114 protein-coding genes, 2 tRNA genes, 3 rRNA genes and 3 pseudogenes (2 of these 122 only partly in view) are annotated in these 112,973 nt (G+C 66.5%); 38 read left to right on the top strand and 84 right to left on the bottom strand.

The window, feature by feature from the left end; genetic code table 11:
* Positions 1–559: the 3' end of an LCP family protein gene (locus tag OH799_RS30675; protein WP_406271325.1), read on the top strand. It extends 1,064 nt beyond the left edge of the window; only the last 559 of its 1,623 coding nucleotides appear in the window; the start codon falls outside the window, past its left edge; the stop codon is at positions 557–559.
* A 25-nt stretch (positions 560–584) separates the two neighbouring features.
* Here the strand turns inward: OH799_RS30675 and OH799_RS30670 are convergent, their stop codons facing one another.
* From OH799_RS30670 to OH799_RS30640, 7 genes are all read right to left on the bottom strand, one after another.
* Positions 585–1,037, bottom strand: a complete 453-nt coding sequence (locus tag OH799_RS30670; RefSeq protein WP_406271323.1) for an SRPBCC family protein — start codon at positions 1,035–1,037, stop codon at positions 585–587.
* A gap of 105 nt (positions 1,038–1,142) precedes the next feature.
* Positions 1,143–2,153 (bottom strand): cation diffusion facilitator family transporter, encoded by a 1,011-nt coding sequence (locus OH799_RS30665; RefSeq protein ID WP_406271320.1) that lies wholly within the window; start codon positions 2,151–2,153, stop codon positions 1,143–1,145.
* A gap of 212 nt (positions 2,154–2,365) precedes the next feature.
* Complete coding sequence (gene crcB / locus OH799_RS30660) at positions 2,366–2,734, bottom strand: fluoride efflux transporter CrcB (RefSeq protein ID WP_406271317.1); 369 nt, start codon at positions 2,732–2,734, stop codon at positions 2,366–2,368.
* Positions 2,731–3,225 (bottom strand): fluoride efflux transporter CrcB, encoded by a 495-nt coding sequence (gene crcB / locus OH799_RS30655; RefSeq protein WP_406271314.1) that lies wholly within the window; start codon positions 3,223–3,225, stop codon positions 2,731–2,733. The genes crcB (OH799_RS30660) and crcB (OH799_RS30655) overlap by 4 nt, the downstream gene beginning before the upstream one ends.
* A 204-nt stretch (positions 3,226–3,429) precedes the next feature.
* Complete coding sequence (locus OH799_RS30650) at positions 3,430–3,864, bottom strand: universal stress protein (RefSeq protein WP_406271311.1); 435 nt, start codon at positions 3,862–3,864, stop codon at positions 3,430–3,432.
* A 58-nt stretch (positions 3,865–3,922) separates the two neighbouring features.
* On the bottom strand, positions 3,923–4,069 hold the full coding sequence (locus OH799_RS30645) for a hypothetical protein (protein WP_406271308.1): 147 nt from the start codon (positions 4,067–4,069) through the stop codon (positions 3,923–3,925).
* Between the two features lie 109 nt (positions 4,070–4,178).
* Complete coding sequence (locus OH799_RS30640; protein ID WP_406271305.1) at positions 4,179–4,469, bottom strand: hypothetical protein; 291 nt, start codon at positions 4,467–4,469, stop codon at positions 4,179–4,181.
* Between the two features lie 101 nt (positions 4,470–4,570).
* On the opposite strand from OH799_RS30640, the gene OH799_RS30635 reads away from it, so the two are divergent.
* The 4 genes from OH799_RS30635 (at position 4,571) to OH799_RS30620 (ending at position 8,724) form a co-directional block, all read left to right on the top strand.
* Positions 4,571–5,836 carry a phthiocerol/phthiodiolone dimycocerosyl transferase family protein gene (locus tag OH799_RS30635; protein ID WP_406271302.1) on the top strand — a complete coding sequence of 422 codons (1,266 nt, stop codon included), beginning with the start codon at positions 4,571–4,573 and terminating at the stop codon, positions 5,834–5,836.
* A gap of 278 nt (positions 5,837–6,114) precedes the next feature.
* Positions 6,115–6,438 (top strand): hypothetical protein, encoded by a 324-nt coding sequence (locus OH799_RS30630; RefSeq protein WP_406271299.1) that lies wholly within the window; start codon positions 6,115–6,117, stop codon positions 6,436–6,438.
* On the top strand, positions 6,435–7,724 hold the full coding sequence (locus OH799_RS30625; RefSeq protein WP_406271296.1) for a hypothetical protein: 1,290 nt from the start codon (positions 6,435–6,437) through the stop codon (positions 7,722–7,724). Before OH799_RS30630 ends, OH799_RS30625 begins: the two co-directional genes overlap by 4 nt.
* Positions 7,711–8,724: a hypothetical protein gene (locus tag OH799_RS30620; protein ID WP_406271293.1), complete on the top strand. Its 1,014-nt coding sequence runs from the start codon at positions 7,711–7,713 to the stop codon at positions 8,722–8,724. Before OH799_RS30625 ends, OH799_RS30620 begins: the two co-directional genes overlap by 14 nt.
* Before the next feature lie 157 nt (positions 8,725–8,881).
* Here OH799_RS30620 and OH799_RS30615 read toward each other — a convergent pair whose 3' ends face one another.
* Positions 8,882–10,387, bottom strand: coding sequence for a flavin-containing monooxygenase (locus tag OH799_RS30615; protein WP_406271290.1), 1,506 nt, complete (start codon positions 10,385–10,387; stop codon positions 8,882–8,884).
* A gap of 33 nt (positions 10,388–10,420) precedes the next feature.
* Between OH799_RS30615 and OH799_RS30610 the strand changes: the two genes are divergently transcribed.
* The 3 genes from OH799_RS30610 to OH799_RS30600 all read left to right on the top strand — a co-directional run bounded on the left by OH799_RS30610 (position 10,421) and on the right by OH799_RS30600 (position 12,400).
* Positions 10,421–11,545 (top strand): AraC family transcriptional regulator, encoded by a 1,125-nt coding sequence (locus tag OH799_RS30610; protein WP_406271287.1) that lies wholly within the window; start codon positions 10,421–10,423, stop codon positions 11,543–11,545.
* Positions 11,546–11,630: 85 nt separating this feature from the next.
* Entirely contained in the window at positions 11,631–11,960 is a 330-nt protein-coding gene (locus OH799_RS30605; RefSeq protein WP_406282741.1) for a pyridoxamine 5'-phosphate oxidase family protein, read from the top strand.
* A 65-nt stretch (positions 11,961–12,025) separates the two neighbouring features.
* Entirely contained in the window at positions 12,026–12,400 is a 375-nt protein-coding gene (locus OH799_RS30600) for a hypothetical protein (protein ID WP_406271284.1), read from the top strand.
* 233 nt (positions 12,401–12,633) lie between these two features.
* Here OH799_RS30600 and OH799_RS30595 read toward each other — a convergent pair whose 3' ends face one another.
* The 3 genes from OH799_RS30595 to OH799_RS30585 are packed head-to-tail and all read right to left on the bottom strand — an operon-like array spanning position 12,634 to position 13,449.
* Positions 12,634–12,810 (bottom strand): CsbD family protein, encoded by a 177-nt coding sequence (locus OH799_RS30595; RefSeq protein ID WP_406271281.1) that lies wholly within the window; start codon positions 12,808–12,810, stop codon positions 12,634–12,636.
* A gap of 9 nt (positions 12,811–12,819) precedes the next feature.
* Positions 12,820–12,975 carry a DUF6131 family protein gene (locus OH799_RS30590; protein WP_357267702.1) on the bottom strand — a complete coding sequence of 52 codons (156 nt, stop codon included), beginning with the start codon at positions 12,973–12,975 and terminating at the stop codon, positions 12,820–12,822.
* Positions 12,976–12,999: 24 nt separating this feature from the next.
* Positions 13,000–13,449 (bottom strand): hypothetical protein, encoded by a 450-nt coding sequence (locus tag OH799_RS30585; RefSeq protein ID WP_357267700.1) that lies wholly within the window; start codon positions 13,447–13,449, stop codon positions 13,000–13,002.
* Positions 13,450–13,562: 113 nt separating this feature from the next.
* On the opposite strand from OH799_RS30585, the gene OH799_RS30580 reads away from it, so the two are divergent.
* Positions 13,563–13,754, top strand: coding sequence for a hypothetical protein (locus OH799_RS30580; RefSeq protein ID WP_406271276.1), 192 nt, complete (start codon positions 13,563–13,565; stop codon positions 13,752–13,754).
* Here OH799_RS30580 and OH799_RS30575 read toward each other — a convergent pair.
* The 4 genes and pseudogenes from OH799_RS30575 to OH799_RS30560 all read right to left on the bottom strand — a co-directional run bounded on the left by OH799_RS30575 (position 13,699) and on the right by OH799_RS30560 (position 16,353).
* Complete coding sequence (locus tag OH799_RS30575) at positions 13,699–14,787, bottom strand: DUF418 domain-containing protein (RefSeq protein WP_406271273.1); 1,089 nt, start codon at positions 14,785–14,787, stop codon at positions 13,699–13,701. The two genes, OH799_RS30580 and OH799_RS30575, sit on opposite strands and share 56 nt — an antisense overlap.
* 124 nt (positions 14,788–14,911) lie before the next feature.
* Positions 14,912–15,298: a hypothetical protein gene (locus OH799_RS30570; protein ID WP_406271270.1), complete on the bottom strand. Its 387-nt coding sequence runs from the start codon at positions 15,296–15,298 to the stop codon at positions 14,912–14,914.
* Positions 15,299–15,501: 203 nt separating this feature from the next.
* A pseudogene (locus tag OH799_RS30565) lies at positions 15,502–15,837 on the bottom strand (ionic transporter y4hA); the annotation flags it as partial.
* Between the two features lie 120 nt (positions 15,838–15,957).
* Complete coding sequence (locus OH799_RS30560; protein ID WP_406271267.1) at positions 15,958–16,353, bottom strand: nitroreductase/quinone reductase family protein; 396 nt, start codon at positions 16,351–16,353, stop codon at positions 15,958–15,960.
* A gap of 149 nt (positions 16,354–16,502) precedes the next feature.
* Here OH799_RS30560 and OH799_RS30555 point away from each other — a divergent pair, with 149 nt between their 5' ends.
* Positions 16,503–17,159, top strand: coding sequence for a phosphate signaling complex PhoU family protein (locus OH799_RS30555; protein ID WP_406271264.1), 657 nt, complete (start codon positions 16,503–16,505; stop codon positions 17,157–17,159).
* A gap of 76 nt (positions 17,160–17,235) precedes the next feature.
* On the opposite strand, the gene OH799_RS30550 is transcribed toward OH799_RS30555, so the two are convergent.
* The 5 genes and pseudogenes from OH799_RS30550 to OH799_RS30530 form a co-directional block, all read right to left on the bottom strand.
* A complete protein-coding gene (locus OH799_RS30550; protein ID WP_406271261.1) occupies positions 17,236–18,126 on the bottom strand; it encodes a carbohydrate ABC transporter permease in 891 nt (296 codons plus the stop codon).
* A gap of 4 nt (positions 18,127–18,130) precedes the next feature.
* Positions 18,131–18,472: pseudogene (locus OH799_RS30545) on the bottom strand (carbohydrate ABC transporter permease); the annotation flags it as partial.
* Positions 18,473–18,566: 94 nt separating this feature from the next.
* Positions 18,567–19,241: pseudogene (locus tag OH799_RS30540) on the bottom strand (extracellular solute-binding protein); the annotation flags it as partial.
* Entirely contained in the window at positions 19,238–20,917 is a 1,680-nt protein-coding gene (locus OH799_RS30535; protein ID WP_406271257.1) for an alpha-amylase family glycosyl hydrolase, read from the bottom strand. The pseudogene OH799_RS30540 and the gene OH799_RS30535, both read right to left, overlap by 4 nt.
* 189 nt (positions 20,918–21,106) lie before the next feature.
* Positions 21,107–22,420 carry a haloalkane dehalogenase gene (locus tag OH799_RS30530; protein WP_406271254.1) on the bottom strand — a complete coding sequence of 438 codons (1,314 nt, stop codon included), beginning with the start codon at positions 22,418–22,420 and terminating at the stop codon, positions 21,107–21,109.
* Between the two features lie 721 nt (positions 22,421–23,141).
* Here OH799_RS30530 and OH799_RS30525 point away from each other — a divergent pair.
* The gene (locus OH799_RS30525; RefSeq protein ID WP_406271251.1) at positions 23,142–23,861 is read left to right on the top strand and encodes an HNH endonuclease family protein; all 720 of its coding nucleotides are present in this window, start codon (positions 23,142–23,144) and stop codon (positions 23,859–23,861) included.
* Between the two features lie 3 nt (positions 23,862–23,864).
* On the opposite strand, the gene OH799_RS30520 is transcribed toward OH799_RS30525, so the two are convergent.
* Both OH799_RS30520 and OH799_RS30515 read right to left on the bottom strand, forming a co-directional pair.
* Positions 23,865–24,881, bottom strand: coding sequence for an NAD(P)-dependent alcohol dehydrogenase (locus tag OH799_RS30520; RefSeq protein WP_406271247.1), 1,017 nt, complete (start codon positions 24,879–24,881; stop codon positions 23,865–23,867).
* Positions 24,881–25,324: a hypothetical protein gene (locus tag OH799_RS30515; protein ID WP_406271244.1), complete on the bottom strand. Its 444-nt coding sequence runs from the start codon at positions 25,322–25,324 to the stop codon at positions 24,881–24,883. The genes OH799_RS30520 and OH799_RS30515 overlap by 1 nt, the downstream gene beginning before the upstream one ends.
* 86 nt (positions 25,325–25,410) lie before the next feature.
* Between OH799_RS30515 and OH799_RS30510 the strand changes: the two genes are divergently transcribed.
* On the top strand, positions 25,411–26,250 hold the full coding sequence (locus OH799_RS30510) for a helix-turn-helix domain-containing protein (protein WP_406271241.1): 840 nt from the start codon (positions 25,411–25,413) through the stop codon (positions 26,248–26,250).
* On the opposite strand, the gene OH799_RS30505 is transcribed toward OH799_RS30510, so the two are convergent.
* From OH799_RS30505 to OH799_RS30495, 3 genes are all read right to left on the bottom strand, one after another.
* Positions 26,247–27,458: an FAD-dependent oxidoreductase gene (locus tag OH799_RS30505; RefSeq protein ID WP_406271238.1), complete on the bottom strand. Its 1,212-nt coding sequence runs from the start codon at positions 27,456–27,458 to the stop codon at positions 26,247–26,249. The genes OH799_RS30510 and OH799_RS30505 overlap by 4 nt on opposite strands.
* A 180-nt stretch (positions 27,459–27,638) precedes the next feature.
* Entirely contained in the window at positions 27,639–28,289 is a 651-nt protein-coding gene (locus OH799_RS30500; RefSeq protein ID WP_406271235.1) for a PadR family transcriptional regulator, read from the bottom strand.
* 70 nt (positions 28,290–28,359) lie between these two features.
* Positions 28,360–29,019, bottom strand: coding sequence for a TetR/AcrR family transcriptional regulator (locus OH799_RS30495; protein WP_406271232.1), 660 nt, complete (start codon positions 29,017–29,019; stop codon positions 28,360–28,362).
* 169 nt (positions 29,020–29,188) lie between these two features.
* Between OH799_RS30495 and OH799_RS30490 the strand changes: the two genes are divergently transcribed.
* The 4 genes from OH799_RS30490 to OH799_RS30475 all read left to right on the top strand — a co-directional run bounded on the left by OH799_RS30490 (position 29,189) and on the right by OH799_RS30475 (position 31,334).
* A complete protein-coding gene (locus OH799_RS30490) occupies positions 29,189–29,488 on the top strand; it encodes a hypothetical protein (protein WP_406271229.1) in 300 nt (99 codons plus the stop codon).
* 25 nt (positions 29,489–29,513) lie between these two features.
* Positions 29,514–30,389 carry an oxidoreductase gene (locus OH799_RS30485; RefSeq protein ID WP_406271226.1) on the top strand — a complete coding sequence of 292 codons (876 nt, stop codon included), beginning with the start codon at positions 29,514–29,516 and terminating at the stop codon, positions 30,387–30,389.
* Between the two features lie 121 nt (positions 30,390–30,510).
* Positions 30,511–30,972 (top strand): transcriptional regulator, encoded by a 462-nt coding sequence (locus tag OH799_RS30480; protein ID WP_406271224.1) that lies wholly within the window; start codon positions 30,511–30,513, stop codon positions 30,970–30,972.
* Positions 30,969–31,334 (top strand): DUF3817 domain-containing protein, encoded by a 366-nt coding sequence (locus OH799_RS30475; protein WP_406271221.1) that lies wholly within the window; start codon positions 30,969–30,971, stop codon positions 31,332–31,334. The genes OH799_RS30480 and OH799_RS30475 overlap by 4 nt, the downstream gene beginning before the upstream one ends.
* 11 nt (positions 31,335–31,345) lie before the next feature.
* Here the strand turns inward: OH799_RS30475 and rdgB are convergent, their stop codons facing one another.
* The 10 genes from rdgB to clpS form a co-directional block, all read right to left on the bottom strand.
* Positions 31,346–31,954, bottom strand: coding sequence for an RdgB/HAM1 family non-canonical purine NTP pyrophosphatase (gene rdgB / locus OH799_RS30470; RefSeq protein ID WP_406271218.1), 609 nt, complete (start codon positions 31,952–31,954; stop codon positions 31,346–31,348).
* Complete coding sequence (gene rph / locus OH799_RS30465; RefSeq protein ID WP_357267658.1) at positions 31,954–32,724, bottom strand: ribonuclease PH; 771 nt, start codon at positions 32,722–32,724, stop codon at positions 31,954–31,956. The genes rdgB and rph overlap by 1 nt, the downstream gene beginning before the upstream one ends.
* 200 nt (positions 32,725–32,924) lie before the next feature.
* Positions 32,925–33,689 carry a cyclic nucleotide-degrading phosphodiesterase gene (locus OH799_RS30460; RefSeq protein ID WP_406271214.1) on the bottom strand — a complete coding sequence of 255 codons (765 nt, stop codon included), beginning with the start codon at positions 33,687–33,689 and terminating at the stop codon, positions 32,925–32,927.
* A gap of 69 nt (positions 33,690–33,758) precedes the next feature.
* On the bottom strand, positions 33,759–34,442 hold the full coding sequence (locus OH799_RS30455) for a rhomboid family intramembrane serine protease (protein ID WP_406271211.1): 684 nt from the start codon (positions 34,440–34,442) through the stop codon (positions 33,759–33,761).
* Between the two features lie 102 nt (positions 34,443–34,544).
* Positions 34,545–35,507, bottom strand: a complete 963-nt coding sequence (locus OH799_RS30450) for a PLP-dependent cysteine synthase family protein (RefSeq protein WP_406271208.1) — start codon at positions 35,505–35,507, stop codon at positions 34,545–34,547.
* A gap of 8 nt (positions 35,508–35,515) precedes the next feature.
* Positions 35,516–35,788 (bottom strand): MoaD/ThiS family protein, encoded by a 273-nt coding sequence (locus tag OH799_RS30445; RefSeq protein ID WP_406271205.1) that lies wholly within the window; start codon positions 35,786–35,788, stop codon positions 35,516–35,518.
* A 33-nt stretch (positions 35,789–35,821) separates the two neighbouring features.
* Positions 35,822–36,262, bottom strand: coding sequence for a M67 family metallopeptidase (locus tag OH799_RS30440; RefSeq protein ID WP_357267650.1), 441 nt, complete (start codon positions 36,260–36,262; stop codon positions 35,822–35,824).
* Between the two features lie 439 nt (positions 36,263–36,701).
* Positions 36,702–37,763, bottom strand: coding sequence for a P1 family peptidase (locus OH799_RS30435; RefSeq protein WP_406271202.1), 1,062 nt, complete (start codon positions 37,761–37,763; stop codon positions 36,702–36,704).
* A 67-nt stretch (positions 37,764–37,830) separates the two neighbouring features.
* A complete protein-coding gene (locus OH799_RS30430; RefSeq protein WP_357267647.1) occupies positions 37,831–38,400 on the bottom strand; it encodes a DUF2017 domain-containing protein in 570 nt (189 codons plus the stop codon).
* A gap of 22 nt (positions 38,401–38,422) precedes the next feature.
* Complete coding sequence (gene clpS / locus OH799_RS30425) at positions 38,423–38,737, bottom strand: ATP-dependent Clp protease adapter ClpS (RefSeq protein ID WP_406271198.1); 315 nt, start codon at positions 38,735–38,737, stop codon at positions 38,423–38,425.
* 160 nt (positions 38,738–38,897) lie between these two features.
* On the opposite strand from clpS, the gene OH799_RS30420 reads away from it, so the two are divergent.
* From OH799_RS30420 to OH799_RS30410, 3 genes are all read left to right on the top strand, one after another.
* Positions 38,898–40,214: a nicotinate phosphoribosyltransferase gene (locus OH799_RS30420; RefSeq protein ID WP_406271195.1), complete on the top strand. Its 1,317-nt coding sequence runs from the start codon at positions 38,898–38,900 to the stop codon at positions 40,212–40,214.
* Positions 40,215–40,301: 87 nt separating this feature from the next.
* Positions 40,302–40,868 carry an isochorismatase family protein gene (locus OH799_RS30415; protein WP_406271192.1) on the top strand — a complete coding sequence of 189 codons (567 nt, stop codon included), beginning with the start codon at positions 40,302–40,304 and terminating at the stop codon, positions 40,866–40,868.
* Between the two features lie 58 nt (positions 40,869–40,926).
* The gene (locus OH799_RS30410) at positions 40,927–42,993 is read left to right on the top strand and encodes an ATP-dependent DNA helicase (RefSeq protein WP_406271190.1); all 2,067 of its coding nucleotides are present in this window, start codon (positions 40,927–40,929) and stop codon (positions 42,991–42,993) included.
* Between the two features lie 120 nt (positions 42,994–43,113).
* Here the strand turns inward: OH799_RS30410 and OH799_RS30405 are convergent, their stop codons facing one another.
* The 4 genes from OH799_RS30405 to glgP form a co-directional block, all read right to left on the bottom strand.
* Positions 43,114–43,509: a RidA family protein gene (locus OH799_RS30405; protein WP_406271187.1), complete on the bottom strand. Its 396-nt coding sequence runs from the start codon at positions 43,507–43,509 to the stop codon at positions 43,114–43,116.
* A gap of 143 nt (positions 43,510–43,652) precedes the next feature.
* Positions 43,653–44,192 (bottom strand): DoxX family protein, encoded by a 540-nt coding sequence (locus OH799_RS30400; RefSeq protein ID WP_406271184.1) that lies wholly within the window; start codon positions 44,190–44,192, stop codon positions 43,653–43,655.
* Positions 44,193–44,345: 153 nt separating this feature from the next.
* Positions 44,346–45,707 carry an NCS2 family permease gene (locus tag OH799_RS30395; protein ID WP_406271181.1) on the bottom strand — a complete coding sequence of 454 codons (1,362 nt, stop codon included), beginning with the start codon at positions 45,705–45,707 and terminating at the stop codon, positions 44,346–44,348.
* A 187-nt stretch (positions 45,708–45,894) separates the two neighbouring features.
* Positions 45,895–48,468 (bottom strand): alpha-glucan family phosphorylase, encoded by a 2,574-nt coding sequence (gene glgP / locus OH799_RS30390; protein WP_406271178.1) that lies wholly within the window; start codon positions 48,466–48,468, stop codon positions 45,895–45,897.
* 161 nt (positions 48,469–48,629) lie between these two features.
* Here glgP and OH799_RS30385 point away from each other — a divergent pair, with 161 nt between their 5' ends.
* From OH799_RS30385 to glgB, 3 genes are all read left to right on the top strand, one after another.
* A complete protein-coding gene (locus OH799_RS30385; protein WP_406271175.1) occupies positions 48,630–49,271 on the top strand; it encodes a LysE family translocator in 642 nt (213 codons plus the stop codon).
* A gap of 141 nt (positions 49,272–49,412) precedes the next feature.
* Positions 49,413–51,416: a maltotransferase domain-containing protein gene (locus OH799_RS30380; protein WP_406271172.1), complete on the top strand. Its 2,004-nt coding sequence runs from the start codon at positions 49,413–49,415 to the stop codon at positions 51,414–51,416.
* Positions 51,413–53,566, top strand: coding sequence for a 1,4-alpha-glucan branching protein GlgB (gene glgB, locus OH799_RS30375; protein WP_406271169.1), 2,154 nt, complete (start codon positions 51,413–51,415; stop codon positions 53,564–53,566). The genes OH799_RS30380 and glgB overlap by 4 nt, the downstream gene beginning before the upstream one ends.
* Positions 53,567–53,671: 105 nt before the next feature.
* Here glgB and OH799_RS30370 read toward each other — a convergent pair whose 3' ends face one another.
* From OH799_RS30370 to OH799_RS30360, 3 genes are all read right to left on the bottom strand, one after another.
* Positions 53,672–54,514: a tetratricopeptide repeat protein gene (locus OH799_RS30370; RefSeq protein WP_406282738.1), complete on the bottom strand. Its 843-nt coding sequence runs from the start codon at positions 54,512–54,514 to the stop codon at positions 53,672–53,674.
* Between the two features lie 61 nt (positions 54,515–54,575).
* Positions 54,576–54,953, bottom strand: coding sequence for a DUF3817 domain-containing protein (locus OH799_RS30365; RefSeq protein ID WP_406271166.1), 378 nt, complete (start codon positions 54,951–54,953; stop codon positions 54,576–54,578).
* A 487-nt stretch (positions 54,954–55,440) separates the two neighbouring features.
* The gene (locus tag OH799_RS30360; RefSeq protein ID WP_406271163.1) at positions 55,441–56,619 is read right to left on the bottom strand and encodes an acetyl-CoA C-acetyltransferase; all 1,179 of its coding nucleotides are present in this window, start codon (positions 56,617–56,619) and stop codon (positions 55,441–55,443) included.
* Between the two features lie 128 nt (positions 56,620–56,747).
* On the opposite strand from OH799_RS30360, the gene mce reads away from it, so the two are divergent.
* Entirely contained in the window at positions 56,748–57,221 is a 474-nt protein-coding gene (gene mce, locus OH799_RS30355) for a methylmalonyl-CoA epimerase (RefSeq protein ID WP_406271160.1), read from the top strand.
* Between the two features lie 86 nt (positions 57,222–57,307).
* Positions 57,308–58,309, top strand: a complete 1,002-nt coding sequence (locus tag OH799_RS30350) for a hypothetical protein (RefSeq protein WP_406271157.1) — start codon at positions 57,308–57,310, stop codon at positions 58,307–58,309.
* Between the two features lie 213 nt (positions 58,310–58,522).
* On the opposite strand, the gene OH799_RS30345 is transcribed toward OH799_RS30350, so the two are convergent.
* The 30 genes from OH799_RS30345 to argS all read right to left on the bottom strand — a co-directional run bounded on the left by OH799_RS30345 (position 58,523) and on the right by argS (position 91,720).
* Positions 58,523–58,831, bottom strand: coding sequence for an ATP/GTP-binding protein (locus OH799_RS30345; protein ID WP_406271154.1), 309 nt, complete (start codon positions 58,829–58,831; stop codon positions 58,523–58,525).
* An 87-nt stretch (positions 58,832–58,918) separates the two neighbouring features.
* Positions 58,919–59,608, bottom strand: a complete 690-nt coding sequence (nucS, locus tag OH799_RS30340; protein WP_406271151.1) for an endonuclease NucS — start codon at positions 59,606–59,608, stop codon at positions 58,919–58,921.
* A gap of 37 nt (positions 59,609–59,645) precedes the next feature.
* Positions 59,646–60,377, bottom strand: a complete 732-nt coding sequence (locus tag OH799_RS30335; RefSeq protein WP_406271148.1) for a rhomboid-like protein — start codon at positions 60,375–60,377, stop codon at positions 59,646–59,648.
* Positions 60,378–60,546: 169 nt separating this feature from the next.
* Positions 60,547–60,663: ribosomal RNA gene (rrf, locus tag OH799_RS30330) — 5S ribosomal RNA — on the bottom strand.
* 109 nt (positions 60,664–60,772) lie between these two features.
* A 23S ribosomal RNA gene (locus OH799_RS30325) occupies positions 60,773–63,910 on the bottom strand.
* A 336-nt stretch (positions 63,911–64,246) separates the two neighbouring features.
* Positions 64,247–65,765, bottom strand: a 16S ribosomal RNA gene (locus OH799_RS30320).
* Together the 16S, 23S and 5S rRNA genes form the textbook arrangement of a ribosomal RNA operon.
* A gap of 486 nt (positions 65,766–66,251) precedes the next feature.
* The gene (murA, locus tag OH799_RS30315; RefSeq protein WP_357265753.1) at positions 66,252–67,511 is read right to left on the bottom strand and encodes a UDP-N-acetylglucosamine 1-carboxyvinyltransferase; all 1,260 of its coding nucleotides are present in this window, start codon (positions 67,509–67,511) and stop codon (positions 66,252–66,254) included.
* Positions 67,512–67,727: 216 nt separating this feature from the next.
* Positions 67,728–68,309 carry a cob(I)yrinic acid a,c-diamide adenosyltransferase gene (locus OH799_RS30310; protein WP_406271144.1) on the bottom strand — a complete coding sequence of 194 codons (582 nt, stop codon included), beginning with the start codon at positions 68,307–68,309 and terminating at the stop codon, positions 67,728–67,730.
* A gap of 94 nt (positions 68,310–68,403) precedes the next feature.
* Complete coding sequence (locus tag OH799_RS30305; RefSeq protein ID WP_357265757.1) at positions 68,404–68,826, bottom strand: DUF2550 domain-containing protein; 423 nt, start codon at positions 68,824–68,826, stop codon at positions 68,404–68,406.
* A gap of 300 nt (positions 68,827–69,126) precedes the next feature.
* Positions 69,127–69,504, bottom strand: coding sequence for a F0F1 ATP synthase subunit epsilon (locus tag OH799_RS30300; RefSeq protein WP_406271140.1), 378 nt, complete (start codon positions 69,502–69,504; stop codon positions 69,127–69,129).
* Positions 69,505–69,510: 6 nt separating this feature from the next.
* On the bottom strand, positions 69,511–70,959 hold the full coding sequence (gene atpD / locus OH799_RS30295) for a F0F1 ATP synthase subunit beta (protein WP_357265761.1): 1,449 nt from the start codon (positions 70,957–70,959) through the stop codon (positions 69,511–69,513).
* A 94-nt stretch (positions 70,960–71,053) separates the two neighbouring features.
* On the bottom strand, positions 71,054–72,025 hold the full coding sequence (locus OH799_RS30290; protein WP_406271136.1) for a F0F1 ATP synthase subunit gamma: 972 nt from the start codon (positions 72,023–72,025) through the stop codon (positions 71,054–71,056).
* A 131-nt stretch (positions 72,026–72,156) separates the two neighbouring features.
* Positions 72,157–73,791, bottom strand: coding sequence for a F0F1 ATP synthase subunit alpha (gene atpA, locus OH799_RS30285; protein ID WP_406271132.1), 1,635 nt, complete (start codon positions 73,789–73,791; stop codon positions 72,157–72,159).
* Between the two features lie 54 nt (positions 73,792–73,845).
* Positions 73,846–74,655, bottom strand: a complete 810-nt coding sequence (locus tag OH799_RS30280; protein WP_406271129.1) for a F0F1 ATP synthase subunit delta — start codon at positions 74,653–74,655, stop codon at positions 73,846–73,848.
* Positions 74,656–74,752: 97 nt separating this feature from the next.
* On the bottom strand, positions 74,753–75,313 hold the full coding sequence (locus tag OH799_RS30275) for a F0F1 ATP synthase subunit B (protein WP_357265769.1): 561 nt from the start codon (positions 75,311–75,313) through the stop codon (positions 74,753–74,755).
* A 5-nt stretch (positions 75,314–75,318) separates the two neighbouring features.
* Positions 75,319–75,567: an ATP synthase F0 subunit C gene (locus tag OH799_RS30270; protein WP_327113151.1), complete on the bottom strand. Its 249-nt coding sequence runs from the start codon at positions 75,565–75,567 to the stop codon at positions 75,319–75,321.
* 79 nt (positions 75,568–75,646) lie between these two features.
* Positions 75,647–76,495, bottom strand: coding sequence for a F0F1 ATP synthase subunit A (gene atpB / locus OH799_RS30265; protein WP_406271124.1), 849 nt, complete (start codon positions 76,493–76,495; stop codon positions 75,647–75,649).
* Between the two features lie 251 nt (positions 76,496–76,746).
* On the bottom strand, positions 76,747–77,202 hold the full coding sequence (locus OH799_RS30260; RefSeq protein ID WP_406271121.1) for a hypothetical protein: 456 nt from the start codon (positions 77,200–77,202) through the stop codon (positions 76,747–76,749).
* A gap of 88 nt (positions 77,203–77,290) precedes the next feature.
* Positions 77,291–78,448 (bottom strand): glycosyltransferase family 4 protein, encoded by a 1,158-nt coding sequence (locus OH799_RS30255; protein WP_406271118.1) that lies wholly within the window; start codon positions 78,446–78,448, stop codon positions 77,291–77,293.
* Positions 78,449–78,464: 16 nt separating this feature from the next.
* The gene (locus OH799_RS30250) at positions 78,465–79,142 is read right to left on the bottom strand and encodes an L-threonylcarbamoyladenylate synthase (RefSeq protein WP_406282735.1); all 678 of its coding nucleotides are present in this window, start codon (positions 79,140–79,142) and stop codon (positions 78,465–78,467) included.
* 458 nt (positions 79,143–79,600) lie between these two features.
* A complete protein-coding gene (gene prmC, locus OH799_RS30245) occupies positions 79,601–80,524 on the bottom strand; it encodes a peptide chain release factor N(5)-glutamine methyltransferase (RefSeq protein ID WP_406271115.1) in 924 nt (307 codons plus the stop codon).
* 25 nt (positions 80,525–80,549) lie between these two features.
* On the bottom strand, positions 80,550–81,620 hold the full coding sequence (prfA, locus tag OH799_RS30240) for a peptide chain release factor 1 (RefSeq protein ID WP_406271112.1): 1,071 nt from the start codon (positions 81,618–81,620) through the stop codon (positions 80,550–80,552).
* Positions 81,621–81,701: 81 nt separating this feature from the next.
* Positions 81,702–81,932 carry a 50S ribosomal protein L31 gene (gene rpmE, locus OH799_RS30235; RefSeq protein ID WP_062982643.1) on the bottom strand — a complete coding sequence of 77 codons (231 nt, stop codon included), beginning with the start codon at positions 81,930–81,932 and terminating at the stop codon, positions 81,702–81,704.
* 367 nt (positions 81,933–82,299) lie between these two features.
* Positions 82,300–82,527, bottom strand: a complete 228-nt coding sequence (locus OH799_RS30230) for a hypothetical protein (protein WP_406271109.1) — start codon at positions 82,525–82,527, stop codon at positions 82,300–82,302.
* A 34-nt stretch (positions 82,528–82,561) separates the two neighbouring features.
* Entirely contained in the window at positions 82,562–84,658 is a 2,097-nt protein-coding gene (gene rho / locus OH799_RS30225; RefSeq protein ID WP_406271106.1) for a transcription termination factor Rho, read from the bottom strand.
* Between the two features lie 328 nt (positions 84,659–84,986).
* Positions 84,987–85,952: a homoserine kinase gene (gene thrB, locus OH799_RS30220; protein ID WP_406271103.1), complete on the bottom strand. Its 966-nt coding sequence runs from the start codon at positions 85,950–85,952 to the stop codon at positions 84,987–84,989.
* A gap of 25 nt (positions 85,953–85,977) precedes the next feature.
* Entirely contained in the window at positions 85,978–87,099 is a 1,122-nt protein-coding gene (gene thrC, locus OH799_RS30215; protein ID WP_406282732.1) for a threonine synthase, read from the bottom strand.
* A 23-nt stretch (positions 87,100–87,122) separates the two neighbouring features.
* Entirely contained in the window at positions 87,123–88,481 is a 1,359-nt protein-coding gene (locus tag OH799_RS30210) for a homoserine dehydrogenase (protein ID WP_406282729.1), read from the bottom strand.
* Positions 88,475–89,896, bottom strand: a complete 1,422-nt coding sequence (gene lysA, locus OH799_RS30205; RefSeq protein WP_406271100.1) for a diaminopimelate decarboxylase — start codon at positions 89,894–89,896, stop codon at positions 88,475–88,477. The genes OH799_RS30210 and lysA overlap by 7 nt, the downstream gene beginning before the upstream one ends.
* 165 nt (positions 89,897–90,061) lie before the next feature.
* The gene (gene argS, locus OH799_RS30200; protein WP_406271097.1) at positions 90,062–91,720 is read right to left on the bottom strand and encodes an arginine--tRNA ligase; all 1,659 of its coding nucleotides are present in this window, start codon (positions 91,718–91,720) and stop codon (positions 90,062–90,064) included.
* Between the two features lie 91 nt (positions 91,721–91,811).
* Here argS and OH799_RS30195 point away from each other — a divergent pair, with 91 nt between their 5' ends.
* From OH799_RS30195 to OH799_RS30180, 4 genes are all read left to right on the top strand, one after another.
* Positions 91,812–92,705, top strand: a complete 894-nt coding sequence (locus OH799_RS30195) for a DUF3105 domain-containing protein (protein ID WP_406271094.1) — start codon at positions 91,812–91,814, stop codon at positions 92,703–92,705.
* Positions 92,705–93,424 carry a DUF305 domain-containing protein gene (locus OH799_RS30190; RefSeq protein ID WP_406271091.1) on the top strand — a complete coding sequence of 240 codons (720 nt, stop codon included), beginning with the start codon at positions 92,705–92,707 and terminating at the stop codon, positions 93,422–93,424. Before OH799_RS30195 ends, OH799_RS30190 begins: the two co-directional genes overlap by 1 nt.
* Before the next feature lie 108 nt (positions 93,425–93,532).
* A tRNA-Arg gene (locus OH799_RS30185) sits at positions 93,533–93,605 on the top strand.
* A 192-nt stretch (positions 93,606–93,797) separates the two neighbouring features.
* Positions 93,798–94,091 carry a DUF6247 family protein gene (locus OH799_RS30180; protein WP_406271088.1) on the top strand — a complete coding sequence of 98 codons (294 nt, stop codon included), beginning with the start codon at positions 93,798–93,800 and terminating at the stop codon, positions 94,089–94,091.
* Between the two features lie 599 nt (positions 94,092–94,690).
* Here the strand turns inward: OH799_RS30180 and OH799_RS30175 are convergent.
* The 4 genes from OH799_RS30175 to OH799_RS30160 form a co-directional block, all read right to left on the bottom strand.
* Positions 94,691–95,083, bottom strand: coding sequence for a type II toxin-antitoxin system VapC family toxin (locus OH799_RS30175; RefSeq protein WP_406271085.1), 393 nt, complete (start codon positions 95,081–95,083; stop codon positions 94,691–94,693).
* Positions 95,080–95,349: a hypothetical protein gene (locus OH799_RS30170; protein ID WP_406271082.1), complete on the bottom strand. Its 270-nt coding sequence runs from the start codon at positions 95,347–95,349 to the stop codon at positions 95,080–95,082. Before OH799_RS30170 ends, OH799_RS30175 begins: the two co-directional genes overlap by 4 nt.
* Positions 95,350–95,697: 348 nt before the next feature.
* Entirely contained in the window at positions 95,698–96,384 is a 687-nt protein-coding gene (locus tag OH799_RS30165) for a hypothetical protein (RefSeq protein ID WP_406271079.1), read from the bottom strand.
* A gap of 195 nt (positions 96,385–96,579) precedes the next feature.
* On the bottom strand, positions 96,580–96,954 hold the full coding sequence (locus tag OH799_RS30160; protein ID WP_406271076.1) for a hypothetical protein: 375 nt from the start codon (positions 96,952–96,954) through the stop codon (positions 96,580–96,582).
* Between the two features lie 161 nt (positions 96,955–97,115).
* On the opposite strand from OH799_RS30160, the gene OH799_RS30155 reads away from it, so the two are divergent.
* The 6 genes from OH799_RS30155 (at position 97,116) to OH799_RS30130 (ending at position 102,408) form a co-directional block, all read left to right on the top strand.
* Positions 97,116–97,514 carry a nuclear transport factor 2 family protein gene (locus OH799_RS30155; RefSeq protein ID WP_406271073.1) on the top strand — a complete coding sequence of 133 codons (399 nt, stop codon included), beginning with the start codon at positions 97,116–97,118 and terminating at the stop codon, positions 97,512–97,514.
* 193 nt (positions 97,515–97,707) lie between these two features.
* Positions 97,708–98,313: a hypothetical protein gene (locus tag OH799_RS30150; RefSeq protein WP_406271070.1), complete on the top strand. Its 606-nt coding sequence runs from the start codon at positions 97,708–97,710 to the stop codon at positions 98,311–98,313.
* A gap of 35 nt (positions 98,314–98,348) precedes the next feature.
* The gene (locus OH799_RS30145; RefSeq protein WP_406271067.1) at positions 98,349–98,657 is read left to right on the top strand and encodes a hypothetical protein; all 309 of its coding nucleotides are present in this window, start codon (positions 98,349–98,351) and stop codon (positions 98,655–98,657) included.
* Between the two features lie 123 nt (positions 98,658–98,780).
* Positions 98,781–99,803: an iron ABC transporter substrate-binding protein gene (locus OH799_RS30140; protein ID WP_406271064.1), complete on the top strand. Its 1,023-nt coding sequence runs from the start codon at positions 98,781–98,783 to the stop codon at positions 99,801–99,803.
* Positions 99,803–101,359 (top strand): ABC transporter permease, encoded by a 1,557-nt coding sequence (locus OH799_RS30135; RefSeq protein WP_406282725.1) that lies wholly within the window; start codon positions 99,803–99,805, stop codon positions 101,357–101,359. Before OH799_RS30140 ends, OH799_RS30135 begins: the two co-directional genes overlap by 1 nt.
* Complete coding sequence (locus OH799_RS30130; protein ID WP_406271061.1) at positions 101,356–102,408, top strand: ABC transporter ATP-binding protein; 1,053 nt, start codon at positions 101,356–101,358, stop codon at positions 102,406–102,408. Before OH799_RS30135 ends, OH799_RS30130 begins: the two co-directional genes overlap by 4 nt.
* Before the next feature lie 247 nt (positions 102,409–102,655).
* On the opposite strand, the gene OH799_RS30125 is transcribed toward OH799_RS30130, so the two are convergent.
* Positions 102,656–102,781: a hypothetical protein gene (locus OH799_RS30125; protein WP_406271058.1), complete on the bottom strand. Its 126-nt coding sequence runs from the start codon at positions 102,779–102,781 to the stop codon at positions 102,656–102,658.
* Between the two features lie 176 nt (positions 102,782–102,957).
* Here OH799_RS30125 and OH799_RS30120 point away from each other — a divergent pair, with 176 nt between their 5' ends.
* Positions 102,958–103,440, top strand: coding sequence for a tyrosine-type recombinase/integrase (locus tag OH799_RS30120; protein ID WP_406271055.1), 483 nt, complete (start codon positions 102,958–102,960; stop codon positions 103,438–103,440).
* Positions 103,441–103,484: 44 nt separating this feature from the next.
* Here the strand turns inward: OH799_RS30120 and OH799_RS30115 are convergent.
* Positions 103,485–103,556 (bottom strand) — tRNA-Cys (locus OH799_RS30115).
* Positions 103,557–103,671: 115 nt separating this feature from the next.
* Here OH799_RS30115 and OH799_RS30110 point away from each other — a divergent pair.
* Both OH799_RS30110 and OH799_RS30105 read left to right on the top strand, forming a co-directional pair.
* Positions 103,672–104,223, top strand: coding sequence for a MarR family winged helix-turn-helix transcriptional regulator (locus OH799_RS30110; RefSeq protein WP_406271052.1), 552 nt, complete (start codon positions 103,672–103,674; stop codon positions 104,221–104,223).
* Positions 104,224–104,418: 195 nt separating this feature from the next.
* Positions 104,419–105,462, top strand: coding sequence for an Hsp70 family protein (locus OH799_RS30105; protein WP_406271050.1), 1,044 nt, complete (start codon positions 104,419–104,421; stop codon positions 105,460–105,462).
* Positions 105,463–105,493: 31 nt separating this feature from the next.
* Here the strand turns inward: OH799_RS30105 and OH799_RS30100 are convergent, their stop codons facing one another.
* The 6 genes from OH799_RS30100 to OH799_RS30075 form a co-directional block, all read right to left on the bottom strand.
* Complete coding sequence (locus OH799_RS30100) at positions 105,494–106,321, bottom strand: enoyl-CoA hydratase (protein WP_406271047.1); 828 nt, start codon at positions 106,319–106,321, stop codon at positions 105,494–105,496.
* Between the two features lie 2 nt (positions 106,322–106,323).
* Positions 106,324–107,217, bottom strand: a complete 894-nt coding sequence (gene mmsB / locus OH799_RS30095) for a 3-hydroxyisobutyrate dehydrogenase (RefSeq protein ID WP_406271044.1) — start codon at positions 107,215–107,217, stop codon at positions 106,324–106,326.
* Complete coding sequence (locus OH799_RS30090; RefSeq protein WP_406282722.1) at positions 107,214–108,290, bottom strand: enoyl-CoA hydratase/isomerase family protein; 1,077 nt, start codon at positions 108,288–108,290, stop codon at positions 107,214–107,216. Before OH799_RS30090 ends, mmsB begins: the two co-directional genes overlap by 4 nt.
* A gap of 44 nt (positions 108,291–108,334) precedes the next feature.
* Positions 108,335–109,474 carry an isobutyryl-CoA dehydrogenase gene (locus OH799_RS30085; RefSeq protein ID WP_406271041.1) on the bottom strand — a complete coding sequence of 380 codons (1,140 nt, stop codon included), beginning with the start codon at positions 109,472–109,474 and terminating at the stop codon, positions 108,335–108,337.
* A 3-nt stretch (positions 109,475–109,477) separates the two neighbouring features.
* Positions 109,478–111,010 carry a CoA-acylating methylmalonate-semialdehyde dehydrogenase gene (locus tag OH799_RS30080; RefSeq protein ID WP_406271038.1) on the bottom strand — a complete coding sequence of 511 codons (1,533 nt, stop codon included), beginning with the start codon at positions 111,008–111,010 and terminating at the stop codon, positions 109,478–109,480.
* Positions 111,011–111,253: 243 nt separating this feature from the next.
* Positions 111,254–112,348 (bottom strand): response regulator transcription factor, encoded by a 1,095-nt coding sequence (locus tag OH799_RS30075; protein WP_406271035.1) that lies wholly within the window; start codon positions 112,346–112,348, stop codon positions 111,254–111,256.
* A gap of 176 nt (positions 112,349–112,524) precedes the next feature.
* Here OH799_RS30075 and OH799_RS30070 point away from each other — a divergent pair, with 176 nt between their 5' ends.
* On the top strand, positions 112,525–112,973 hold the 5' end (the start) of the coding sequence (locus tag OH799_RS30070) for an FAD/NAD(P)-binding protein (RefSeq protein WP_406271032.1). 997 nt of this gene lie beyond the right edge of the window; the window shows 449 of its 1,446 coding nt (coding positions 1–449); its start codon is at positions 112,525–112,527; its stop codon lies beyond the right edge, outside the window.

The raw sequence follows: 112,973 nt of genomic DNA, 5'->3' as shown, positions 1-112,973 counted from the left end.
CGGCACGGCGGGGGCGATGTCGGTCGAGTTCCGCACGCTGCCGGTGCTGCGCTACGACAACATCGACGGCCAAGACGTCAATATCGTCGACGCGGTGGCCATCAAGAAGGAGGTGCGCGCCGCGTTCGGCGTCGAACAGCCGCAGCCTGCCTCGGTCCGCCTGCCGGCCAGCATCGTCGATGTGTACAACGCCAGCCACGTCGCAGGCCGGGCCGCCAAGCTCTCCTCCGCGTTGGCCGGCCGCGGCTACCAGCAGGGCACCGTGGCCAACGGCACCTACGCCGACGGCTCCACCACCACGATCACCTACGGCCCCGGCGCGGAGGCCGACGCCACCCAGCTGGCCGACCTCCTCGGCGAATTCACTGCCACCGCGTCGCCCGACGTTCCGGCCGGCCACGTCAAGATCGTCCTCGGCAGCGACTTCTCCATGCCCGCCGAATTCGACTCGACCGCGGCGGGGACCGCATCCCCGCCGAGCCGTTCCGCTCCGCCGACACCGGACGCCGGCAAGCCGGTCACCACCACCATCGGCAACACGGTGCCCTGCGTGAACTAGCGGACCGCATGCGGTGATTCGTGCGCTATTCGACGACGGCCTTGATCCGGTTCAGCGTCTCCCGCATCCCCTCGACGTTCGTCTTGCGGCGCGTCCACCCGGCCAGCAGCCAGTACAGCCGCAGAACTGGGTTGCTGTGCAACTGGAACGACTCGGTCACCTCGGTGCCGCCCTCGACCGGCTCGAAGACGTAGCGCCAGGTGTTGATCGCCATGCCACCCGGGCCGAGAACGGTGAACGCGAACTCGCGGCCCGGAGTACAGGCGACGATCCGGCACACCGTCCAGTACGTCACACCCCAGCCGTTGCGGTTGACATGGCCGCGGAACATGACACCCACCGCGGGCCCGGTGGCGCCGCCGAGCCATTGCGCATCGAACGTCTCGGGACTGAACCGCCCGGTGTTCTCGATGTCGCTGACCAGCGCCCAGATTTTATCGGCGGAGGCGCCCATCCGAACCGTCACGCTGTCATGCATGCGCCGGACGCTAGCAGGCGGTCGGTTCGGTGCCGGTGGACCGAGTGTGCCGGATTCCAGGCGGGCGGCCCAGCTGTCGGCGTGGGGCAGCGGCCGAGCAGTAGGTCACGACGCACCGATGCCCGCGGACGCCGGGCGGTCACGGTGCACCGGGCCGTGAGCGTCGTCGCAGTGGTCGTCCAGCACTGGCAGCAGGCGCTGCGGGTCGGCGGCTGCCGCCGCATCGACGACGTGACTGTGGTCGACCTGCAAGGTGGTGTGGGTGATGCCGTAGCCGTGATCGAGCAGCCGCTCGATCCGCTGACGCAGTCCGTGGCAGTCCGCGCCGGCCTGGACCAGCACGTGAGCCGACAACGCGATGTCACCGGAGGTGATCTGCCAGACATGCAGGTCGTGCACCTCGTCGACGCCGTCGATCTCGACCAGCCGGTGCCCGAGCGCGTCCGGATCGACGCCCGCGGGCGCCGCCTCCAGGAAGATCCGGCCGGATTCGCGCACCAGCCCTAGCCCCGCTTTGATCATCAGCGCCACCACGATCAGCGTGGCGATCGCATCCGCCCTGGCGAATCCGGTGACCAGCACGACGAATCCGGCCACGGCGGTGGCGATGAATCCGTACAGATCGTTGAGCACGTGCTGGAATGCGCCCTCCACGTTGAGGCTGGACCGGTTCGCCTTGCTGATCGCCCACGCGGCCGCGATGTTGATCACGATGCCGACCAGCGCGGTCACCACCACGAGCCCGCCGGTCACCTCCGGTGGCTGCAGCAGACGCCGGACGGCCTCGTAGGTCAGCCAGCCGGCGAGTACGAGCAACGTGATGCCGTTCGCCTGCGCCGACAGGATCTCGGCGCGTTTGTAGCCGTAGGTGTACTTGCCGCGGGCGGGACGGGCGGCGAGTCTGATGGCGCCGAGCGCCAGCACGATCGAAGCGGCGTCGGTGAGCATGTGCGCCGCGTCGGACAGCAGCGCCAGCGAGTTGGCCAGCAGGCCGACCACGACCTCGACCGCCATGAAGCCGGCGATCAGCGTCAGCGCTACCGTCAGCCACCTCCGGTCGGCATCGACGGACACCCCGTGTCCGTGTGTGTGATCATGCTCGTGTTCATGTGCCATCGACCCAGCCCGCTTTCATACCAGCGACGTATGCGCATATCTGCATCTGTTACGTCAGCTTAGCTCACCCTGAACGGCCCGCAGAATCGCTCCCGAGTGACCTGTATCACGTCGATCATCAGTCGATTCACCTCCGCTGCGCCCGTCGATGGACTCGACTGATCGACAAAGGTCGGAACCGAACCGCACGAGTAGGCACCTGACCTCACCGGTCATCCGAACAGGGCGTGCACCGCCGCGTAGGCCGCGAGGGTTGCGCCCAGCCCGGCGACAACGCTGATCACAACGTTCATCGCGGCGTAGAAAAAGGCGTCGCGTTCGACCAACCGCACGGTTTCGTAGCTGAAGGTGCTGTAGGTGGTGAGCGCGCCACAGAAGCCGGTGCCGAGCAGAACGAACAGCGGCGTCGACAGCGCGCTCCCCGCGCCGGTGAGGCCGCCGAGCACGAGGCATCCGACCAGATTGACGAGGAACGTGCCCCACGGGAAGAGGCAGTCCCGGCGGTTCTGTACCGCCCGGTCGATGAGATAGCGCAGCGGCGCCCCGATCGCGCCGCCGAGGACGACCAGCAACACGATCACGCCGATTCCTCCCGTGCGTGGTGCAGGCGCTCGTACCCGGCCCGGGTGATCCACATCGCCGCGAGCGTGGCGAGCAGGGCGCAGATCAGCGTGCCCGCCAGGTAGCCGACCGCGACCGCGATGGTGTCGGGCCGAAGTAGGTCGCGGATCTCGCTGACGTAGGTGGAGAAGGTGGTGAACCCGCCGAGCACGCCGACGCCGAGGAACAGGCGCACCAGCGGATGCACCACCCAGATCTCGGTGACCGCGACCATGAGCACGCCGATCAGAAAGCAGCCGGTGACATTGGTGAGGAACGTGGCCCACGGCACGTGGCCGTGCCGGGCGGGCAGCCACTGCGCGAGACCGTAGCGGGCCGACGCGCCGAAGGCACCGCCCGCGGCGACGACCAGCACCACGGTGCCGTGGGTGCGCCAGAGCCGTCGGCGGTGTGCCGAGCCCCGCGCGTCGATGTCGGCGTCGGTCAGTTCTTCGGTTGGTTCACCGGGCACGGGATGTCTCCTACACGAACGATGAGGTGCTGTTCGAATAGGGACTGTCGGCGGCGGCCTGCCGCGGTTGTTCCGGGTACCGGAGCGGCGAGCCCCACCACCGCATTGCGGCAAGGATAGTCACTCGGCAGCGCGATCGGAGAACGGGGATCGGCCGGATTCCCAAGTCGAGGGGCGTCCCGACGTATTCGCCGGGTGATCGGTCTATCCCTGCCCGTCGTGGGCGACGAGGACCGAGCATTCGGCATGCCGGGCGGCCTTCTCGGCGGTGCTGCCGATGAACCGACCCCAGATGCCAGAATGTCCACTCCGTCCCAGAATCAGCAGGTCGGCGGCATGGTCGGCGGCGGAGGTGGCCAGTTCTCGCGCGGCTTGCCCGGCACGGATCTCCGCCTGCACCTCGATGCCGCGCCTTCCGGCGGCCTCGGCGGCCGTGCCGAGCCATCGGCGGCAGGCCAGCTCCCCGATCGAACGCTCGTCCGCTATTTCGCCGACCACCGGACCGTAGTGCGGCAGATGCTCTTCGACGGCGACTACGACGAGCGCGGAGTGGTGCACCACCGCCAGTTCGAGCGCCATCTCCAGGGCGGCCCGGGCGCCGGGTGAGTCGTCGTATCCCACCACAATCCGCTGGAACACCCCTCCATTGTGATCCCTCGTCGGCAGCTGAACCAGCATTCGGCCGATGCCGAGCGATTCATTCCGCCGTTTCCCGTGCCGCCAGCACTTCGGCGGGTGCGCGCTCACCGGTGTGAATCGCGCCCTCGACGTAGCCCGACCACTCGATGGCGGGTTCGCCGCCCGCCCAGTGGATCGAGCCGACCGACCATCCGCGCCCCGACACTCGGCATCGATTCCGGGCCGGATCGCCCCGGGCGGCTGGGCGCGCACCGGTAGCACGGTCCCGGCATGCGCCCGCATGTCCATTCCGGTCAGCCGGCACGCTTCGACCGTTACGGCCGTGCGCAGTTCGTCCTCGTCGTCGACGAGCAGACGGACGGATCCGCCTCGGCCCGATCCAGCGCCGCGACGATGTCGCGAATCATGTTCTCGGAGACCACGTTCGCTTTGCCGTCGTCCAGCGGGATCGCGGCGATGCCGCAGTCGAGTCGATAGATGACCTGTCCGGTCATGAAATTTCCGATAGTGCGGCTCTCCACAGCCGCATTCCACTGGCCGGGTTCGACCCTCCCGTCGCCGAGTACCGCGCGCGATGTCACGGTGGCAACGACGAGAAACAGCACCGCCGGATGTCGCGATACACGACAGAAGCGATGATGTCGAAGGAGACCGGCGCACCGGCCGTGGGCCGGCGTCTGGGAGGAGTTCAGGTGGAGGAACCGACATGACCACGGCGATCGTCATCCGTCCGCTGGCTCCGAGTGAGGAGATCTTCGCCAACAGCGAAGTCTTCGTCGGCTATTCGGTTCGAGTTACAGGGCGGTTGAATCCGGCCGCGCTGGCGGCCGCGTTCGAGGCCGTTGTTCGCGCCCGCCCGATCCTCGGCACCCGCTTGGAGCCGGATGGGCATGGCGGACACGTCCTGCTCGAATCGCCCGGCGCCCCACCGGAAATCTCGGTCACCGAAGGAGATCCGGAACGGTTGCTGGCCGGCGCGCAGCTGGATCAGCGCAGAACACTCTGTGCGCTGTGCGTCGTGCGCGACGGCGAGAATGCGAGCGTCACGCTGGTCACGCACCACAGCATCGCGGATGCCTGCCATTCGCTGGCTGTGCTCGCCGAGCTCTGGTCCAGCTATGCCGATCTGGCTGGGGGCCGCACACCGGAGCTGGAACCGCACGGTTATCCGAGTTCGGTGGAGGAGCTGCTGACCGTGCGCGGCATCGAAAAGTTCGATACACCCGCAATGCCGCCCCGTCCCACCGCCGAGTCCCGAACTCCTTGCGGCCCAGACGATCCCGGCTATCTACTGCCCCGAACGGCACGATGCAGGCTGACGAAAGAGCAGACTGCGGCGCTGGCCGAGCTGGGGCATCGGGAGAACACCACGATCAACGGGCTCGCCTCCGCCGCGATCCTGCTCACCGAGGCCCAGCTGCGTGAGCTACGCCTCTCCGAGCTGAGCTACACCTATTCGGTCGACCTTCGCACCCGCGTGGCGCAGCGGATCGGTATGACCGAGGGCACCAACGTCCTCGGCTTCGCGAACTTCGTCCCGGCTCCCGGGGTCGGCACGCTCGTCGGCCTGGCCCGCGGCATCAGCGACTCCCTGTGCGCCGAACTCGCGGCGGGTGTCGTGCAGCAGACGCCACTGCACATTCCGGATATCGCGTCCGGCCCCCCGCCGTGCGCGCCGGGAATCGTTCTCGCCACCAACTGGGGTCGCGTGCGACGGCCTGAGGTCCCGGATGACTTGCAGGTCACCGACTTCCGCTCGATCATGCTTGGCAAGCCCGACAAGACCGGGCACCGGCTGCAGCAGCCCAGCGGCACCATCATCATCAGCACCTTCGACGACCAGCTGAGCATCGAGATCCACCATCCGGAGGAGACCACCGTCCAGCAGCGGTCCCGAGTGCGACTGCTCGCTTCGCACCTCTCCGCGTTCAGTGCCCTGGGCGCTCCCACCGCCGGACGGGCGCACCGATGACGATTTCGACAGGTGAGCTTTCGCTCAGAACGCCTTTCCTGGCCCAGACCACAGGCGCCGCGAGCGCTCCTGAGCAGGCTCGTCGGCCGGCCGCACGGAGCAAGTACTCCGAGGCTGGGCGGGACCGGACAGCCGCCATCGGATCCGCTGCCGGCGTTCGCGGCCGCACTCGATCGGAACGGACACCGAGGATCGGCCGCATAGTGTCCGGGTCGCACAGTACGCTTGGCGATGAATCATGGCGCGGCAGCGACAGACTGGGATCCGGGAGGGGAACAGTGGATACGCTCAGGCTCGACCCGGCGGCGGTGGCCGCCTACACTGCGATCGCGGACGCGGTGTCCAGACAATTGGCGTCGGCGGCGGCGGTCGCGTCCGGCGCGGTGAATCCCGACCAGTTGGCCGCCGACCTCGGCCTGGTGGGCGCGGAATTCGCGGCACGGTTCGCTACGGCCGTGTCCGAACACGCACAGGCGTTGTCGACCGCGGGACAGCTGGTCGGCGCCTACGGGCAGGTCCTGCGCGATTACAGCGCGAAAGCACAAGGCGCCGACGCGGACACCGCGGGTGCCATCGACCAGGCAGGGGAGGCACTGGCATGAGAAGCCTGATGGGACTGCGGAAACGCGCACAGGCCACGCATACCTCCGCCGAGACCGCCAGGCCGCTGAGCACCGATCCGGGCGTCGACCCACCGATCGTGGCCGCGCTGGTGCGCCCGCTGCTGGCGTTACGCTCCTCGCTCGGCACCGGCGTCGGCATTCCGAACGAGACCGCGACCAGCGCCTTGTCGTCCGCGTCCACCAAGGCGGCCGATACCGAGGGCCCGCATCGCGACGGCCTCTACGCGCTGGAGTCGACCTGGACCTCCCGCGCCGCCGACGCCGCGGTGCCCGCACTGCGCACGACACAGACCCAGATCGGCGACATCTCCGACCGGGGCCCGGCCTACCTGTCGGTGCTCACCGACGCGCACGCCACCTCCGGGCGCGCGGCGCAGCGCGTCGACCAGATCATCGCGGAGTTCCGGCGGGACGCGCGCGAGATCTTGGACAACGCGACCACCGCCCCGGACACCGACGCCGTCATTACACGCGCCACCCAGGCGCTGCGCGACGCCCTCACCACGGTCACGAACGCGCGATCGGAGATGGACGACCACACCAGGAAACTGGATGGCATGGAACCGCTCACGGTCACAACACCGGCCGGGGTGGTGCAGGGCCAAACCGTCCAGCCCGGCGCCACAGGACAATTGGTGCCCGGCACCACGGTGCAGGGCACCGGGCAGCCGATGGACCCGGCGCTGGCCGCGCAGCTCCAACTGCAGCAGCAGCTCATCTCCGCGGGGGTGCAGATCGGCACCGCGGGCATCAGCGCGGGCGTCGACATCGGCACACACATCATCGACAAGATCGCCGAGGTCGGCCTCCACACCATCGACACCGTTGCGGCGTCGGCGGACAAGGCCATTTCCGAGGCGATCCACCCCGGCTCCACCACCCATGACGACAGCTCGAAGAGCTCGCCCAATTCCTCGAAACTGTTCGACTTCGGCGGTGGGTCGCAGGACAGCAAACCCGGGATGTCGACCGGTCTCGGCGCGTCCACGTCCGCGCCCACCGCGAAGTCGGACGCGCCGAAGCCGCAGAGCAGGCCCGTTCCCGGGACGGGACCGTTTGCCGAATCCGCCCCGGCGCCTGCTACCCGCCCGGACCAGCAGGCCCGCCCGGGACCAGCAGGTGGCATGGTGATTCCGCCGACGCCACCCCCAACCGGGAACGACCAGGAGCACAAGCCCCGCGACGGCCAGCTCGGCGTGACCGTGCCTTCCATGGCGACCGCCGTCGTGCCTGTGCTGGGCGAATTCGACGATGACGCCCCCTGACCGGGAGCATCCGAGTCAGGGCGCGGCCCAGAGCAATCCGTTCGACACGGGTCTGCCGATGCTGAAAACGCCCGCGGGCAAGGGGTCGAAGCGCCGACGCCCACCCGGCCGACGCAGACCGGTCCGTCGCCGCGAACCGGAACTCGACCTTCCCCCAACGGAACTCGCCCTTCCCGAACCGTCACCGCCGGACAAGGCTAGTACGCGGCCGCGATTCGGGGAGTGGGAGGAGTGGCTCGAGCCTGCGACCCCGAGCGAAAAGCTGCCTGACCCACCCGTCGAGCAAAACCGGCATGTGCCCGCCGTCGATGACGAACCACCGGAGGTCGAAGCCAACGCCGTCCAGGCGCCTACGATCGTCAACCGATCCGGAATCCATCCCGGCACGCCGGTGCGCCGTCCCCGGCGAACGGATCAGCAGCGCGACAATCGTCCACTGGCCGTGCTGATCGTGCTCGGTGTCGCGGTGGCGGCCGTCTCGATCGCGCTGACCATCCTCTACGGTTCCGGATCGAATTCGCGCACGACCGTGGCGAGTTCACCCGCGCGTGCATCGGGGTCCACGCAAGTCAGCTCGGCGACAACGACATCGGCCAGGCCACCTTGGGCCATCGCGACGCCTGGCTGCGAGCAACAGCGCACCGCCGACGTCATTTCCGGCACCGAGCCCGGCGGCACCGGCAACGGCCCCGACGCCATCCTTGCCTTCGAGTACGCCTACTACGCTGAGCGCTCCGGGTACCGGGCCCGCGCGGTGGTCGCCCCGGACGCGGCTGTCGCGCCCGCCGAGCAGATCCAGCGCGGCATCAGTCAGGTGCCGGCAGGCACCCGCTACTGCGTGCTGATCACCCGCGCCGGGGACGTCGCCGACGGGCAGGAACGGTGGGAGGTCCGGCTGACCCAGCAGTTCCCGGATGAGCAGCCGAGCACGTTCACACAGATCGTCACCACCCGGACGGGCTCGAGTCAGACCCTGATCACCGGCATAGCACCGGCCTGACGGTTCGGTGGGTTGTCTCCGAGAGTTACCAGCCGCCGAGTGGCACGGTGGCTCGAACGAACACGAGGGGGAGGAAGCGCTTTTCTCCTCGGTGGGATGTTCGGGTCACGGCGACGTGACCCGAGCCAAGCCCACCAGGAAGGGTGTTCGGCACGCACTAGGGAGCCGATACCGGTTCCCGGACAGCGGATTTCGGCGTCGGGGTGAGCGTCTTGGCCAAATCAGTGCGCAGGGTGGTGACCGAATCGAGCAGGTAATTCTGCCGGACCTTCCACGGGTGGCGGTCACCCTGGCGCGGGAAATCGCCGATCGACCGCTGGATGTAACCGGAGGCGAGATCGAGCAGCGGGTGCTCGTCGAGTTCTCCCTGCGGTTCGGGAACCACAGCGGCGTAACTCTTGCGGTCCATATGGTTGAGGACCTTGCAGATCAGCCGGGAGGTGAGGTCGGCACGCAGCGTCCAGGAAGCGTTCGTGTAGCCGATGCAGACGGCGAAATTGGGGACACCGGTGATCATGGTGCCCTGCCAGACGAACTGCTCGGCCAAATCGACCTGCCTGCCGTCGACACTCGGGACGATGCCACCGAAAGCTAGCAATTGCAACCCGGTGGCGGTGATCACGACGTCCGCCTCCAGCACCCGCCCCGACCGCAGCCGAATACCTTCCGGCACAAAGCTATCGATGTGGTCGGTGACCACGTCTGCCTTGCCCTTCTTCATCGCCTTGAAGAAGTCGGCGTCGGGCGCGGCGCACAGTCGCTGATCCCACGGGTTGTAGTTGGGCGTGAAGTGCTCGGCGACGGCCTTGTCGTCCTTCAGGATTCGAGTGGTGAGACCGGTCAGCAGTTTGCGCGCGGACTCCGGGCGGCGGCGGCAGTACTGGTAGAAGCCGATGTTGAACAAGATGTTCTTGGCGCGAATCACCCGGTGCGCCAACCCCGGCGGCAGCAGTTCTCGGATCTTGTCGGCCTGCTTGTCCCGGCCCGGGACGGCGCTGATCCAGGTCGGCGAGCGCTGCAGCATCGTCACCAGTTCGGCCTGCTCGGCCATCGCAGGGACCAGGGTGACCGCCGTGGCCCCGCTGCCGATCACGACGACGCGTTTGCCGGTGTAGTCGAGGTCCTCCGGCCAGAACTGCGGGTGCACGACCTGGCCGGTGAACGAGGAGATGCCGGGGAACTCGGGCGTGTACGGCTGGTCGTAGTTGTAGTACCCAGCGCAGGAGTAGAGGAAGCCGCAGGTGAGGGTACGCCACTCGATGCCGCCCGCCTCGTCGCGGTGTTCGAGCCTCAGCGTCCAGCGGGCGGTCGCGCTGGACCAGTCGGCGGAGACCACTTTGGTGCGGTAGCGAATATGCCGGTCGATGCCGTACTCCGTCGCGGTCTTCTCGATGTAGCGCAGGATCGAGGAGCCGTCGGCGATGGCTTTGGCGTCGCGCCACGGTTTGAACGGGTAGCCGAGCGTGAACATGTCCGAGTCCGAGCGGATGCCCGGATACCGGAACAAGTCCCAGGTCCCGCCCAGGGTGTCACGTGCCTCCAGGATGGCGTAGGTCTTGCCGCGGCACTCGGTCTGCAGCCGGTAGGCCGCGCCGATGCCGGACAGGCCCGCCCCGACGACCACGACATCGAGGTGTTCCGGAGCTACGACGGTCTCGGTCATGGTTCCAGTGTGCGATCCAATGAGTCGGTTATCTTGACTTTGCGCGACAACTATTTGATTCTGAACGACATGTCGGTGATTCGGTCGGCGGGATTGCGCGGGTTTCGCGCCACGGTGGCCGAGCTGGGCGGAGACGCCGAGGCGCTGGCCACGGCATGCGGACTGCCGGTCGCCGCGCTCGACACCGACGACCTGCTGGTTCCCGATCAGGCGATGGCCGCGGCGCTCGAGCTGGCCGCACACCAGCTGAACTGCCCCGATCTCGGACTACGGATCTCCAAGCGCCAAGACCTGGACATGCTCGGCCCGCTGGCGCTCGCGATCCGGAACTCGCCCTCGCTGGCCGACGTGCTCGAATGCTCGTCGCGGTACCTGTTCCTGCACGCGCGTTCCCTGAGCCTGACGCTGGAGCCCGACCCGTACGGCGACCGCGGCGTCATCGCGCTGCGCTACGGCGTGCAGCCGGGAATGCCGACACCTATCCAGGGCACGGATCTGGGACTCGCGTTCGTGCATCGCACCGTACAACGCTTGGTGGACGACCGCTACGGGCTGCGCTCGGTCGAACTCCCCTATCGGCCGAACGCGCCGATCGGGACCTACGAGGAGTTCTTCGGCGCGTCGGTGCGTGTCGACCGGCCGTCGGCGGCGCTGCGGGTGCCGAGCAACCTGCCGAACCGGCCGCTGACCGGCGGCGACGAGAACCTGCACCGGCTGGCCATGGCGTTTCTCGCCGAACAATCCGGCGGTGCGGACGCCGCGATCGAACCGAAGGTACGCGCCGCCGTGCAACAGCTGCTCGGTACCGCGCCGCCCGAAATAGGCACTGTCGCGGGCCTTCTCACCATTCATCCACGCACCCTGCAGCGGCGCCTCGCCGCCGAGAGCACCTCATTCGCCGCGATCCTCGACGACGTCCGCCGCGACGCCGCGCGACGGTATCTGACCACAACAGATATGCCGATGGGTCAGGTCGCCTCGCTGATCGGACTGTCCGAGCAAGCGACATTCACCCGGTGCGCCCGAAGATGGTGGGGAACAACACCGACCGCACTGCGACGCGACGGCGCGCACGGACCGACTCAGCGGCACAACACATGGTCGGGGTTCCACGCACAGGGCGCGACGGTGGCCAGAGAAGGAAGCCCCCGCGTGTGACACTTTCCGGCATACCGCAATCAGCGCCCGGAATGGGACGCCGGATGTCGGTTCGACTTCGAGAATCCCGAAATCGCTAGTGAGCATGTCTCGGGCCACCGCCACGCTGGCCGGGTCCGCCGATTCCGGCCCCACCAGAACGTCGGGCAGCGGCTGTAGCCACTCCACCTCGGCGGCTACGTCGACGGGCGGCGCGCGCGACCCGCGGGTGAGCCTGCTGGTGCTCAGCCGCACCGACGGGCGGTACGTGGAAGTGCGCGGCCGGGTCGAGATCACCGAGGACCCGGAGAAGACGCTGCTGCACAAGATGTACGCGAAAAACATGGGCGGCGCGACACCCCCGCCGGAACCGGAGGCCCAGCGGCTGATCGTGCGGATCATTCCGGAGAAGCTCTACGCATTTCCGCCCGCCTGAATCATTACTGGGAAGGCACGGATCGGCCGCATAGAATCCTCTGGATCGACTGGGAAGGGGTCCGCATGGATGCGGTCATCAGGGAGGTCGCCGAGGAGGGCAAGCGGCTGATCGACCGAGCTTGGCTGGGCGAGCTGACCCGCGACCAGGCGGTGCACATGTTCGTTCAGTTCGGTGACGGGCTAGTTCGCTACGACACCGCGCTGGACATCATCGACGACGGCGTCGAGCGGCTGGACGCCCATGCACGACGGCTCCGAATACTGTGGTGGTTCGCAGCGCTGGAGGTCCCGATGTTCGGCTCGTTCGCGCTCCTCGCCCTGCTGCTCGGCGATTACACCACCGCGGGGTTGTCGGTGCTGTTCCTGTTGATTCTGCAGATCGTCCACCGGAAGTTCCTGCCCTATCCCCTGCCGGTGCGCCACTATCCGTCCGAATAGTTGCGCCGCCGCCGCGCCTGCCGCACAGGGCGGGATGCGCCCACGGCAGGGCCATAGTGTGGATCGTGCTCGGTAGTGCGCTATGGCGGTGACGCAGCATCCGGACAGCTCGCCGAGATTGCCGGAGTGTGCGTAACACCGGCGCCGAACGGGTTTCGACGTCAAATGGCGGCTGGGGCGTTGTGCCCCAGCCGCGATTCGGCTCCGCTCGACGGACCAGCGCCGATCGGGGATCAGCGCTTGAATACGTCCCGTAATTTGTCCGCGGCACGTTTGACGTTTCCACGGGCCCGCTCACGACGTCCTACGGCTTCCAGACGAGAGTCCCCGGTCGCTTTGCCGAGGAATTTCCTGACACTGCCACGGGTGGCCTGCACCCGGTGCGCGATTCGATCATCGAACTTCATCATGACGAATTCCTAGTAGTACCAACGGCGGCCACCGACCGGGCGGCCCACCGCACCGGCCAGCATCAGCACGAGGCCGATAACCAAGACGATGATGCCGGCGGTGGTGAGCAATGAAATTCCGAGCAGCCATCCGACGACGAGAAGGACAAGGCCGAGAATAATCATGGTCGCGTTTCCTTTTCTCGAAAACTATTTCGACGTCGATGCCCGCACGCCGCGGGCGCCTGCGGTACGCGGAGCAGCACCGGCAGGAGCTGTCGCCGGTTTGCCGAACAGTCGGCGCCAAGCCGGCTCTCGGGTGGCCTTCGGTTCGGTCTGCTGGCGCACCTCAGGTGTGCTTGCGAGATCGCGCCGGACGGCCGCCATTTCACGACGGGACTGCCGGAGTTCGCGACGGGCGGCCGCGCCACGCCGCGTGACCCGCCACGCACCGGTCAGCACCAGTGCGAGCCCGAGCATCCCGATCGCACCGAGCACGATCCCGTAGCCGAACAGTGCTCCCGTGGAACCGTGGAAGTGGTAATCGAACGCCGCGAAGTCGCTCGTCAATTGCTGGGCTTCGCCCATGTTGCCGACCACGGCGGCGACCCCGATGATCACTGCCGCGATCAAGATGACGAGCCCGATGATGATGATCATGACAATCCCTGTTACGTCGAGTTTGTATTACAACCCCGCTATTCCCGGCAGCAGAAGACTCAAACCCGACATCGAAGATGTTTGAGCCGGTCGAATCGGTCTATGCGGAAAGCATGACGTACACCATTACCTTGCCTAACGTTACCCGCGAGTCCGCGTCGGCGATAGAAACGAACCTGCGCGGCGTCAACGGCATCGACTCGGTCGACATCGATGTGCCCTCGGAGCGTGCCATGGTGAATTCCACTCTTACCTACGGCGAGGTCCTCGACGCGATCCGCCAGGCCGGCGTCGCCGCCTCCTGACCGAAGCGGGGTCGGGCACTGCCGCCATCGAGGCCCCGTGTCCGCCCTGGATCAGGTCGGCACGTGGTGGCACCCACTCCCACCAGGTGATACAGCGCCACACCCATTCGAGCGGTCCGTAACGGAAGAACCGCAACCACACAGCGCTGACGATCGCTTGCGACGCGATGATCGCGACCGCCGAGCCCAGCAGCGCCGCATAGTTGTCGGAACCGGACAGTCGCAGCCACGGATCCGCGAGCAGGATCACCGCTGTGGCGCAGACGTAGTTGGTCAATGCCATGCGGCCGAGCGGCTCGAGCACTTCCGACAGCACCTGCCCTGGCTCGATACGCATCAACAGCAACAGGCCGGTGAGGTAGGCCAGCGCGCCGAGCAGGCCGGCGACCGGCGAGGCGGGGGTGGACCACAGCTCGAGATAGGGCGTGCGGTACTCCCACCGGCCCACCAGGACGGCGGCGGGCAGCGCTGAGGCGAACACCGCGCCGATCTGCCAGCCGCGTTCATCCAAGGTGTCGGCGATCCCGTAGCGGGCGGCGGCCAGGCCGAGCAGGAAAAGCCCTGGCACCATGGCCAGCCCGCCGCCGAGAGTCAGCGCCACGGCGAGGGTGAATGCCGCGCCCACGCTCAGCACTACCCAGTTCGGCAGCGCGGACGCGGGCAGCAAGATCACCAACCCGACGATCGCGTACGGCAGCAGCGCCTCCCCTGGTTGGAACTGGTGGTGGACCAGACCGATGACTCCGAGCGCGAGCAGGCGGCGGACCAGGACAAGTCGCGGTCGGTCGGTCCGCTGGGCCGCGCTGTCCAGGAACAGGGCGAAGCTCAACCCGAACAAGAACGAAAAGATCGGAAAGAACCGTCCTTCGAACAACACCGACAACACGTGCCGGACCGGAACCATCTCGCCCGGTCCTGTCGTAGCGGCCATATCGGCGATCTGCCAGATGTCGACCACCAGGATCCCGCACAGCGCGAAACCACGGACGGCGTCCCATTCGTGAATGCGTAGTGGGCCCTGGGCGTAGTGCATGTGTCTCACGGTATCGACCACCAGGCATGTCGGCCGTATCCCTGCACGGAGCTGTCGGCCGACCTCGAAAAACTTCGTAATCTGCGACGGCAGCGCCGAAACCACGCACCCGTGGTTTTCGCGCTTAGAAGCCGGCAGGCGCCGTAGGCGGCGGCTCGGGGCGGTTTCGCGGGACGCACGTCCACTGCCCGTCACGCATGTCCCAGTACGCGGAGACGCCGCCCGCCGAACAATCGCCGCCGACCTCACGCGCGGCTCGCAGCGGCACGAGCTCGGGCGATGTCGGCGCCTGAAGGGACTTGGCGTAAGGCCAGGCGCGCGTCCGCGTCGCCGTGGATGCTGTCGAGTGCGGTGGCTTGCCGTCGGCTGAGTCGCCGATCGGCTGCAGCAGAACCACGATCCCGACCACGAGGGCGAGGACGGCGGTGATCAACGCCGCATTGGGAAGGATGCGTGAACCATCACCGCCACGATCGTCGTCGGGTCCGCGACCGCTGTCGGATGTGACCATCGATCCGCCTTCGCTGCCGAGTAGGAGCTACCGTCACGAACAGCACGCCTCTCCAGCAGGCTACCTAAGGTTGCCAGCTGGTAGATCAACTTTCGAGAGAAGCGAATTCCCAGCTCAGTGAGCGTTCAAAGAAGTGCCAGAAATTAACTAAAATATTTTCGGCACGTTGACCGCACCGTCGACGACGACGCGAAGGGACGCGGCTACGGGCTGGCCGCGAGGAACACAAAAGCCGAGAACAGAGCCAGATGGACGCCGCCTTGCAGGAGGGTCGCCCGCCCTGACAGAACCGTGAGCCCGCCCACCACGACGGTCAGGGCGAGCAGAACCATCTGAATCGCGCCGAGCCCGAGCACCAGTGGACCTTCCAACCAGATGCTTGCCACCGCGATCGCCGGAATGGTCAGACCGATACTCGCCATGGCCGACCCCAGCGCGAGGTTGAGGCTGATCTGCACCCGGTCGCGGCGGCCGGCCCGGACCGCGGCGAGCGTTTCGGGCAGCAGCACCATCAGCGCGATCACCACACCGACCGGACTGCGAGAACGGGAACGAGAACGGTCCAGCGGGCGATCAAAACACCGATCATGCCCACCATCGTCCAGCAAATTACTCGCAAATAGGACAATTCATCAACCGCTACTCCCCCGACTGCCCGTTCAGTCGTCCAGATCGATCCGCACGGTGAGCAGGTCGGTGCCGACGAGCCGGACGGCCGCGCTGTTGGCACGTGGCAGGGCGGCGAGGCGGGCACGCGGGTCGTCGCCCGGCAGCAGGTGCGCGGTGCCGGTGTGCCAGCGCCCGTGCAGGCGTAGCCGAATCCGATTGTCCGCCTTGATATTACGAATGTACTGTGAGCGGTCCCCGAACTCGGAGACGAGCCAGAACTCCCGTCCGATCTTGCGTCCGCCGATGGGAGTGACGCGCGGCTGCCTACTGACCCGGCCAGTGGTTTCCAGGATGGGCTGCCCGGGCAGCCTGCGAAGGATCGGGTTGCCGACCCGGCGCTGGAACGCCGTCACCACCCGATGCTGAATATCGCGCATGTTCGGCATGCGGCGACGGTAACACCGGACGAACCCGCCGACAGTGTTCGCCGCAGGGCATGGCGATCCGCGCGCCGGGCGGTGTCGAAGTGGTGGCCGTTCGGCAGAAGCATCGCGATGGATCGACCCGGTGCCCGCCGATAGGTGAGAATTTGGCGGTGCGGACCCAGTTCACTGCCGAGCTCATCGCGTTGACCAATGATTTGACGATGATGTGCAGGCTCGCTCACGACGCCGTCGAACGTGGCACCGATGCGCTCGTCGACGCCGACCTCACCGCGACCTACGAGGTCTTCGCGTTCGACGAGCAGCTACAGAAGATGTACGGGGCCTGCGAGGCGCGCACTGTGGTACTGCTCGCGCTGCAGGCGCCGGTCGCACGCGACCTCCGGCATGTGGTGACCGCCACCCAGATCGCCGGTGAGCTGTCCGGTATCGGATGGCTCGCCAGCCGCGTCGCCGACCAGGTGTACAAAAGTCACCCCGGGCACGTGGCACAGCAGCCCATTCTGGGCATCCTCGCCGCGATGGGGCAGCTCGCGGCCGAGCGCACCGCGCTGGCCGGTCAGGCGGTCGCAGGTCACCCCTCGGTATCCGAGGACGAACCGGGCACCCGATCGATGGAAACGCCGCACCGGCAACTGCATTCGGCGCTGGCCGACCCGGCTTCCCAGCCACCGACCGACGCGGCGATCGACATCGCATTGCTCGGTCACCACTTGGAGCGCTGCGTCGATCACACAGCCCGCATCGAACGGCTGATCCGCTTCCTCGACACCGGCGTTCCCCCGACGGCCCAGTCCAGCGACGAGTAACCCGCGATGGGTCTCGCGGGGAACCCGATGGCCCGCCTTCGCTTCGACCTGGCCCCGGCCGGACGCAGGTGAATCATCAGCCCTTCACCCCGCCGGCCGTGAGTCCGGAGACGATGCGACGCTGGAGCAGGAGCACGATGATCATCAGGGGGATGGTGACCACGGTGCCCGCGGCCATCACGGACGTGAATGGTTCCTCGTGTGGTTTGCTACCCGCGAACCGGGCGATCGCCACAGTGGCCGGTTGGGTCACGTCGTTCGACAGCTGACTGGAGATCAGGTACTCGTTCCACGACGCGATGAACGCCAGAACCGCCGTCGTGAACACGCCCGGCGCGGCCAGAGGCAGCAACACCATCCGGAAAGCCTGTGCCCGGGTGGCTCCGTCGATCCGGGCCGACTCCTCGAGCTCCCACGGCAGTTCCTTGAAGAACGCTGTGAGCGTGTAGATGGTGAGAGGCAGCACAAAGGAGATGTTCGGGACGATCAGCGCCTGGTACGTGCCGAACCATCCAATCGTGGTGAACAGCTGGAACAGTGGTGTCAAGAGCGCGACGCCGGGGAACATCGATGCCGCAAGCACAATGCTGAGGACGAGATTCCTGCCGCGGAAGGTCAGCCGCGCGAGTGCGTACGCGGTGAAGATCCCGAACACGAGACCGATCGCGGTGGTGACTGCGCCGATGATGGTGCTGTTGATCAGCGCCCGGGCGAAGTGGTTACCGGTGTCGGTGGTGAACACGCTCGCGAAGTTCTCCAAGGTGACATGGGTGGGCCACGGGGTGGTGTCGAATGTGTAGTCGGAGTGCCGAAAGGCGGTGACCACCATCCAGTAGACCGGGCCCATGCCCCAGAAGACGATGACGGCGAGCCCGAGGTAGGTGCGGACTGGGGCCAATCGCGAGCCGAGGCGGCGCCGCGCCAGCGCAAGCCCCGAGGCGCCTCGGATGACGACTGCTGTGGACACGATGTCAGGCCTTTCGCTGCTTGTCCTGGGTCTCGACCACGTTGACGCCCATCACCTTCACGAGCGCATAGGCGACGGCGAAGATGAACAGGAACGTGATCGTCGACAGGGTGGAGGCGCTGTTGAATCCCTGCCGCATCTGATCGATGACGAGGATCGAGAGCGTCGTCGTCGCGGTGCCGTCGCCGCCGCCACCGTCGGTGAGGATGGCCGGCAGGTCGTATATCCGCAGCACGTCGAGCACGCGGAAGAGGACCGCGACGAAGATCGCCGGTCTGATCAGTGGAAGTGTGACCAGCCGGAACCGCTGCCACACACTCGCACCGTCCACCCGCGCTGCCTCGTACGGTTTGCTCCTCCTGGAATGTGACTGCCTCGCGCGGGATGTCGCCGTTCCAGTACGCGTCGACGAGCGACTGTAGGCCCGCCTTGGCCTCGGGGCTGTCGATGGTCGGTGTCACCCCGTCCGCACCGATGATCGAGCCGCCCGCCGTGGTGACGGCTTCGGCCGCGTTCACAGTGAGACCCTCGTACTTCGCGTACTGACCGGCGTAACACCCGATTCCGGCGTCTCGTGCGGCACCGCACCGCGCGATCAGCTCGTCCCAGGTCGCAGGCGGATGGTCCACGAGATCGGTGCGGTAGTAGAGCAGTGCGCCGTCACTGACCTGCGGGGACGCGTACAAGATGTCGCCGTAGCCGGCGCCCGTCACGGTGGACTCCAACAGCTCGGCGGTGTCGATTCCCATCGGGCCTTTCAGCGGCTGCAGCCATCCACGGGCCGCGAACTCGGCAGTCCAGATGAGATCGACGACCGTGACGTCATACCCGGTGTTGCGGGACTGGAAGTGTTGCACCAGGTCTTCGTGCTGCTGGTCGGGTTTGTTGGACTGTTCCTCGAAGACCACCGCCTCGCCGGGGTGCGTCGCGTTCCATTCGTCGATGAGGGGCCGGATGACGTTCGAATTGTCCTTGCCCTGCACATACGTGATGGGTCCGCGTCCGTCCAGGTTGTCGTGTTCGGCTTGTGCGGCAGCCCTGATTCCCTGATCCGCACAGGACGTCGCGGCCAGTACGATCCCGGCGGCGAGCAGTGCGATCGCGCCACGTCTCATCGGTCGTGCTCCGGTTCCGTCAGCCATACCGCGGTGTCGGCCGGGAGCACACCGCCGGTGACGCCTGGCCCCGAAGCCAGGACCCTCCGCATGCCCGCAGGCAGTTCGGTGTCGGTGGCGCCGGTGTTCACCCAGCACTGAACGCCGCCGCGGGCGAACGCGAGCACGTCATGAGGGGTTTCGAGCCACTCCACCGGCTCGTCCGTAGTCCACAGCTGCCGGCGGAGCGCGAGGACCTGCCGGTACAGGGTGAGAAACGAGCCAGGGTCGCCGTGCTGGGCTTGCACCGTGTGCGGTGCCCAGTGCCCGGGCTGCGGCAGCCAGGTGTCCTTTTCCGCGTCGGGCGGCGAGAAGCCGTACGGGGCTTCGTCGTTCGACCACGGGATCGGCACACGGCAACCGTCACGGCCGACGTCGGTGAAGCCGGATTGGAACCATGTCGGATCCTGACGCACCTCGCCGGGGAGCTCTTCGACCTCCTCGAGCCCGAGTTCTTCACCCTGGTAGATGTACGCAGTGCCCGGCAAAGCCGCCTGTAGCAGCGCGGCCGCGCGGGCGCGACGCCGCCCCAGCGCGAGGTCGGGCTGCTCGCCGGCCCAGCGGCTTCGCTCCCAGTCGGTTTCGACCAAGTGGTCGGGCTGCGATCGAGAGTAGCGGGTGACGGTGCGGGGAACGTCGTGGTTGGAGAGCACCCACGTCGCGGGCGCACCCACCGCGCCGGCCTGCGAGAGGGCGTCGTCGATCACGGCGCGGATGCTCTCCCCACGCCAGGGGGCACGAAGGAAGTCGAACTGGAACGCGGTGTGCAGCTCGTCCGGACGCAGGTAGCGAGCCAGACGGTCGTTGTTCGCCACCCAGGCCTCGGCCACGAAGACGCGGTCGGCGTACTCGTTCGCAACCGCCCGCCACCCGCGGTACACCTCGTGCACGGCGTCCTGATCCCACGCCGGGTGCGGGTCGGTGTGTTGCGAACCGGGAAGGCGCTCACCGGCATCGGGCAGGGCGGGGTCCTTGGTCAGGCCGTGCGCGACATCGATCCGGAAGCCGTCGACGCCCTTGTCGAACCAGAAGCGCAGGATGTCCTCGAACTCGGCTCGCACTCCGGGGTGCTCCCAGTTCAGGTCGGGTTGGGCGGGTGCGAAGAGGTGTAGATACCACTCACCCGTATCGAGACGGCTCCACGCGGGGCCGCCGAACGCGCTCTGCCAGTCGTTGGGTGGCTGGTCCCCGCCCGGCCCGCGGCCGGGACGGAAGATGTACCGGTCGCGGGCGCCCGGCTCATCGCGCAACGCGGCCTGGAACCAGCGGTGGTCGCTGGACGTGTGGTTGGGAACGATGTCGAGAATCACGCGGATGCCCAGCTCGTGGGCCTCGATGATAAAGGCTTCGCCCTGCTCGAGGGTGCCGTACGACGGTTCGATGTTCCGGAAGTCGGCGACGTCGTAGCCGGCGTCGGCCATCGGCGACGGGTACCACGGGTTGATCCACACGGCATCGATGCCGAGCTCGGCCAGGTATGGGAGCTTCGATCGCAATCCGGTCAGATCGCCGATGCCATCGCCGTTCCCATCGGCGAAGCTGCGGATGTAGACCTGGTAGACGACGGCCGTCTTCCACCACGGTTCCGTTTCTCGGGCCGTAGGGGAGTTTGCGGCCGACTGCACGGACTGGGACATCGAATCTCCTCGAGAAGCTACGTAAACATTTGCCTCTATAGAGTCGTCGCAGCGCTGCGGCGCAAGGTCGATGCCGCGATTGTCGTCGCATTTCCGCTCACCGCTGCGGAGCGGATTCGACTCGCGCAGATGGCCGTATCGGTGGTCGTCGTCTCTTGCGCCGATACTCGGTTCCTCAGGCAGCGACTCCTAGTCCAGCAGCGGGAACCGACTCGAGTCGAGCAACTCGGCGATCGCGTCCAACTTCGCTTGCGGCGCCGCGTAATCCGGGTGCGCGCGCAGCACCGACGCCGCGTCGTGTAGCCGGATCATCTGCTGCTCGGCCACCGCCGCGGTGCGCCCACCCCGGCTCACGGCGTGCCTGGCGAAAACCGGCCTGCGCGGGTCGACGCGACCGAGGGCGAGCGCCTTGTCCACCCGGCGCGAACAACGGCAGAACGCCGTCGGTTCGACGAGACCACAGGTCGCGTCGAGGAAGTTGCCGAGCCGTTTCTTGGCCCGCTCCAACCGCTTTCGATAGGCGACGGGAGTGATGCCGAGGATCCATGCGGAATCGACGGAGCGCAGCTCGAACACCTCGCCGAGCACGAAGGCGATCCACTCGTCGCGAACCAGACATTGCACCATGGCCTGGCTGCAGTTGAGCCGCACTTCGGCGGTCAGCAGCGCCGCCTCGGGCCCGCGGTAGTCGGCGTCCGCCGGCGGGCGCACCGAGCACAGCGTGCCTGTCCAGCCAGTCCGCGAGCGCCGGCCGATGTCCTCCGGCCGGTCCTCCGGCGCGTGGTGTCCGGCCGGGCCGATCGGCGCGACCTCGGCGCTCGCGAATGTGGTCGCGGCCCACTCGACCGTCTCCGGCGATCCGAGCCCGACCCCGTTCTCCAGCGCCATCACCAGTTTGGGTACCTCGGGTGTCACGGCTGCCCAGGTGCCGTAGTTCCGCACGATGGCGACGACGTCGGCGGGTTCGCCGTCGAGCGGGAACTCCCTGGGCCACACCAGCAGCGGCTTGCGCGAGGCCGGGGTCGGATACGGCGCCCGGTACACGTCGTGATCCTCGACGGAGAGGGCGGCCACTCCCTTCGGAAGGTTGAACTCGATGAAGGTGTTCTCCTCCAACACCATTCGCTCGCCCTCGGCCGACCGGAACTTGCGGAACAGCTCAGCACCGAGCCCGGGCAGCTCGTCCCAGCGCATCGGCCGCAGGAAGGTCTCGATCAGCGCGAGACCGCGAACCCGGCCGGGATGCCGTGCCGCCCAGTCCATACCGAGCGCTCCGCCGCAGTCGTGGCCGACCAGGACAACCTGGTCCAGCCCGAGCGCGTCGGACCAGGCATCCAGGTATGCGGCGTGATCGGTGAAGCGGTAGCCGATATCGGGCTTGCCCGACTCCCCCATCCCGATCAGGTCGGGCGCCAGCACCCTGGTCCGATCCGCGACGTGCGGTATTACATTGCGCCACAGGTGCGACGACGTCGGGTTGCCGTGCAGGAAAACCACCGCCACCGTGCCCCTCGCCGGTGTCGCGGTAGTTGATAAACGAGTCGAGAATGTCGACGGTAGGCATAAGGTTGTCCTCCCAATATCGGCTTGCTCTCTATGCAGTTTTCGACACACGATGGCGGTAGGCTGTGACCGGCTTTCAGGTGAGGCTTGTCACACTCGGGGTAGCCGGAAACATCCGCAGGAGTGCAGTAGATGGCTTGGATACTGAAGATCAGCTGAGAACTTTCGGGTACATCGACAGGAGCTTGCCAAGGCCACCGCCAGCTATCTACTGTCTTGATACGTAGACGAAGCGTAGTCCGGACGGAGATACAACGGTGCGGCAGCGACTGGTGAGCAACCGGCGGATGGCCTGGGCAGCCGACGCGGATCGGATTCCGATTCACCCCTGATCATCACGAGCGAGCCCGGAGTCGGCGCGGCTCGACACCTCGGGACCTCCCCCTCATCAGCCCCGTGGTGTCGTAAAGTGCGGTCCTCGGACTGGACACCCGTCCCGCACAGCCGCGCCACCGGTCTCCCTCGTGAGTAGCCGCCCTCGAGTCGGCGCCGGCACGGCGGCTCGAGGGCGGGCCCCCATCCCGGTCGCCTGTCCAGTCAATGTGGCACACCGATGAATCCGTGCAGCTGTGCCGAATCTCATACGCGCCGTTCGATTATTTCGTCACAACCACCGGATACCTTGACGCCGGTTACAGTTGAAGTGGCGTTAGGAAGTTCGATGAAGTTCACAGCACGGCGGCTGGCTCGGATAAGCCTCGTAGTCGCGACCTTCGTCGGACTTGCCTGTGTCACCGTCGGCTGCGGCGGCTCGGCCGCGAAAGTGGGGTGCGGCTCCGGCCGGGTGTGTGGCAACAGTCCCGCCGCCATGCCCAGCCGTGACGCGCTCGCCCTGCTCGATTCCCTGCGAGTCGCGGGCCGCGCGGCCAAAACTGGTTACAGCCGCGATGAATTCGGCCCACCTTGGTCAGACAACGTCACGGTGCCCGGCGGCGACAACGGTTGTGACACCCGCAACGACATCCTGCAGCGCGACCTCACCGAGGTGACGTTCAAGTCGGGCAAGTGCGTCGTCGCGACCGGCACGCTGAACGACCTCTACACCGGTAAGACCATCCACTTCGTGCGCGGCACCAAGACCTCCGACGAGGTGCAGATCGATCACGTCATCGCCCTGTCGGACGCCTGGCAGAAAGGCGCGCAACAGCTGTCGGCCGAACGCCGCCGCGACCTCGCGAACGATCCACTGAACCTCCAAGCCGTAGACGGACCGACCAATCAGTCCAAGAGCGATTCCGACGCAGCGTCCTGGCTGCCACCGAACAAGGGCTACCACTGCGCCTACCTGACCAGGCAAATCCAGGTGAAGGCCGCCTATAAGCTGTGGGTCACCGACTCCGAAAAAGATGTCATGGCTCGGGAACTGCGCACCTGTCCGTGACCCCTACGGCAACGCGACAACCACCTTGCCGAACGGATCACCGGTGCGGAAGTAGTGATAGGCCGCTTCCGCCTGGTCGAACGAGAACACCGAATCGAGCACAGGACGCGTTTTGTGCTCGGTAATCGAGCGGTTCATCGCCTCGAAATCGACTCTGCTGCCTACCGCGATCCGACGAATGGACAGATACGACGCTCCGAATGGGTTACCGGTCGGCGCATCCTCGGCGGGCATCGCGCCGACCATCGTGATCCGCGCGTTGTACGCGCCCGACCGCACAGATCGCGCCAGCGTCGGCAGCCCCACCGCATCCAGGACGTGTTCCACGCCGTCACCGCCGGTGCGGTCCAGCACGGCACGTTCCCAGTCCGGTGTCCGGCTCCGAACGATCACCTCGTCGGCGCCCAGATCGCGCAGCCGCGCGGCCTTATCCGCGGTGGAAGTGATCGAAATGACCTCGGCCCCAAGCATTTTGGCGTGCTGAACACCGAACAGTGCGACCCCTCCGCTACCGACGATCAGCACGGCCTCCCCCGGCAGGACCGGAAGCGGCGCGGTGAGTGCCGCCCAGGCCACCACGCCGGCACATGTCAGCGTGGCGGCTTCGGCATCGGTGAGATGCCGGGGAACGTGGACCACCGAATCCTCCTCGAGCACTGCGTACGTGGCGAGCATGCCGTGGTACGTGGCGCCGTACTGTTCGAGGACATGAGACTGCCGTTGTGGACCGTCGATCCACCGGACGAAGTATGTCGCGGTCACTCGGTCGCCCACCGAGGCACGAGTCACCTTGTCGCCCACCGCGACCACTTCGCCGACGCCATCGGAGAGTGGCACGATCCCGGGCGTGGCCGACAGCGGATAGGCGCCGTCCAGCAGCATCAGGTCGCGCCGGTTCAGCGACGCGGCCAGCACGCGAACGACGACCTGGTGAGAACCCGGCTCCGGAGTCGGCTGCGGTGCGACGGTCAGCCCGGCCACGCCGCGCGACGGGTCCAGGTGGTAGGCAGCCGCGGTCATCACGCGAGGCCGATGTACTGGTGATCCCACCTGATCCGGCCTTCGCCGTCCAGCGCCACGACGTCATATCCGCCGCCTGCGACCGCCCCGTCGGCCTTGTTCACCATTCGCCATGCGAGTCCCATCACGTTCGCTGACAGCCGTACCGCCTGCCCGCTCGGCGCGAACACGTGCGCACCTGGCGCGACGAACATTTCGTACGCGCGGTCGACGCGACGGTCCAACGCTTCGTAGCCGCGGATCTCCACGGTCGGGATCGGAAAAGACAGAGCGGCGAGCGCCTCTCGCATCGCCTGCGGCGGGTCCACCAGCACCTGAGCGCCATCCACCGCCCACAGCTCCCTGATCTGCTTGTGCCGGATCTCGGCGTCGGGCTCATTCCACATCGCGATGTATCGGTCGGTGAAGTCCGTCAGCTGCTGCTCATCGAGTTGGTTGCTCATGCGAGAGAGTTTCGCCGGTCACGTCGTCGCGTGCGATTCCCCGCGGGGAATGGCGGAGCAACCCCGCGGCGATCAATACTGCTCAGATGACGACGGCGATCGAGTCCGGGTTCGCTCGGCAGCTCAAACACTGGCGGACCCTGCGCCGGGTCAGCCAGCTCGACCTCGCGACCCGCGCCGACACCACGCAACGGCACTTGAGCTTTCTGGAGCAGGGGCGCTCGCGGCCGGGACGCACCATGGTGGTGCGGCTCGCCGAGTCGCTGGACTTGTCCCTGCGCGAGCGCAACGGACTGCTGCTCGCCGCCGGCTACGCTCCGGTCTTTCCCGAATCCGACCTGGACACCGCGGAATTGGCGCCGGCGCTGGAGGCGCTGACGGCCATCCTGGACGGCCACCTACCGTACCCGGCGCTGATCGCCCGGCCCTACGGCATCCTGCTCGCCGCCAACGCCGCATTCGACGTGCTTACCGAGGGCGCCGCACCATGGCTGCTCGAACCCCCGGTCAATGTGCTGCGGCTCGCGCTGCACCCCCATGGCTTGGCGACCAGGGTGCTCAACCTGCCGGAATGGGGCAGGCACGTCACCGAAGCGCTACGGGGCAGAGTCGCACGCAGCCCCGACACCGCCTTGGACGAGCTGATCGCCGAGCTGGAAGGCTATCTGCCGCGAACCGATCCGGGTCCAGACCATCTCGGCTTCGCGGTGCCATTGCGCCTACGCGGCGACGAAGGCGAGCTGCGCTTGATCACCACCATTACCTCGTTCGCCACCGCCGTCGACATCACGCTTGCCGAGCTGCAGTTGGAAGCGTTTCTGCCCGCGGACGAGCAGACCGCGCGGGTCCTGCGCGAACGCGCCGCACTGCGATCCGGGTCGGATAAGTCCTGCCGGTCCGAGGGACCGGCAGGACTACTCGCCTAAACCGAGCTCGTCGTGAGTTCGTCGTCGGCCGGCGCGTCCCAGTCGATCCGATAGCGCTGCTCGGGCCCCATGGTCTTCTCCGGGTTCATCAGTGTCTTGACCATGAGCGGCATCAGCAGCTGCATCGCCTTGCGCGCCACCGGCCCCGGCGTCTTGCTGTGGTTGATCTTCGCGGCGCGTGCCGCGACCCCTTCCACCCGGCCGCGCCGCAGCCGCTCGTATACAGCGAACGCCTCGGCCGGTGTCGGCAGATCACGCAGGCACCGGGCCAGCTGCACAGCACTCTCGATCGCCAGCGACGCGCCCTGTCCGGAGCTGTTGGACGGCGCGTGCACCGCGTCGCCGACCAGCACCATCCGCCCGCGATACCAGTGCGGCACCCGCGGCATGATGTGCAGCGCACCGACCACTTCGAGCTGGTCCTCGGTGGTGCGCCGGGCCAGTTCGCCGCCGGGATCGTCGTCACGGTAGGTCTCGCGCAGGGTCTCGAGCCAGTGCGTTTTCGGGATGGCCCGTGCCGCGGTGAGCGACAGGTACTCCTTGTGCGGCAGGTTGGCTCCCCACGCCACCCTGCCGTCCGCGGTCGGCCAGTAGAGGTAGTACGCCCGCTTGCCGAATGCGAAAGTCATGGTGTCGGGCGGGACGTCGGCGTCACACTCGGTGACCGCGCCGAAGCCGACCATGCCGAGGTAGTCGGGACCGGGCGCGTTCGGGTCGATCAGGTTGCGCACTGTCGAGCGGATGCCGTCGGCACCGACGAGCACGTCCGCGGTGGACGTGCTGCCGTCGGTGAACCGTGCGGTGATGCCCGATTCGTCCTCGCGCACGTCGACCAGACGCTTGTTGTACTCGAAAGGAACGCCGGCGGTGACCGCATGCTGGTGCAGTGCCCGGTGCAGTTCGCTGCGATCGACAACCTGCAGGGGTGGGACCTCGGAAAGGCTGGGCAGCTGCAGGAGCTTGCCACCGACGGACATGTTCATCTTCGTCACAGGCAGCGCGATGTCGCGCACGGGATCGCCCGCGCCGATGAGGTCGAGGGCGGCGACGCCGTTCGGCGCAAGCGCAAGCCCACTGCCGATGCCATAGGACGGGCCGGGGTAGGCCTCGTAGACGCGGGCTTCGATGCCCGCCTCGAGCAGGGCCGTCGCGACGACGGGTCCGGCGATGCCGCCACCGATTACGAGGGCGGTACGTGTTGTGGACATGAGTGTCTCCAGGATTTGTGCGATACGGGTTGCGATTCCCCGAACCGACCCGCGCGTCAGCCACCTGGTTATCCTGTGGTTGCCAGCCTTGTAGCCGGGTGCGCGTTCGCGGGCGCGGTTCGAGACTGTTCGATCGGGCCCGGCGGCGGTGTTGCCGCACCCCGCCGGGGCCGGTTTCGGCTAGTTCTCGGTCATCCCCCTCTCCACCAGCTCGGCGACTTCGGACGGGTCCATGCCACGCTCGTGCCAGTCCCGCCACTGCGTCAGTCCGGGGAAGGTGCCCTCGTTCAGTTCGTCGCGCAGGGAACGCGTCCATGCCGCTTCGGCTTCCAGCATCGCGAGCCCGAATTCGGACTCGACGACGAACAGTCGCGGCAGCTTGGCGACGGCGAGTTCGTCGAGTTCGCGGCGGACAGCCTCGATGTTGTGCCGCAGCGCGTCGAGACGCCGTCCCAGCAGCTCGATCACCTCCGTGGGTGGCAGTACCGCGAGAATGGACAGGCCGGCGACGAACCGGTGATGTTCCGGTTCGGGGGTGGCGAGCAATTCCCTGGTCCAGTCGGCCATCTCGGCGCGACCCACGTCGGTGATCCGATAGATCACCCGCTCCGGCCGCGCACCGTCGCGTTCGCTGCCGACGACCTCGAGGAAGCCGACCTTCTCCATGTTCTGCACGACTGTGTAGAGCGAGCCCCACTTGATGTCCATGTCGCGCTCTTTGCCCCGGTCCCGCAGGGTCTGCGCGATTTCGTACCGGTGCATCGGTCGCTCGACGATCGCGGAGAGCACCGCGAGTGCGAGCAAGTTGTTCACTTTGCGCTTCTTGACCACGGCACCTCCTTACTCGTATACGAATATACGTAAACGAGTATTCAGTGGCAAGTCGTGCAGGCCGGACCGATCACGCCATGCGCGGCGACGGAGCCACCCCCGACCCCTCGATCAGTGACAGCGCGATCGGCACCAGCAGATCCACCAGCTCGGTGACCGTCGGACGCGGATCAGCGAGGACCCACTCGTGCGCGAGCCCATTGATCGCACCGATGAGAGCGCTTGCGGCCCACCCGGGACCGCCCCGCACCCGTGCGCTGGGCGCGACGACCGGGACAACGGCGGACTCCAGCACCGACGCCCAGGCGTGCCGTCGCACGCGGCGGTGCCGCTCCATCCGGTCGCTCACTCCGACCACTTCGACGAAGGCGACCTTGGCTCGGTACGGGTCGGAGCCGATCGACTCGAGATACGCGGCGACCACGGCGGTCATCGCGGCGGTCAGGTCGAAGCGGGGGTCGAGCGCACCCATCCTCGCCAGCACCGCGGCGGCGGCCTCGTCCTGGATCCGGTCATAGGCCGCGACCAGCACGTCCTCCCTGGTCTGGAACTCCTCGTAGAACTGCCGCTTGGACAGGCCCGCGGCGGCGCACACGTCGGCCAGCGAGCAGTTCACGTAGCCACGCTCGGCGAAGATCCGGGTCGCCGCCGCGAGAAACCGCTGGCGCCGCTCAGCCTTCCGCTCCACGACGGCTCGCCCGCCGTATTGCCTTCCCCCTATCGCAGTCACACCCTTCACCGTAGCGAAACCGTGGATCACAGCCCATCCGTGCGGACGACCGGCGAATGAACGCTCGCGACGGGTGATAGTTGTGATGCGGGTCATAATCGGGCATAATCGACACAGTCTGAAACCAACCGGGATCACATACGTCGCCGTGGAACAAAGAGGTTCTCGCGTGGTCACTTCCCGCAGGCACACACCGAAGCCGCTCGCCCCCAAGGCCGTAGCGGCGAAAGACCGCTCCGCAGGCCGGCTGGTGAGGCAGGACGTCACGATCATCGACGTCGGATCGATGACGCTGGACCCCGCAACCCGTCAGGGGCGGGGCGAAACCGTGAGCACCCTGCTCGCGGCCAGCTTCCAGCAGCGGATGCCTGCCGAGCGCGTTGCCCATGTCATCGAATTCCGTCCCGCGGCAAGGATATTTCCGTCCGCGGCAATCGGCGCGAGGGTGCCCGCGCGGCTTCCCTCATAACTTACTCAAGAGTAAGGTTGTCTTCATGGCGTGGAGACCTACTGAAATCCCGGACCAGACCGGACGCACCTATGTGATCACCGGCGCGAACGGCGGACTGGGCGCCGTCACCACCGGAGTCCTCGCGGCCAAAGGCGCTACCGTCGTCATGGCCTGCCGCGACGCGGAGAAGGCGAAAAAGGTCGCCGACGACATCGAGGGCGATGTGCGGGTGGCCGAATTGGACTTGGCCGACCTGGCCTCGGTCCGCGAATTCGCCGAGGACAGGAGCGAGTTCGACGTACTGATCAACAATGCCGGCCTGATGAACGTCCCGTTCTCGCGGACCAAGGACGGCTTCGAAACCCAATGGGGCGTCAACCATCTCGGCCACTTCGCGCTGACCGGACTACTGCTGGACCGGATCACCGACCGGGTGGTGACACTGGCCAGCATCGCGCACAAGCAGACCCCTAAACTCCGGATCGACGACCTCGACTACGAGCACCGTCGTTATCAGCGCAATCTCGCGTACGCGCAGTCCAAGCTGTGCAACCTCATGTTCGCACGGGAACTCCAGCGCAGGCTGGCCGAAGCCGGCTCGGCGAAGCGCTCCTACGGCGTCCACCCCGGTGTCTCGGCCACCGACCTGTTCGCGCATACCGAGACGCCGATCGACCGGATCGCCAAGCCCTTCATCCGCCTGATCGGGCATTCGCCCGCGAAGGCCGCGCGCTCGACGCTGTTCGCAGCGACCATGCCCGACGCCGACCCCGAGGTGTACTGGGGCCCGTCCCGACTGTTCCAGACCCGAGGCCCGGTGGACGCGTCGCCGTCCTCTCGGCTGTCGAAGAACAAGGACCTGTGGGAGCGGCTGTGGGCTGAATCCGAGCGGCTCACCGGGGTCACCTACAAGTTCTGATCGCAAGAACCTGCCGCCGCCGTCGGCGGGCCGTTCCACACCGCAATGATGTGATCACAGCCTAGTGGGAGCACCGACCTGGCTCTACGTGCCGCGTAGTAGAAGAGGTACCGTGGAAGCCGTGTCCGCCTCACCCCGCCGCTCGGCACACAATCGCCCGGCCCTCATCGTGCTGGTGTTTGTCGCTGCGCTGGGGTGCCTTGCCCTGGCCTGGTGGCAGTGGGAGCGGTTCGAATCCGCCAGCGGCACCGGTCAGAATCTCGGGTACGCGCTGCAGTGGCCACTGTTCGCGGCGTTTGCCGTGTTCGCCTACTTCCGGTTCGTCCGGCTGGAGCGGGAGGCCGAACAGAACGACAAGCCCTCCGACGCGGAGCATGAGCCCGTCGAGGCCAGGCTTGCCACGAAACCCGCTGCACCCAAGGAGCTTCCGGCAGGTCTGCTGCCGGAGCGCCCGAAGGTCGTGCGGGAAGAAGACCCGGCGCTCGCCGAGTACAACCGGTACCTCGCCGCGCTGCACGCCCACGACATCGATGAGCAGGTCCGTGCGGCGGGCCTGAACACACCCGAGAGGAGCGCCGGTTGACCACCAGCGAGAATTCCACCGAGGCCACCGTGGTACCCGCACCGACGGTGAACACCGCCAAGATCACCTCGGCACTGCTGCGCTACCGCGCGCTGGCCTGGATCACCGGTCTCTGGTTGCTGCTACTCACCGGCGAGATGATCGCCAAGTACGGCTTCGACGTGCACACGCCCAGTTGGATCGCCGTGGTCCACGGCTGGGTGTACTTCGTCTACCTGCTGGTCACCGCCGATCTCGCGGTCAAGGTCCGCTGGCCAGTGCTCCGTACCGTCGGCACCCTGCTCGCGGGGACCATCCCTCTGCTGTCGTTCTTCGTCGAGCATGTCAACGCGAAAAAGGTCAAGCAGGACTTCGACATCTGACGCCTCCGGCGTCAGCGCGCGGTCAGCGCGGCCAGCTTCGGCAGCAACTGGGTCAGCGCCCGCCCCCGATGTGACACCGCGTCCTTCTGGGCGGGCGTCAGCTGGGCGGCGGTGATTGCGCCGCCCTCCGGAACGAACAGCGGATCGTAGCCGAAACCGCCGTCGCCTACCGGCTCGCGGCCGATCGAGCCCGGCCATTCGCCCCGCACGACGATTTCCCCGCCGCCCGGCACCACCAGTGCGCAGGTCGAGACGAACCGCGCCCCACGCCGCTCGTCCGGGACATCGGCGAGCTGCGCGAGCAGCAGCGCGTTGTTCGCGGCGTCGTCACCATGCCCACCCGCCCAGCGCGCCGACAGCACACCGGGCATACCGTTCAGAGCGTCCACCTCGAGCCCGGAATCGTCCGCGACACAGGCCAGGCCGGTGGCCACCGCGCCATCCCGGGCCTTGGCGAGCGCGTTCGCCTCGAACGTCGCCCCGGTCTCGGGCGCCTCACCGTAGGCGGGAACGTCGCCGAGCCCGACGATCTCGATACCCGCGACGCCCGCTTCGTCGAGGATACGGCGCAGCTCGTTCAGTTTCTTGCGATTGCGGCTGGCGACCAGAAGGCGAGGCATCACTTCTTCTTCTGCTCGGACGGCTCGGGAAGCACACCCGGGTACGGCAGCGCCAGCGCCTCTTTCTGCACGACGAACAGCTGTTCACAACCCGCGAGCGCGGCGTCGAGCAGCTTGTCCAGTGTGGACCGCGGGAACGTGGCGCCCTCACCGGTGCCCTGAACCTCGACGAGTGTGCCGGTGTCGGTGGCGACCACGTTCATGTCGACCTCCGCACGCGAATCCTCTTCGTACGGCAGGTCCAAGCGCACCCTGCCGTCGACGACGCCGACGCTCACCGCGGCGATCGCGCACGAAATCGGCTGGGGATCCGCCAGGCCGCCCGCCGCGCCGAGATAGGTCACCGCGTCGGCCAGCGCGACGTACGCACCGGTGATGGCGGCCGTCCTGGTTCCGCCGTCGGCTTGCAGCACGTCGCAGTCGATCGCGATGGTGTTCTCGCCGATGGCGGCCAAGTCGATGCAGGCGCGCAGCGAGCGACCGACCAGCCGGCTGATTTCCTGGGTCCGTCCGCCGACCTTCCCTTTGACCGACTCCCTGCCGCTGCGAGTGTGCGTCGCGGCAGGCAGCATGGCGTATTCGGCGGTGAGCCAGCCGAGCCCGGAGTCACGGCGCCACGGGGGCACGCCCTCGGTGACGCTCGCGGTGCACATCACCCGCGTCTGGCCGAACTCCACCAGCACCGAACCGGCTGGATGCGTGGTAAAACCACGGGTGATCCGTACCTCGCGGAGTTCATCGTCCGCCCTACCATCGGCTCGTCTCGACACGGCCACAGCCTACTGTGTTCAATTGCCGCGCCTGCGGCACGGCGTGTTCGCGGCCCGCGCTGTCTCGGGCCGCGAACGGTTGATGCTCGATCTCGCTTCGCTCGGAAGCGGGAGTCCGGCCAGTGTTGCTGCTCGGGTGGCAATCGTTGCGTCTCGAGGTTCGCTGCTTGCAAAACAGCACTGTGCTCAGGCGCTGCAAATTAGATATCGAAGGTCTCGCCCGGTGCCACCGCATGCACCGGTCCGGCGAACTGCGCCTTTGCCTCGGCGATTACATCCTCGCGGGAGGTCCAGGGCGGAATGTGAGTGAGCAGCAGCTCCTTCGCCCCTGCCTCGGCCGCGATCACACCCGCCTCGACACCCGAAAGATGAATGCCCGGCGGCCGGTTCGCGGGGTCGTGGGTCCAGGACGCCTCCGCCATCAGGATGTCGGCGCCCTGGGCGAGTACGCGGACCTCCGGGCACAAGGCAGTGTCACCGGTATAGACGAAGGTTCGCCCGCTCGCGGTCACTACGCGCAAACCATAGGCCTCCGGCGGGTGAAACATCCGGCGCGCCGTTACGGTGTGACCCGGCCCGAATTCGACCGACTCCCCGTCGGCCCACGGTCGCATGTCGATCACGTCGGACCAGTCGTCGCATTCGCCGCCGACCTCGGCGGAGGCATTGCCGATCCGCAGCGCAGTATCCGAGGGGCCACGCACGATCGCCTTCCCCTCCGGCGGTGTCGGGTGGTAGCGCCGCCACACCAGCAGGCCGGGCAGATCCAGGCAGTGGTCCGCGTGCAAATGGGTCAGGAAGACGTCGACCTCGCCTGGATTGGCGTAGCGCTGCAGTGCGCCGAGCACTCCCGGGCCGAAATCGATGACCGTCGGCGACATATCCGGTCCGGTCAGCAGATAACCCGACGCTGGAGAGTCCGGGCCGGACACGCTGCCCGAGCACCCGAGGACGGTAAGGCGCATTCCCCCATGCTGCCACGGTGAATTCTCACTCAAGAAAGGGTCCCCCACAGTTCCTGCAGGGCGACACCCTCAGCGTGGCGGCACAGTGACTCCGGCTCGATCCCCGCGGCGGTGTCGACGTTCATCACCAGAGAGTACCCAGCCGGCCAGCAGTCCACCCACCGCCCCGAAAAGATGCCCCTGCCAAGAGATTCCGGGTTGTCCAGGCAGAACCCCCCACAACAGCGACCCGTAGAGCGCCAGCACGGCGAGGCCGAGCACGATCTGACCGAGGTTGCGGGCGAACCAGCCACGGGAGATGAGGAAGGTCAGCCAACCGAACACCAGTGCCGACGCGCCGAGGTGCACGGAGCCCGCTGCCCCGGTGAGCCAGGTGCCGACACCCGCCACGATCCAGATGATCGCGGTCGCGGCCAGGCCGCGACCGACGCCGGCCAGCAGAGCGAGGAAACCGAGCACCAGCACCGGAAGCGTGTTGCCGATCAGGTGGTCCCAGCCACCGTGTAGCACCGGGGCGAACAGGATGCCGGATAGTCCGTCGGCCCGACGCGGCTCGATGCCCGCGTGGTCGAGCCGATGGCCGGTGAAGGTGTCGACACCTTCGATGCCGTAGAGCAGCCCGACGAATCCGATGATCAGCACCCCGGCACGCAGCCAGAGTTGTCTGACCGCCGCGAGGCCACCTGTCGTTTTCGCCGGAGGCGGCGTAGATGCCTCCGCGGGCTTGCTTAACCGCGCGCGAATCGACGCCATCCGATCAGGGTCGAAAGAAGGCCCGAGTCCCGCACCGCCGGTCAACCGCCACCTCCTCGTCGTGCGACCCCGCCTCTCCGAGGGTACCGGCGCGTCCGGAAATCAGGCCCAGAGCTGGCCGTCGAGCCGTTCTTCCGCCTCTTCGAGGGTGCCGTCGTAGGCCCCGGTCGACAGGTATTTCCAGCCGCCGTCGGCGACCACGAACGCGATGTCCGCGCGGGCACCCGCCTTCGCCGCCTTGCGGGCGACGCCCAGCGCGGCGTGCAGAATGGCGCCGGTGGAGATTCCGGCGAAGATGCCTTCCTCCAGCACGAGTTCCCGGGTGCGCTTGACCGCGTCGTGGGGGCCGACCGAGAAGCGGTTGGTCAGGACGGTCTCGTCGTACAGCTCGGGAATGAATCCCTCATCGATGTTCCGCAGGCCGTAGACCAGCTCGCCGTAGCGCGGCTCGGCGGCCACGATCTCGATGCCGGGCACCTCCTCGCGCAGAAAGCGCCCGGTGCCCATCAGCGTGCCCGTGGTACCGAGTCCCGCGACGAAATGGGTGATCTCGGGGAGATCGGCCAGGATCTCCGGGCCGGTGGTCTCGTAGTGCGCGAGCGCGTTCGCGGGATTGCCGTACTGGTAGAGCATCACCCAGTCCGGGTTCTCCGCCGCGATCTGCTTGGCCTGCGCGACAGCCTGATTCGAGCCGCCCGACGCGGGGGAATCGATGATCCGCGCGCCGAACATGGTGAGCAGCTGGCGGCGCTCCACCGAGGTGTTCTCCGGCATCACACAGACCAGGTGGTAACCCTTGAGCTTGGCGGCCATCGCCAGCGAGATACCGGTGTTGCCGCTGGTGGGTTCCAAGATGGTGCAGCCAGGTCGCAGCAGACCGTCGGCCTCGGCCTGTTCGATCATGCGCAGTGCCGGGCGATCCTTGATCGAGCCGGTGGGATTCCGGTCCTCCAGCTTGGCCCACAACCGCACGTGGTTCTCGCCGTCCCACCGCGGAGAAAGCACGCGCAGGCCGACCAGCGGGGTATTGCCGAGGGTCGCGATCAGCGATTCATAACGTGCCACGGAATCGGTCAGCCTCCGGCCACGGCGGGCAGGATGGTGACGCTGGCGTCCTCCGGCACCGCGGCCGCCAGACCGCCGGCGAAGCGGACATCCTCGTCATCGACGTAGATGTTGACATAGCGGTTCAGCTTGCCGTCCTTGAGCAGGCGCTCGGCCAGTCCTGGGTGGTTGGCCTCGAGGTTGTCGATCAGCGCGGCCAGCGTGCCGCCTTGCGCTTGCACGCGCTTCTCCCCTCCGGTGAGGCCGCGCATGATGGTCGGGATGGACACAGTTACCGACATGGGTACTCCTCGGTTTCACGAACAGGCATCGAACTAGTTCTGGTACGCGTCGACGATTTTTACCGACTCCTCGGTCACCTCGCCGTCGACGATCCGGTAGCTGCGCAGCTCGTGCCGCTCGGGATCGCGGGTGGAGATCAGCACGTAGTGCGCAAAGGGCTCGGACGCGTAGGACACGTCGGTCCGGCTGGGATAAGCCTCGGTGGCGGTGTGTGAGTGGTAGATCACCACCGGCGTCTCGTCGGCATCGTCCATCGCGCGCCACACCTTCAACTGCTCGCCGGAGTCGAAGCGGTAGAACGTGGGCGAGCGTTCGGCGTTGGCCATGGCGATGAAGCGCTCCGGACGATCCGAGCCTTCGGGTCCCGCGATGACGCCGCAGGCCTCGTCGGGATGATCGGCGCGCGCGTGCGCCACCATCGCCTCCACGAGGTCGGCCCTGATCACCAGCACTTGTCGAACACCCTTCCGCAACGCCGACCCATCCCAGTCGACAACGAGCCAGAATATTCGGCTATTCCCGCGATGCCGTCGACCGGTCCCCGATGGCCACCTTCCGTGCGGCACGTCGGGCGTGGTTGTCGGGGTCCACCGGGTCGGCGGCGAACAAGTCGGCCCCGAACCTCGACCACGTCGGCACGACAAGACCCCACCAAACACGCAGCACGAACAAGACCCCACGGGACAGGTCTGCCTCGTACCTACATACGGTTCCCGCGATTCCCACCCACGCAACACATCGGTCCAACCCCCGCTTTCGAGCGCAGCGAGACCGAGCATTCCCCGTTCGCGGCCCGGCTCGCGTCCGAGCGGCCGCCGCGTCCGCGACGAAGTCGCCAGCGGCGGTCGCTCGGACGCGAGCCAGAAGGGGGCCGCGAACCCGCCGCGCCCGCGCGGCCAAAAACACAGCAAATCAAACACAGAACAGGTCGTGGTAGGCCGGGATGCCCGCGACGGGGCGCGCCGAGCGAATCGCGTCGACGATGGCGCGTTCGACACAGACCGCCGCCGCTGTGCAGAGCTCGTCGAGGACCAGCAGGTCCGCAGGGAAGGCGGGCGGTAGCGGAATGTCCGAGTCCGAATCGGCGGTTCCCGTGGCGAGCGCGAAAAGCGTGTCCCCATCGAGCGGAGAATGTGCGGGGCGGATCGCCCTGGCCAGACCGTCGTGCGCGGTGATCGCCATCCGTCGGCACCCCGCAGGATCGAGGGGAGCGTCCGTGGCAACTACGCCGATGGTGGTGTTGAGCACCGTGCCTTTCACCGGAAGCGCGTTGGCCGCCGCCAGTTTCTCGGTGGTCGGCGGGCGCAATCCGAAGTAGTCGGGGCCGTCGGTGCCGCACCCCCAGGGTAGCCCGGTGCGCGGATCGAACACCGAGCCAACGGGATTGGCCACGATCAGCGCGGCAACGGTGATCCCGGCCGCGGCGCCTTCGCTCAGTACGATGCTCGCGGTCCCCACCCCGCCCTTGATGGCTCCGGCACGTGCGCCGACGCCCGCACCGACCGAGCCCCGTGCGAATTCGGTCGCCGCCGCCTCCGCCGCCCGATAACCGAACTCGGCGGTGGGCCGGATGTCCCACGCGCCGACGGGGAGATCGAAGATCACCGCGCCGGGGACGATGGGCACCACCCGACTCGTGTCGGTCGGATCCATCATGATGCCTGCGCCGTTCTCCTCCAACCAGCGCATCACGCCGTCGGCCGCGGCGAGGCCGTAGGCGCTGCCGCCGGTCAGCAGGATCGCGTCGACCTGCCGAACGGTGTTCACTGGATCGAGCAGGTCGGTCTCCCGAGTGCCGGGTCCACCGCCGCGCACGTCGACCGCCGCCACCGCGGCGCCCGGTATGCGTACGACCGTGCATCCGGTCGCCGCCCCGGCGCCGAGCGTGGCGTCGGCGTCGAGCACGTGGTGATGGCCGACCAGCAGCCCGGGGACGTCGGTGAGCGAATTACGCTGCCCCGCTTCGCCATTCACTATCTCCACTCCTCACGGCGCGCGGATGTGCCGATCGCTCCGATCGATCTTCGCACCGGAGGCCCGCTCAGGGCGCCAGCGCCTCCAACAAAGAGTCCTGCATCCAGGTCAGCCAGTGGTACACGTCCAGGTGCGGGGCGCGCGGGTCATCAGGGTTCAGATGGTCGGGCGTGTCGGCGTCGATGCCCAGCACCGTGCCCAGCGCGAGCCGCACGTCGGTAAGCGCGGTCAGCCACGCGTCGGCCTGTTCGGGGGTGAGCACGACCCTGCCGCCGGAGTCCGGCACGGTGTCCAGCACGACCGAACCCGCCGCCAGCTTGGCGTCGATGATGTCCGGCTCGTGCAGGCCGCGCAGCGCGCTGTTGAGGTCGGCGCGGTCGGCATCCGGCGACCCTGGCTCGCTGCGGTGAAAGTCCGGGAGGAGTCTGCTCAGTCGCGGGTCGTCCGGCGGCTCCGTGTTGCCTGAGCGCAGACCGGTCAACGCGGCGAGATCGTCCTCAGGGGACGACTCGGCGCGTTCGGTGAGCAATCCGGCGACCGCGCCGACCAACGAGCGAAGCACGTTGGCCTCGCGTGCGTCCATTTCGGAACGCAGTTTGAGACCGCTCAGCGAGTTCTTCCTACTCCACTTACGCACGGCGTCAGGGTAGTCGTCGTGGTCAGTCGTCTCGTTGCATTGTGGCCCAGAGTCCGGCGGCGTGTAGCCGCTGGACATCGTGTTCCATCTTGTCCCGCGAACCCGACGAGACCACCGCCTTACCATCGTTGTGCACCTTCAGCATCAGCTCGGTCGCCTTCGCTTTGCTGTAGCCGAACAGCTTTTGGAAGATATAGGTGACGTAGTGCATGAGGTTGACGGGGTCGTCCCAGACGACGGTCACCCAGGGACGGTCCTCCGCCTCCAGGATCTCGGTGTATTCGACCGCCTCGGGAGTCGCCTGTGCCGCCGACAGTGTCCCGTTCGCGGCGCCCATAACGACGTCACCTCGGACTATGTTGCACAAGGCCATAACGTCCAGGGTACGACTCGACTCTCGATAAACAACACCCGCGTGGGCCCGATTCGCCGCCTTACCCAGCTCACCGGCCCGGCGCCCGCCTGAGCTGCGGAACCGGCGTGTCTACAGTGACTGGGTGGATATCCGCGACGGCGTCGCCAGCACGGCGCTGCTCACCGACCAGTACGAGTTGACGATGCTCGCCGCCGCGCTCGCCGACGGCTCGGCGCATCGACGATGCACCTTCGAGGTGTTCGCCAGGCGCTTGCCGAATGGGCGCCGCTTTGGCGTCGTCGCGGGCATCGGCAGGCTGCTGGATGCCCTGCGGCACTACCGCTTCGGCGAGGCCGAGCTGGCTGTCGCGGCGTCGTTCTCGGACCAGCGCACCATCGACTGGTTGCGTAGCTACCGGTTCACCGGCGATCTCGACAGCTACGCAGAGGGCGAGTTGTACTTTCCCGGCTCCCCGATCGTCTCGGTGCGCGGCAGCTTCGCCGAATGTGTGGTTCTGGAGACGCTGATCCTGTCGATCCTCAATCACGACAGCGCCATCGCATCCGCCGCCGCGCGCATGGTGAGCGCGGCAGGCGGTCGCCGGATGATCGAGATGGGCTCGCGGCGCACCCACGAGCTTGCCGCGCCCGCCAGCGCCCGCGCCGCGTACCTGGCCGGTTTCGACGCCACCTCGAATCTCGAGGCGGTGCGCCGCTACGGGGTTCCCGGCGCGGGCACCAGCGCACACGCCTTCACACTGCTGCACAGCGGCGTCGACGGCGCGCATGAGGCGGCCGCGTTCCGCAGCCAGGTGGAGACGCTCGGGATCGGGACCACACTGCTGGTGGACACCTTCGACATCACCAAGGGCGTGGCGGCCGCCATCGAGGTGGCGGGCCCCGAACTGGGCGGCGTGCGGATCGACTCCGGCGATCTCGGCGTGCTGGCCAGGCAGGTGCGTGACCAGCTCGACGCGCTCGGCGCCACCAAGACCCGCATTGTGGTCTCCGGTGATCTCGACGAGTACGCCATCGCCGCGCTGCGCGCCGAACCGGTCGACGTCTACGGGGTCGGCACTGCGCTGGTCACCGGATCCGGCGCTCCGACGGCGGGGATGGTCTACAAGCTGGTCGAGGTGGACGGGTTGCCGGTGGCCAAGCGCAGCAGTCACAAGGAGTCCCGCGGGGGCACGAAGAAGGCGGTCCGCCTTGCCCGACGCACCGGGACGATCGTCGAGGAGATCGTGTACCCGGCGACCGGACCCGCACCCGCCGTCGACGGACTGGTGGCGCGCGAGCTACTCGTTCCGCTTGTGCGCGCCGGCGAGCAGGTCGAGGGCCTGCCCACGCTGGCCGCCAGCCGCGACCTGGTCGCCCGCGGGCTGATCAGCCTGCCGTGGGAGGGCCTGAAACTCTCCGCGGGCGAGCCCGCCGTCTCGACAACGTTCGTTCGCGGGTAGGGAATTCACCGCGAGTCGCGTGAACCGGTCGTTCGACCTAGCGGCAGAATCGAGACGGCCACACAGTTCACACCGCGGGAGGTCACCATGACCCGAGCCCTGATCATCGTCGACGTCCAGAACGATTTCTGCGAGGGCGGTTCGCTCGCCGTCACCGGCGGTGCCGCGGTGGCCGCGCGGATCAGCGAGCACCTCGCGGCTACGGACTACCACGCGGTCGTCGCGACACGCGATTACCACATCGATCCCGGGGAACACTTCGCCGACGACCCCGACTACGTCGACAGCTGGCCGCCGCACTGCCGGGTCGGCACGTCCGGCGCCGATTTCCACCCCGCACTGACCCCTGGGCCCATCCACCAGATCTTTTCCAAAGGCGCGTACTCCGCGGCCTACTCCGGGTTCGAGGGCGCCGCCGACGACGGCACCGAACTCGCCGACTGGCTGCACAACCACGGCATCGATTCCGTCGACATCGTCGGCATCGCCACCGACCACTGTGTGCGCGCCACCGCCCTCGACGCGCGCATCGAAGGCTTCGACACCCGTGTTCTGCTCGACCTCACAGCCGGGGTCGCGCCGGACACCACCGCCGCCGCGCTGAACCGCATGCGCACGGCGGGTGTCGACCTGGAAGGAAGCATTCACCGATAGGACCGTCCGGTCTCGCTGACCGCCCTGCTGTGTCGGACGGACCAAGTAGGCTGCTCGCGTGCCCGAACTGCCGCCCGTTTCCGACCTTTTGGCCACCGCCGTGCAGGCGCTCGGCGGCAAGGAGCGTGTCGGGCAGGTGACGATGGCGACGGCGGTGGACCACGCGATCGACACCAAGGAGCATCTCGCCGTGCAGGCCGGGACGGGAACCGGCAAGTCCCTTGCGTATCTCGTCCCGAGCCTGCGCCACGCGGTGCGCACCGGGCGCACCGTGGTGGTCTCGACGGCGACGATCGCACTACAGCGTCAGCTGGTCGACCGGGATCTGCCCCGGCTCGCAGAGGCACTCACCAAGCCGCTGGGACGGACCCCGAAGTACGCGATCCTCAAGGGGCGTAACAACTATCTGTGCTTGAACAAGATCAACAGCGCTGTCCCGGACGAGCCCGCCGAGGCGGAGCTGTTCGACGCGTTCGCGATCTCCCGCCTCGGACGCGAGGTGCAGCGGCTCAACGAATGGGCCTCCGACACCGAGACCGGCGACCGGGACGAGCTCGCCCCGGGGGTGAGCGATCGCGCCTGGCGGCAGGTCAGCGTGTCATCGCGGGAATGCCTCGGCAAGTCCCGCTGTCCCTTCGGCCAGGACTGCTTCGCCGAGCGGGCCAGGGCCGAGTCGGCGCAGTCCGACGTGGTGGTGACCAATCATGCGCTGCTCGCGATCGACGCGATCAGCGGCATCCAGGTGCTGCCCGAGCACGACGTGGTGGTCATCGACGAGGCCCACGAGTTGGTCGACCGGGTCACCGGCGTGGCAACCGCCGAGCTCGCCCCTTCCGCGATCAGCGCGGCCGCCCGGCGCTGCGCCAAGCTCATCGACGAACAGGAGCTGGATCGTTTGGAGGGCGCCGCCGAGTCGTGGCACGACGTCTTGGACGACCTGCCCGCTGCCCGCTGGGACAAACTGCCCGACGGCGTGGCCCCGGTACTCGCCCTCATCCGCGACGCCGCCTGGAACGCGCGCACCGCGCTCGCACCCCACGGCACCACAGCACAGGGCGATCCCGAGAACGCCGCTGCCCGGAATCTGGCGGTGGCCGCGATCGACGAGGTGCACGACAGCGCGGTCCGCGCGCTGACCGCGTTCGATGAGCCGGACCCCGCCTCCCGTCGCGATGTCATCTGGCTGGCGGCCGACGAGATGCGCGGCGTCGTGCGCCGCTCGCTGCGCATGGCGCCGCTCTCCGTGGGCGGGCTGCTGCGCGGCAGGCTCTTCGGCACGGCGACGGTCGTGCTGACCTCGGCCACGTTGCAGATCGGCGGATCGTTCGACGGGCTCGCCATCACCTGGGGTCTGCCCGCGCAGTCGGGCAATCACACTGACGCGGCAACCGCGAACGGCGCCGAAGCGCCCTCGGACGCCGACATCGTCCGATGGAACTCGCTCGATGTCGGCTCGCCCTTCGACCACGCCAAGTCCGGCATACTGTACGTCGCCAAACACCTGCCCGCGCCGGGTCGCGACGGACTGGCGCCTGCCTACCTGGACGAGATCGAGCGGTTGATCAAGGCCGCGGGCGGGCGCACGCTCGGCCTCTTCTCCTCCATGCGCGCGGCGCGGGCCGCCAGCGACGCGCTGCGCGGGCGACTGGACACTCCCGTGCTGTGCCAGGGCGACGACGCGACGGGAGCGCTGGTCCGCAAGTTCGCCGACGACCCGGAAACCTCGCTGTTCGGCACGCTGTCGCTGTGGCAGGGCGTCGACGTGCCGGGTCCGTCGCTGAGCCTGGTCATCCTCGACCGCATTCCATTCCCCCGTCCGGACGACCCGCTGCTCGCGGCCCGGCAGCGGGCGGTGGAACTGCGCGGCGGAAACGGGTTCATGACCGTGGCAGCCAATCACGCCGCACTGCTGCTCGCCCAAGGCACCGGCCGCTTGCTACGCAGCGTCGACGATCGTGGCGTGGTCGCCATCCTGGACTCGCGCCTCGCCACTGCCCGCTATGGCGGCTACCTGCGTGCTTCGCTGCCGCCGTACTGGGAGACCGCAGACCCGGAGGTCGTGGTCAAAGCGCTGCAACGGCTGGCAGCGGCCGCGGTGTGCGGCAACACACCAGTTCACACATAGTTTGATACGGAAGCGGATCGAGTCCCGATACGTCCGTGGCCCCCGATTCCCACACGAAATATTGGCGGTCCCGCGCCGAGCCCCGCACACGGTGCAGGGGCCCGAACCTTGCCGCAGCTGTCAGTCCCGTACGGCTACCGCGTCGACCTCGAACAACATCCCGGGCAGTGCGAGCGCGGCGACTCCGGTCAAGGTTTGCGCGGGCGGACGATCACCCCAGAGCGCGGCGATCTTCTTGCCGAGCACCGCAAGCTTGTCCAGGTCGTGGTCAACGATGTGGGTGCGCAGCTGTGCGACATCCGCGAAGTCCAGACCGACGGAGCGCAGCGCGATCCCAAGGTTGGAGAAGGCGTTGTCCACCTGCACCGCGAAGTCGGTGCCGGTGGGGTTCCCTTCGGCGTCGGAGTCGTACTGCCCCGCAATGAACACCAGCTCCCCACGAACCCTCGCCACGTGGCTGTAGCCGAACCCGGTCGGGTCGGGCAGTTCGGCGGGATTGCTGATTTCGACGGCCATCGTCGTCTCCTTGCTCGATTGTTTCGTATGACAACAGCAGAACGACGATTCGGCAGGCCGAGATGTGACACGACCTCGAACCCAGACGACTGCGGCGCGGCAACCCGCAGGTCACCGCGCCGCAAATTCGGCGTGTCACAAACTCAGAGCACCCACTTCAGGATCAGGGTGAACACTCCGGCCACGACCGCGAGAATCACCGCACCCACACCCCACACGAAACCCTGCCGATGCCATGGACGCCCCGCGTCCAGCGAAAACTTGCCGGGGCCGGTGAACGCGATCGCCGCGGCGACCACCGCGAACAGCAGTCCCATCTCGTAGCCCTTGCCGGTCAGCAGCCCTCCGGCCCAGGTGGTGTTGATCACGTTGATCATCGTGCCGAGCACGATGGCCGCGGCAAGGGGAGTCAGCAGACCGAGCAGAAGCAAGAGACCCCCGGTGAACTCGGACAGGCCTGCCAGTGTTCCGAACACCTTGCCCGGGTTGTAACCCATCGACTCGAAGCCGTCGGCGTTCGCTCGCCATCCCGGCCCAGAGAACCATCCGAAGAGCTTCTGCGCACCGTGCGCGGCGAGCAGGCCGCCGAAGACGACGCGCACGAGCAGGAGCCCGATGTCGGTCGAGATTCCATCCAATGCGGCGTTGTTCGCGGTGCGTTCGAGTACGGATTTCCTGGTCATCCTGGTTCTCATCCCTGCAATGTCGTTCCGGACATGGTCTTTGTCGGCAATGAATCGGACTGCGGTCCGATTATCACACGAGGGCGCTGGCTTCCGGTCATATTCCACACGTTTCAGCCCGTGGGATGGTTCAGCCCGAGACGCGCGGGAGAGTTATTCCGCGAGGAAGAAGAAGTAGCCGAGGAACACCACCATCAGCGCCCACATGGCCGGGTGCACGTTCTTGATCCGGCCCCTTGCCACCATGACAACCGGGTAGAAGAGCATGCCCATGGCGAGTCCGTTGGCGATGGAGTACGTCAGCGGCATCATCACGATGGTGATGAACGCGGGAACCGAATACTCCAACCGGTTCCAGTCGATCTCGCCGAACGCTCGGGCCATGAGGATGCCGACCACGATCAGGGCCGGCGCGGTCACCTCGCCGGAACCCGCGACCACCGCGAAGATCGGATAGCAGAACATCGCGATCAGAAACCAGCCCGCGGTGGTGACGGCAGTCAGACCGGTACGGCCGCCCGCCGAGACGCCCGCGGTCGATTCGACGTAGGCGGTGGTGGTCGAGGTGCCGATGACGGCGCCCGCCATAGTGCCCACCGAGTCCGCCGCCAGCGCGCTCGCCGCGCGCGGCAGCTTGCCGTTCTTGTCCAGCAGCCCGGCCTGGTTCGCCACGCCGATCAAAGTGCCCGAGGCATCGAAGAAGTCGACGAACAGCATGGTCAGCACCACCATGGCCATTTGAGCGGTGAACGCGTCGGGGAGATGGATGATCGCCTGGCCGAAGGTGTGCTCGAGCCCCTCCGGCGCGGCGACCACGCCATCGGGCAAGTCGACCAAGCCGCTGACGATCCCGACGATCGCGGTGAGCACAATGCCGTACAGCACCGCTCCATGCCAGCCGATCACAAGAAACACCACGGTCACCAGCAACCCGAACAGCGCGAGCAGCGTCGTGCCCTTGGTGAAGTCACCGAGCGTGACCAGCGTTGCCTCACTGTTCACCACGATGCCCGCGTTCTTCAGGCCGAGAAACGCGACGAACAACCCGATGCCCGCGCCGACAGCCAGCTTCAACTGCATCGGGATGGCGTTGAGGATGCGTTCGCGAATCTTGGTGACTGCGAGGACGAAGAAGATGAGCCCGGACAGAAATGTGCCCGACAGCGCCACCTGCCATGGAATCCCCATGCCGAGCACTACCGAGTACGCGAAGAACGCGTTGAGCCCCATACCCGGCGCGAGTGCGATCGGGTATCTGGCCCACATGCCCATGACCAGCGTGCCGAACACGGCGGCGACGGCCGTCGCAGTGAACACCGCCTGCATGGGGATGCCCCGGTCGCCCAGCGCGCCCTGGTCGCCCAGCACCGCGGGATTCACCGCGAGGACGTAGGACATGGCCAGGAACGTCACCGTCCCGGCCATCACCTCTCGTTTCATGGTCGAGCCGTTCGAACTGATGCCGAAGTACGCGTCGAGGCGCCCTCGGGTCCGATTCAGAACGTCGGTGACCATGGCAGACTCCACTCGGGACGATACGGGTGTGCCAGGGCACGGTAGTCGACGATTCACTGAATCGGACAACTCACCGTGGAACAGGCGCGCTGATCGCGTTCGTGGAGCGGATCGCCGAGCAGAGCACCAGCCAATCGCGCCGGTGCCGACCGGCTGCCGGAAGAGGTCGTGGCGAGCTGTAGGTCACTCAGGCGTGCGGCGCGGACACCCGCCCGAGTTCGGCGTCGGAGGCCAGCAGGTCGTTGTGCGGCAGCACACGCACCGTGTAGCCGACCGCGCCGGACAGCGGGACCGGGGTGTCGACGGTGAACAACTCGACGCCGGAGTCGGAACCACTGTGCGTCATCGGGACCGTGGTGACATCCGAGAGATCGTCGGCCACGGACACCCGGCCGAGGACCGCCTGCACGACGACGTCCGAGACGCTCAACCCGCCGAGCTCGATTCGCGCGGTCAGCGACAGCCGAGCTCCGATGATCGGTGTATCCGGCAGGCCCGCACTATCCACCTGGATCACCTTGACCGCCGGCCACGCCGCTTCCACCCGGCGGTGGTACTCGGCGATGGCGCGGGCTACCGCGAAATCGTCGGCGGTGGCCTGCTGATAGGCCGCGGCGGCAGGTGCGTAGTACTCCACCGCGTAATCGCGGACCATGCGCGAGGCCAGGACCTTGGGCCCCAAGGTCTGCAAGGTGTGGCGGACCATCTCGACCCAGCGCACCGGCATCCCGGACGCGTCGCGATCGTAGAAGCGCGGGGCGACGGTGCGCTCGAACAAGTCGTAGAGCGCGGCGGCCTCGAGGTCGTCGCGGCGGTGCTCGTCGCGGACGCCGTCTGCGGTCGGGATAGCCCAGCCGTTCTCGCCGTCGTACATCTCGTCCCACCAGCCGTCCCGGATAGACAGGTTGAGCCCGCCGTTGAGCGCGGACTTCATACCGGATGTACCGCACGCCTCCAGTGGCCGCAGCGGGTTGTTCAGCCAGACGTCGCAGCCCCAATACAGGTAGCGGGCCATCGACATGTCGTAGTCGGGCAGAAAGACGATCCGGTGGCGCACCTCGGGATCGTCGGCGAAGCGGACGACCTGCTGGATGAGCGCCTTTCCTCCGTCGTCGGCGGGGTGGCTCTTGCCCGCGACGACCAGCTGCATCGGTCGCTCCGGATCCAGCAGTCGCGCCCGCAGCCGTTGCGGATCGCGCAGCATGAGGGTGAGTCGCTTGTAGGTCGGCACCCGGCGCGCGAACCCGACGGTCAGCACGTTCGGGTCGAAAACACTGTTCACCCAGCCGAGTTCGGCCTCCGCCGCACCACGCTCCAGCCAGGATGCGCGTACCCGGCGGCGCACCTCGTCGACCAGTGTCGCGCGTAACGTGTTCCGCGTCGACCACAGCTCAGCCAGGTCGATATCGCGCAGGCGTTCCCAACCACGCGCCTCCTCGACCAGCTCGGCGCCGATGTGCTCGCGCGCCTTGTCCACCCACTCGCGCGCGGCCCAGGTGGTGGCGTGCACACCGTTGGTGACCGAACCGATCGGCACCTCGGCGGCGTCGAATCCCGGCCACAGCGAGGCGAACATGCCCCGGCTCACCGCACCGTGCAACTTCGAGACACCGTTGGCGCGTTGCGCGAGGCGCAGACCCATGTGCGCCATGTTGAAGACCGAGGGGTCGGCCTCGCGGCCCAGCGTCGCGATCCGGTCCACGGAGAGGCCGGGCAGCATGGCGGATTCGGATTCGCCGTGTGCGCCGCCGAAGTAGCGACGCACCATAGGCATCGGGAAGCGGTCGATTCCCGCGGGGACCGGGGTGTGGGTGGTGAACACCGTACCCGCCCGTACTGCGGCGAGTGCGGAATCGAAATCCCTACCTGCCGAGACGAGTTCACGGATCCGCTCGACACCGAGGAAGCCGGCGTGGCCTTCGTTCATGTGGAAGACGTCCGGATCGGGCAGTCCGGCCGACGACGTGTACGCGCGCACCGCGCGGACGCCGCCGATGCCCGCCAGGATCTCCTGCCGGATCCGATGCTCCTGATCGCCACCGTAGAGACGGTCGGTGACCGCGCGCAGTTCGGCATCGTTCTCGGCGATGTCCGAGTCGAGCAGCAACAGCGGAACCCGCCCGACCTGCGCGATCCACACTCGGGCGCGCAGCACACGGTTGTCGGGCATGGCCACGTGAACGAGGACCGGCGAGCCATCCGAGGTGAGCGCGCGCAGCGGAAGACCCTGCGGGTCCAGGGCTGGATAGCGCTCGGTTTGCCAACCGTCCGCGGACAGCGACTGGCGGAAATAGCCGGAGCGATAGAGCAATCCGACGCCGATCAATGGCAGGCCCAGATCGGAGGCGGCCTTGAGATGATCACCGGCCAGGATACCGAGACCGCCCGAGTAGTTGGGCAACACCTCGGTGACACCGAACTCCATCGAGAAGTAGGCGATTCCGCGGACCTCCTCCTCCCCTGCGCGGAGTTGGAACCAGCCCGGCGCCGCCAGGTAATCACGCAGGTCCGCGGCCCCTGCGTCGACACGACCGACATAGTCGGGGTCGGCGGCCAGCTCGTCCAGCCGGGCCGCGGGCACCTCGCCGAGCATCCGGACCGGATCGTGGCCCATCTCCTGCCACCGTCGCGGCTCCAACTCGGCGAACAGGTCTTGCGTCGGCGGATGCCACGACCAGCGCAGATTCGTGGCGAGCTCACCCAGGGCCGCCAGACGCTCGGGCAGATGGGCACGGACGGTGAAACGACGCAATGCCTTCATTGGGTAGAAACTACACGGGTCCGCAGTAGCGCGATGTCATCGACTGGGTGTCCATTAACCCAGCTGACCTGGGGATCTTTAGGTACGCGATCAGGTCGCCCCGGCGTGCCACGCTGAAAAATCAGTGGCCCGCGCCCGAATGGAACTGGCAGCATCGGCTGATGCCGCACTGGGTTCACGTCCTGCCGCGATTCTTGCCGGCCTGTCTCATCCTCGCTGCGCTGCCCGGCCCGGCGACCGCTCTGTTCCTTCAGCGCGCTGTGCGCGACGGCCGAGCGGCGGGGCTGGCGGCAGTCGCGGGCAATGAAATCGGGGTGGTCGGCTGGACACTGGCGGGCGGGGCCGGGCTATCGGTGCTGCTGGTCGCGAACCGAGCTATGAATACCGCGGTGCACGTGGTCGGTGCGCTGGTTTTGATCTGGCTCGGCGTCCAGGCGTGGCGGGGCGCGCGCGGTGACGACGAATTCGGCGCCACGATGACGAAAATACTGCCTTCGGGACGGACACCCGGCTCCGCCTTCCGTGCGTCGCTGATCTCGATCGCGGCCAACCCCAAGGCGGCCGTCTTCGGGCTGACGATCCTGCCGCAGTTCCTTCCGTCCAGCGGACCGGTGCTCCCGACGGTCGCGATCCTCGCGCTCATTCAACTGGTGATCGACACCGCCTGGTGTATGGGCGTCGTCCTTGCCGCCGACCGCGCGGGCGCCTGGCTGCGTCGGGCCGGCATTCGGCAGCGGGTCGAACGCATGCTCGGCGCCTTCCTGGTCGCCCTCGGTCTCGGCCTCGCCGCCGACACCCGCTGAGGTCGCGCCAGCGGTCCGACATCGCGCGTGCTGTTCAGACCCCGCGGGCGCTCCACACGCGATGAGATCGATTCGCAGCGGGATCGGTCTGGTCGACGCACTGATCCGGCCCTTGCGGCCGACTGCCGGTAGGTTGGTCCCGTGACCGGCCGCATCGCTATCGATGACACTGCCCCGTCCATCGCAGGCGGTCGGCCCGCTAAGGCCGTGGTCGGCGAGGTGTTCCCGGTTCGTACGGTCGTGTGGCGGGAGGGCCACGACGCCGTCGCGGCCACGCTGGTGGTCCGGTCGCCCGGCGCCTCACGTCCGGTCCGGATCCGGATGACGCCGGATCACGAGCCCGACGTGTTCAACGCGACCTTCACGCCGAACCTGCCCGGTGCGTGGGCCTACCGCGTCGAAGGCTGGAGCGACCCCGTCGCCACCTGGCGGTCGGCGGTGGAGGCGAAGCTGGCTGTCGGGCAAAGTGCAGCCGACCTGGCCAACGACCTGGAACTCGGCGCCCGACTGTTCGATCGCGCGGCACAGGCCGTGCCGAAGAAGCAGTTCGAGCGGCTGCGGGCGGTGGCAGCGGCTCTGCGCAGCGACGAGCAGCTACCCGCGCGGGTGGCTCCGGCCTTCACCGACGAGGTCGCCGATATTCTCCGGGCCACTCCCCTGCGCGACCTGGTCACCCGCGGACCGCAGCACACCGTGCAGGTCGAGCGGCAGCGCGCGCTCTACGGGTCCTGGTACGAGTTCTTCCCACGCTCGACCGGCGGCCGCGACACCACCGGTAAGCCGATCCACGGCACCTTCGCCACCGCGGCCAAGGAGCTTCCACGCATAGCCGCCATGGGCTTCGATGTGGTGTACCTGCCGCCGATCCACCCGATCGGCGAGGTGAATCGCAAGGGTCGCAACAACGCGCTGGTCGCCGAGCCCGGCGATGTCGGCTCGCCGTGGGCGATCGGCTCGAAGGACGGCGGCCACGACGCCATACACCCTGAGCTCGGCACCGAAGCCGACTTCGCTGACTTCGTCTTCGTGGCAACACGACTCGGCCTCGAGGTGGCGCTCGATCTCGCGCTGCAATGCGCACCCGACCATCCGTGGGTCCAGGCGCACCCGGAATGGTTCACCACCCTGCCGGACGGCACCATCGCCTACGCCGAGAACCCGCCGAAGAAATACCAGGACATCTACCCGGTCAACTTCGACAACGACCCCAACGGCCTGTATGCCGAGGTCCTGCGCGTGGTGCGGCACTGGGTCGGCTTGGGCGTCAAGATTTTCCGGGTGGACAACCCGCACACCAAGCCCGCCGACTTCTGGGAGTGGCTGATCACGAACGTGCGCCGCACCGACCCGGACGTGATCTTCCTGTCCGAGGCGTTCACCCGCCCGGCCCGGCTGTACGGCCTGGCGCGGCGCGGATTCAGCCAGTCCTACACATATTTCACCTGGCGCGTCGCAAAGTGGGAACTTACCGAGTTCGGCGACGAGCTGGCCGCGAAGGCCGACGAGGCCCGCCCGAACTTGTTCGTGAACACCCCTGACATCCTGCACGAAAGCCTCCAGCAGGGCGGACCCGGCATGTTCGCCATCCGCGCGGTGCTGGCCGCCACCCTCGCACCGACCTGGGGCGTCTACTCCGGCTTCGAGCTGTTCGAGCACCAGGCGGTGCGTCCGGGCAGCGAGGAATATCTCGACTCTGAGAAATACGAGCTGCGCCCACGCCCGTTCGCCGAGGCGCTGGCGCACGGAGAATCGCTGGAGCCGTGGATCACCCGGCTCAACGAGATCCGCCGCGCGCACCCCGCCCTGCAGCAGTTGCGCTGCCTGCACTTCCACCATGTGGACAACGATGCGCTGCTCGCCTACTCCAAGATCGACCCGGCCAGTGGCGACGCGGTGCTGGTGGTGGTGAACCTGAACCCGTTCGGCACCGAATGGGGCATGATATCGCTGGACCTGCCCGCCATCGGCCGCGAATGGCACGACCACCCGGTGGTGTACGACGAGGTCAGCGGCGAGCAATATCACTGGGCCCAAACCAATTACGTACGCCTGGATCCCGCGCACGCTGTCGCACACATCCTCACCCTGCCCCCGGTACCGCAGCAGGCCCGCAGCGAACTGACCTACCGCAGGACGCTGCGATGAAAAATCGTGACCTGATGCTGCTGGCGGCGGGCACACACACGGATCCGCATACCGTCCTCGGCGCCCACCCCCATCCCGACGGCACGGCCGTGCGGGCACTGCGCCCGCACGCCGAAACGGTGTCCGTGCGCGTCGGTGGCGTCGATCATCCGCTGAAGCCGTTGGGCCACGGCGTGTTCGCCGCGGTGGTGCCATACCCGGATCTCATGGACTATCGCATCGTAAGCACCTACCCGGGCGGCCAGACCGTCCTCGGCGCGGACGGCTACCGCTTCCTGCCCACCGTCGGTGAACTCGACCTGCATCTTATCGGCGCGGGCCGCCACGAACGGCTGTGGGAGGTACTCGGCGCGCACCCACACCGGTACACGACGCTGGACGGTGCAGTGCAGGGCACCTCGTTCGCGGTGTGGGCGCCGAACGCGCGGGGCGTCACCGTGATCGGTGACTTCGACGGCTGGAGCGGCAACACCGCGCCGATGCGTTCGCTCGGTTCGTCCGGGATCTGGGAGGTTTTCCTCCCCGGTATCGAACCGGGCACCAAGTACAAGTACCGCGTGCACGGCGCCGACGGCCGGACGGTCGATCATGCCGACCCGCTGGCCTTCGCCACCGAACCGCCCCCCGCGACCGCGTCGGTGGTCACCGAGAGCCACTACGTCTGGCACGACCATGCCTGGCTCGACAAGCGTGCGTCCACTGATCCGACCAGCGCGCCGATGAGCGTCTACGAGGTACATCTCGGCTCATGGCGTCCTGGCCTCTGCTATCGCGAAATAGCTGACCAGCTCGCAGAATACGTGCAGGAGGCCGGCTTTACCCACATCGAGCTGCTCCCCATCGCCGAGCATCCCTTCGGCGGCTCTTGGGGTTATCAGGTCACCTCGTACTACGCGCCGACAGCACGATTCGGTTCCCCGGACGACTTCCGCGCTTTCGTCGACCGCATGCACGCGGCGGGCATAGGAGTGCTGCTGGACTGGGTTCCCGCGCACTTCCCGCGGGACGAATGGGCACTGGCCCGATTCGACGGAACCCCGCTCTACGAGCACGCCGATCCGCGCCGCGGCGAGCAACTGGACTGGGGCACTTACATTTTCGACTTCGGCAGGCACGAGGTGCGCAACTTTCTCGTCGCCAACGCGCGTTACTGGATCGAAGAGTTCCACATCGACGGCCTGCGCGTCGACGCGGTCGCCTCCATGCTCTACCTGGATTACTCACGTGCCGAAGGAGAGTGGGAACCCAACGTGCACGGCGGCCGGGAAAACTTGGAGGCCGTCGACTTCCTGCAGGACCTCAACGACACGGTGCACCGCCTCCATCCCGGCGTCGTGACCATCGCCGAGGAGTCCACCACCTGGCCGGGCGTCACCCGCGGCACCGACGTCGGGGGACTCGGCTTCACCATGAAATGGAACATGGGCTGGATGCACGACACCCTCGGGTTCCTCGGCCGCGACCCGATCCACCGCTCCTGGCACCACAACGAGATCACCTTCTCACTGATGTACGCATGGAGCGAGAACTACGTGCTGCCGATCAGCCACGACGAGGTCGTGCACGGCAAGGGCACGCTCTGGACCAGGATGCCGGGCGACGATTTCGCCAAAGCGAGTGGCGTGCGGGCGCTGCTGGCCTATATGTGGGCCCATCCCGGCAAACAGGTGCTGTTCATGGGGCAGGACTTCGGCCAGTTCCGCGAGTGGTCGCACGATCGCGGACTGGACTGGCACGAGCTGGAAAACCCACTGCACCAGGGCGTTACGTCAGTGGTGCGCGACCTCAACGCTGTCTACCGCGCCCATCCCGCCCTGTGGAGCCAGGACACCACACCGGGCGGTTACGCCTGGATCGAGGCGAACGACCACGCAAACAACGTGCTGGCGTTCCTGCGTTATGGCTCGGACGGTTCCATGGTCGCGTGCGTTTACAACTTCTCCGGCTCGGTGCACGACGCATACCGCGTCGGCCTGCCGCACGCGGGCCGCTGGATCGAAATCCTCAACACCGACGCCGTCCATTACGGCGGCTCCGGCATCGGAAACCTGGGCGAGGTGTTGGCCACCGAGGAGCCGTGGCACGACCGTCCGGCGTCGGCCACGGTCGCGCTCGCGCCGAACAGCGCGGTCTGGCTGCGCCCAGCCTAGCCACGGGGTCGAACACCCGCACGCACGGTCTACTCGCGGCGCGTATCGGCGCGGCACGGACCACGCCGACCGGCGTCGGACTTTCCGGACGCTGAGGAGCGAAACTCAGTACAGCGCGGCAGCCAGCTTGCGGCGCGCGGCGACAACGAACGGCTCGGCCTGGTCGAACAGCTCGAACAGCTCGAGCAGGCGAGTGCGCGCCTTGGTCCGTTCGTCACCCGCAGTGCGCCTGACGACGGCGATCAGCCGGTCGAAAGCCGCTTCGGGCCGCTGGTGGAACAGTTCGAGATCGGCGGCGTCGAGCGCGGCATCGACATTCGACGGGTCGGCGTCCGAGGTCGCGATCGCCGACGCCGGGATTTGTTGCGCGCGACCCAGGAACCGCAGTTGACGCAGCGCGGCCTTGGCTTCTTCGTTCGCGGGCTCGGCAGCGAGGATGGCCTCATAGGCCGCCTCGGCGCCCGCCAAGTCGCCCTGCTCCAGCGCGGCTTCGGCCGCCGTGAAGCGCGGGTCCTCGGCGGGCTGCGGTTCTCCGTTGCTCTCGAGCTTGCCCGCGACCGCGTCGATGACCGCGTTCAGCCACTGCCGCACCTGCGGCTCCGGCTGAGCACCCTCGAAGTCCGCGAGCGGCTGGCCGCCCGCAATCGCGATCACGGTCGGGATGCCCTGCACCCGCAGGGCCTGAGCGATCCGCATATTGGCCTCGGCCTCGACGGTGGCCAGATCCCACGTGCCGCCGTCGGCGGCGACCAGCCGCTCCAGGGTCCGCACCAACTCGATGCTGCCCGGGCTGCGCTGCGAGTACAGCACGACGACGACCGGAACCTGCGTCGAGCGGCGTAGCACCTTCGTCTCGAAATCGGCCTCGGTGACCGAGTAATCGCCCGCCGCACCACCCGCACCAGCGGCGGGCTGCTTCAGACTGGACAGATCCACCGCACCGGACATGGCGGCGGCGACAGCGGGCGAAGGACGGCGGGCGGCTGGTCGAGTCACGGTTTCCAGTTTGTCACGACGTAACGGATGCGGGAGCTTCGGAGTCGGTGGACACGGTGTTGCTCAGCTCACCCAGCCGCCCCGCGCGCACCGCCCAGACCTCGAACAGGACGGTACAGAACGGCGGAATGCTGGACAGCAGCGCGAGGACGATGGTCTTGGCGTTCCAGCCCAGCTCCCGCGCAGCCACGATCGCGGTGATCACGAACAGCACGAAAATGATCCCGTGCGTCATGCCGAACACCTTGACGGGCCACAGCACCGGTTCAGGAAGGCGCTTGAACACCATGCCGACAATCAGGAAGACCCAGGAGATCGCCTCGAGCACCGCGACGAAGCGAAACCGCTTGGCGACCGTGCTGAGGTCGAAGACATTGCCCATGGCCACCATTCTGCCGGATGCACTACGGGCCGTCGTAGTCAGTGTCTGATTTGCGACGCTTGCGGCGCTGCGTGTTCGCGGCCCTTGATGGCCCGTATGCCGAGCGACTGCGGCTGGCGCCCTTCGTGGCCGGATGCGTCGGCCCGTTCGGACGTGAGCCGGGCCGCGAACGGGCAATGGTCGGTCTCGCTTCTCACAAAACGGGAGGGGAAACATGGAGGCGCCGACAGGCAAATTCGGATCGAACATTCGCTCTTCGCGTTGGATGTTCATGTGTTTGTCTGGCAACCCCTACAGCGGCGACGCGACAGTGATGCTGAGAGCGTCATGTTGCCGATGGTTCTGACCGCAACGCATCCACATCGACGCCACTCGGATCTACTGGCGCCATGAGATCGAGGAATCCCTCTTCACGGCCCGGGGTCGCGAGAAACCAGTGCGTGGACACGCGGTACCGGATGTTCGCCAGTTCAGCGCGGGATGTCGGCTGCCGCGGTCAGAAGCGGACGATCAGCGCGTCGCCTTGGCCACCGCCGCCGCAGAGCGCGGCCGCGCCGACGCCGCCGCCGCGGCGCTCGAGTTCCAGCACCAGGTGCAGCAGAATGCGGGCGCCGGACATGCCGAGCGGGTGGCCGATGGCGATGGCACCGCCGTTGACGTTCACTTTCGCCGGGTCGATACCCAGCTTGCGGGTGGAGGCGACACCGACGGCCGCGAACGCCTCGTTGATCTCCACCAGATCCAGGTCGGCGGGCGCGATACCTTCCCGCGCGCAGGCCTTGGCGATCGCGTTGGCGGGCTGATCCTGCAGTGTCGAATCCGGGCCCGCGACCACGCCCGCGGCACCGATCTCGGCGATCCAGCTCAGACCGAGCGATTCGGCCTTCTCCTTGCTCATCACCACGACCGCGGCGGCGCCGTCGGAGATCTGCGAGGCGGTGCCCGCGGTGATCGTGCCGTCCTTGCGGAACGCGGGACGCAGCTTGGCCAGCGACTCGACCGTGGTGTCGGCGCGAATGCCCTCGTCGGACGACACCAGCACCGGGTCACCTTTGCGCTGCGGCACCGCGACCGGGACCACCTCATCGTCGAAGACGCCGTTCTTCCACGCCGCCGCCGCACGCTGGTGCGAGGCCGCCGCGAACGCGTCCTGGTCTTCGCGGCTGATCCGGTCGGCCTCGTTGCGCTGCTCGGTGAGCGCGCCCATCGGCTGGTCGGTGAAAATGTCGTGCAACCCGTCATAGGCCATGTGGTCGCGCAACGTCACATCGCCGTATTTGAAGCCTTCTCTGCTCTTTTCGAGCAGATGCGGCGCCTTGCTCATGGACTCCTGACCACCGGCAACGACGATCTCGTACTCGCCTGCCCGGATCAGCTGGTCGGCGAGGGCGATCGCGTTGATACCCGACAGGCACACCTTGTTGACCGTCAGCGCGGGCACGCCCAGCGGGATCCCCGCGGCCGCGGCGGCCTGACGGGCCGGGATCTGTCCCGCGCCCGCAGTGAGCACCTGGCCCATAATCACGTAGTCGACCTGATCTGGCGCGACGCCGCCCTTCTCCAGCGCCGCATTGATCGCGAAGCCGCCCAGATCGGAACCGCTGAAGTCCTTCAGACCCCCTAGCAGCCGACCGACCGGAGTACGCGCACCGGAGACGATGACAGAAGTGGTCACGACGAGCCTCGCATTCGTAGATCGGACCTGCCCCGCAGCTTCGCGGAGCGGCGCGGCGACAGATGTCGTATCAACGGTAGCGGGTACGACCCCCACGACTCCGGACAGGTACGCGCTACGTTCGAGTGGTGAGCAACGTTATCGACCATTCGTCTTTCATCCCCGCGGACTACGTGACCGCGGTCGACCACGTCGGCATCGCGGTGCCCGACCTGGACGTCGCGGTGGCCTGGTACGCCGAGAACCTCGGCATGGTCGAGACTCACCGCGAGATCAACGAGGCCCAGGGGGTCCACGAGGCGATGCTTTCGCTGCCCGGGGCACCTGACCGGGCCACTGCCCTGCAGTTGCTGGCCCCGCTCGACGCGCAGTCGACCATCGCGAAGTTCATCGACCGCAGCGGACCGGGCCTGCAACAACTGGCCTACCGCGTGACCGACATCGACGCGGTCTCCGCACACCTGCGAGAGAAGGGTCTACGTTTGCTGTACGAGGCCCCGCGGTATGGAACGGCCGATTCCCGCATCAATTTCATCCACCCGAAGGATGCTGGCGGTGTGCTGATCGAGTTGGTCGAACCAAACGCGAATGTTACGCACTAGTATCGACGTCAAGTCGGGAAAACTCGTTGGAATGACATTCGCAGTCGAGTCACCATCGGCTGTCCTAAGGCTGTAGTTTGTGTGCCATGTCGTCACCCGAGTCCGATCGCAATCGCTTCGTTGCACTGCCCTTCACCGTTGTGCGCAAGGGTTATGCGCAAGACGAGGTGCGTAACTACTTCGACCGCTTCGACGCGGAATTGCGAGTCACCGCCACAGACCGCGATGCCGCTGCGGCACAAGCACGTAACCTCGCAAGCCAGTTGGAAGACGCGCGCGACGAGATCGACGAACTCCGCAAGGAGGTCGACCGACTCTCGGTGCCGCCGACCACCGCGGAAGGTATGTCCGACCGTATTTCCCGCATGCTGCGGCTCGCCTCCGACGAGGCGTCCGAAGTGCGTGCCCTGGCGCAGGCCGAGGCAGCGGAAATGGTGTCGATCGCCGAGCAGCAGGCCACCGAGATGCGTGGCAAATACGAGTCGCTACTCGCGGAGACCAAGGAGAAGCGCGAGGCGCTCGAAATCGAATTCGAGCAGACCCTCGCGAACGCACGCACCGAGTCCGCCAAGATCATCGAGGCCGCCCAGGCCGAGGCCGACCGCATCGGCAAGGAAGCCGATGCGAAGCGCAAGGCCACCCAGCAGGACTTCGAGGCCACCATGGCCGATCGTCGCACCAAGCTCACCCGCGCCATGGAGGAGCTGGAAGCCACCAGCCGCGCAGAGGCCGCGCAGCGGATCAAGGACGCGACCGACGAGGCCAACCGCCTCATCACCTCCGCGACCCAAACCTCCGAGCGCAAGATCGCGCATGCCAAGGAACTGGCCGAGGAGATGCGGGTGCTGCGTGGCCGCGTCCTCGCCCAGCTGCTCGGTATCCGCGGTCAGCTCGACTCGGTGCCCGCGATGCTCGCCGCGGTCAACCGGGAAAGCGAACTCCTGGATGGTGTTCCGGATCAGCGCAAGTCGATCGGCGGTGGCACCAAGTCGGTCACCGGTTCGCGCCAGAAGGCGATCCCCGAGCTCGCCAGCGAGGACGACGAGATCGACTCGGAAGAGCGCGAGAACGCCGACATCAGCAACTGACGTCGGGTCGCGCGGCGACTGACAACCGAATTCACCGAAGGCCGCCCCAGTTGGGGCGGCCTTCCCTCATTTCCGGGCCCCTCTGCCTCTCCGTGTATTCAAGCCGGACGCAGATGCGTAGAACTTGGGGTCGGCGGCCGACGGTGTGCTGACGGGACCGGTCAGCCGGGTCCCCGCCGAGTTACCCGATGCGCGCATGAAGTAGTTGTCAGATCACGACCAGCGGCGGGTGATACGGCGAGTCTGGCGGCCGTTCCAGCAGCCGCGGTGCCAGTGGCGACGGTCCTCTTCGCCGCCGTGAGCCGACCAGGCGACGATATGTGCTACGCCCGCCGCGATCTCGTGATCGCAGCCGGGGCAGCGGTATGCCTTGATCGCACGGGTCCCCGGGATGGTGCGGACCACGTAGGTCTCGTCGCCGTCCGGCCCCGATTCGGTACGCCCGAACACGTCCCCGAGCGGTGCGCCACCCGACCGCAAGCGATCGACACGGCGATCCGGACGTGGTTTCCGACGGGGCATGCGAATAGCGTATTACTCTGCCGCAATCAGCCCGCGCACCCCAGAGGCCCTCAAGGGTGGAAAGGGTGGGAAAGGGTGGGGGGAAGTTCAGAAGAGGCGGAATTCGTTGCTCTCCGTGCCACGCAGAGCGTCGTAATCCAGTGTGAGGCAGCGGATGCCGCGGTCCGCGGCGAGCGTGCGCGCCTGCGGCTTGATCTGCTGGGCAGCGAAGACGCCAGCGACCGGAGCCAACAGCGGATCACGGTTGAGCAGTTCAAGGTAGCGGGTGAGCTGTTCGACGCCGTCGATTTCGCCACGGCGCTTGATCTCGACGGCGACCGTGCCTCCGTCTGCGTCCCGGCAGAGCAGGTCCACGGGGCCGATCGCCGTCATGTACTCACGGCGGATGAGGCTGTAGCCCGCGCCGAGTGTCTGCACGTGCTCGGCGAGGAGTTCCTGAAGGTGGGCCTCCACCCCGTCTTTCACCAGGCCTGGGTCGATCCCCAGTTCGTGCGAGGAGTCGTGTTCGATGTCCTCGATGGTGATGCGGAGTTCTTCTCCCGTCTTGTTGGTGACGACCCAGAGTGCCTTCGATCCCTCCGGCAGCTCCGCGTCGCCGTTGCGCTCATTCAACCGGCATGGCGGGCTCATCCAGTTCAGCGGCTTGTACGAGCCGCCGTCGGAGTGAACGAGGACCGAACCGTCCGCTTTCATCAGCAGTAACCGGCGGGCCATCGGAAGATGGGCGGTGAGTCGCCCTACGTAGTCGACCTGACAGCGAGCAATCACTAGGCGCACCCAAGCACTGTAGGCGAGCGCCCGCCCGCGGCTGCCGTCAGCCCATGAGCAGGATCGCCGCGAGGATCGCGCTCACCGCGAACAGCGCGGATTCGGCCCGGGTGAGCCGGTGCACCGTGGTCGCCCTGTTGCGGATCATGAAGAATCCGACGGCTGACCCGATCGTGAACGACACGAGATGACCGACGTTGGTGAAAGTCTGCCCGATCAGTACACCCTCGGCGGCGACGATGAACCACGCCGTGGCCCACGCGATCCGCCACCGGTACGGGACGGCCGCCACGAGTGCGCCGACCAGTGCCATGGCCCCGTAACTGACGCCGACATCTTCCGCCCAGCGAATGTTCGCGGGCATCCACCCGGCCTCCACTGCCACCCACAGGCCAGCCGCGACGAGCAACGTAGCGCCGATGTGGCCGGCCAGGAAGACGCGCACCAATCGCATCGCACCGAAGCGCAGCTCGGCGAGGGCTAGCAGGCAGGCGAGCAGCGGGATCAGGATCCAGGCCGCACCGACGTCGCCGATCACGAACGCACTGGACAGCAACGTCCCGACCTGGCCATTCAGCAGGTTGTGCAGATTCGTGCTGGCATGCAGCACCATCCTCGTCTGGGCAGAGTCACTCAGTACCGAGAAGATCGCCGAGACGAGGACCAGCCCGGACAGATATCCGGCCGTCGCGGGCAATCTCGGTCTCCACCAGCTGCGTCGCGCCGGTGCGCGGGAATCGATCGGCGCCAGGTCGGCCGACGTCGTCGCGACGACCATGCACACCTCCGTTGTCCACGCGGCGACGGCAATCTGCCGCCGTTATCCATAATCCGTGTCCGCGCTCTACATATACTTACTTTTCCCTGCGAATTCACTGCGAAACATGGTTTTCGCTTGGGAAATGCCGAAGGCCCTCGACGGTGTCGAGGGCCTTCGTGAAAGGATGTTCCGGCGGTGTCCTACTCTCCCACACCCTGTCGAGTGCAGTACCATCGGCGCTGGCAGGCTTAGCTTCCGGGTTCGGAATGGGACCGGGCGTTTCCCTGCCGCTATGGCCGCCGTAACTCTGTGAAACTGTCACACGCCACACTGTTCACCTTGTTGGGGTGGGTGGTGTGGTGTTGTGTTTGTGTGTTGTTTCAGATACTGCACAGTGGACGCGTAGCTTCTTTGTTGGTAAGTCCTCGGCCTATTAGTACCAGTCACCTCCACACGTTGCCGTGCTTCCAGTTCTGGCCTATCAACCCTATGGTCTGTAGGGGGCCTTAACCACTCGATGGTGGTGAGAAACCTCATCTTGGAACAGGCTTCCCGCTTAGATGCTTTCAGCGGTTATCCCTTCCGAACGTAGCTAACCAGCGGTGCCCTTGGCAGGACAACTGGCACACCAGAGGTTCGTCCGTCCCGGTCCTCTCGTACTAGGGACAGCCTTCCTCAAGTTTCTGACGCGCGCGGCGGATAGAGACCGAACTGTCTCACGACGTTCTAAACCCAGCTCGCGTGCCGCTTTAATGGGCGAACAGCCCAACCCTTGGGACCTACTCCAGCCCCAGGATGCGACGAGCCGACATCGAGGTGCCAAACCATCCCGTCGATATGGACTCTTGGGGAAGATCAGCCTGTTATCCCCGGGGTACCTTTTATCCGTTGAGCGACACCGCTTCCACTTGCCGGTGCCGGATCACTAGTCCCGACTTTCGTCCCTGCTCGACATGTCTGTCTCACAGTCAAGCTCCCTTGTGCACTTGCACTCGACACCTGATTGCCAACCAGGCTGAGGGAACCTTTGGGCGCCTCCGTTACATTTTAGGAGGCAACCGCCCCAGTTAAACTACCCACCAGGCACTGTCCCTGAACCAGATCATGGTCCGAGGTTAGAAGTCCAATACGATCAGAGTGGTATTTCAACGATGACTCCACGAACACTGGCGTGCCCGCTTCGTAGTCTCCCACCTATCCTACACAAACCGTACCGAACACCAATACCAAGCTATAGTGAAGGTCCCGGGGTCTTTTCGTCCTGCCGCGCGTAACGAGCATCTTTACTCGTAATGCAATTTCGCCGAGTCTGTGGTTGAGACAGCAGAGAAGTCGTTACGCCATTCGTGCAGGTCGGAACTTACCCGACAAGGAATTTCGCTACCTTAGGATGGTTATAGTTACCACCGCCGTTTACCGGGGCTTAAATTCTCAGCTTCGCACCCCGAAGGGCGCTAACCGGTCCTCTTAACCTTCCGGCACCGGGCAGGCGTCAGTCCGTATACATCGTCTTACGACTTCGCACGGACCTGTGTTTTTAGTAAACAGTCGCTTCTCTCTGGTCTCTGCGACCACACCCAGCTCGGACCGCGAGGGTCGTCACCAGACGTGGTCCCCCTTCTCCCGAAGTTACGGGGGCATTTTGCCGAGTTCCTTAACCACAGTTCTCTCGATCGCCTCGGTATTCTCTACCTGACCACCTGTGTCGGTTTGGGGTACGGGCCGTGTATCAACTCACTAGAGGCTTTTCTCGGCAGCATAGGATCACTGAATTCACCTCAATCGGCTACGCATCACCTCTCAGGCACGTGTTGTGCGGATTTGCCTACACAACGCCCTACAGGCTTACACCAGTACAACCACTGACTGGCCCAGCTACCTTCCTGCGTCACCCCATCGCTTGACTACTACCAGCCGGGGTCGTGTGCAGCCCCTCACTCGAGACCCGAAGGTCTTCTCGGAGGTTTTGGACACTTAGCACAACTGATTCATCATGGGCGCGGATACACGGGTACGGGAATATCAACCCGTTGTCCATCGACTACGCCTGTCGGCCTCGCCTTAGGTCCCGACTCACCCTGGGCGGATTAACCTGGCCCAGGAACCCTTGGTCATTCGGCGGACGAGTTTCTCACTCGTCTTTCGCTACTCATGCCTGCATTCTCACTCCCACACCCTCCACCACTGGATCACTCCGTGGCTTCCCTGGATGCAGGACGCTCCCCTACCCACCCGAACCACTGCACACCCAACCGGAGTCGGATGCGGATGTATTGTTCGAGTGCCGCGGCTTCGGCGGTGTACTTGAGCCCCGCTACATTGTCGGCGCAGGATCACTTGACCAGTGAGCTATTACGCACTCTTTCAAGGGTGGCTGCTTCTAAGCCAACCTCCTGGTTGTCTTCGCGACCCCACATCCTTTTCCACTTAGTACACGCTTAGGGGCCTTAGCCGGCGATCTGGGCTGTTTCCCTCTCGACTACGAAGCTTATCCCCCGCAGTCTCACTGCCACGCTCTCACACACCGGCATTCGGAGTTTGGCTGATTTCGGTAAGCTTGTAGGCCCCCTAGACCATCCAGTAGCTCTACCTCCGGCGTGAAACACGTGACGCTGCACCTAAATGCATTTCGGGGAGAACCAGCTATCACGGAGTTTGATTGGCCTTTCACCCCTACCCACAACTCATCCCCTCAGTTTTCAACCTAAGTGGGTTCGGGCCTCCACGACGTCTTACCGTCGCTTCACCCTGGCCATGGGTAGATCACTCCGCTTCGGGTCTAGAACACGCGACTGGAACGCCCTATTCGGACTCGCTTTCGCTACGGCTACCCCACACGGGTTAACCTCGCCACATGCCACTAACTCGCAGGCTCATTCTTCAAAAGGCACGCCATCACCCCCGGCAGACTCAACTGCCCAAAGGCTTTGACGGATTGTAAGCGCACGGTTTCAGGTACTATTTCACTCCCCTCCCGGGGTACTTTTCACCTTTCCCTCACGGTACTAGTCCGCTATCGGTCACCAGGGAGTATTCAGGCTTACCGGGTGGTCCCGGCAGATTCACAGCAGATTTCACGGGCCCGCTGCTACTCGGGCACCCACTACAACAGGGCACGTGTTTTCGTCTACGGGACTCTCACCCTCTACGACAGGCCGTTCCAGACCACTTCGACTAACACGAACCTTTCTGACTGTTGCTCGCCACGGCAGTGACAAGAAAGTGAGCCCCACAACACCACACGGACAACCCCTGCCGGGTATCACATCCGCATGGTTTAGCCTCATCCGCTTTCGCTCGCCACTACTCACGGAATCACAATTGTTTTCTCTTCCTGCGGGTACTGAGATGTTTCACTTCCCCGCGTTCCCTCCACACACCCTATATATTCAGGTGCGGGTAACACGACATCACTCGTGCTGGGTTTCCCCATTCGGACATCCTCGGATCTCAGCTCGGTTGACAGCTCCCCGAGGCTTATCGCAGCCTCCTACGTCCTTCATCGGCTCCTGGTGCCAAGGCATCCACCGTACGCTCTTAAACACTTACAAACAAAGATGCTCGCGTCCACTGTGCAGTTCTCAAACAACACACCCGACTCGAACGAACCCACCACCACGACCACCCCGAAGAGTGCGGTCTGCGTAGCATCCGAACCGGATCATGTATTCGCCTAGAAAGAAACACTCGCGTGTTCTCTCAGGACCCAACAGTGTGTCGATATATCCCACCGCCAACCAGTCACGAAACCAGTTGATACCGCGGAGGAAAGCGTCAGCGTTCCACCCATGAGCATCCGCAGTCCCACAGACGAGGACTCAACGGTCTCTGGCACCAGCGTTTACCATCCCCGACTCTTCGGGGTGCCGTGCAGAAGTGCTCCTTAGAAAGGAGGTGATCCAGCCGCACCTTCCGGTACGGCTACCTTGTTACGACTTCGTCCCAATCGCCAATCCCACCTTCGACGGCTCCCTCCCACAAGGGGTTAGGCCACCGGCTTCGGGTGTTACCGACTTTCATGACGTGACGGGCGGTGTGTACAAGGCCCGGGAACGTATTCACCGCAGCGTTGCTGATCTGCGATTACTAGCGACTCCAACTTCACGGGGTCGAGTTGCAGACCCCGATCCGAACTGAGACCGGCTTTAAGGGATTCGCTCCACCTCACGGTCTCGCAGCCCTCTGTACCGGCCATTGTAGCATGTGTGAAGCCCTGGACATAAGGGGCATGATGACTTGACGTCGTCCCCACCTTCCTCCGAGTTGACCCCGGCAGTCTCTCACGAGTCCCCGCCATTACGCGCTGGCAACATAAGATAAGGGTTGCGCTCGTTGCGGGACTTAACCCAACATCTCACGACACGAGCTGACGACAGCCATGCACCACCTGTACACCGACCACAAGGGGGCCTACATCTCTGCAGGTTTCCGGTGTATGTCAAACCCAGGTAAGGTTCTTCGCGTTGCATCGAATTAATCCACATGCTCCGCCGCTTGTGCGGGCCCCCGTCAATTCCTTTGAGTTTTAGCCTTGCGGCCGTACTCCCCAGGCGGGGTACTTAATGCGTTAGCTACGGCACGGATCCCGTGGAAGGAAACCCACACCTAGTACCCACCGTTTACGGCGTGGACTACCAGGGTATCTAATCCTGTTCGCTACCCACGCTTTCGCTTCTCAGCGTCAGTTACTTCCCAGAGACCCGCCTTCGCCACCGGTGTTCCTCCTGATATCTGCGCATTTCACCGCTACACCAGGAATTCCAGTCTCCCCTGAAGTACTCAAGTCTGCCCGTATCGCCTGCAAGCTCACAGTTGAGCTGTGAGTTTTCACAGACGACGCGACAAACCGCCTACAAGCTCTTTACGCCCAGTAATTCCGGACAACGCTCGCACCCTACGTATTACCGCGGCTGCTGGCACGTAGTTGGCCGGTGCTTCTTCTACAGGTACCGTCAGTTTCCCTTCGTCCCTGTCGAAAGAGGTTTACAACCCGAAGGCCGTCATCCCTCACGCGGCGTCGCTGCATCAGGCTTTCGCCCATTGTGCAATATTCCCCACTGCTGCCTCCCGTAGGAGTCTGGGCCGTGTCTCAGTCCCAGTGTGGCCGGTCACCCTCTCAGGTCGGCTACCCGTCGTCGCCTTGGTGAGCCGTTACCCCACCAACAAGCTGATAGGCCGCGGGCCCATCTCGCACCGATAAATCTTTCCACCCACCAGCATGCACCAGCAGGTCCTATCCGGTATTAGACCCAGTTTCCCAGGCTTATCCCGAAGTACGAGGCAGATCACCCACGTGTTACTCACCCGTTCGCCGCTCGTGTACCCCGAAGGGCCTTACCGCTCGACTTGCATGTGTTAAGCACGCCGCCAGCGTTCGTCCTGAGCCAGGATCAAACTCTCCGTTGAAGACTCACAACCACACCCCCGAAGAGGTGCAATCAGAAGTATGAACCAGAGTCCGAAAACCCAGCAAAACAAAACGCCAACAAAATGTTGACTAAAATGTCCAACCTTCCAACCGGGGGGAAAGAAAGGCCGGAACCAATATAAAAATTGGCACTGACATTCATCGACACACTATTGAGTTCTCAAAGAACACACGCACACACCATCACCCGGATTTCAAACCCGATTGATCAGTGAGGCAACCTACCCAGCTTAGCTCAACCCGATCACCCGAACAAAATCAGGATCCCGCTCGAACCAGTGTGAACGCCAGGCGCTCCTCGTCCTACCTCGTTTCCCTAGCCTCTCGCTCAGCGTCTCCGCTTAGCTTCTCGGCCCCGGGTCGGTGTCCGTGTCGCTCTGACCTGGATAAAGTTACGTGTCTGTGTGAACGATGTCAAATCGCCTGGTCAGGAAGCATTTTCGGAAAGCGCCGCGCACTCGGGATCAACCCGCCGCACCGACACGCTCGACCTGCCCGCCCAATGACTGCAACTGCTCGACGAAATTCGGGTAGCCGCGATCGATATGGAAGACATCGTGCACTTCCGTGGTTCCGTCGGCGACCAGACCGGCGAGGACCAGACCGGCGCCGGCCCGGATATCGGACGACCACACCGGCGCGCTCGACAACCGAGGAATACCGCGCACCACCGCGTGGTGCCCATCGGTCCGGGCGTCGGCGCCGAGCCGGATCATCTCCTCCACGAACCGGAAACGCGCCTCGAAGATGTTCTCGGTGATCATCGAGGTGCCGTCGGCGATGGCCGCCAATCCGATCGCCATCGGCTGGAGGTCGGTCGGGAAACCGGGGAACGGCAGCGTCGAGAAGTTCACCGCGCGCGGGCGCTCAGCCTGGATCACACGGAACCCGTCCTGCTCGAACGAGATCCGCGCACCCGCGGAACGCAACTTGTCCAGCACCAGCGAAAGATGCTTGGGGTTCACCCCGGTCACGCGTACGTCGCCCATCGTCATCGCCGCGGCGATCCCCCAGGTCGCGGCCACGATGCGGTCGCCGATTACGCGGTGGGTCGTCGGCGCGAGCCGCTCGACGCCCTGGATGGTGAGCACCGAGGTGCCCGCGCCACTGATCCGCGCGCCCATCTGGACGAGCATGTGGCACAGATCAACGATGTCGGGTTCGCGCGCGGCGTTGTCGATCACCGTTTCCCCCTCGGCGAGCACCGCCGCCATGAGGATGTTCTCGGTCGCGCCGACGGAGGGGAAATCCAGCCGGATTTTGGCACCCTGCAGTTCATCGGCGCGCGCGACCACGCAGCCGTGCTCGATCTCGCTGGTCGCGCCGAGCAACCGCAGTCCCGCCTGATGCATGTCGAGCGGGCGCGAACCGATCGCGTCACCGCCGGGAAGTGCGACGACGGCGCGCTTGCACCGCGCCATCAGCGGACCGAGCACACACACCGACGCGCGGAACTGGGTGACCGCTGGGAAATCCGCGTGGTACTTCGGCTCGGCGGGAGTGGTGATGGTGACCACCCCGCCGTCGATCCCGACGTCACAGCCGAGACCGCGCAACACGTCGCCCATCAGCGGCACATCGAGGATGTCCGGGCAGTTCGTGATCGTGGTGGTGCCCTCGGCCAGCAACGCAGCGGCCATCAGCTTGAGGACGCTGTTCTTGGCGCCCCCCACTGTGACCTCACCGACGAGTCTATTCCCGCCAGTAACCAAAAACCGTTCCATGCCGCCTCTCCGCGTATTCGGCGCACTGTTGGTGCAAGGATAGTTGCGGCGGCCCGCTGTGGCGCCACCTCTTCGCGACTCCCCTCGCCTCTCCGCATTATTTGCCGAGCGGCAGGTGTCGCGAGGTGGGCATTTTTGCGGGCGACGGTTCGATCCCGTCACATTTCCGGCATGCCCGGTGAGTTGTTCGTGTACTCGCGTGTCCTCACCACACGATCAGGTGCTCGTCCGGTCCCCGCCAGGCTTCCACAGGATATCGCCGCCGGGATTCGCCACTCGGCTCAGGATGAACAGCAGGTCGGACAGGCGATTGAGGTACTTGGCCGGCAGAACGCTGGTGTCCTCCTGGTGCGCTTCGATCGCGGCCCATGCGGAACGTTCCGCGCGGCGAGCCACGGTGCGCGCCGTGTGCAGCAGTGCCGCAAGCGGCGTCCCGCCGGGCAGAATGAACGAATTCAGCGTTGGCAGTCCCGCATTGAACTCGTCACACCAAGCTTCGAGACGATCGACGTACGGCTGGGTGACGCGCAGTGGCGGGTATTTCGGCTCCGCCACCATCGGTGTGGAGAGGTCCGCGCCCGCGTCGAACAGATCATTCTGTATCTGCCGCAGCACCGCGAGCATCGCCTCATCCGGCTGCCCGAGTGCGATCGCCACACCGATGGCGGCGTTCGTCTCGTCGCAGTCCGCGTAGGCGACCAAGCGCGCTTCGGTCTTGGCGACCCTGGAGAAGTCGCTCAAACCCGTGGTCCCGTCATCGCCGGTCCGCGTATAGATCCGCGTCAAATGCACACTCACGACTGCACCTCGCCGGCGATCGGCTCAGTCATGACCGAGCGACGACGCTCGGCTGTGCCTGTTGTTCGCTCGCTCACAAGACAACCTTATGCGCTCAGAGACCAGGCATCCGGCGGGTGCGGTCGGAGGGGCGGGATTCCACCCAGGAAAGAAAAGCAGTCAAGGAGTCGCGGTCGAGGGCCAACTCGAAGCCGCCAGCCGGATCCGACACCGTGATCACCGCGATGTCGTCGGTCATGATGTCGTATTCGTCGCCGCGTGGACCGCGGCGGTCACCGATTTCGACGCCCTGGCGCCGAATCGTGGAATCCGGACCGAGTCTGAGGCTGGTGAGCTTGAAGAAGACGAGCCGGTCCTCGTCGTAACGGATCAACCCATGCCGCCAACCTTGACCACCGCTAGCAGGCAGCACCCGCAGAATCGCGGCAGTTCCACCGCGACGCAGCATGATCAGGCGATAGCTCGAGGCAAGTGCGAGGAAAACGAGCGTCAGCACCAGAATGATCAGGAGAACCATCCCGGTCTGCAATGCAGTTCGTCCTTTCGCTCCGCCGCTGTGTCATCGACACGGTATTCGATTGGCATCGTTCGCAGGCCCTTCGTGGTTACGCAGCCTGCCGCCTCCGAGCCTGATGCTCACACCGCGTGCGGTCATTCAACCACGGCCCCGAGTTTACAAATGGCCCGGCCGTGTCCGAGCGTTGCGCGATCCGACAGTGCCTCGGCGAGCGCGCTCTCCGTGCGTCTACAAAGACGCTGTCGGCGGTGAAGAAATCTTCACCGCCGACAGCCGTCGTGCTCATTGACAGGTTGTTGCTTACGCGGTCGCGTTCTGCTCGACCGCGCGCACCCGGGCCTGAGCGGCCCTCTGCTGCTCTTGGCTGGCCTCCGAGTCGGCCAGCACCCGGCGGGCCGCCTCGACATCCACCTCGTCGGCGAACTCCGCGGACTCGGCCAGAACCCGGACCGAGCTCGCGGTCACCGAGAAGAAGCCACCGTGCACCGCGGCGACGATCCGCTCACCGTCGGTGTCCACGATGGCGACGGTGCCGCCCTCGACCAACTGGCCGAGCAGCGGCTCGTGCCCCGGCATGATGCCGATCTGGCCCTCGGTGGTCTGCGCGCTGACGAAGGACGCCTGGCCCGACCAGAGCAGTCGCTCGACGGCGACGAGATCAACTGACATTTCCGCCATCGATGACTACTTTCCGGCGATCTTCTTCGCGGCCGCCTCGACGTCGTCGAGACCACCGCAGCTGTTGAACGCCTGCTCCGGGAAGTGGTCGAACTCGCCCTTGCAGACACGGTCGAAGTCGTCGATGGTCTGCTCCAGCGGCACGACCGAGCCCACCTGCCCGGTGAACTTTTCGGCCACGATGAAGTTCTGGCCGAGGAACTTCTCCAGACGACGGGCGCGGCCCACGAGGACCTTGTCCTCCTCGGAGAGCTCGTCCATACCGAGGATGGCGATGATGTCCTGCAGCTCCTTGTACTTCTGCAGGATCCGCTTCACCTCGTTGGCGACCGCGAAGTGCCGATCGCCGACGATCGAGGCCTCCAGGATGCGGGAGGTCGAGGTCAGCGGGTCGACGGCCGGGTAGATGCCCTTCTGCGAGATCGGGCGGGAGAGCTCGGTCGTCGCGTCCAAGTGGGCGAAGGTGGTCGCCGGCGCCGGGTCGGTGTAGTCGTCGGCGGGCACGTAGATGGCCTGCAGCGAGGTGATGGACCGACCACGGGTCGAGGTGATGCGCTCCTGCAGCTCACCCATCTCGTCGGCCAGCGTCGGCTGGTAACCGACGGCCGAGGGCATGCGGCCGAGCAGGGTCGACACCTCGGAACCGGCCTGTGTGAACCGGAAGATATTGTCGATGAACAGCAGCACGTCCTGGTGCTGCACGTCGCGGAAGTACTCGGCCATGGTCAGGGCCGAGAGGGCGACGCGCATACGCGTGCCCGGCGGCTCGTCCATCTGGCCGAAGACCAGGGCGGTGTCCGGGAGGACGCCCATCTCTTCCATCTCCAGCCGGAGATCGGTGCCTTCACGGGTGCGCTCGCCGACGCCGGCGAACACGGAGGTGCCGGAGAATTCCCGCGCAATACGGGTGATCATCTCCTGGATCAGAACGGTCTTACCGACACCGGCGCCACCGAACAGACCGATCTTGCCACCCTTCACATAGGGGGTGAGCAGGTCGATGACCTTGATGCCCGTCTCCAGGATCTCGGTCTTGCCCTCGAGCTGGTCGAACGACGGCGGCTTGCGGTGGATGCCCCACTGCTCGCCGTCACGGCCGAGGCCAGGAGTGTCCAGACAGTCGCCGAGGGCGTTGAAGACGTGGCCCTTGACGACGTCACCGACCGGCACCGAGATCGGCTTGCCGGTGTCGGTGACCGTGGCGCCACGGACCAGGCCGTCGGTCGGCTGCATCGAGATGGTGCGCACGATGTTGTCGCCGAGGTGCTGGGCGACCTCGAGGGTCAGTGTCTTGGCCACCGAGGTCAACGTGATCTCGGCGTGCAGAGCGTTGAACAGCTCGGGGATGGCTCCCCGCGGGAACTCGACGTCCACGACGGGGCCGATGACCCGGACGACGCGGCCTGCGGCGGCGCCCGTCCGGCTCGTGTTGTCTCGAGTAACAGCTGCGGTCATTGGTTGGTTCTCTTCCGTGTCGATTGGCGGCATTCGCGGGGCACTTCGTGGTTACGCACGCTTCCGCCTCCGTACCCGTCTCATGCCGCGGCGCTTAGTCGCGGTCCGAGCTCGACGCCAGCGCGTTCACGCCGCCGACGATTTCGCTGATTTCCTGCGTGATCTGGGCCTGACGCACCGAGTTGGCCTGGCGTGTGAGCACACTGGCCAGTTCGTTGGCGTTGTCGGTGGCGGCCTTCATTGCGGTGCGCCGAGCCGCGGACTCGGATGCCGCTGCCTCGAGCAACGACGCGTAGATACGCGTATTGACGTACTTCGGCAGCAGCGCCGCCAGCAGTACATCGGCGTCGGGCTCGAATTCGTACTGGGCGTGGACGTCCGCGGTCGCGGAATCCGAGAGGCTGTCCTCGCCCAAGTCGAAGTTCTCATCGACGAAGCTCACCTGGATCGGCGCAAGACGGCGCACCTCCGGGTTCTGGGTCAGCATCGACACGAAGCGGGTGTACACGATGTGCAGTTCGTCGACACCTGCGATGGTGCCCGTCCCGTTTGGTGCGGGAACCTCGCCGTCCGCACCGGCCATGAAGGCTTCCACCATGTGGTGGCAGGCGGCGGAAGCGTCGGTGTACTTCGGCTGCTGCGAGAACCCGGTCCAAGCCGACACGAACGGGCGATTGCGGAAGGTGTAGTAGGTCAGGCCTTTGTTGCCCATGACGTAGAGCACCGGCTCCTTGCCCTCATCCCGCAAGGTGGTCATCAACTCTTCGGCGCGTTTGAGCACGTTCGAGTTGTAGCCACCGCACATGCCGCTGTCGCTGGTGATCACCAGCACCGCGGCACGACGGGCGTTGGGTCGCTCGGTCAGCAGCGGGTGCGAGAGGTTCTTCGACGCACTCGCCAGCTCGCTGAGAACCTTCGTGATCTCCTCCGCGTACGGCTTCGCAGCCGCGACCCTCGCCTGGGCCTTGGAGATTCGCGAGGTCGCGATCAGCTCTTGGGCCTTGGTGATCTTCTTGATCGAATTCACACCACGAATGCGGGAACGCAATTCACGCAAGCTTGCCATCAGCGGTTCACACTCCCTTCCTTCGCGGCAGTAGATTGGCAGCATTCGCGGGGCACTTCGTGGCTACGGATGCTTCCGCCTCCGTGCCCGGCGCTCATGCCGCGGATCGAATAGCGCATTGCAGGCCCGCGTTACTTCTCGACGTGTTTGCGGGTCACCGACAGCGACTCGACCTCTTCGTGGTCGAGCTCACCGGCGTCCTCATCGACCACGCGACTGCCGTCGGAGGCGAGAAAGCCCTGCTTGAACTTGTCGGTCGCCGCCTTGATCGCGTCGGCCGCGTCACCGTCGAGCACCTTGCCGCCTGCGATGGACTTGAACGCGTCGGCCGCGGTGCGGTGCAGGTCTTCCAGCAGCTCGGTGCTGAACCGGCGGATGTCGGCGACCGGAACCGAGTCGTAGTAGCCGCCGTCGACCAGGTAGATCGACACGATCTGGTCCTCGACCGGGACCGGCGAGTACTGGTCCTGCTTGAGCAGCTCCACCCAGCGGGCGCCGCGCTCGAGCTGCGCCAGCGACGCGGCGTCGAGATCGGAGGCGAACGCGGAGAACGCCTCCAGCTCGCGATACTGGGCCATTTCCAGACGCAGCGATCCGGCGACCTTCTTCATGCCCTTGGTCTGAGCGGCGCCACCGACGCGGGAGACCGAGGTACCGACGTTGATCGCCGGACGGACACCCTTGTTGAACAGGTCGGACTCGAGGAAGACCTGGCCGTCGGTGATGGAGATGACATTGGTCGGAATGAACGCCGAGATGTCGTTGGCCTTCGTCTCGATGATCGGCAGACCGGTCATCGAGCCCGCACCCATCTCGTCGGACAGCTTCGCGCAACGCTCCAGAAGACGGGAGTGGAGGTAGAAGACGTCACCCGGGTACGCCTCGCGGCCCGGCGGGCGACGCAGCAGCAGCGAGATGGCGCGGTACGCCTCGGCCTGCTTGGTCAGGTCATCGAACACGATCAGGACGTGTTTGCCCTGGTACATCCAGTGCTGGCCGATAGCCGAACCGGTGTACGGAGCCAGCCACTTGAAGCCGGCGGAGTCCGACGCGGGGGCCGCGACGATGGTGGTGTACTCCATCGCGCCGTGCTGCTCCAGCGCGGTCTTGACGCCCGCGATGGTGGAACCCTTCTGACCGATCGCGACGTAGATGCAGCGCACCTGCTTATTCGAGTCGCCCGTCTCCCAGTTCGCCTTCTGCGCCAGGATGGCGTCGATGCAGACCGCGGTCTTGCCGGTCTTGCGGTCGCCGATGATCAGCTGGCGCTGGCCACGACCGATCGCGGTCAGGGCGTCGATGGCGGTAATGCCGGTGGCCAGCGGCTCCTCGACCGGCTGGCGCTCCAGCACAGTCGCGGCCTGCAGCTCGAGCACGCGCTGCTCTTCGGCCTCGATCTCGCCTAGACCGTCGATCGGCTGGCCGAGCGGGTTCACGACGCGGCCGAGGAACTTGTCGCCGACCGGAACCGAGAGCACGTCACCGGTCCGGCGAACCTCCTGGCCCTCCTCGATCTCGGCGAACTCGCCGAGGATGACCGCACCGATCGCACGGTCCTCGAGGTTCAGCGCGACGCCGAGCACGCCGCCAGGGAACTCGAGCAGCTCGTTGGCCATCGCCGAGGGCAGGCCGCTGACATGCGCGATGCCGTCGCTGGTATCGGTGACCACACCGACTTCTTCGATGGAGGTCTCGGGGGTGTAGCTCTGGGTGTAGCTCTCGATCGCGCTACGGATCTCGTCGGAGGAGATCGTCAGCTCCGCCATGTTCTTCCTGCTCTCGCTGTCTGGGTCTGGAATGTCGGGGGTGGTGAGCGCGCGCTAGGTCAGGGCCCGGCGCAGCTTTTCCAGTCGGCCGATGGCGCTGCCGTCGATCACATCGTCACCGATGTGCACGACGAGTCCGCTCAGCAAACTCGGGTCGACCTGGACGTGCACCGTGATCGCCCTGTCGTAGATGCGCCGCAGCGCCGTGGCCAGCCGCTCGCGCTGCCGCTGGGTGAGCGCGATCGCGGCGCGCACATGCGCGACGATCTGATCACGACGACCCGCTGCCAGGTCGGACAGTTCGTCGAAGGCGGCGCCGATGCTCGACCGCTGCCTGGTCACCACCTGCTCCGCCAGGGTCAGGGTGATGGGCTCCGTCTTGCCCGTCAGCAAACGCGCAACCAGATCGCGCTTGGCCGAGGCCGACTTCGCCCGATCCGACAGTGCCTGCTCCAACTCCGGGTTGTCGCTGATGATCCGGCCGAGCCGGAACAGCTCGTCCTCGACCGCGTCGAGCCGGCCGCTGTCGGCCGCCGACTCCAGCAACGCCTCCTGACCGAGCAGCACCAAAGTGTCGACCAGGTTCGAGGTGCGCGACCAGTTCTGGGCCACCGCAGTGGTCAGCACCGCCAGCGTGGCAGCGCTGACCTTGCCGCCGAAGACCCGCTCGCACAGCTCCGCGCGCACGGATCCCGGTACCGACACGTCCGCGAGCGCCACACGCAGCGAACGCTGGTCGTCCAGCACGGCGACAACGGCGAACAGTTCCGACCCCGTCGTGGCCGCAACACTGTCGCTTCCGGTCAGAGCGGCCCGAAGCGCCTCCCGGGACCGGGAGCTGGCCTCGCGGCTCGCTGCGTACATGCTTCTCACTTTCACTGTGTTGGATTCTGCCTTCCCGGGGCGGCCTCCGTGGTTACGCTCCGCTGCCGCCTCCGGCCGCTGACCCGCTCAGGCATCGCTACCTTCCGACCCCGATGCCTGCATCCGACTCGTCGAGTTCGTCGAGGAACCGCTCGATCGATGCCGCCTGCTTGGCTTCGTCCGAAACCGACTGCCCGATAATCTTTTCGGCCAGATCGACGGCCGTGCGGCCGACCTCGGAGCGCAGCTCGGTCAGGATCTGCTGGCGCTGGGCTTCCAGCTGGGTGTGGCCCGCGGCGACTATGCGGTCGCTTTCGGCCTGGGCCTCGGCGCGCATCTGCGCGAGGATCTGCTGGCCCTGGGTGCGCGCGTCCTCACGGATACGCGCGGCTTCGAGCCGGGCTTCGGCCAGCTGCTGCTGGTACTGCTGCAGGGTGAGCTGAGCTTCTTCCTGCGCGGCCTCGGCACGAGCGATGCCGCCCTCGATCTTGTCGGAGCGCTCATCGAGCGTCTTCATCAGACGCGGGACCACGTACTTGTAGAACAGGATCCCGATGATGATGACGCAGACGATCGACCAGACGATGTCATACGTTTCGGGGATGAGAGGATTCACTTCCTCTCCCTCCGCCGCCGCGAGCAAAGCTGACTCGTACATCGGAATCAGAAAATGAAGCCGGCGACGAGGCCGATCAGGGCCAGCGCCTCGGTGAACGCGATACCGAGGAACATATTGGTCCGGATGGTGCCCTGCAGCTCAGGCTGGCGAGCAATACCCTCGATCGCCTTGCCGACGACGATGCCGACGCCGATGCCGGGGCCGATCGCGGCAAGACCGTAGCCGATGGCACCGAAACCCTTGAACTTGTCGGGGGTCGTCGCGGCTTCCTGGGCCAGGTAAGCGAGGCTCATGAGTCTTCCATTCCCTTTCTGTTGCTCACCCGCCGGTCGGCGTGGTGTAGCAGGTTTCCGGTAGTTGTGGTCGGTCAGGTCAGTGAGCGTCGGCGTGCTGCGCGAGCCCGATGTAGACGGCGGTCAGCAACGCAAACACGTAAGCCTGCAGGAAGATGACCAACAGCTCGAACAGCGTGAACCCGAGCCCGGCGAGCAGTGAGAACGGCGAGAACACCTTCATCCACGCTGCGGCGTCGAACAGGAAGAACCAGGTCGCGCTGAAGAACAGCACCAGCATGATGTGGCCGGCCAGCATGTTCGCCATGAGTCGGACGGTCAGCGTGAACGGGCGCAGGATGAAGGTCGATACGAACTCGATCGGAATCAGCAACACATGCAACGCAGGGGGAACATTCGGAACGACGATGCTGCTGCGCATGTAGGTAAGGAATCCGTACTTCCGGATACCGATGTAGTTGAACGCCAAGTATGCGATGACGGCCAGCACCAGGGGCATGCCGATTCGGGCGTTCGACGAGATGTTCAACCCAGGAATGACGCCGGAGAAGTTCAGAAAGAGGACCGTGAAGAAGATCGTCGCTATCAGCGGGAAGAATTTGCGGCCCGATTCCTTACCCAATACCTCGTCGCAGATCTGCTCCTTGACGAAGACCAGGCCGATTTCCGCGACATTCTGCAGACCGCGCGGAACGATCCTGGGCGAGCGGAATGCCAGCGTCATGACCAGGACCAGGACGGCGGTCATCAGGATGCGAATCAGCATCAATCGATCGAGTTCGAACGGCGTACCCTCGAACAGCACAGCTGGAGGGAAGAAGTCGGTAAGCGACGGCGCGTGGAACTCGGCCGCCAGAGTGGTGACGCTCAGCGTTCTCTCCCGTGTTCGGGCCGCGGGTACGGTCATTCCCGCGGTTCGATCGGACATTGACGATCAAATTGGGTCGACTCAGGTCGGCTCGAAGTTCGTCAGCAGCTGTGCGGCGGTTTTGACTCCACCCGGCGTCTGTACGTGTGTCGGCGACATCGTCGACATGCAGAACCGGAACCCTCGGGGCCCGGCACGGCAGTAAGCATAGCGACACTCGAAGGGATCTGGGCGATCCCCCCTCGCTTGATTGCTTGCTTACCAAGACTTTACCAAGCTATCTACGACAGCGTGTAGGTGGGTGGGGTTTGTTACTCGCCGGTACCCGGCGAACCTTCCGTTTCGGTGGTCGTCACGTATGGAACCTTCTGGCGCAGAACGCCATACGTCTCCGCTCCCAGGACGATGACCAGGGCTCCGACCACCGTGAGGAACAGGGCGACCCGGTCGTAGAACTCGAACCGATTCAGGATCGCGATGACCACCAGGGCCACCAACACCTTGCCGACCCAGCTGGCCAGCATGACCAGCCCCGCGGTACTCGGTGGCAGCTTCGCGCCGAACAGTACGACGGCCGCGGTGGTCAGGATGAAGCCGCCGCCGATCGCGGCGCCGAGCAGCGCACCCCACACTCCGGACATCCCCGCGACCGCGGAGCCGAGCGCGACGGCCGAGACCACCAGGATGCCGAGCCCGATCAGGCCGTAGCGCAGCGCTGCCCGCAACGGCGCATCAGGTCCGGGGATGGGAGTGGGAGTGAAGCTCACGACATCACCTCGCTGGTGCTCGGCGCCGCCGTGCGCTCGGCACTCTGTGTTGATGGTTCGCTCGCAAGCTCGCTCACAGCCGTCGACTTTACCCGGACGGCGTCCGGTCGCCCGCGGGCTCCCCGCGCCGCAGCCCCGGAATCGCGGTGATGACGAGGGCGAAAACCAACCCGCCCGCCATCAGCAGAACGACCAGCCTGCGGTCCATCAGAGAGGTACCGACGGCGCCGAACGCGAGCACCCCGACCCACAAATAGATCAGCAGCACGACGCGACGGTGCGAGTGTCCGATCTGCAGCAAACGATGATGCAAGTGCATTTTGTCCGGAGTCGAGAAACTCACGCCCGCGCGCACCCGACGCACGATGGCCAGCAGCATGTCGAGCACCGGAATGAACATCACCGCACCCACCAGCAACAGCGGCGACAGCAGACCGACGATGTCGCGCGGCCCGTATCCCTGCAAGGGAATTCGACCGGATGCCCCGGTCGATACCGCGGCCAGCATCAGGCCGATCAACATCGAGCCGGAATCGCCCATGAAAATTCGCGCGGGCTGAAAATTATGCGGCAGAAATCCGAGGCAGGCGCCCGCCAGGGCGGCGGCGAGCAGCGACGGCGGATAGGTGTCGACCGATCCGCCCTGTTCGTTCATCAATCCGAGGCAGAACACGAAGACCGCGAGCGCTGCGATCAAGCCCAGGCCTGCCGCGAGACCGTCGAGGCCGTCGACGAAGTTCATGGCATTGATCAGGGTGACGGTGACCGCGACCGTGACCAGACCACCTTGCAACCCATCCAAGACCACCGTGGTGTTGCTGAACGGGTTGTAGATGACGTACCAGCCCAATCCCATCACGGCCATCACGCCTGCCGCGGTCACCTGCCCGGCGAACTTGGTGAGCGCATCCAGTCCCCAGCGGTCATCGACGATCCCGACGAGAACGATCAGCGTGCTCGCCACGAGCACCGCGATCGGGATGTTCGGCTTGTAATCGAAACCGCTCCGCAGCGCAGGTAGCTGGTGTGCGAACAGCACGGCTGCCACGACCCCGATGTACATCCCGACGCCGCCCATGCGAGGTATCGGCTTGACATGCACATCCCGATCGCGCGGCACGGCGACCGCGCCGAAGCCGATCGCCAGTACCCGGACTCCGCCGGTGGCCAGGAAGGTCACGACCGAGGAGATGAGGAGCACGACCAGCAGCTCACGAAGCGGAACGACAGCGCTCGAACCGATCATCCGAGGTTCGGCCCGATCATCCGAGCCGCTGCTGGGCCGCGGCGCCGGTCAGTGCCTCCGGCGGCATCCCGAGCACCTCGGCGATGTCGGCGATGGGGATCGCGCCCTCGCGCAGAATCCGTGGCTGGTCGGCGGTCAGATCGACGATGGTGGACGCGACGGCGTGCTCGGCGGGACCCCCATCGAGGTAGACGCCGACCAGCTCGCCGAGCTGGTCACGGGCCCCCGCCGCGGTGTGCGCCGGTGCCTGTCCGGACACGTTGGCGCTGGACACCGCGAGCGGCCCGACCTCGCGCAGCAGCTCCAGCGCGACCGAGTGCAGTGGCATCCGCAGCATCACTGTCCCCCGCGTGTCGCCGAGATCCCAGGCTAGCGAAGGAGCTTGCTGCACAACGAGACTCAGACCGCCGGGCCAGAACGCCCGGATCAACTCACGGGCCTGCGGGCGCACCGAGAACACCAGGCCGTCGATGGTGTGCCAGGAACCGACCAGAACGGGTACCGGCATGTCCCTGCCGCGGCGCTTGGCCGCCAACAGCGAGCTCACCGCGCTGGAATCGAACGCGTCGGCGGCCACGCCATACAGGGTGTCGGTGGGCAGCACGACCAACCGCCCGGACTTCAGGGCGCTGGTGGCTGCGGATAGTCCGGCGGCACGCGAGTCGGGATCCGCGCAGTCGTAGACGGTACTCACAGCACCCATCCTGGCATGCTGTACCGCCTCTCCGAGAATTCAGGCCGTACTAGTCGGGTAGCGCAGGATTTGCGTTCAGGTCCTGCGTCGGGTGCCGAGCAAGGTTTTGGGCGTGCCCGACGAGTTACCCATGTACTCACGAAATCAGTTGTCACTTCGGTATCAGCTGTCACGCTGGTATCGGCTGTGTCGGTACCGCTGCACACCCGGCGCAGGGGCTGCTCAGCTGGCACAAGGGGATGCACACTCAACGCAATGGGTGCGCCGCTCCGGCGTGGTTCGGAAGTGGCGGCCGCCGCTTCGACGATGGGCAGGCAAAGGGTGCCGTGGACGCGGCCGATACCCACGTGACAACTGGTTTCGTAAGTACATGGGTAACTCGTCGGGCACGCCCAGAAGTGAGACGGCACCAAACGCAGGACCTGAACGCAAATCATGCGTCACCCGACTGGTACGGCCTAAAGCCCGGAGAGGCGGGGGTGCCTGGATTCTCGGAGCGGCGGAGCAGTGCGAGTGGCGGCTACGAAGCGGGGTTTGCCTGCTAGGTCGAGGTGTTCGATGACATCGGCGAATGCGCCGGTGGCGGTGAGGAGGGCGGCTACCCCGGAGCCGTTGGTGTCATCGTGTTCGATGGCGGTGGCGCCGCCCGGGCGAAGGACCCGGGTGATGTTCGGGAGCATCGCGCGGATGACGTCCAGACCGTCCGGACCGCCGAACAGGGCGATATGTGGGTCGTGCTCGGCCACCTCGGGATCGAGGCGGGCACCATCCGGTATGTAGGGCGGATTGGATACCACGACGTCCACTCTGCCGTCGAAATCGGCGAGCAGCGCGGGATCGGTGACATCGTCGGCGTAGAGGGTGATCGGGGTGTCGCCGGCCGCGATGCGGTCGTCGGCGTTGCGCCGCGCCCACGGCAGCGCGGCGGGATCGAGTTCGATCGCATGCACGTCGGCGTCAGGGCGCGCGTGCGCGATGGCCAGCGCGAGCGCTCCGGACCCGGTGCACAGGTCGACGACGATCGGGGTGTGGTCGTGCGGCAGCGCCTCCAGCTGGGCCAGCGCCCAGGCGAACAGCAGTTCGGTCTCCGGGCGGGGCACGAAGACGCCGGGCCCGACCGCGAGATCGATCGCGCCCATCGCGGCCGTGCCGGTCAAGTGCTGCAACGGAATACGCTGCGCGCGGCGGGCAACCAGCTCGCCGTACTCCGCCAGCTGCTCCGGCGACACGAGCGGTGTCAGCGCCAGCCTGGTGCGCGCGACGCCGAGAACGTGCGCCGCCAGCTGCTCGGCGTCGGCCTGCGGGCTGTGCACACCCGCCGTCCGCAAGGTCTCGATGGCGTCGTTGATGGCGGGTCGCAGCGCGACTCGAGTCGTAGACATGACAACGACTCTGCCCGAAGCGGGTTTATTCCGCGGCCATACGCGCTTCGCGATCCGCTTTCCCCAAAGCATCCAGCAGCGCGTCCATGTCGCCATCGAGCACGGAGTCCAGGTTGTGCGCCTTGAAACCGATCCGATGATCGGTGATCCGGTTCTCCGGGAAGTTGTAGGTGCGAATCCGCTCGGAGCGGTCCACGGTGCGAATTTGGCTGGCCCGGCCCGCGGCCGCCTCCTGATCGGCCTGCTCTTCGGCCAGCGCTTGCAGCCTGGCCGCGAGCACCTGCATGGCGCGGGCCTTGTTCTGCAGCTGTGAACGCTCGTTCTGGCAAGTCACCACGATGCCCGACGGCAGATGGGTGATACGCACAGCGGAGTCGGTGGTGTTGACGCCTTGCCCGCCCTTGCCGGAGGAGCGGTAGACATCGATGCGCAGATCGGACTCGTCGATCTGCACCTCCTCGACCTCGTCGGGCTCCGGGTAGATCAGCACACCCGCCGCCGACGTGTGGATGCGCCCCTGCGACTCGGTCACCGGGACGCGCTGCACACGGTGCACGCCGCCCTCGAACTTGAATCGCGACCACACGCCGTCGCGCGCGGCATCGCGACTCTTGATCGACAGCGTCGCCTCTTTGTACCCACCCAGATCGGACAGGGTGACGTCGAGAATCTCGACCTTCCAGCCGTGTCGTTCGGCATAGCGAACGTACATGCGGGCCAGATCGGAGGCGAACAGCGCGGACTCCTCGCCGCCCTCACCGGACTTCACCTCGAGTACGACATCGTCACCGTCGTGCGGGTCGCGCGGGGCGAGCAGGTCGGCGAGCGTCAGCTCCAACTCCTCGACCTCTCGCGCCAAATCGGGAACCTCGGCGGCGAAGGCCGCATCATCTGCCGCGAGCTCCTGCGCGGCGGACAGATCGTCACGTGCCGCCTCCAGCTTGTTGTAGGTGGCCATGATCGGAGCCAACTCGGCGAACCGCTTGCCGACCCGACGCGCGGCGCCCGCATCGTTGTGCAGCGACGGATCGGCCAGCTGCGTCTCCAAGCCCGCGTACTCGGCCAGAATGTCGTCGATGGCGGACGGTTGCGTCACGGTGCTTCCTTCTCCTGAGACCTGTCCATACAAAACACCGACGCCCGGCCTGCACAGCAGGACCGGGCGTCGGCGAGGAAGCTACTTGGCGTCGGCTTTCTTGCCGGCACGCTTGCCGTAGCGCGCCTCGAAGCGGGCCACGCGCCCACCGGTGTCGAGGATCTTCTGCTTGCCGGTGTAGAACGGGTGGCACTGCGAGCAGACCTCGACGGTGATGTGTCCCGACTCCTTGGTGCTGCGAGTCTGGAAGGTGTTGCCGCAACCACATACGACCGTGGTCTCGACATACGCCGGGTGAATTCCTGCCTTCATGGATGTCCTCTCGGGTTTGGCCGCCGGGTCGCTCGAGCGCGGATTCGCCAGAACGTGAACCGGAACCGACTAGGCGGGAGGTCTGCTCGCCTGAGCAGACGCAACGACCGTTCAGTATGCCAGAAATGCCGTTACGCTCCCAAAACGCCTCGGGCACGTGGTTTGTTCCCGCCCCGGTGATCACCCGTCCTCGTCGCCTCTGGAAGCTCGGGCACGCGAATTGGCGGCGTGTCAGAAGCCCGAAGTCGGGTAGTGCGCTACTCAGGAACGCCAACAGTTGGATTCATCGAGCTGGCTGCGTGGTGATGCACACCGACGCGTGTGGACAGAAAGGAGAAACCGTGAACCTCCGAGTCGCTGCCGCAATTTACGTTCTACTGATTCTCGCTGTCGCGGTGGGGTGGTGTGCACACCCGGAAACCACGCACTCCGCGACGCCTGCGCACGCGGCGTACGTGGAAGTGGACGCATCGGACACCGACGTGACAGGCTCCGCGGTGACGATCAGCGCGATGGTCTTCGGTTGCTTGATCAGCGGTGCGGCCATGATCGGCGGCATGTTCTTCGGCCCGCGGACGCCGAAAGGGCCCCGCATGCGCGGGGCCCTTTCGGCGCAACAACTCGTGAACCTATTCGTCGAGCGCGCCCGGCGCGGTCTTGCTGACCGACATCAGGAACTCGAGGTTGTTCTTCGATTTCTTCAGGCGATCGATCAGCAGATCGATCGCCTGGTGCGAATCCAGGCCGGACAGTACACGGCGCAGCTTGTGCAGCACCGCCGCCTCGTCGGGGCTGAGCAGTAGCTCGTCCTTGCGGGTACCGGACGGGTTGACGTCCACCGCGGGGAACACCCTTCGCTCCGCGATCTTGCGGTCCAGCTTGAGCTCGGCGTTGCCGGTGCCCTTGAACTCCTCGAAGATCACTGTGTCACCGGTCGAACCGGTCTCCACCATGGCGGTGGCCATGATCGTCAGCGAGCCGCCGTTCTCGATGTTGCGCGCCGCGCCGAGGAACCGCTTGGGCGGGTACAGCGCGGTGGAATCGACACCACCGGACAGGATTCGCCCCGAGGCGGGCGAGGAGTTGTTGTATGCGCGACCCAGTCGGGTGATCGAATCGAGCAGCACCACGACATCCCTGCCCATCTCCACCAAGCGCTTGGCGCGCTCGATGGCGAGTTCGGCAACCGAGGTGTGGTCCGACGGCGGGCGGTCGAAAGTCGAGGCGATGACCTCGCCCTTCACCGAGCGCTGCATGTCGGTGACTTCTTCGGGACGCTCGTCGACCAGCACGACCATCAGGTAGCACTCGGGATTGTTCGTCGCGATCGCGTTCGCGATGTCCTGCATGATCGTCGTCTTACCCGCCTTCGGCGGCGAGACGATCAGCGCGCGCTGGCCCTTGCCGATCGGCATGATCAGGTCGATCACCCGAGTGGTCAGCTTGTTCTGCTGGGTCTCCAAGCGCAGCCGCTCGTTGGGGTACAGCGGGGTCAGCTTGCTGAAGTCGGGACGACGCCTGGCCGCCTCGACGTCGCCGCCATTGACCGTGTCGAGCCGCACCAGCGGATCGAACTTCTGCCGCTGATTGCTCTGCTCGCCGTCGCGCGGAGCCCGCACCGCCCCGGTGATCGCGTCACCACGGCGCAGGCCGTTCTTGCGGACCAGATTCATCGACACGTAGACGTCATTCGGCCCGGCCAGGTAACCCGAGGTGCGGACAAAGGCGTAATTGTCCAGCACATCGAGGATGCCCGCGACCGGCTGCAGCACGTCGTCTTCGCGGATCTCCAGCTCACGGGCCTCGCCGCCACCGCCACCGCCATCGCGATCACGTCCACGACGACGCTCACGGAAACGGCGTCCGCGCCGACCACGGCCGCCCTCCTCCTCGTCGCCGCCACGGTTGTCTCCGCCACGGCTGCCATCGCCGCGGCTACCGTTCTGATTCTGGCTGCGTTCACTCTGGCTGCGTTCACCCTGGCTGCGTTCACCCTGGCTGCGTTCACCCTGGCTGCGTTCACCCTGACCGCGTTCACCCTGACCGCGTTCACCCTGGCTGCGTTCACCCTGGCCGCGTTCACGACGACGCTCGCCGCCCTGTTCGGCCTCCTGTTTCGGCTCGTCACCACGCGCCTCGGCGTTCGTGGTCTCGCCGCCGGATCGCGCCTGGTCACGGCCGCGCCGCTGCCGGCCGCGACCACGCTGGCCGCCTTCGCGACCGGAATCCTCGGTGGTCTCGGCGGTCGACGATGCCTGCTCGGCCGCGTTCGCATTCGTGGAAGCGGGCGCCGACTCGGCGGGGGCCGCCTTCGCCGGGGCGGGAGTTTCGGTATCCGTGGCCGAAGCCGCCGGCGTCACGTCGAGGGTCGCCTGCACGGCCTTGACCGACGCCGACCGGGTGGCCGCCGACTCGGCGGGGGCATCGGCCTCGGTGGCAACCGCGGATTTGGCATCGCCCTTGGCGGGCTTTTCCACCTTCGCCGGCTTTCCGGCCTGATTTTCCTTGATGGCGGCGATCAAATCGCCCTTGCGCATTCCGGAGGTGCCTCGGATACCGAGCTCCCCCGCGAGCGCGCGCAACTGCGGCAACAACATTCCAGTCAGCCCCGATCGTGCGACGTCGGTTTTTTCGCTCATCTTCGAAATCTGTCCGGATTCACTTTCGCGGTCGCCCATCGGGTTGGATTCCACCCCGGGTGTCGCGAGCAGGTCCGTATCTGTCACGGAAATCCTTTCCTTCCCTCGATTGCCGTGTGCTGTTTCGAGGGTTCGTCCCGCAGCCCGGGCATTCTGCCGGACTCGGATGCGTCCGTCCGGGCGCTGTGTGCCGTATCACCTGCCCCGCCGGACCGGCGGCTTCTCCACCGATGGTGAAAGGTGGGGAGAGATCATTCCAGTTGCGCAGCTACGCAGCACCCCCATGGCCTGGAGGCTCGAGCCTGGAGCCTGCTGGAGCGATTGCCCTGATGAAGCACCGGCGTCTGATGCGCACGATGTACGGACTCGCTCAGGATAGCTGCCTATTGTGAATCTCGGCAAGGCGGACGCGCCATCAGTCGACCAGGACGCCCTCGGCGAGTCCCGGCTCCACCACGCGCAGGCCGTCCGCGGCCGCGAGTTCACGGAGCTCCGCCGGGAATTCGCTGGTCCCCAGGGCCAGGACAGTCGGTCCCGCGCCGGAGACGGTGGCTGCGATCCCCGCAGCGCGCAGGCGGGCGATCCAGGTGGTGGTCAGCGGTAGCGCGGGGGCACGCTGGGTCTGGTGCAGGCGGTCCGCGGTAGCTGGCATCAGCAGATCAGGCCGCTGGGTCAGCGCCACAACGGCGAGCGCGGCCCGGCTGACGTTGAACGCGGCGTCCCCATGCGGCACGACCTCGGGCAGCAGACCGCGGGTGTGTGCGGTGGACGAGCGCTCCTCGGGGATCAGCACGACCGGATGCAGCGTGGGATGCGGCTCGAGACGCACGGCGCGGTAGACCCGGCCGTGGTACTCCGCCACCGCAGCGCCCTCGCGTCCCAGGTCTGCGACGCGATCTGTCTCGGTCCACGACACGACGATTCCACCGAGCACGCTGGCCGCCGCGTTGTCCGGATGGCCCTCGAATTCCGAGGCGAGCTGCACCAATTGATCCACGGAGGTGGCCAACTCCGGGTCGAGTTTCGCCGCGAGGGCGCACCCGGCGGCCAAGCCGCCGACCACGGCGGACGCCGACGAACCGAGACCGCGCGAATGCGGAATCACGTTGCGGCATACTACATCGAGGCCATCGGCCCATACGCCCGCCGCTTCCAGTCCGCGCTCGATCGCACGGACCACGAGATGCGAAGGGCCCCATGGCACATCGTCGGCGCCTTCACCTTCGACCCGGATGGTGAGCCCCGAATCGGTGGTGCGCACCTCGATCTCGTCGTAGATCCCCAATGCCATACCTAGCGAATCGAACCCGGGACCGAGGTTCGCGGTAGACGCGGGCACCCGTGCGGTCACGGTGAGACCGACGGGCAGCGTAGCGCTCATCAGCTGACTGTCGTGCGAAGTCAACTCAGGCCAGCTCGAGCTCGGCAGCGACTGCGACCGGGTCGACCGGAATCGCCTGCACCTGCGGCATACCCGACAGCGCGGTGTCCGGGTCCTTGAGACCGTTGCCGGTCACGGTACACACCACAGTGAGACCGGAATCCAGCCAGCCCTCTTTGCGCGCGGCGAGCACGCCCGCCACGCCGGCCGCCGACGCGGGCTCGACGAACACACCCTCAGTGGCCGCGACCAGGCGATACGCCTCCAGGATCGCCTCGTCGGTGGCGGCACGGAAGGCACCGCCGGACTGCTCTTTGGCCGCCACCGCGCCGTTCCAGGAGGCGGGCGCGCCGATCCGGATGGCGGTCGCGATAGTCTCCGGGTCCTTCACCGGGGCACCGTTGACCAGCGGCGCGGCGCCCGCGGCCTGCACGCCGAGCATGCGAGGCAGCTGGGTGGTGACACCGTCGGTGTAGTACTCGCGGTAGCCGCGCCAGTACGCGGTGATGTTGCCCGCGTTCCCGACCGGGAGCGCGTGCACGTCGGGCGCCTTGCCGAGCACATCGCAGATCTCGAAGGACGCGGTCTTCTGGCCCTCGATGCGTGCCGGGTTCACCGAGTTCACCAAGCCGATACTGGGGAAGTCCGCGGTGACCTTGCGGGCGAGCTCGAGGCAATCGTCGAAGTTGCCCTGCACCTGGATGATCTTCGCGCCGAGCATGACGGCCTGGGCAAGCTTGCCCATCGCGATCTTTCCCTGCGGGATCAACACGGCACAGCTCATGCCAGCGCGCGTGGCGTACGCCGCCGCGGATGCCGAGGTGTTGCCGGTGGACGCGCACAGCACCGCCTGCTGGCCGCGGTACTTGGCGTCGGTCATCGCCATGGTCATGCCGCGGTCCTTGAACGAGCCGGTCGGGTTCAGGCCCTCGACCTTCAAGTAGACCTCGCACCCGGTCAGCTCGGACAGGTGTGGCGCGGGCACCAACGGCGTACCACCCTCGTACAGGGTGACCGGCTCCCAGTCGGCTGCGCCCGCGAGCCGGTCGCGGTAGGCCGCGATCAGCCCCGGCCAGCGGGAGTGCACCCCGGCCTGCGGCTCGACGCCAGTCGTACACCCACCCGTCTCCCGGCCACCGCCCCTCATGGCGTCGCTGCGCGACACTGTACTCATTCTTCGGTGCCTTCCAATCTCAGAACGCTGGTCACGGATGTGACGGATGTCATTTCCGCCAGGGCGGCCACGGTGTCCGCGAGCGCCGATTCCACCGCGTGGTGGGTTACCACGACCAGGCGTGCTCCCGAGCCGTGCCCTTGTTGACGGACGGTCGAGATGCTCACCCCGTGGTTGGCGAATTCGCCGGCCACCTTGGCCAGGACCCCAGGACGGTCCTCGACCTGCAGGTTCACGTGGTAGCGGGTGGGCGTATCACCGATCGGCGCGATCGGTAGCTCAGCATAAACCGATTCGCCCGGTGCGCGGCCGCCGTAGAACTTGTTGCGCGCCGCCATAACCAGATCGCCGAGCACCGCGGAAGCGGTCGGCGCGCCTCCTGCTCCCTGTCCGTAGAACATCAGCCGCCCGGCGTTCTCCGCCTCGACGACGACCGCGTTGAAGGCGCCGGTCACCGCGGCGAGCGGATGCTTGCGCGGGATGAGGGCCGGGTAGACCCGTACGGAGACGCGCTCCTTGCCACCCTCCTCGGGACTCGGCTCGCCAGGGCCCGCGTCCACGCGTTCGCAGATAGCCAGCAGCTTCACGGTGCAGTCCAGCGCGGACGCGGTCTCCAAATCCTCCGCGGAGATCCGGGAGATGCCTTCGCGGTACACGTCTGCGGCAGTGACCCGGGTGTGGAAAGCCAGCGAGGCGAGGATCGCGGCCTTGGCCGCGGCGTCGTAGCCCTCCACGTCGGCGGTCGGGTCGGCCTCCGCGTAACCGAGCCGGGTGGCCTCGGCCAGCGTGGCCGTGTAGTCGGCGCCGGTCTCGTCCATCGCGGAGAGGATGAAGTTGGTCGTGCCGTTCACTATGCCGACGACCCGGTTCACCCGGTCACCGGCCAAGGACTGGATCAGCGGGCGCACCACCGGGATGGCACCGGCGACGGCGGCCTCGAAGTACAGGTCGGCTCGGCTGCGCTCGGCGGCCGCTGCGAGTTCGCCGGTGTAGTCGGCCAGCAACGCCTTATTGGCGGTCACCACGGATTTGCCCGCGTTCAGCGCGGCCAGGATCAGCCTGCGCGGCGGATCGATGCCGCCGATTACCTCGACGACCAGGTCGATGTCGTCGCGGGCGACGAGAGCGTCGGCGTCGGTGGTCAGCAGTTCCGCGGGGACGCCGCGGTCGGTGTCGAGGTTGCGCACGGCAATGCCGCGCAGCACCACTGGGACTCCGACCCGGGAGCGCAGGTCCTCGGCGTGGTCGCGCAGGATGCGCACGACCTCGGTCCCGACGTTGCCCATGCCGAGCACCGCGACACCGATCGGACGATCGATCCCCCAGATACCGTTCTTCGCGCTCTCCGTCACGATTCCACCTCCAAGCTCAGCAGGTCCGCCACCGTCTCCCGGCGCAGAATGAGTCGTGGTTGTCCGTCACGCACCGCGACCACCGCAGGGCGGGTCAGCTGGTTGTACCGGCTGGACATCGAATAGCAATAGGCGCCGGTCGCGGCAACGGCCACCAGGTCGCCAGGGCCGACGTCGGCGGGCAACCAGGTGTCGCGGATGACAATATCCCCGCTCTCGCAGTGCTTTCCGACGACACGCGCGACCACCGGCCCCGCCTCCGAGGACCGCGAGACCAGACGGCAGTCGTAGTCGGCCTGGTACAGCGCGGGGCGGATGTTGTCGCTCATGCCGCCGTCGACACTCACGTAACGCCTGCGCAGACCTCCGTCCAGCGAGACGTCCTTGGTGGTGCCCACCTCATACAGCGTCACCGTTCCTGGGCCCGCTATGGCACGGCCGGGCTCCACGGCGATGGTCGGCTCGGGCAGACCCGCGCGGGCCGCCTCCGCCGCGACCAGTTTGCGCAGTTTCGCGGCGAACTCGTCCAACGGCGGAGGATCGTCCGACGGCAAATACGAAATGCCAAGTCCACCACCGAGATCCAACGTGGCGATCTGTGCGGTCCGATCGACGCCGAACTTGTCGATGGCCTCACGCAGCAGGCCGAGCATGCGACGCGCGGCAATCTCGAAGCCGTCGATCTCGAAGATCTGTGAGCCGATGTGGCTGTGCAGGCCGACCAGACGCAGGTTGTCGGCATCGAAGACACGCGCTAGCGCTTCCATCGCGTCGCCGCCCGCGATCGAGAAACCGAACTTCTGGTCCTCGTGCGCGGTCGAAATGTATTCGTGGGTATGGGCTTCCACACCGACGGTGACCCGGACCAGCACATCCTGCACGACGCCGGCACGAGCAGCGATGGCTTCCATGCGCTCGATCTCGATCAGCGAGTCGACCACGACATGGCTGACACCGGCGGATACCGCGGCCTCCAGCTCGGCCACGGATTTGTTGTTGCCATGCAACGCGATTCGCTCGGCTGGAAATCCCGCATGCAGCGCCACGGCGAGTTCGCCGCCGGAGCACACGTCCAGCGACAAACCCTCGTCGCGGATCCAGCGGGCGATCTCACCGCACAGGAAGGCCTTGGACGCGTAGTGGACTCGCGCGTTCGGACCGAAGGCGCGGACCATGTCGCGGCAGCGGGAACGGAAGTCGTCCTCGTCGACCACGAACAGCGGCGTGCCGAACCGGGCCGCCAGGTCGTGCACCGGCACACCGGCCAGCCGGACCACACCATCGTCTTCGCGTGCGGCGTTACGCGGCCACACGTTCGCGGGCAGGTCGATCATCTGCTTCGAATCGCTCGGGCGCTCCGGCAGATTCGGGGCATGCGGAATCTCGGCGTGCCGGGGACCAGCGGGATGCGCGGTCATGCCCGCACCTCGCTGACGCTCGACGCCGGCACGACCCCGAATGCGGCTGCGATTCGCTCGCCCCGCTCACTCACCGCATCCACCTCGCTGACACTCGGAATGGTTCGCTCGCTCACCAGTGCTTCCTTCCGCACGCTGCTCGGCTGGGAAACCTGCGGCCCCGGTTCACATGCGCTCCGGCGCGCCGACGCCGAGCAGCCCGAGGCCGTTGGCCAGGACCTGACGCGTGGCGTTGACCAGGACCAACCGGGCAGCGTTCGTCGTCGAGACGGGCTCGTCGCCCAACGGAAGGACACGCAGGTTCTTGTTGGTCTGGAACCGGTGGTAGGCGCCGGCCAACTCCTCCAGGTAGCGGGACACCCGGTGCGGCTCGCGCAGGCTCGCCGCACTGACCACGACCCGCGGATACTCACCGAGGGTGCGGATCAGCTCGCCCTCCTCCTCGGCGGTCAACAGCGCGAGATCCGGTGTGACCGAGTGATATTCGAATTCGGCGGCGTTACGTGCGATGGACGCGGTCCGCGCGTGCGCGTACTGCACGTAGTAGACCGGGTTCTCGTTGCTCTGGCTGGTCCACAGATCGAGGTCGATGTCGATGCTCGAGTTCACCGATGAACGCACCAGCGAGTACCGCGCCGCGTCCACGCCGATCGCCTCGACCAAGTCGTCGAGCGTCACCACAGTGCCCGCGCGCTTGCTCATCTTCACCGCGACGCCGTCTTTGAGCAGATTCACCATCTGCCCGATGAGCACCTCGACAGTGTCCGGGTCGTCGCCGAACGCGGCGGCGGCGGCCTTCAGCCTGCCGATGTAGCCGTGGTGATCGGCGCCGAGCATGTAGATGCACAGGTCGAAGCCGCGAGTGCGCTTGTTCTGGAAGTAGGCGATGTCACCTGCGATGTAGGCGGCCTTGCCGTCGCTCTTGATGACCACACGGTCCTGGTCGTCACCGTATTCGGAGCTGGCGATCCACCAGGCTCCGTCCTTCTCGTAGAGGTCGCCGGAGTTCTTCAGCTTCTCCACTGCCTGCTCGACCGCGCCGGACGCGAACAGCGAGCTCTCGTTGAAGTAGACGTCGAAATCGGTACCGAACTCGTGCAACGACTCCTTGATGTGGGCGAACATCAGCTCGACACCCTCGGCACGGAACAGTTCGAGTCGCTCGGGCTCCGGCTTGTTCAGCACATCAGGGTGCATGGCCACAACCTTCTCGGCGATCTCTCCGATGTAGGCGCCCGCGTAACCGTTGTCCGGGGTCGGCGCTCCGGTCGCCGCGGCGACCAGCGAGGCCGCGAACCGATCGATCTGCGCGCCGTGGTCGTTGAAGTAGTACTCGCGGACCACGTCGGCGCCCTGCGCGGCCAAGATTCTGCCCAGCGCGTCGCCCACCGAGGCCCAGCGAGTGCCACCGAGATGCACCGGGCCGGTCGGGTTGGCCGACACGAACTCGAGATTTATTCGGGTGCCCTTCATCGTCTCCCCGGTGCCGTACGCGGCGCCCGCGGCAAGCACCTGCTCGAGAATCGCGCCCTGTGCGGACGCGGCGAGGCGAATGTTCAGGAAGCCCGGCCCCGCGACCTCGGCGATCGCAACACCGTCCGCGTCGGCCAGCGCGTCGGCCAGCCAGGTTGCCAGCTCACGTGAGTTCGTTCCGGCCCGCTTGGCCACCTGCAGCGCCACATTGGTGGCATAGTCACCGTGTTCCGGGTTACGGGGGCGCTCCACCTTGACCTCGTCGGGAAGGACCGCAGGGTCCAGTCCACGTTCGACAAGCACCTTTGCCGCAGTCGCGTGAAGGAGATCTGCAAGGTCAGCTGGAGTCACGAGTCTCTATCCTATGGTCTGAGCGGGTGTACACCTCGGGTGGGCACCGCACAGCCAGCGAATCCGTCACGTCGAGAGAGCACAACGAACCATGCCGAGCAGTCCCAGCGCCAAATCGGCCAAGGCCGCCAAGGCCGCGGCGAAGTTGTCGGCTACCCGCAAAGGCGGCGGACGTGGGCAACTTCCGAAGAAGAATCGCCAGATCCCCTGGCTGGCCATCGGTGCGGCCGTAGTCATCATCGCATTGATCGGTGTGCTGGCTTACAACTTGGTCCCCAAATACCAGGAGAAGGCCGACCTGGACAAGTACACGCCGAGCGCACAGAGGAAAGACCCCTCCGACGACATCGCGGGCGTGGTGAAGAGGGAATACCCAGCCGGTCTGCATATCGGCCCGACCCAGCGTGTGGCCTACGACCAGTCGCCGCCGTTCGGCGGTCCGCACGACCAGTCCTGGGCAACCTGCACCGGCGTGGTCTACGGCAAGCCGATCCGGGTGGAGAACGCGGTGCACTCACTCGAGCACGGCGCCATCTGGATCACTTACAATCCGGACAAGGTGAATGCCGAGGGGATCGAAACGCTGAAGGCGAAGGTGCAGGGCAAGCCGTACACATTGATGTCGCCCTACCCCGGGCAGGAACCCCCGGTGTCGCTGCAGGCCTGGGGTCACCAGCTGAAGCTGGACAGCCCCGACGACAAGCGCGTCGGCCAGTTCATCACCGCGCTGCGGCTGAACTCCTACACCTACCCCGAGGTCGGGGCGGACTGCTCGACGATCGTCTTCGATACCGACAACCCGCCGCCGTTCGACCCGACGCCGCCCGGACCCGATGCGGTGCCGATGGACGGCAAGGGCCTGCAGCCCGACCCGTCCGAACTCGGCGGCGGCATGCCCGGTGGCCTGCCGCCCGGCGTCCCCGGTCTCCCCGGGCTGCCCGGCGCTCCGGCGCCGACGCAGTCCACACCGGGCGCGGGACGCTAGTGGCCTCCGACCCCGATATCCCGGAGGCCGCATCCGGCCTCGGCGGACAGGTCCGCCACCAGCGCACAGCGCTGGTGATCCTCGGCGCGATCGGTGCCATCCTGATCGGCTTCGCGGTCGGTGTGCTGGCACGGATTCCCCTGGATACCTCGTCCGAGCCGGACCCCGGCATCGTAGACATCGGTTTCAGCCAGGACATGTCGGCGCATCACACCCAGGCCGTGGAAATGGCGGGCGTGGTGCTGGTGCGTTCCACCGGCACCGACGTCCGCCGCCTTGCCTACGACATCCTCACCACCCAGCAGAGCCAGATCGGCCGCATGCAGGGCTGGCTGCAGCTGTGGGGCAAGCCGGCGCAGAGCGTGGACGGATACATGGGCTGGATGACCGACCCGTCGAACGGTCACGACCACTCCGGTACGGACTCGCCTGGCCACAGCATGTCCGGCCCGATGGCCACCATGCCCGGCATGGCGACCCCCGCCGAACTCGCCGCGCTGCGCCAAGCCACGGGACCCGAACTCGACACCATGTTCCTGCAGCTGATGCTGCGCCACCACCAGGGCGGGCTCCCGATGATCGACTATGCCGCCCAGCACGCCGAGACAACCGCGGTAAGCACGCTCGCCGAGACCATGTCGAAGACTCAGCGCGGCGAATCCGATCTGCTGACAACGATGCTCAGCGCCCGCGGCGCCGCTCCCCTCCCGGCGGGCTGAGCCCGAAGTCCCCGGCCCGGCGCACTTTTTGGCGGACGGCGACCGATACGATAGGCTGGCCCAGCCCGATCGGAACCGCAATCACTGGCCCCGACCGAGTCCTATCCCGCCCTCGTAGCTCAGGGGATAGAGCGTCTGCCTCCGGAGCAGAAGGCCGCAGGTTCGAATCCTGCCGAGGGCACCGAAGGCCATCTACCACAACCCTTAGTAGGTGGCCTTTTTCGTGCCCGATCCGGGTGCCGTGCAGTTACCGTGAGTACCTGTGATTTGCCGTCTTCATCCTGTGTGTGTCGCACGTATGTCGCACGTCGGACACACGGGGCGTTAGGGTGAGGTATGGCCTCTCCCTCACCACTGCCCGAACCAGTGATGGGTGTCCCCGCGGCTGAACCGGCAGCGATCTGCGGCGCTGACCCGCACGATGCTCGCCGAGTTCGACCGTGAGTGGGAGATCGTGCTGGATCGAGCCAAGGACAGCAAAGAACTTTCCGGCGTCCTCGAACTGCTCACCAAATGGCGGCACATCGCCGCCACCGAGGCGCGCGAGCCGGGAGCCTACTTTCGGTTGCAGGCCAAAGCCGAGCAGATCCAGCGGGCCGGCACCAACCTGGGCGCGGGCTCTATCGAGGACATGCGGGCATTGATCGCGCGGCGGCAGGCCAGCTGAGGTTGTACCGAATCATCCCAGACCCGGAAACGTCCGAGCAAGTCGCGGCACTTCCGGTTGAAGCGCTGGCGGACTATGCGGAAGTGCTGACTGTGCTCGAGGTCCAGCCGTGGGCGGGACACCCGCAGCGCGCAGCCAATCCCGACGGTGCCGTCCGCTACTGGCCCCGACTCTGCCGGGCAGGTCGTCTACCTCGTGCTCGAGCAGCAACGCGAGGTTCATTTGCTGCTGGTGCAATGGCTGGGCTGATCGTCGACAAGCTCGGGCACTACGACGAGCCCATCTCGCTCGCGCGCTGCGCCGGTACGTCGGGCGGACCGCCCGGCAGCTGCGCGCCCGGGCGGGCGGCGCGATCGCGCTCGATCCCGCTCAGCGCACGACGTCGTAGACGAGCTTGGCCACTCCGTTGGAGTAGGTTGCCGACTCCCGCAGCCGCAGCGTCTGCTTGTCGCGGTACCTGGTGACACAGCGCCGGGCACAAGCGCACGCAACGCACCAGCGACAAACCGCGCGGTCTGGTCGCCCGAACGCAGTCACGGTAAGGAGCAAACCCGCGCCGCAACTGACGGAATCAACCGGCCACAGAATCGATACCCCTGTCAGCCGGACGCGCCCACGAGTTCCACCCCGTGGATCCGAGCGGCCTTTTGCATCCCGTCATCCAGGGTCATCAGTGGATAGGCGAGGCGCTGGGCCAGCGCGATATACCAGGCATCCGCGTAGGTGGCGTTATCGATCACTCCCACGGCGGCAACCGAATCCACCGGCTCGCGGATCCGCTCCACGGGGTGATTGCTGAACGCGGCGATCAATGCACGCGCTTGATCGAATTCCAGTTCGCCGCGGCGTGCCAGCCGGATCAGTGCGGAGCCGACCTCGAAGTCCACATGTGGAGGGGAAACACACCCGGATCGGCGGATCCGGTCCGCATAGCCGGGCGGCAGTGACCCCCGCAGCAGATCGACCCAGACCGAGGCATCGACGACGATCACTCTTCGCCCTGGTCGTAACCGTCCCGAATTGCACGCACCGCTTCGGCTCCGGACACCGTCGCCCGGCCGGTGATACCCAGCCGCTGCTGCGTCTGCTGCAACTCTTCGTCCCATTTGGCGATAGCCCGCCGCTGCAGTTCCCGCCGAACATCTGCTGCCATCAGGTCCCGCAGATACGCCGACACCGACTTGTGCTCAGCACTGGCTTTCTCCGCGATCACCGCTGCCACTTCATCCGGGACGTCTCGCACCTGAACCGTCGCCATTGCCCACCGTCCTAGGCATGATTACATGCAATATTTCATGCAAAGAATAGCATGCATCTACCGTGGGAAGGTGGACCGATCGGCGGGGGAGCCGAGCAGAAGAGCCGATCCGCTACCGCCGCCTGCCGCTGCGACTGCGACTGCGTTGCTCACCACCGACCAGCGTTAGCACGGTTAGGGGCCTTTCCGTCGTCCGACCGGCAGCCCTCAGTGGTACACGGCTGCGGCAAACTGCGAGAAGACCCCTCCATGGTGTGCCGCTCGCCCAGCCGGCCAGGTGGCCGAAAAGCTTGGAAGGCCCCCGACCAGCGGTCGGAGGCCTTCATGGGCTGAGTGGGCGGTTGCCGGTTACGGCAGGGGTTCGGTGGGCTTGGGGCTGCCGGCGAGGACCCCGGCGCGCGAAAGGTAGGCGAAGGCGGAGGCGGTCAGGTCCGGGTGGAGAAAGTAGAGATGGGCGTTGCTGACGGATCCGGTTTCGGTGGCGTCACACAGGGCATGGAGGGCGGTGGGGTCGACGGTGAGAGCGGTCAGCTTGCCTGCCTCGTAGTCCATCTCGACCCACTTAGCGTGAATCGCCGCGCTCATGATGCCCCCGGCGAAGCCTTCGCGGTCGGCCGCGGCACTCAGACTCATCTCGAGGCCGTCGTCGAGATCCGTTGAAGTGTGCTGCCAGCGACCATCTTCCCACCAGCGCACGAAGGTGATCGGACGGTCGCTGGGACGGTTCGCCGTCAAGTCCACCGAGTGGACCCAGGTGGGCGCTGCGGCCAGCGGATCGTAGGCTGTACCCGCGACCTCGTTGTCCTCGTCCGTACCGAACAGCAGCGCGCGATCACCGGAGTATCTGATCAGTGTGTACCAATTGCCCGCGCCGTCGTCGTTGATCAGCCGAGCACCGTCCACTCTGGCCGACTGCCCGATCTCCTCTCCGCTCGCGACCCGATAGTCGTCGTCGCCATGGGTCGCGGAAGTGATCACGTCGAAGACGGTCACACGCGCCCACAGCACGTCGGGATGCGGCAACTGAAATCCCATGCCCGGCAACGTATCACCGGCCCCCCACCGCGACAACCGGACCGACAACAAGCGGGACAACACTCCCGAAGGCGGACACACGCCCGGGCAAACCGAATTGACAGGCCACACTCAGGTGCTTTCACAAAGGCGGCAGAGCAGGCAAATTTGCAGCTTCAGTACACGGCGACGTTCACGCGCACCGACTTCCGCGAGTCACGTCGATCGACGCTCGGATTCCCGGGCGCGTCGCGGACGCAGGGCATAGGCAGGGACCAGTTGATCCCGCAGGTGGAGATCCGGGCGACCATCGGCGAACTGGACGCTGTAGGTCACCCGACCCATCCAGTCGCCGTCGACGGTGGGCAGCCAGTGCGTCAGCGTGCCAGGGCGCTCGCCATGCATGATGACGCCCGCGCCGTTCACATGCCGCGGGGTTCCCGGATCACGGATCAGGATCGCGTCCAGCCGGACCCATACCGGCCGCGGCGGGTAGGTCAGAGTCCGGTAGTAGTGGCCGGTCTTGTTCGGGTAGACCAGCTCCGGTTGCGTGCCGTCGGTTCGCGGCGGCCCCTCGCTTGTCGAACCCATGTTCGAATATTAGCCCGCATCCACGGCAGGCAACAGGCAGCCGGATCCGCGACCACTGGCCACGGAACTTCTTCGAGATGGCGACCACGGGCGCTGGCCGCCACCGCAGGCGCGCTTCTAATATGATTGTTCTAGAATGAACATATTAGAAGGAGTGTGAGATGTCGGCGAAGTTCGCGGTCGTCAAAGGTTTCTACGAGGCCACGCAGACAGGAGACGGTCCGGCGATACTGTCACTGCTGCATCCGGAGTTCGAGGCACGGACCGCACCGGGCATGCCGTGCGGGGCGGGCGGCACCTTCCACGGCCCGCATGAGGCGATGACCCGGATCTGGGGCGCGGTCGCCCAGGAATTCAACACCGCACCGTACGACGAGAGTTGGCAGGAGACCAGCGACGGCACGGTGGTAGTGACCGGCCACTATCGTGGATCGGCACGCGCCACCAAACGCGCATACGACGCCGAGTTCGTCCACCTGTGGCGGGTCGTCGACGGTCGCATCACGCGACTGCACCAATACACCGATACCGCCCGGTGGCACGCCGCGCTCGAGGCGTGAGCCCTGACGCGGCAGAACTCGGACCGCCGCTCTGGCACCACGTCGAGGTGGCGATGTCGCTGCGCGCCCGCGTCAGCGGTGGATTGTTCCCCGACCTGCGACGACACGCCGGCAGTCGGTGTTTCGTTTGTCGTCGCCCGGGCGCGCCGTTGCCGTAACGTGCCAGTACCGGGGGTAGACCGGAGGCGAGACGATGACTTATCCGCCGGGCGCACAGCCGCCGCAGGATCGACCGCACTACCCACAACAGCAGCCCACCGGCCAGCCGCCGCCGATGGGTCACGGCAACCCGCCGCCGGGCTATCCGCAGCCCGGGGGCTTACCCGGCGGATATCCGCCGCGGCCGCCGAAGAAGAGCTGGACCGGTCTGATCGCCGGTGTGGTGGCGATCGTGGCGCTCGCCGTCGCGGGCGCGGTGATCGCGGGCATTTTCCTGACCTCGCAGGGCAAGGGCCCGCTCAGCTCGGACGAGAAGAAGATCCAGTTCGCCATCCACGACTTCTACGAGGTGCTCGGCTCGCAGGGCTTCCGCGCGGCGGCCGAGAAGGCATGCGCGGCCGATCGCGCCGAGTTCGACGCGATGACCGAGGAGCAGAAGAAAGAGTTCGATGCGGCGACGGTCTCGGTCACCATCGAGAGGATCGAGGGCATCGTGGTCACCGGCCGCAGCGCGACCGCGAAGATCACCGGCAAGCTCACTGTGGCGATTCCTGGTGAGACGCCCGATTCCGATACCAGCACTACCGAGCACCTGAGAAAGGAAGACGGCAAGTGGAAGGTCTGCTCCGCGCCGACCTGACCGAATACGCCCACACATGAGTTGGTCGCCGGACCGTGCTCGGAGCCCTCGCCAACGACGTGTGCACTACAGCGGCCTGGTCGTCGGCGAGCTGTGCCCGGCTTCCGGCAGGACCTCAGGCTTCCGCCGATATCGAGGTGATGCCCGCCGCGGCGCTGGACGATCCGCGCCGCCCCGACCGCGGTGCCGAGCGCCTACTCCTCGCGGTCGATCTCACCGCGGAAGCGTCCGAGCGCTACACCCGCACGATGCCCGCGATCGACGCATCGCAGCTCCGGCGGCCGGATTACCTCGCGGTGTGCGGCAAGCATGTTGTGCTGTGCCACTTTTCGGATCGCACCTGACAACCCCGCGATTTCCCGAGCAGCGCGGCGGGACCGAGACCATCCGGGCACGTCGGACGCGGTATGTTCCTTAGGTAAGGCTCAACATATGCACAGGGATGTCGGCGCGTCGGAAGGATCAGGATGAAGCCGGTCAGATGGAAATCGCTCGCCGCGGGACTGGCGGTCACGGTGGCGGCGCTCGGCTTGACGGCCTGCTCGAATTCCTCGGACGACGCGAACGAGATCACGGTTTACAACGCGCAGCACGAATCGCTCACCAAGGAGTGGGCGGACGCGTTCACCAAGCAGACCGGTATCAAGGTGACGTTGCGTCAAGGCGGTGACACCGCATTGGGCAACCAGCTCGTCGCCGAGGGTGCGGCGTCGCCGGCCGACGCCTTCCTCACCGAGAACTCCCCCGCCATGGCCCTGGTGGAAAACGCGGGACTGTTCGCCGACCTGGACAAACAGACCTTGGATCAGGTACCCGCGCAGTTCCGCCCCTCCACCGGCAGGTGGACCGGCATCGCGGCACGCTCGACGGTTTTCGTCTTCAACAAGAACAAGGTCCCGGCCGATCAGCTGCCCGCCTCGCTGCTCGACCTGGCCCAGCCGCAGTGGAAGGGCCGTTGGGGTGCGGGCGTGTCCGGCGCCGACTTCCAGGCCATCGTGGCGGGAATGCTCGCGCTGAAGGGCGAGGACGTCACCCGTGCGTGGCTGAAGGGCATGAAGGAGAACGCGACGGCTTTCCCGAACAACGTTGCCACTATGAAGGCGGTCAACTCCGGCAGCCCGGACGGCGGCGTCATCTACCACTACTACTGGTACCGCGACCAGGCCAACACCAAGGAGAGCAGCGCAGACACCGCGCTGCACTACTTCAAGAACCAAGACCCCGGCGCGTTCGTCAGCATCTCCGGCGGCGGCGTGCTGAAGTCAAGCAAGAAGCAGGAGGCGGCACAGAAGTTCCTGGCGTTCATCACCGGCAAGGCCGGGCAAGAGGTGCTGCGCGACGGCACCTCGATGGAATACCCGGTCGCGAGCGATGTCGCCGCAAACCCGGCGCTTCCACCGCTGGCCGACCTGAAGGCGCCGACGATCGACCCGTCCCAGCTCGACGCCAAGAAGGTCACGGCGCTGATGACCGAGGCTGGTCTGCTGTAATCGTGGCCCTCGGGACCGTTGCCGCTGCGCCCCGGATCGGCAGACCGGGACCCTCTGTCACGATCGTCGCCCTGCTGCTGGTCGCGGCGACGTTCGTGCCGCTGGGCTATATCGTGTCGACATTCTTCTCGACCGGCCTCCATCAAACTGCCGAGCTGGTTTTCCGCCCGAGAGTCGGTGAGCTGCTGCGCAATACGGTCGGCCTCGTGGTGTGCACCGTGCCGATCTGCGTGGCGCTCGGTGTCGGGCTGGCCTGGGTTGTCGAACGCACCGACGTTCCCGGGAAAACCTGGTGGGGGCCGGTTTTCGCGGCGCCGCTCGCGGTGCCCGCATTCGTCAACAGCTACGCCTGGGTCAGCGCCTTCCCCACCATGCACGGCCTCTGGGCCGGCGTGGTGATCGCCACGATGTCCTATTTCCCGCTGGTGTACCTGCCCGCGGCGGCCACGCTGCGCCGCCTGGATCCCGCGGTGGAGGAGTCGGCACGGGCGCTTGGCTCAGGTCCGGTGGCGGTGTTCACGCGAATCGTGCTGCCGCAGTTGCGATTGGCCATTCTCGGCGGCGGCCTGCTGATCGCCCTGCATCTGCTCGCCGAGTACGGCGCTTTCGTGATGGTCCGGTTCGACACCTTCACCACGGCCATCTTCGAGCAGTATCAGTCCAGCTTCGCCGGTGCGGCGGGCAGCATGCTCGCCGGAGTTCTCGTGCTGTGCTGCCTGGCGCTCCTGGCGGCCGAGGCCGCACTCCGCGGCCGGGCCCGCTATGCGCGCATCGGCGGCGGAGCACCGCGCGCCGCAACCCGGATCCGGCTGAGAATCGGCGCAATACCGGTCCTCGCCGGGCTCGTCGCGGTGACCGCCGCCGCGCTCGGCGTCCCACTGTGGACCATCGGACGCTGGTTGCGCATCGGCGGCGCGACGGTCTGGGATTTCACCGAGATCGGCACGTCGCTGGCGCAGACGGTCGGGCTCGCGCTGATCGCCGCTCTGCTCACCACGCTGTGCGCGTTCCCGGTCGCCTGGATCGCGGTTCGCTCCACCTCGGCGTTCGCGCGGATCATCGAGGGCGCCAACTACATCAGCAGTTCGCTGCCCGGCATCGTCATCGCGCTGGCCATGGTGACGGTGACCATCCACTGGGCGCCACCGCTCTACCAGACGGTGAGCATGGTGGTCGCGGCGTACGTACTGCTATTCCTGCCCCGGGCACTGGTCGGCGTGCGCGCCGGGCTCGCCCAGGTGCCGGTGGGCCTGGAGGAGGCATCTCGCGCGCTGGGTAAATCGGGGCCCGCTACCTTCTTTCTGGTCACCCTGCGGCTCACCGCGCCCGCCGCGGCCGCCGCGGCCGCGCTGGTGTTCGTTGCCGTGGCGACCGAGTTGACTGCGACACTGCTGCTCGCGCCCAGCGGAACTCGCACGCTGGCGATGCGGTTCTGGGCGCTGTCGGGCGAATTGGACTACGCGGCCGCCGCGCCGTACGCCCTGATCATGATCGTCGCCGCGGTGCCGGTGACGTACCTGCTGTTCACCCACTCCCGGAAGGCGGCTGGGGTATGAGTCGGCTTGTCGTCGCCGATGTGTCGAAGACCTTCGGCCACACCCGGGTACTCGGCGGGATCACCCTCGATGTGCCCGACCGCAGCGCCACCGCCGTGGTCGGCTCATCCGGTTGCGGCAAGACCACACTACTGCGGGTCATCGCGGGATTCGAGTCCCCGGATGCGGGTTCGGTCGCTATTGGATCGGAAACCGTTGTCGGCGAACGCATCTCGGTGCCGCCGCAGCGGCGCAACATCGGCTACGTCGCGCAGGACGGTGCGCTGTTCCCGCATCTGACCGTCGGCCAGAATATCGCCTATGGTCTGCGTGGCCTACGTCGCCGCGGCCACCATCGGGTGCACGAACTGCTGGAGATGGTGTCGCTCGACCCGTCCTACGCCGACCGGCGACCACACCAGCTCTCCGGCGGCCAGCAGCAGCGCGTCGCCCTGGCCCGCGCGCTGGCCCGCAAGCCGGACGTGATGCTGCTGGACGAGCCGTTCAGCGCGCTCGACGCGGGCCTGCGCGCGGCGACCCGGCAGACCGTGGCCGAGACTCTGCGCGCGGCAGGGATGACCAGCATCCTGGTGACCCACGACCAGGAGGAGGCGCTGAGTTTCGCCCAGCAAGTCGCCGTGATGCGCGAGGGACGATTCACCCAGGTCGGCGCGCCGGAGGAGGTCTATGCCGCGCCGAAAGACCTGTTCACCGCCCGCTTCCTCGGCGACTGCGTGCTGCTCGACGCAGTGGTCGAGGCCGACGTGGCCAAGTGCGCGCTCGGACGGATCCCGGTGCAGAATTCCGCCCCCTCCGGGCCGGCGACCATCATGATGCGTCCGGAACAGCTTGTCGCCCATGCGCTCTCGGATGGCGAGCCGGACAGCGGCATGGTTCGCGACGTCGAGTTCCGCGGCGCCGACGTGATGCTGACGATCGATCTGGACGGGCATGTGGACCCAGTGCGGGTGCGCCGGGTCAGCGTCGCCGCACCCACCGCGGGGCAGCGGGTGCGTCTCGAGGTACTCGGTTCGGCGGTGGCGTACACCGAGCCGAGCGCGGTCGCATAGGGGGCCGCAGGCGGCCGGAGTCCGTCCGCAGCCCCGGGCAGCGCCGAGCGAAGTCGAGGCAGACTCCTAGCCTGGCCTGCCCCGACACACATTTGAGCGAGCGATGGGAATCGAACCCGCGTAAACGGCTTTGCAGGTCGATGGTCGGCGTCGGTGCAGGTCATGGCATCGTTGGCTGACGTTGGCACTGTGAGACAACCTGGGAAAACAGCGGTTTGGAGCGTTGGCGCGGTTGGCTGAGGTTGGGTCATACAACGCACTCCTGCGCGGCCTGCGCGGCGTGGGCGAACGCGGCTTCGCCGTACTCACCGGCCGCTGGCACACCCCTGCGCCACATCACCGCCAGCCCCACCAAGATCGGCGACATCGTCAAAGCCGCACTTAATGACAGGTAAGCACGGCGGACCGGTCGCGGATCCCGCACAAGCACTTTCTGGCCACAGCGCATCGAGACCGCCCGGCCACGGGCATTCCGTCGTGCCGCCGAAATCAACCGCCGAGCCTTGCTGAGATCATCTCTTTGCTCCCCCGCCGCCTTCGCGTGTCCGGGTGACTTCCCTTCCCCTGCTTCCTCATACTTGCCGCCCTCAGCGGAACTCGGTCGTGTCAAGGGCGCTCTTTCCCTTGACTCGACCGAGTGGAGCGAGACAATCGGCGTATGAGCCGGTCCCGGAAACGTTGGCGAAGGATCTCCAAGACCTCATGGAGGGCCGCGAATTGACTGCACAGCTGTTCCCGAGCGAGAAGGACGGCGGGCTTCTGGAGTACAACGAGTTTCGCCGGGTGTTCAACGAGGCCGCGAACTCGGTCGGGCTTCGAGGTCTGGTGCCGCACGGCTTACGTCATACCGCGGCGTCACTGGCGATCAGTGCCGGGGCGAACATCAAAGTCGTCCAGCGGATGCTCGGCCACAAGACTGCGATGCTCACGCTCGATTTGTACGGTCACCTGTTCCCCGACGACCTGAACGTCGTCGCGGCAGGGATAGAGGCCGGTGCCAGAGCTGCTGCGGACGAATTGCGGACCGCATGACGCAAAATCTGGCTCCGACCTCCCAAAAACAGCCCTGACCATTGAGCGAGCGGCGGGAATCGAACCCGCGTAAACGGCTTTGCAGACCGTTGCCTCAACCACTCAGCCACGCCCGCCTCGCCATAGATAGTGCCCGCGGCGACCGACGCCGCATAGCGTTGCGCTCACGGTGATCCGAAGCCGAGCCGGATGTCGCCGACCGGTGCGCGCCGCGCATGGAATGATCGAAACATGTCTCGGCCACGCCCGCTTCCCCTAGACCCGATCGAGGAGGCCCACCGCCAGTGGGTCGGCCACGGTTGGGGGGACGTCGCCGACGGCATGGCCACGGTGACGTCGCTCGTGCGGGCACAGCAAATCGTGATGGCGCGGGTCGACGAGGCACTGAAACCGACCGGTCTGACGTTCTCCCGCTACGAACTGCTCATGCTGCTCGCCTTCAGCAAGGCCGGCGCGCTGCCGATGGCAAAGGCCAGCGCGCGATTGCAGGTGCACCCCACCAGCGTGACCAACACCGTCGACCGCTTGGAGGGCGCGAAGCTCGTCAAGCGGGTGCCACACCCCAGCGACCGGCGCGCTACCTTGATCGAGATCACCGATGCCGGGAGGGAATTGGTGGCGAAGGCGACCGAAGATCTCAATACCAAGGTCTTCGCGATGCCAGGGCTCCCACCGAATCGGCTGCACACCCTACTGCAGTTGCTAGCGGAATTCCGCCACGCCGCTGGCGATTTCGACACCGGCGAGGGAACGGCGCACTGGTCGGCGACTGGCGCAGAATGAGATGCCATACCGGTCGGTTGCGTAGTGGGTGCAGCCGGATGACGCCCGTCCGCACCCCCACGCAGGGGCCGAGCGAAGGCCGAGGCAGCCGCATCCTGCGATGACACGACCGAGGAGTGCTGGCCGAGCATCCAACTGGCAATTGTCGGGCCCGCCGTCTTGGCAGCGGGAGCGAAAGGGTCCACCATGTAATTCATGGTGCTGGTCTTGGGGGTATCGGCGGGCGCTGGTGGCGCTCGCGCGGTGCTGACGCATTCCGATCAGCCGCATCTACCCCCCATCGATCAGTGTCAGGTGCCTCGACGCGCCGGTGGCGGCATCGAGGAACCGGTCTTCGAGGCGATCCGCCAGATGCACGGAGCCGCCGACCGACGCGACGAGTTGATCTCCGTAATGGCCGTAACCTGCCGTTGTCCGCTACATGCCGACACGATCCGGACGGGCGCGGGCGGCCAGCAGGTCACCATCGTCGACGAACCGCTCGCCCAGCTGCGCTATCTGCGCTTCACCGGCCAACTTCCCGACAGCGGTTCGGTGATCCTCTACGACCTGGGCAGCTCCGGCCTGACCATCACCCACGCCCACTGCCGCACCGACACCATCCTGTCCAGCAAGCGAAGCACGGTGCTCGGTGGCGACGGCTATGACGCGCTGCTGCGCTGGCGACTCGCCCGCGGTGGCGTACTCACCGACAAGCCGACCAGTCGACACCACCGTGAGGAGTTGAGTAGCGCCAGGGTGGTCACGGCCATCGACACCAGCACCGGCGGCCGGGTTGTAGTGACCCGCAGCGACCTAGCCGAACTGTGCGCGGCTAGCATCCATCACTCGGCGTCGTTCGTGCGCCAGATCATCGAGGAGGCCGGGGTCCGGCCCGAGGCCATGGTGTTGCTCGGCGGCTGCACCCGAAACCCCAGCATCCGCGAGGAGCTGGCCGAGCTGGTCGATCTCCCGATCATCTACGACCCGGAGCCGGACTACGTCTCGGCGCGTGGCGCCGTCCTGTTGGCCGCCGAACGACCAGGTGGTGATGTCCGAATGGCCAGGGCCCGGTGCGGCGCCACACTGGTTGCGACCACGGTCGACCGCCGCAAACTCATCGCGGCGGTCGCGGTCACCGTCGCCCTCTGCGCCATCATCGCCGGGCTACTCGCCACGAACAAGGGCTCGAACAGGCCGGAGGAAGGCGCGCCGACGCCGGTCGAAATCATCGCGCCCTCCCCCGGGCCCTTCGGATAACTACGAGCCGACGCGACTCAGTACACGCGCCTCAGCGGTTGGCGAACTTCGCGGGACGCTTCTCCACGAAGGCGCTCATGCCTTCCTTCTGGTCCTCGATCGCGAAGAGCGAGTGGAAGACTCGGCGTTCGAAGCGCAGCCCCTCGGCCAGCGTGGTCTCGAAGGAGCGGTTCACCGCCTCCTTCGCGATCATCGTGACCGGCAGCGACATCGACGAGATTGTCTCGGCGACCTCGAGCGCGGTGTCGAGCAACTCGGCTGCGGGCACGACGCGCGAGACCAGCCCGGCGCGCTCCGCCTCCTCGGCATCCATATTGCGCCCGGTGAGCACCAGATCCATCGCCTTGGCCTTGCCGATCGCGCGGGTCAAGCGCTGCGAGCCGCCGATGCCAGGAATGACGCCGAGCTTGATCTCCGGCTGCCCGAACTTCGCGTTGTCCGCCGCGAGCAGGATGTCGCAGATCATGGCCAGCTCACAGCCGCCGCCGAGCGCGTAACCCGCGACCGCGGCGATGGTGGGCTTACGGAACTGCGCCAGCCGGTCCCAGCGGGCGAAGTAGTCGTTCAGAAACATGTCCATGTACGACTTGGGCTGCATCTCCTTGATGTCGGCGCCCGCCGCGAAGGCCCGCTCCGACCCGGTGATCACGATGGCGCCGACCTCGTCGTCGTGCTCCAGCTCGTCGAGCGCGGCGATGACGTCGTCGAGGACCTGCGCGTTCAGTGCGTTCAGTGCCTTGGGGCGGTTCAGCGTGATCCAGCCGACCCGGCCCTTACGCTCCAGCAGTATCGTCTCGAAGTCGGGCCCTCCCGCCACACGGCCGCCACCACCCACGGAATCGCTTCGCGATGCGTCCATCTTCAGGCATCCTCTTCGTCGGAACGGTTACGGATATCGGTGACGATAGCCGAGAAGTCTCGCCCGGCATCCGTCTGGTTGAAACGGGTGTAGATCTCGGCGGCGAGCAATCCGAGCCGACCGTCGATGTTGTTCTTCCGCAGCGCATTCGCCGCTAGACCGAGGTCCTTTGTCATCAGAGCGGTGGCGAAACCGGGCTGGTAGTCGTTGTTGGCCGGGCTGGTCGGCACCGGGCCGGGAACCGGACAGTAGCTGGTCAGCGCCCAGCTCTGACCGGAGGCGGTGGAGACTACGTCGAAGAAGGACTGATGACCAAGACCCAGCTTCTCGCCGAGCACCAGCGACTCCGACAACGCGATCATAGAGATGCCGAGCAGCATGTTGTTGCAGATCTTCGCTGCCTGGCCGACACCGGAGCCGCCGCAGTGCACCACCTTGCCGCCCATCACCTCGAGCACCGGCAGCGCGGCGGCGAAGTCCTCGGCGCCGCCGCCGACCATGAACGTCAGCGTGCCCGCCGCGGCGCCGGCGACACCGCCGGATACCGGTGCGTCCAGCGCGCGATGGCCGGCGCTGATAGTGAGTTCGGCCGCGGACTTGGCGTCGGCCACATCGACGGTGGAGCAATCGATGAACAGGGTGCCCGGCTTCGCGGCCGGGAGCAGCTCGGCGTACACCTCGAGGACGAGTTTGCCGTTGGGCAGCATGGTGATCACGATGTCGGCGGCGGCCGCCTCCGACGCCGCGCCGACCACGGTGGCTCCGTCCCGCTCGGCTTGGTCCCGCGCTGCGGGCACCGGATCGAAGGCGAGCACCTCGTAGCCTGCCCGCACCAGGTTGGCCGCCATCGGAGCGCCCATGTGGCCGAGGCCTAGAAAACCGATCTTTTCGCTCATTGCGCCACCTCCGGGGCCACCAAACCCAGTTCCAGCTCGCCCAGTTCGGCGAAATATGCGTCTACCTGCGCGTCTGTTACCTCGGCGACAGTCGGAGGCGACCAGCGTGGGTTACGGTCCTTGTCGATCACCTGGGCGCGGATACCCTCGACCAGATCATGCGACGACAGCGACGCGATGGACACGCGGTACTCCTCGTTCAGGACCGCCTCCAGGCTCGGCGCGGTCCGCGCCGCCCGTAACGACCGCAGCGCGACTTTCAGTGCGACCGGCGATTTCGACAGGATCTCGGCAGCGGCCGCCTGCGCCTCGGGTGCTTCGTCAGCTTGCAGGCGCGCGACGATTTCCTCGACCGTGTCGGTGCGGTAGCAGGCGTCGATCCAATCCGACCTCGCTGCCAGCGCGGATTCCGGTGCGTCCGTGGCGAATTTGGCGATCGCGATATCGGCGCTCTCGCTGCGCAAAGTCTCCAGCAGGGCTGGCAGATGTTCGGAGGCGACGAAATAATCGGCGAAGCCCGCCGCGATGGCATCGCCCGCGTTCATCCGCGCGGTCGTCAGCGCGACATGCGTGCCGATCTCGCCTGGGGTGCGAGCGAGCAGATAGGTGCCGCCGACGTCCGGGACGAAGCCGATGCCCACCTCCGGCATGCCGATCGTGGATCGTTCGGTGACGATGCGGTGACTGCCGTGCCCGGAGAGGCCGACCCCGCCGCCCATCACGATGCCGTCCATCACCACCACGTAGGGCTTCGGGTAGCGGCCGATCAGCGCGTTGAGTACATACTCGTCGCGCCAGAACCGACCGGTCGCCGAATCAGCGGTGGTGGCACCGCTTTTCGCGTCGTCGTGAATGGCGACGATGTCGCCGCCCGCACACAGACCGCGTACGCCCGCACCAGTGACGACTACGGTGCGTACCGCGTGGTCGTCCACCCAAGCCCGCAGCGCTTCCGTAATAGCGAGAGCCATAGAATGGTTCAGCGCGTTGATAGCCTTCGGCCGGTTCAGCGTGATGAGGCCGAGCCCGTCGCGCCGCTCGATCAGAACCTCCGGCTCGCTCGGCTCCACCATGACCGAGTACTCGGCTGTGTTCATTGTTCGCTCGCTGCGCTCGCTCATGCCGCTCCTACCACCGAGCGGGCGACAACCACCCGCATGATTTCGTTGGTGCCCTCGAGGATCTGGTGCACCCGCAAATCCCGGACGATCTTCTCCAGACCGTACTCGGCCAGGTAGCCGTAGCCGCCGTGCAGCTGAAGTGCCTTGTTGGCCACCTCGAAACCGGCGTCGGTGGCGAATCGCTTCGCCATTGCGCACAGCTCGACCTTGTCCGGCGCGTCGGCGTCCAGCGCCGACGCGGCCCGCCACAACAGCGTTCGAGCGGCCTCCAACTCGGTACGCATGTCGGCGAGTTCGAATTGCAGCGCCTGATTCTTCAGCAGCGGCACCCCGAACGCGCGCCGCTCGGCCAGATACGGCACCGTTTTATCCAGCGCCGCTTGGGCGCCGCCGACCGAACAGGCGGCGATGTTGAGCCGACCGCCGTTGAGCCCGTTCATCGCGATGCGGAAGCCGTCGCCCTCCGCGCCGAGCAGGTTTGCCGCCGGAATCCTGGCGTCGGTGAAGATCACCTGGCGGGTCGGCTGGGCGTTCCACCCCATCTTCTTCTCGTTGGCTCCGAAGGAGACGCCCGGAGTGTCGGCGGGCACGATGAACGCCGAGATCCCCCGCGCCCCCGCAATCCCGGTACGTGCCATGACGACGTAGACGTCGGTGGCGCCCGCGCCGGAGATGAACTGTTTTGTACCGTTGAAGATGTAGTCGTCGCCGTCGCGAACGGCTCTGGTGCTCAAGGCCGCCGCGTCCGAGCCGACGCCCGGCTCGGTCAGCGCGTAGCTGGCCAGCAGTTCCATCGTGGTCAGCCGCGGTAGCCAGCGGCTGCGCTGTTCGTCGTTGCCGTAGCTGTCGATCATCCACGCCGCCATGTTGTGAATGGAGATGTAGGCGGCGATGGCCGGGCAACCGGTAGCCAGCTGCTCGAAGATCCGCACGGCGTCGAGCCTGCGCAGACCCGAGCCGCCCATGTCCTCACGCACGTAGATGCCGCCGAGACCGAGCGGTCCCGCCTTGCGCAGCACGTCGACCGGGAAGTGCTTCTGCTCGTCCCATTCCAGCGCGTTCGGGGCGAGGAATTCGTCGGCGAAACCGCGTGCGGTGTCGCGGATCGCCTTCTCGTCGTCGTCTAGAAGGAACATTCGTCAGTCCATCGTCGGTATGACAAAGGCGTTGGGCGCGGAGCCTGCGACGCGCTCTACCGGCACGGCTCTCCGCACGCTCGAAGGCCAACGCTGGGTCACCGTTTTGGTCTTGGTGTAGAAACGGATGGAGTCCGGACCGTGCTGGTTCAGATCACCGAAGCCGGAACGCTTCCAGCCGCCGAAGGTGTAGTACGCGATCGGAACCGGGATCGGGACGTTGATGCCGACCATGCCGACTTGCACGCGCGCGGCGAAGTCACGGGCGGTATCGCCATCGCTGGTGAAGATCGCGACACCGTTGCCGTACTCGTGCTCGTTGGCCAGTCGCAGCCCCTCCTCGTAGTCCTTGGCGCGGACCACGGTGAGCACCGGACCGAAGATCTCCTCACGGTAGATCCGCATCGCCGGGGTGACCTTGTCGAACAGCGTCGCGCCGACGAAGTAGCCGTCCTCGGCGCCCTGCACCACCAGTCCGCGTCCGTCTACCACCAGCTCCGCGCCCTCATCGATGCCGACCTGGACGTAGTTGTTCACCCGGTTCACGCCGTCCTGGCCGACCAGCGGGCCGTAGTCGGCGCCGGGGTCGTCGGAACGACCGACGTTCAGCTTGTGCACCCGCTCGGTCAGCTTGGCGACGAGGCGGTCCGCGGTCTCCTCGCCGACCGGGACGGCCACCGAAATGGCCATGCAGCGCTCGCCCGCGGAACCGTAACCGGCGCCGATCAGCTGATCGGCGACGTCGTCGAGGTCGGCGTCCGGCATCACGATCGCGTGGTTCTTCGCGCCGCCGAAGCACTGGGCGCGCTTGCCGTTAGCGCTCGCGGTCTCGTAGATGTACTGCGCGATCGGGGTGGAGCCGACGAAGCCGACCGCTTTGATCCGCGGATCGTGCAGCAGTGTGTCGACGGCTTCCTTGTCCCCGTTGACCACGTTGAACACACCGGCCGGCAGACCGGCCTCGAGGAACAACTCGGCCAGCCGTAGCGGCACGGAGGGGTCTCGCTCGGACGGCTTGAGCACGAATGCGTTGCCGGTGGCCAACGCGGGACCGGCCTTCCACAGCGGGATCATGGCCGGAAAATTGAACGGTGTGATGCCCGCGACGACGCCGAGCGGCTGACGCATCGAGTAGACGTCGATGCCGGTGCCCGCCCCCTCGGTGTACTCGCCCTTGAGCAGGTGCGGAATGCCGGTGGCGAATTCGACGACCTCGAGACCGCGTTGGATGTCGCCCTTGGCGTCGGCGATGGTCTTGCCGTGCTCGGACGACAGCAGGGCGGCGAGCGAATCCATTTCCTCCTGCACCAGGGTGAGGAACTTCATCAGCACGCGCGCCCGCTTCTGCGGGTTGAACGCGGCCCACTCCGGCTGCGCCGCCTCGGCATTGGCGATGACCGCCTCCACCTCGGACTTGCTCGCCAGCGGCACCCGCGCCTGCACCTGACCGAGGTTGGGGTCGAAGACGTCACCGAAGTTTCCGGATGTGCCGAGCACATGCTGTCCGCCGATGAAATGAGTGAGCTCGCGAACCATGCCAGTCCTGTTCTGTAGCGGATCGGGACACCGCCATGCGGTATGCGGTATGCGGTCATCCTATAGTTGGATGTCCAAGTATTTGCAGGCCGTCCAGAGCGATGTGATTCATCCCACGCCTAGCCAATTTATCCCTGGTGGGACGCTGCCGACGCAACCGCTGATCCTCCCACTTTGGGGCTGGGGCCACGTTCGGGAGAAGACCCCGGGCCAGGAAGCTCGGCGACCGGCGTTCCTGACCGGTCAGACGCGGCCGTAGGCGGTGGCGCCTGGGCGGTTGCGCAGGGGCCAGTAGTTCTCGGTGAACAGGCGGGCCACCAGTTCGCCGCGGCTGGAGACCTCGGTCTTGTCGAAGATCGCCCTGATGTGGTCGCGGACCGTGTGCGCCGAGATGAACAGCGCGGCGGCGATCTCGGTGGTGGCCAGGCCGCGCGCGATGTGCTGGGTGATCTCCAGTTCGCGGCGCGAGAGGCCGTAGGCCTCGGCGATGATCGGCGCCATGTCGGAGGCGGGGGCGGGCTCGATGATGAGCGCCGTCGGGCCGGGGAGCCCGTCGGGGCCGCTGAGGCATGAGGCGTGGCAGGCGATCCAGCCGCCGTCGCGGGTGCGAATGCGCACCCGCGCGGTCCGACCGTCGCGCTCGGACGCGACCGCCCGCGCCTGGACGGCCGTCCCGACAACCCAGATGGGGAGGCGGACGCCGAGGGCCGACGGCTCGGACGGCCCGTCCGGCAGCAGCGCGAGGTAGTGCCGGGCCTCCTGGTTGATCGATGTGGCCGTCCCGTCCGGGGTGAAGAGGATCATGCCCGGCGCGGACGTCCCGGCAAGCGCCGGGGCGGCGGACGGGCGGGCGAAGGAGCGCAGCCGCGCGCCGAGTGACGCGGACATGGCCGCGACCAGATCGATCTCGGCCTGGCCAAACGGTTCGCGTCCGGCGTTCCGGAACAGGCTGACCACGCCCCACGGCTTGTTGCCCGCGCGCAGCACCGCCCGGAGCTCGTCCATCAGGCCCTGGCCGCGGAGCCGCCGGTACTGCGCGCTGCGCCCGGGCAGGTCACCGGTGTTCCACCGCAGTGCGCCGGCAGGGGTGGTGGAGCGGGCCAGTTCGCGGAAGGGGATGACGGTCTCCTCCAGCAGCTCGCACTCCCAGTACGCGTAGCACTGCGTTCCGCCGTCGAGGTTCTGCACCCACATCGGCGCGGTCACCAGCCCGGTCTCCGGGTCGGTGGTCGACCACGCCGCCGCGTCGAAGATGACGCGCTCGCGGAGCCGGGCGGAGACCCGGGTGAAGAGGTCGAGGGAATCGGCCGCCTGTGTGATCGGGTCGTGGCGCGCCATCCGGTCTCCCTTCCGAACTGTTGATCACTCCAGTCTGCATCGAAGAGCGCCGTCCCCCTACCCCTCGTTTGAGGGGTTCGCCCTCTCGCGGCACCCCGTTCGCGCGGGATGGGGACGCGCGGGGGGCGGCGGCAAGAATCGTGATGAGACGACCAAGGACTTCTGGAGGACGACATATGGAGATCGGAATCATCGGCGCGGGAGCATCCACGGTGGCGCTGCTGGATGCGCTCGCCACTCTCGCGGAGGGGCCCGGCGCGGTCACGGTCTTCGAGCCGTCGCCGCATCTGTGGCGCGGGCGCGCCTTCGGGCCCGACCTGGAGTCGGTGCTGGTCAACGTCCCGCCAATGATCAGTTCTGCCCGGCACGGCGATCCCGCACACTACGCCCGGTGGCTCGCGGGCCGGGAGGCCACTCATCTTGATCGCCGGTTCGGGGTTCCGATCGTCCCGCGCGGGGTGTACGGCGGCTACCTGGAGCAGACCGCCGAGTCCGCTCTGGCCCGCCTGCGCGAGCTCGGGTGGCGGACCGACGTAGTAGACGAGCGCGTGACCGGGGTCTCCCCGTCGGACCGGCCCGCCCTTCTCACCGGCGCCGGACGGCGTCACACGGTCGACATCGCGGT

The sequence above is a fragment of the Nocardia sp. NBC_00881 genome (assembly GCF_045207455.1).
Lineage (GTDB): Bacteria > Actinomycetota > Actinomycetes > Mycobacteriales > Mycobacteriaceae > Nocardia.
Note: the sequence above shows the minus strand (reverse complement) of the source record. Positions and strands in the feature narration are given on the sequence as shown.

Bases quoted from the DNA above. Each gene is read 5' to 3' on its own strand.
- OH799_RS30670 (WP_406271323.1), bottom strand. From the start codon at position 1,037: ATGCATGACAGCGTGACGGTTCGGATGGGCGCCTCCGCCGATAAAATC.
- OH799_RS30665 (WP_406271320.1), bottom strand. From the start codon at position 2,153: ATGGCACATGAACACGAGCATGATCACACACACGGACACGGGGTGTCC.
- OH799_RS30635 (WP_406271302.1), top strand. From the start codon at position 4,571: ATGACCACGGCGATCGTCATCCGTCCGCTGGCTCCGAGTGAGGAGATC.
- OH799_RS30625 (WP_406271296.1), top strand. From the start codon at position 6,435: ATGAGAAGCCTGATGGGACTGCGGAAACGCGCACAGGCCACGCATACC.
- OH799_RS30620 (WP_406271293.1), top strand. From the start codon at position 7,711: ATGACGCCCCCTGACCGGGAGCATCCGAGTCAGGGCGCGGCCCAGAGC.
- OH799_RS30615 (WP_406271290.1), bottom strand. From the start codon at position 10,387: ATGACCGAGACCGTCGTAGCTCCGGAACACCTCGATGTCGTGGTCGTC.
- OH799_RS30605 (WP_406282741.1), top strand. From the start codon at position 11,631: ATGTCTCGGGCCACCGCCACGCTGGCCGGGTCCGCCGATTCCGGCCCC.
- OH799_RS30600 (WP_406271284.1), top strand. From the start codon at position 12,026: ATGGATGCGGTCATCAGGGAGGTCGCCGAGGAGGGCAAGCGGCTGATC.
- OH799_RS30595 (WP_406271281.1), bottom strand. From the start codon at position 12,810: ATGATGAAGTTCGATGATCGAATCGCGCACCGGGTGCAGGCCACCCGT.
- OH799_RS30590 (WP_357267702.1), bottom strand. From the start codon at position 12,975: ATGATTATTCTCGGCCTTGTCCTTCTCGTCGTCGGATGGCTGCTCGGA.
- OH799_RS30585 (WP_357267700.1), bottom strand. From the start codon at position 13,449: ATGATCATCATCATCGGGCTCGTCATCTTGATCGCGGCAGTGATCATC.
- OH799_RS30580 (WP_406271276.1), top strand. From the start codon at position 13,563: ATGACGTACACCATTACCTTGCCTAACGTTACCCGCGAGTCCGCGTCG.
- OH799_RS30575 (WP_406271273.1), bottom strand. From the start codon at position 14,787: ATGCACTACGCCCAGGGCCCACTACGCATTCACGAATGGGACGCCGTC.
- OH799_RS30570 (WP_406271270.1), bottom strand. From the start codon at position 15,298: ATGGTCACATCCGACAGCGGTCGCGGACCCGACGACGATCGTGGCGGT.
- OH799_RS30560 (WP_406271267.1), bottom strand. From the start codon at position 16,353: ATGCCGAACATGCGCGATATTCAGCATCGGGTGGTGACGGCGTTCCAG.
- OH799_RS30535 (WP_406271257.1), bottom strand. From the start codon at position 20,917: ATGTCCCAGTCCGTGCAGTCGGCCGCAAACTCCCCTACGGCCCGAGAA.
- OH799_RS30525 (WP_406271251.1), top strand. From the start codon at position 23,142: ATGAAGTTCACAGCACGGCGGCTGGCTCGGATAAGCCTCGTAGTCGCG.
- OH799_RS30520 (WP_406271247.1), bottom strand. From the start codon at position 24,881: ATGACCGCGGCTGCCTACCACCTGGACCCGTCGCGCGGCGTGGCCGGG.
- OH799_RS30515 (WP_406271244.1), bottom strand. From the start codon at position 25,324: ATGAGCAACCAACTCGATGAGCAGCAGCTGACGGACTTCACCGACCGA.
- OH799_RS30510 (WP_406271241.1), top strand. From the start codon at position 25,411: ATGACGACGGCGATCGAGTCCGGGTTCGCTCGGCAGCTCAAACACTGG.
- OH799_RS30505 (WP_406271238.1), bottom strand. From the start codon at position 27,458: ATGTCCACAACACGTACCGCCCTCGTAATCGGTGGCGGCATCGCCGGA.
- OH799_RS30485 (WP_406271226.1), top strand. From the start codon at position 29,514: ATGGCGTGGAGACCTACTGAAATCCCGGACCAGACCGGACGCACCTAT.
- rdgB (WP_406271218.1), bottom strand. From the start codon at position 31,954: ATGCCTCGCCTTCTGGTCGCCAGCCGCAATCGCAAGAAACTGAACGAG.
- OH799_RS30460 (WP_406271214.1), bottom strand. From the start codon at position 33,689: ATGCGCCTTACCGTCCTCGGGTGCTCGGGCAGCGTGTCCGGCCCGGAC.
- OH799_RS30455 (WP_406271211.1), bottom strand. From the start codon at position 34,442: ATGGCGTCGATTCGCGCGCGGTTAAGCAAGCCCGCGGAGGCATCTACG.
- OH799_RS30445 (WP_406271205.1), bottom strand. From the start codon at position 35,788: ATGTCGGTAACTGTGTCCATCCCGACCATCATGCGCGGCCTCACCGGA.
- clpS (WP_406271198.1), bottom strand. From the start codon at position 38,737: ATGGGCGCCGCGAACGGGACACTGTCGGCGGCACAGGCGACTCCCGAG.
- OH799_RS30415 (WP_406271192.1), top strand. From the start codon at position 40,302: ATGACCCGAGCCCTGATCATCGTCGACGTCCAGAACGATTTCTGCGAG.
- OH799_RS30405 (WP_406271187.1), bottom strand. From the start codon at position 43,509: ATGGCCGTCGAAATCAGCAATCCCGCCGAACTGCCCGACCCGACCGGG.
- OH799_RS30400 (WP_406271184.1), bottom strand. From the start codon at position 44,192: ATGACCAGGAAATCCGTACTCGAACGCACCGCGAACAACGCCGCATTG.
- OH799_RS30395 (WP_406271181.1), bottom strand. From the start codon at position 45,707: ATGGTCACCGACGTTCTGAATCGGACCCGAGGGCGCCTCGACGCGTAC.
- glgP (WP_406271178.1), bottom strand. From the start codon at position 48,468: ATGAAGGCATTGCGTCGTTTCACCGTCCGTGCCCATCTGCCCGAGCGT.
- OH799_RS30385 (WP_406271175.1), top strand. From the start codon at position 48,630: ATGCCGCACTGGGTTCACGTCCTGCCGCGATTCTTGCCGGCCTGTCTC.
- glgB (WP_406271169.1), top strand. From the start codon at position 51,413: ATGAAAAATCGTGACCTGATGCTGCTGGCGGCGGGCACACACACGGAT.
- OH799_RS30370 (WP_406282738.1), bottom strand. From the start codon at position 54,514: ATGTCCGGTGCGGTGGATCTGTCCAGTCTGAAGCAGCCCGCCGCTGGT.
- OH799_RS30365 (WP_406271166.1), bottom strand. From the start codon at position 54,953: ATGGTGGCCATGGGCAATGTCTTCGACCTCAGCACGGTCGCCAAGCGG.
- OH799_RS30350 (WP_406271157.1), top strand. From the start codon at position 57,308: ATGTCGTCACCCGAGTCCGATCGCAATCGCTTCGTTGCACTGCCCTTC.
- OH799_RS30345 (WP_406271154.1), bottom strand. From the start codon at position 58,831: ATGCCCCGTCGGAAACCACGTCCGGATCGCCGTGTCGATCGCTTGCGG.
- OH799_RS30335 (WP_406271148.1), bottom strand. From the start codon at position 60,377: ATGGTCGTCGCGACGACGTCGGCCGACCTGGCGCCGATCGATTCCCGC.
- murA (WP_357265753.1), bottom strand. From the start codon at position 67,511: ATGGAACGGTTTTTGGTTACTGGCGGGAATAGACTCGTCGGTGAGGTC.
- OH799_RS30305 (WP_357265757.1), bottom strand. From the start codon at position 68,826: ATGGTTCTCCTGATCATTCTGGTGCTGACGCTCGTTTTCCTCGCACTT.
- OH799_RS30300 (WP_406271140.1), bottom strand. From the start codon at position 69,504: ATGGCGGAAATGTCAGTTGATCTCGTCGCCGTCGAGCGACTGCTCTGG.
- atpD (WP_357265761.1), bottom strand. From the start codon at position 70,959: ATGACCGCAGCTGTTACTCGAGACAACACGAGCCGGACGGGCGCCGCC.
- OH799_RS30290 (WP_406271136.1), bottom strand. From the start codon at position 72,025: ATGGCAAGCTTGCGTGAATTGCGTTCCCGCATTCGTGGTGTGAATTCG.
- atpA (WP_406271132.1), bottom strand. From the start codon at position 73,791: ATGGCGGAGCTGACGATCTCCTCCGACGAGATCCGTAGCGCGATCGAG.
- OH799_RS30280 (WP_406271129.1), bottom strand. From the start codon at position 74,655: ATGTACGCAGCGAGCCGCGAGGCCAGCTCCCGGTCCCGGGAGGCGCTT.
- OH799_RS30275 (WP_357265769.1), bottom strand. From the start codon at position 75,313: ATGTACGAGTCAGCTTTGCTCGCGGCGGCGGAGGGAGAGGAAGTGAAT.
- OH799_RS30270 (WP_327113151.1), bottom strand. From the start codon at position 75,567: ATGAGCCTCGCTTACCTGGCCCAGGAAGCCGCGACGACCCCCGACAAG.
- atpB (WP_406271124.1), bottom strand. From the start codon at position 76,495: ATGTCCGATCGAACCGCGGGAATGACCGTACCCGCGGCCCGAACACGG.
- OH799_RS30255 (WP_406271118.1), bottom strand. From the start codon at position 78,448: ATGATCGGTTCGAGCGCTGTCGTTCCGCTTCGTGAGCTGCTGGTCGTG.
- prmC (WP_406271115.1), bottom strand. From the start codon at position 80,524: ATGTCTACGACTCGAGTCGCGCTGCGACCCGCCATCAACGACGCCATC.
- rpmE (WP_062982643.1), bottom strand. From the start codon at position 81,932: ATGAAGGCAGGAATTCACCCGGCGTATGTCGAGACCACGGTCGTATGT.
- OH799_RS30230 (WP_406271109.1), bottom strand. From the start codon at position 82,527: ATGCGGGGCCCTTTCGGCGTCCGCGGGCCGAAGAACATGCCGCCGATC.
- thrB (WP_406271103.1), bottom strand. From the start codon at position 85,952: ATGAGCGCTACGCTGCCCGTCGGTCTCACCGTGACCGCACGGGTGCCC.
- thrC (WP_406282732.1), bottom strand. From the start codon at position 87,099: ATGAGGGGCGGTGGCCGGGAGACGGGTGGGTGTACGACTGGCGTCGAG.
- lysA (WP_406271100.1), bottom strand. From the start codon at position 89,896: ATGACCGCGCATCCCGCTGGTCCCCGGCACGCCGAGATTCCGCATGCC.
- OH799_RS30195 (WP_406271094.1), top strand. From the start codon at position 91,812: ATGCCGAGCAGTCCCAGCGCCAAATCGGCCAAGGCCGCCAAGGCCGCG.
- OH799_RS30170 (WP_406271082.1), bottom strand. From the start codon at position 95,349: ATGGCGACGGTTCAGGTGCGAGACGTCCCGGATGAAGTGGCAGCGGTG.
- OH799_RS30165 (WP_406271079.1), bottom strand. From the start codon at position 96,384: ATGGGATTTCAGTTGCCGCATCCCGACGTGCTGTGGGCGCGTGTGACC.
- OH799_RS30160 (WP_406271076.1), bottom strand. From the start codon at position 96,954: ATGGGTTCGACAAGCGAGGGGCCGCCGCGAACCGACGGCACGCAACCG.
- OH799_RS30155 (WP_406271073.1), top strand. From the start codon at position 97,116: ATGTCGGCGAAGTTCGCGGTCGTCAAAGGTTTCTACGAGGCCACGCAG.
- OH799_RS30150 (WP_406271070.1), top strand. From the start codon at position 97,708: ATGACTTATCCGCCGGGCGCACAGCCGCCGCAGGATCGACCGCACTAC.
- OH799_RS30140 (WP_406271064.1), top strand. From the start codon at position 98,781: ATGAAGCCGGTCAGATGGAAATCGCTCGCCGCGGGACTGGCGGTCACG.
- OH799_RS30130 (WP_406271061.1), top strand. From the start codon at position 101,356: ATGAGTCGGCTTGTCGTCGCCGATGTGTCGAAGACCTTCGGCCACACC.
- OH799_RS30110 (WP_406271052.1), top strand. From the start codon at position 103,672: ATGTCTCGGCCACGCCCGCTTCCCCTAGACCCGATCGAGGAGGCCCAC.
- OH799_RS30105 (WP_406271050.1), top strand. From the start codon at position 104,419: ATGGTGCTGGTCTTGGGGGTATCGGCGGGCGCTGGTGGCGCTCGCGCG.
- OH799_RS30100 (WP_406271047.1), bottom strand. From the start codon at position 106,321: ATGGACGCATCGCGAAGCGATTCCGTGGGTGGTGGCGGCCGTGTGGCG.
- mmsB (WP_406271044.1), bottom strand. From the start codon at position 107,217: ATGAGCGAAAAGATCGGTTTTCTAGGCCTCGGCCACATGGGCGCTCCG.
- OH799_RS30090 (WP_406282722.1), bottom strand. From the start codon at position 108,290: ATGGTGGAGCCGAGCGAGCCGGAGGTTCTGATCGAGCGGCGCGACGGG.
- OH799_RS30085 (WP_406271041.1), bottom strand. From the start codon at position 109,474: ATGTTCCTTCTAGACGACGACGAGAAGGCGATCCGCGACACCGCACGC.
- OH799_RS30080 (WP_406271038.1), bottom strand. From the start codon at position 111,010: ATGGTTCGCGAGCTCACTCATTTCATCGGCGGACAGCATGTGCTCGGC.
- OH799_RS30075 (WP_406271035.1), bottom strand. From the start codon at position 112,348: ATGGCGCGCCACGACCCGATCACACAGGCGGCCGATTCCCTCGACCTC.